Here is a 115,343-nt window from a genome sequence, read left to right as displayed (position 1 = left end):
ACCGTCGCGCGCTCGGTCTTCGGCCGGGGCGGCGGCGCCTTCGCGGCCGCGCTCTCGGGCGCCGCGGCCGGAGCGGGCTTCTCGCCGGCCAGCTTCGCCCACGAGTCCTTGAGCGCCACGGTGCGGTTGAACACCGGCGCTCCGGGCGCGGAGTCGACCGGATCCACGAAGAAGAACCCCTGGCGCTCGAACTGGACATGGCTGCCCCGCTCCACGCTGGACAGGCTCGGTTCCACCCGGCATCCGGTCAGGATAACCAGCGAACCAGGATTCAAGTTCTCCAGAAAATCCCGCCCCTCGTCGACCGCGTCGGGCCGCTCGGCCGCGAACAGCCGGTCGTAGAGCCGGACCTCCGCGGCGATCGCGTGGGCCGCCGAGACCCAGTGCAGCGTCCCCTTCGGCTTGCGGCCGTCGGGCGCCTCACCGCTGCTCGTGGGGTGATCGTAGGTGCACCGGAGCTCCACCACCTCTCCCGTGGTCGGGTCTTTCACCACCTCTCGACAGGTGATGAACCCGGCGTACCGGAGCCGCACCTGCTGCCCGGGCGCGAGCCGGAACCATTTCTTGGGCGGGTCCTCGAGGAAGTCGTCGCGCTCGATGTAGAGCACCCGCGAGAGGGGGACCTTGCGGGAGCCCTGCTTCGGCACGTCGTCGGGCCAGTAGGGCGCGTCGATCTGCTCCACCTGCCCCTCGGGGTAGTTCTCGAGGACGACGCGGAGCGGGCGCAGCACGGCCATCACGCGCGGGGCGCGGAGGTTCAGGTCGTCGCGGACGCACGACTCGAACTTCGCGATGTCCACCATGCTGTTCGTCTTGGCGACGCCGATCTCCTCGCAGAAGGCGCGGATGGCCTCGGGCGTCACGCCGCGGCGCCGGAGGCCGGCGATGGTGGGCATGCGCGGGTCGTCCCAGCCCTTCACGTGGCCGCCCTTCACGAGCCCGAGCAGCTTGCGCTTGCTCATCACCGTGTAGTTCAGGTTCAGCCGCGCGAACTCGTACTGCCGGGGGCGGGACGGGACGTCCAGGCTCTCGATGATCCAGTCGTAGAGCTCCCGGTTGTTCTCGAACTCCAGCGTGCAGATCGAGTGGGTGATCCCCTCGATCGCGTCGGAGAGGCTGTGCGCGAAATCGTACAGCGGGTAGATGCACCAGGCGTCGCCCGTCCGGTAATGGCGCGCGCGCTTGATGCGGTAGATCGGCGGATCGCGCATCTTCATGTTGGGAGCGGCCATGTCGATCTTGGCCCGGAGCACGTGGGCGCCCTCGGGGAACTCCCCTGCTCGCATGCGCGCGAACAGATCGAGGTTCTCCTGGACGGACCTGTTCCTGTAGGGGCTCTCGCGCCCGGGCTCGGTGACGGTGCCGCGCATCTCGCGGGTCTCCGCCTCGCTCAGGCTGCACACGTACGCCTTGCCCTTCTGGATGAGCTCTACCGCGAACGCGTACAGCCGCTCGAAGTAGTCCGACGCGAAGAAGAGCTTGTCGCCCCAGTCGCCGCCGAGCCAGCGGACGTCCCGCTGGATGGACTCGACGTACTCCAGGTCCTCGGCCGCAGGGTTCGTGTCGTCGAACCGCATGTGGCACACGCCGCCGAAGTCGGCCGCCAGCCCGAAATTGAGCAGGATCGACTTCGCATGTCCGATGTGCAGATATCCGTTCGGCTCGGGCGGGAACCGGGTCACGACCCGCGTGTGCCTCCCTGCGGCGAGGTCTTCGGCGATGATGTTGCGGATGAAATTGGACGCGGCGCCGCCGCTGTCAGCGTCGCTCGGTCGGGGGCTCTGCGTTGTCACAGCTGTCTTTCACCTCGGCTCGGGCGACCGCGGCCGGACGCAGCCGGGCGCCGCCGCCCGAGCGGAGCCTACTCGAACGGCCCCCCCTGGACCACCGTGGAAGAGGGCGCCGCGCGGCCGCGCCCGCCGCGGACGCCCGCTCCTCGGGGCGGGGCGCGGCGGCGGAGCGCGGTCCGGCGGCGGCGTGGACGGCGCGCGGACGCGCGCGGCGGAGGGCGCGCGCCCGCGCGGGCGGTCAGAACTGGGCGGCCTCGGTCGACTCGTGCAGGGCCAGCGTGGACGCCGCGCCGCCCGAGATCACCTGGGCGACCTCGTCGAAGTAGCCCGTCCCGACCTCGCGCTGGTGGCGCGTGGCGCTGTAGCCGAACTGCTCGCCGGCGAACTCGGCCTGCTGGAGCTCGGAGTACGCGGACATGCCGCGGCGCTGGTACTGCCTGGCGAGCTCGAACATGCTGTGGTTGAGCGCGTGGAACCCGGCGAGGGTGACGAACTGGAACTTGTACCCCATCGCGCCGAGCTCGCGCTGGAACCGCGCGATGGTCGCGTCGTCGAGGTGCTTCTTCCAGTTGAACGAAGGAGAGCAGTTGTACGCGAGCAGCTTGCCCGGGAACTGCTTGTGGATCCCCTCCGCGAAGCGCCGCGCCTGGTCGAGGTCCGGCGTCGAGGTCTCGCACCAGACGAGGTCGGCGTAGGGCGCGTAGGCGAGCCCGCGCGCGATGGCCGCGTCGAGGCCGCCCTTCAGCACGTAGAAGCCCTCGGGCGTGCGCTCGCCGGGGATGAACGGCTTGTCGCGCGGGTCGATGTCCGAGGTGATGAGCTTGGCGCTGTCGGCGTCGGTGCGCGCGACGAGGACGGTCGGCACGCCCATGACGTCGCTGGCGAGGCGGGCGGCGACGAGGGTGCGGATGAACTGGCTGGTCGGGAGGAGGACCTTGCCGCCCATGTGCCCGCACTTCTTCTCGGACGCCAGCTGGTCCTCGAAGTGCACGCCCGCGGCGCCGGCCTCGATCATGGCCTTCATGAGCTCGAAGGCGTTCAGCGGCCCTCCGAAGCCGGCCTCGGCGTCGGCCATGATGGGGGCGAGCCAGTAGCGCCCCGACTTGCCCTCGGCGGTCTCGATCTGGTCGGCGCGGAGGAGCGCCTGGTTGATGCGCCGCACGAGCGTCGGGACGCTGTTCGCCGGATACAGGCTCTGGTCGGGGTACATCGTCCCGGCCTCGTTGTTGTCCGCCGCCACCTGCCAGCCGCTCAGGTAGATCGCCTTGAGCCCGGCCCGGACCTGCTGCATCGCCTGGTTGCCGGTGAGCGCGCCGAGCGCCGCCACGTAGGGCTCGCTGTGCATCAGGTTCCAGAGCCGCTTGGCCCCGAGGGAGGCGAGCGTGTAATCGATACGGACGGTGCCGCGGAGGCGCGCGACGTCGGCCTCCGAGTACGGGCGCACGATGCCGCTCCATCGGCCGGGGGCGACGTCGCTCGGCGTCGCGTGCAGGGAATCGGCGGAGATCGGCGTATTGAGCGGGAAAGCAGCGGACATGACTGGGCTCCTAGTGCGTTGAGGTTGCAGGCGGCAGCTGCCGCTGTGTCGACGTCGAAACAGGGTGGCCGAGCGTCACGCGCCCTGGCCTCCGGCGCGCGAGATCAAGAGCTCGTAAGCGGGCAGCGTGAGGAACTCCTCGAAGGTCTCCCCGACGGAGAGCCGCTCGAAGAGCTGGCGCGCGTCGGCGAAGCGGCCGCCGTCGAAGCGCGCCTCGCCGAGCGCGTCGCGCAGGGCGGCCATCTCGCCGTCGACCGCCGCGCGGAAGCGCTCCGCGGTGAGCGGCTGGCCGTCGTCCAGCGTCGCCTTGTGGCGGATCCACTGCCATACCTGGGTGCGCGAGATCTCCGCGGTGGCCGCGTCCTCCATCAGGTTGTAGAGCGGGACGCAGCCGAGGCCGCTGATCCACGCCTCGAGGTATTGGATGCCGACGCGGATGTTGTGCCGCAGGCCGGCCTCGGTGCGCGCGCCCGGCGGCACGCGCAGGAGGTCGGCCGCCTCCACGCGGACGTCCTCGCGCTTGCGCTCGATCTGGTTCGCCGCGGGCATGTGCGCGTCGAACACCTCGCGGGCGAGCGGCACGAGCCCCGGGTGGGCGACCCAGGTGCCGTCGTGTCCGTCCTTGACCTCGCGCAGCTTGTCGGCGCGCACCTTCTCGAGCGCCGCGCGGTTCGCGTCGGGGTCGCTCTTGATCGGGATCTGCGCCGCCATGCCGCCCATCGCGTGCACGCCGCGGCGGTGGCAGGTCTTCACGAGCAGCTGGGTGTACGAGCGCAGGAAGTGCTGCTCCATCGTCACCTGCGAGCGGTCCGGCATCACGCAGGTCGGGTCGTTCCGGAGCTTCTTGATGAAGCTGAAGATGTAGTCCCAACGGCCGCAGTTGAGCCCGGCCGAGTGCTGGCGGAGCTCGTAGAGGATCTCGTCCATCTCGAACGCCGCGGGCAGCGTCTCGATGAGGACCGTGGCCTTGATCGTGCCCGCGGGCAGGCCGACCGCCTCCTGCGCGAAGAGGAACACGTCGTTCCAGAGGCGCGCCTCCAGGTGACTCTCCATCTTCGGCAGGTAGAAGTAAGGCCCGGTGCCGCGGCGGACGAGCTCACGCGCGTTGTGGAAGAAGAACAGGCCGAAATCGAAGAGCCCGCCCGGCAGCGGCTTCCCGTCGAGCTCGACGTGCTTCTCCCAGAGGTGCCAGCCGCGCGGGCGCACGATCAGCGTCGCGAGCCGCTCGCCGAGGGCGTAGCGCTTGCCCGTGGCCGGATCCTCGTAACGGAGCTCGCGCCGCGCCGCGAGCCGCAGCGCCGCCTGCCCCTCGATGAGGTTCTTCCACGTCGGCGAGGTGGCGTCCTCGAAGTCCGCCATGAACACGCTCGCGCCGGAGTTCAAGGCATTGATGATCATCTTGGGATCGACGGGCCCGGTGATCTCCACGCGCCGGTCGAGCAGGTCCTCGGGCAGCGGCGCCACGGTCCAGTCCCCCTCGCGCACGTCGCGCGTCTCCCGGAGGAAGTCGAACCGCTCGCCCGCGTCGAGCCGCGCCTGCACCGCGCGCCGCCGCGCGAGAAGGCCGGGAACCCGGTCAGCGAACTTACGTCCGAGATTCGCGAGGAAGCGAAGGGCCTCTGGCGTGAGGACAGACTCGTCGCCCGCAACGCGGGGGGCGAGCAGGCTCAGGTTCGAGGTCGCATGATTCTGGCTCATCCACATCTCCTGCAACGCTGCGCGTCGTTACAACGAAACTATGTTTGTCGACGGGGTTTCAACGTCAACTTCGCTTTGAAATGCAGGCGGATAACGATGTCGACGAAAGGCCTTTACAGGCAGTCAACGTGTAAACTATTGTAAATTTCTACGGTGGGGCGCTTCACCTACACGTAGGTTCAGTAAGTTCAGCTACGTTCGGGAGGGTTCCCATGGCCGATGCACCTCTACTCGGAGCCAAAGTCCGCGCGCTCCGGCGCCGCGAGCACATGACGCAGGTCGATCTGGCGGAGCGCCTCGGTGTCTCGGCGAGTTATCTGAACTTGATAGAGAACAACCGGCGTCCGTTGACCGCGCCGCTGCTCATCCGGCTCGCCCAGATATTCCAGCTCGATCTCCAGAATTTCGCGTCGGAAGAGGATGTCCGGCTGACAGCCGATCTCCACGAGGTGTTCGGCGATCCCATCTTCGAGAGCCACGGGCTCACGAACGCGGATCTGCGCGAGCTCGTCGCGACCTCACCGAACGTGGCGCGCGCGGTGCTCACGCTCTACCGCACGTACGCGACCACCCGCGAGTCGCTGGACACGCTGGGAGAGCGGCTGGCGGGCGACGGGTTCGTCGCGGTCGACAACTCGCGCCTGCCGTCCGAGGAGGTGAGCGACCTGATCCAGCGCCGGATGAACCACTTCCCGGAGCTCGAGGAGGGCGCCGAGGCGCTCTGGCGCGAGGCGGAGCTCGACGCGGACGACGTCTACCGCGGCCTCGTCCGGTACCTCCACGCGACGCGCGGCATCGAGGTGCGCATCGTGCGGGTCGCGGACGAGCGCCAGGCGATGCGGCGCTACGATCCCGAGCGGCGCGTGCTCAGCATCTCCGAGGTGCTGCCGCCCCGGAGCCGCCGGTTCCAGCTCGCGCACCAGCTCGGGCTGCTCACGCAGTCGGCCGCCATCGACCGCATCCTGCGCGACGAGAACCTCACCACCCCCGAGTCCCGCGCGCTCGCGCGCGTCGCGCTGGCCAACTACTTCGCCGCCGCGATCCTCATGCCGTACCAGCCGTTCTTGGAGGCGGCGCGCGCCGAGCGCTACGACATCGAGCTCCTCGCGCACCGGTTCGGCACGAGCTTCGAGCAGGTGTGCCACCGGCTGACAACGCTGCGCCGCCCCGGCGCCGAGGGGGTGCCGATGCACATGGTCCGCATCGACATCGCGGGCAACATCTCGAAGCGCTTCAGCGGCTCCGGCATCCGCTTCGCGCGGTTCAGCGGCGCCTGCCCTCGCTGGAACGTGCACGCCGCCCTGATGACGCCCGGCATGATCCGGATCCAGCTCTCGCAGATGCCCGACGGCGCGGTCTACTTCTGCATCGCGCGCACCGTGCGCAGCGACCGCGGCGGCTACCACGTCCCCCACACGGTCCAGTCGATCGGCATGGGCTGCGACGTCCGCTACGCCCGCGAGCTCGTCTACGCCGACGGGATCGACCTCGACAACATCGGCGCGGCCGTCCCGGTCGGCGTCACCTGCCGGACCTGCGAGCGCCTCGACTGCGCCCAGCGGGCGCTGCCGGCGCTGCAGCACCCGCTGCGCCTCGACGAGAACCGCCGGGGCGTCTCGTTCTACGCGTCCGTCGACAAGTGAGCCGGGCGCTCAGCCCGGGCGACCGAGCAGCTCGTTGAGCGTCGACACGAGCCGGGCCACGTCGACCGGCTTGACGAGGTGCACGTGCGCCCCGGCCGCCCGGCTCTTCTCGCGGTCGTCGTCGCCGCCGAAGCCGCTCACCACGACGAGCGCCCGCGGCTTGTTCTCGAGCGACGCCACGAGTTCCAGGCCGCTGCCGTCCGGCAGCGACACGTCGGTCACCAGGGCGTCGACGGGGCGCTCGGCCAGCGCCGCGCGCCCCTCCTCGCACGACCGCGCCACGGCCACGCGGAAGCCGCGGCGGCGGAGCGCCATGCCGAGCAGCGCCGCGGTGTCGTCATCGTCGTCCAGGACCAGGACCTGCGGCAGCTCCTCGCTCATCGCGCGCCCACCTTACGATCCGCCTCGTTCAGCGGCCACTCCAAGGTGATGCGCGTCTCCGCGCCCACGCGCTCGACCCGCGCCGTGCCGCCGTGCGCCCTGAGCACGCCGTCGATGACGCGGACCGGCAGCGCGCCCTCGTCGAGCGGGTCCGCCTCCGGGGAGAGCGCCGTCTCGAAGAGCTCCTCCACCGAGGTCGTGTCCGCGTCGCTCGTGAGCACCACGCGCGCCTTGTCGCCGTGGGCCGCGAGCTCGACGGCGACCCGCGCGCGGGCGGCGCGCAGGGCGAGCATGAGCGCGTCCGCGAGCGCCGCGGTCATCGACGACGGGTGCGCGAAGCCGCGCAGCGGCGCGAGGTCGAGCGCCACCGTGACCTGGCGCCTGCCGTAGACGAACGACGCCTCCGAGACGGCCTGGCGCACGAGCGGCTCGAGGTCGAGCGACTGCACCTGGGCGTCCAGCTGCCGCGACAGCTCCGAAGCGGCGGTGTAGCGGTCGGCGAGGCGCAGGAGGCGGCGCACGCCCCGGCGCGCCATCGTGAAGAACGCCGCGTTCCGAGCGGTCGTCTCGCCGCCGAGGGCGCGCTCGAGCTCGTCGAGGGCGCCGGCCACGACGCCCGCCGGCCCTCGAACGTCGTGCCCCGTGCGCGCGAACAGCTTGTAGACCGACTCGGGGAGCGCCTTTTCCGTCATTCCTTCCGCCTTACCTCGCGCCTCATCTCAGCTCAGCTGAGCGCAGAGCTCGCCGATCCCGGCGAAGAGGCCGCCTTGTCCTTGTCTGGGCCTTCGTCCCCGCCCGAGCCATCCTGCTCCCCGTAGCGCTCCAGCTTGCGGTACAGCGTGCGCCGGTCGAACCCGAGCATCTGGGCGGCGCGCGACTTGTTGCCGCCGACGAGCGCGAGCACGCGCTTGATGTACCGCTTCTCGAGCTCGTCCATCGTCATGATCTCGGCCGGCTCGTCGACGGCGACGACGAAGCGGTCGGGCCGGTAGGCCTGGACCTTCTCGGGCAGATCCTCGACCGTGATCTGCTCGAAGCGCGCGAGGGCCACGGCGCGCTCGATGCTGTTCTCGAGCTCGCGCACGTTGCCCGGCCAGTTGTAGGCGGTGAGCTTCTCCGCGGCCGCCGTCGAGAGCGAGAGCACGCCCTTGCCGCTCCTGGACGAGAACTTCTCGAGGAAGTGCATCGCGAGGTGGAGCACGTCGGTCCCGCGCTCGCGCAGGGGCGGCAGGTCGATCTTCACGACGTTGACGCGGTAGTAGAGGTCCTCGCGGAACCGCTTCTCGTACACCTCGGTCTCGAGGTCGCGGTTGGTCGCGGTCACGATGCGCGCGTCGAAGGGGATCTCGGCGTTCGAGCCGACCGGCCGTACCTTCCGCTCCTGGAGCGCGCGGAGCAGCTTCGGCTGGACCTCGAGCGGCATCTCGCCGATCTCGTCGAGGAAGATGGTGCCGCCGCTCGCCTCGAGGAACAGGCCGGTGCGCTGGGTCTTCGCGTCGGTGAAGGCGCCGCGCGCGTGGCCGAAGAGCTCGCTCTCGAGGAGCGCCTGGGGCACCGCGGCGCAGTTGACGGCGACGAAGGGGCCGGGGCGGCCGCTGGCCTCGTGGATCGCCCGCGCGATGAGCTCCTTGCCGGTGCCCGTCTCGCCGTGCACGAGCACCGAGGCGTCGCTGCGCGCGACGCGCCCGATGAGGTCGTAGACGCGCTTCATCGCGGGGCTGCGCCCGACGAGGCCCTTCGTCTGCTGGACGTCGTGGGCCGCCTCACGCAGGCGCTTCACCTCGGACCGGAGGCGCCGGTGCTGGACGGCGCGCGAGACCGTCAGGCCGAGGAGGTTCGAGTCGAGCGGCTTCGTGACGAAGTCGAACGCTCCGGCGCGCATCGCGGAGATCGCCGTCTCCATGCTCCCGAGCGCCGTCATGACGATGACGAGCATGTCGGGCCGGGCGCCGAGGATGCGCTCGCACAGCTCGAGGCCGCTCATCTCGCTCATGCCGACGTCGGTCAACACGACGTCGAAGTCGTCCTCGCTCACGAGCTCCAGCGCGCTCTTCGCGGAGGTGCGCGCCGCCACGGAGAATTCCTGCCTCTTGAGGAGGGCTTCGACCAGATCGCACGTCGCTTCGTCGTCATCGACGACGAGTATCCTGCCGCTCATCGCGTGTCCTTCCCCGGCAGCTCACTAGGTCGACCGCTGCCTGCAGTTGCAGGGAACGTGCCACGGAGACACCGCGCCATCAAGCCCAGCTCGCTCATCCCTGAGATTCTTCAACGTGACGTTTCGCCACAGGTGGGCTTTCCTGCCTCAACCATGCCGGCAGCGGCCCATGGCGCGGCGCCGGCGCGCCACCCTCCCCGGCCGAGGCGCCCCCGAGATGTGGCGGCGCTCGCCGGCGCCTCGCCGGATGGCGTTACCAGCTCCCTGGATTTCCACAGATAGGCAGCACGTCGTCCGGCGATGCACGTGGCGCGCCTCGCCCGTCCGCGGCGAGAGGCTGCGCGGCGGGGAGCGCCGCCTCCAGGCGGCCGCGGCCACGAAAAGCGTCGGGTGCCGCGTGGATGCAGCGCAGGCCCGGCCGTCCGCGCGAGGCCGAGGCGCGCCCGCGGCGAGCTCGCTCGCGGCGCGCGGGCGCGCTGACAGCTGGCGATCCGCGCGCTGGCGAGCGGCCAGGCATGGCGACCGGCAGGATCAGCGCGGCCCGCGGCGAAGGATCGCAGGCTGAGCGATCGAACAACGAGCGTTCGAGGAGAGCAGGGAATTCGCGGTTTGTTGCGATGCGTCTCCGTCCGCGGATCGAGATACCGCGATTGAGCGCTTCATTTCTCTGGATCCTGCGGCAGCCATCGTGTGCCGGTGTTGGCCTGAGCACCTCGACCTCGCTCGATCTGTCGAGTCCGTCCGAGCCGGCGGTGAGAGGCGAAATTCCACATCTCCAGATCACATCTGGCGCCCCGGACGTGCTCACGTCCGGAATAAGACGATTCGGCACGAGAGTTGCTTGAATATGCCCCATGAAGAAGAGGGGGCGGAAGGGCGAGCGTCGAGAGGAGACCTGCCTGCTGATTGCTGAGCCCGGCGCGCCCTGGACCGAGTGCGCCGCCTGGCTGAGCACCCGGACGCGCGACATTCACACGGTGATTCAGCTGCCGAGCGAGCACGCGTCGACGTTCCAGTCGCGCTTGCAGGAGAAGCTCCTGCTCCTCGGCGAGGTGAGCACGGCCGTGTTCGTCGCGGCGTCGTCCGCGAACAAGCTCGTGGCCCGGTCCTCGCTCGTGCGCGCCGTGCTCGGCGCGCTCCCTGGCGTGAAGCGCGTCGTGCTCTGCCCCGGCTCGGACCCGCTGGCCCCTGCGGCGCATGAGCTGGCGGGCCTGTCGCTGACGATGCGCGAGCTGATCGGCAGGAGCGGCGCCGTCACCTTCTCGCTCGAGGGCCCGAGGGGCGAGCCGCTGCGCGGCCTCGCGCACCTCTCGGCCGCCGCCTGAGCGGCCCTGGCGCGAGGGCGACGAGATCCCTGTTTCACGTCCATCGACAACACGCACACGTTCGGTGTCCGGGAGGAGAATGCATGAAAGCGACACAGCTCTTGAAGGGGCAGCACCGCGAAGCCGAGAGGCTGTTCGATCTGGCGGCCTCGGGCGTCGGCGATGTCCGGCGGGTGACGGACGAGCTCACGAAACACCTGCTCGCCCACATGCTCGCCGAGCAAGTGGTGCTCTTCCCGGAGCTGCTCGCGATCGAGCCGGATCTCATCGGCGGGGCCTGCGAGGAGCACACGGTCGCGCGGTTCGAGATCCGGCGCGTCGTCAACACGGCGCCAGAGGACCCGAGCTTCAAGGCCAGGCTATCCACCCTGAGGGAGCTCATCATGCACCACGCCGACGAGGAGGAGCGGGAGCTCTTGCCGCGGATCGAGGCGGAGCTGAGCGAGGAGGCGAACGAGCGGCTGGGCCAGCAGATGCTGGAGCTGTTCGACGCGCTCATCGCCCATTCCCGCCGCTCCCACGGCCAGAGCCACGCCCCGGCGCGCACCGCGACGGCGGCCTGACGGCGGGGGCCCTCCCGCCGCGCTCCTCCTCCTCCTCACGTTTGGTTCACCGCCCAGGCGGGCACCGGCGCTCGACGCGCGCCGCGAGCGCCTGCACGCCTGTCGACCGGCCATGTCCTAGGACGCCGAACGGGGTGAAACCCCGCGGAAATGAACCACACAGACACAGAGGACGCAGAGGGAGAGAGAAGAGAGCGCTCGGAATCTCTTCTTCATCCCTTTCATCCCTCTGTGTTCTCTGTGCCTATGTGGTTCCAATCTCTTCATTCTCGGCCGTTTCAAACTGATCGGCGCTCTAACGCCGTGCCCCGAGCCGGGGAGCCCGGGGCCGTCGCGTGTGGCGAGGGGGATGAGGGCCGGTGGGCTCACGGGGTGGGCGCCGGCGCGTCGCCGGGGCCGGTCGGGCCGCCGTGCGCGGGCCCGTACCCGTGCGACTCTCCGTAGCCGAGATCCTCGGGGACCATCTTGTCCGCCGCGGCCTTCGGCTCCGGCGAGGCGGCGCTCGGCGCGGCGTCCGAGGCGAGCTCGTAGACGCCGCGCTCGAGCTCCATCTCTTCGAGGGCCGAGCCGCAGGCCCGGCAGGGCGCGGCCGCCGTCGATACGAAGATGTACCGGCGACCGCAGGATTTGCAGCGGAGCTCGCGGATCATCGCACGCTCGCCGGGTCAGCTCGGACGACCGCGCCGGGTCGCCTCCTGGGCTTCGCGCAGCGCGTCGCCTTCGGGGCCGTCCAGCGCCTCGGCGGCCTCCTCCGCGTGCTGCTCGATCTTGCCGTCCTTCACCGACCTCTGCACGCCTTCGCGGTAGCGCCGATCGGCCGTGTGGTTGCCCTCGCCTTCGATGTCCGCCGACTGGGTCTGCCGAGTTGCCTTCTGGTTCTCCATGGTGTCCTCCTCTTGTCGAGCTTGCTGGGCAGGGCCGCGGGCGCGTCAGACGCGCCGCCTCGCCTCCTGGATGGCGCGATCCAGCTCTTCCACGCGCTGGTCGACGCCCTTCTTCACTTGTTCGAGGTTCGTGCTCGTGGCCGCGTCAAGGTCGCGCAGGCTCCTGCGCACCGCCTCCGACTTGTCCTGGAGGTCCTTCACCATCCTGTCGACCTCGGCCTTGGACAGCTTCTTCTCGGCCTTGGCGCGGAGCTCGGCGACGTCCTTCTCGAGGTCCTCGACCTTGCGCGTCGCGGAGGCGCGCACGTCGTCGCGCGCCTTCAGGAGCTCCGCCTGGGCCTCCACGGTCTTTTCCTGGGCCTCCAGGGCAGCGTTGTTGAGCTTCTCCGCGGCCTCCCGGAGCGCGTTGTCGGTCTCCTTCTCGGCCCGCTGGTCGATCTCGGCGACCTTCTTGTCGAGCTCGGTGGCGACCTCCGCCGCCTTCTGCTCCGCCTCGCGCTGCGCGCGCTCGGCCTTGGCTTGCGCGTCTGTGGGGGACTCGCAGCCCGCGACGACGCTCATGACGATGGCGATAGGAAGGAATGTACGGACGGTCAGCATGATGTTCTCCTCCGGTCTGCCGCTTGGCCCGACCTTGCGCCCGGGCGAGAGCCCGGCACGACGCGAAAAGCCCCATCGAAGCTGCCCGGGATCGTTCCTCGCGGCGCCCTGGATGGGTTCCTCCACCCGCCTTTGCGACGGGCGTGCCAGGCAGAACCGCGGAGACCGCCCGGCCTGACGAGACATATCGCCCCGATCGTGGCCGCCAGGCACGTGCAAGCAGGCATCGCCGGCACAAGGCGCGACAACCCACAACGCATCGCGTCATCACGCCGCGCGCGGACGGCGTGCGCGCAGCGCGGAGCGCGCGGCAAACGAAGGCATGGAGTTGGGGGGTTCGCAGGAGAGAGGATGAGAAGGCGCGCGGGCGGCGGGTCGGCTCGGGCGCCGGGCTCGACGGCGCCGCGTGGGCCCGTGTGAGACGGGCGCCCACGCGGCGCTCGAGGGGCGGCGTGGAGGGCGTCAGGCCCGGACGCGACGGCCGAGCGCGAGGGAGACCACCGCCAGGACGAGAAAGATCACGAAGAGCAGCTTCGCCACCGAGGCGGCGCCCGCGGCGATGCCGCCGAAGCCGAAGACGGCGGCGATGATCGCGATGACAAAGAACGCAACACTCCAACTGAGCATGATAACCTCCTGATCGGGTGAATTGGTGTTCCAGCGTCTCGAACCAGCGTTGTTGCCGTTGTCGCCGTTGTCGCCGTTCTTGCAGCCGCCGTGCCGCGACGTCCCATGTTGACCCGCGTGTCGAACAAGACGGTTGATCCTCCGGGCGCCCCACAGCCCGCTTCACCGGCCGCCGCACGGCCCGGGCGGACGCAGGCGCTGCGGCAAATTGTCTCGTTCGTGACGTCGTGCGCCGCACAGCGCCGCGAACACCGGCCGTCCGAGCGCGGCACAGCGCTTGCCCGCGCCTGGGCCTGTGCGCGCGCGAAGGAAGGCGAGCTCGGCTCAACACCCATGTCGAGGGCGACCTCGGCGGAGGACGACAGACGGCTATCCCACGAAGGGCGCGGTCGCCTACCCGGCGCCGCGCGGGCTGCGCTGGCGGGGCGCCTTGTGGCGCTCGGCAAGCTCGCCGAATATGTCGTGCTCGACGCCACCCGCGGCCCAGGTCGTCCAGGGCCGCTCCCCGCTCGCTGCCCGGGCCCCTGACGGCGATGGCTGCCGGGACGGCGCCGGCGCCGCGAACGACCCGATCATGACGACCCCGCTCTCCACGCTCATCAGGACCCGCCGCGAGGCCATCATCGAGCGGTTCGTCGGCGAGCTGCGCAGGCGAAGCTCGGTGGCGCGAAACATGCCGAAGCCGCTGATCATCAACTCGTTGCCGACCTTCCTCGACGAGGTGGCCGCCAGCCTGGAGAAGGGCGCTCCCACGAACGGCAGCGACGAGGCCGCGCGCGAGCACGGCGAGGCGCGCTGGGAGAACGGGTTCGACCTGGAGGTGATGGTCCGCGAGTACAGCCTCCTCCGGCGCTCCATCCTCCGCGAGCTGCACGAGGCGGGGATCACGCCGAGCCTGAGCGACCTCGAGGCGCTCTCCGAGCGCGTGGACGAGGGGATCGCGCAGGCGGTCGGCGAGCACACCCGGCTCCAGCTGGCCGCGCTGGAGACCGAGCGCAGGCGCACCGAGCTCGAGCGGGGCAAGAGCGGCTCGCTGCTCGCCGAGGCGCCGGCGCCGATCTGCCTCCTCAAGGGCGAGGGGCTGGTGTTCGAGCTGGCCAACCCGATGTTCTGTCAGATGGTCGGCCGCGACGATCTGCTCGGCAAGCCGCTCGCCGAGGCGGTCCCGGAGCTCCGGGGGCAGCCGCTGCACGCGCAGCTCGAGGCCGTCATGGCGAGCGGCCAGCCGAGCGTGGCGAACGAGATCCCGGTGCGGATCATGCACTGGACCGGGGAGCTCGTGGAGCGGCTCTACAACGTCCTGTGCAAGCCGCTCCACGACGTGAGCGGCGCCGTGGAGGGCGTCATGGCGACGGCGTTCGACGTGACCGAGCAGATCGGCGCGCGCCGCAAGGCGGAGCGCCTCGCGCTCGAGCTCCAGCAGAGCGTGGCCCAGCGCCTGCGCGCGGAGCAGGCGCTCCGGGTGAACGAGGAGCGCTTCCGCAAGGCGCTCCGCGGGTCGCCGGTCATGGTGTTCAACCAGGACCGGGACCTCCGCTACACGTGGATGCACAACGCCTTCGGCAAGTCGGAGCGCGAGGTGCTCGGCAAGACCGACGCGGAGGTGCTGGAGGACCCGGACGCCGCGAGGGCGCTCGAGCGGGCGAAGCGCGAGGTGCTCTCCAGCGGGGTCGGCCAGCGGCGCGAGATCGCCCTGCACTCGGGCGGGCGCACGCAGCACCTCGACATCTCGATCGAGCCGCTCGCCGACGACGCGGGCGAGATCGTCGGCATCACCTGCACGGCGACGGACATCACCGAGCGGAAGGCGATCGAGCAGGCGCTGCGCGCGAGCGAGGCGAGGTTCCGCACGGTGCAGGAGGCGTCGCCCGACGGGTTCATGATCCTGCGCAGCGTGCGCGACGCGTCCGGGGCGATCGCCGATTTCGAGTGGGTCTACGTGAACCCGGCCACCGGGCCGATCGTCGGCGGCCGCGGCAAGGATCTCGAGGGCAAGCGGCTGCTCGTGGAGATGCCGGGCAGCTCGCTCGCGAGCGCCTTCGACACGTACGCGAAGGTCGTCGAGGCCGGCGAGGCCGCCCGGGTCGAGCTCTCCAGCGCGCACGACGGCGCGCCGCAGACGTTCCGCGCCATCGCGGTCGCGCTGGGCGACGGGGTCGGCATCTCGTTCCACGACATCACCGAGCAGAAGCGCTCCGAGGCCGAGCGCTCGCAGCTCCTCGATCAGGAGCAGCGGGCGCGCCAGCACGCCGAGCAGCTGAACAAGCTCAAGGACGAGTTCCTCGCCACGGTGTCGCACGAGCTCAGGACGCCGCTCCAGTCGATCCTGGGCTGGGCGCGGATCCTCCGGACGGGCGAGGTGGACGCCGAGTCGCTCGAGCGGGGGCTCTCCACGATCGAGCGCAACGCGAAGGCGCAGTCGCAGCTCATCGAGGACGTGCTCGACGCCTCGACGATCATCGCGGGGAAGCTGCAGCTCCGCACCGATCCGGTCGACGTGCGGCAGGTGCTCTCCGCGGCGCTCGATCTCGTGCGCCCGACGGCGCTGGCGAAGGGCGTCACGGTCGACGCCTGGGTCGTCGAGGACGTGGGCATCTTCCTCGGCGACGCCGATCGGCTCCAGCAGATCGTGTGGAACCTGCTCACGAACGCCGTGAAGTTCACGCCCTCGGGCGGGCAGGTGCGGGCCTTCGCCCGGCGCGTCGAGTCCATGCTCGAGGTCGAGGTGGAGGACAACGGCGAGGGGATCCCGAAGAGCTTCCTGCCGTTCCTGTTCGAGCGGTTCCGGCAGGCGGACGGCGGGATGACCCGGGCGCACGGGGGCCTCGGCCTCGGCCTGGCCATCGTGCGGCACCTGGCGGAGGCGCAGGGCGGCACCGTGAACGCGGAGAGCGACGGCGAGGGCAAGGGCGCGCGCTTCCGGGTGCGGCTGCCGATCCGCGCCGAGCCGCACTCGTCCCTGCCGTCGCCGCAGCGCCGGGGCAGCGACGCGCCGGGGGGCGCCGCGCGCCGCTTGCTCGAGGGCATCCGGGTGCTCGTGGTCGACGACGAGACCGACGCGCGCGAGCTGCTCGGCATCATCTTCGGGCGCGCCGGCGCCACGGTGAGCGAGGCGGCCTCGGCCGGCGCGGCGCTCGAGGCGCTCCGCGGGGGCGAGTTCGACGTGCTCGTGAGCGACATCGGCATGCCGGGCGAGGACGGTTACGCGATGATGCGGCGGCTGCGCGCGATGGGGGCCGAGGTCCCGTCGAGCGGGATCCCGGCGCTCGCGCTCACCGCGTACACGCGCGTGGAGGACCGTCGCCAGGCGATCGCCGCCGGCTTCCAGATGCACCTGGCCAAGCCCATCGAGCCGAACAGCCTGGTGACGGCGGTGGCGCACCTCGTCGGCCGCGCGGGCAACCGCGGCAGCTGGCCGTAGCCCGAGGGCCGCGCCCCGGCGGCGCGACCGTGGGCCTCGAGCGCGGGCGTGCCCCCGACGAGGGCGAGCACACCGGCGTGGCGCGGGCGGCCTTCGTGGGGCGCCCGGGCTTACCTCACCGCCGATCGCCTCTTCCCGGCGCCGCGGGCCCACGTTAACTTCAGCCGCGCGAAGCAGGCCGTAAGCGGTGTCTCCGTAACGCGGAAACGAGTGAGCCGGCCTCCAGCTCCGTCGCCATCGCCCTGCCCACGTGCAGCGGTGCTCTCGTATGCTATCGACGGGCCAGCGTTTTGCCCCTCAGCGAGGACGAGGATGGACGGTAAAATCCTGAATATTATCCTGGTAGAGGACGACACCGTCGACGTGATGAACGTCCGCAGGGCGTTCGATCGGGGCAAGATCACGAACCCGCTCTGGGTCGCCGGTGACGGGGTCGAGGGGCTCGACCTGCTGCGCGGCACCCAGGTGCCCAGGGACCGGCGCCTCGTCCTGCTCGACCTGAATATGCCCAGGATGAACGGCATCGAGTTTCTTCGGGAGCTCCGGTCCGACGCCTCGCTGAGGGCGACGCCTGTCGTCGTTCTGACCACCTCGAACGACGATCGGGACAAGGTGGACGCGTACGACCTGAACGTCGCCGGCTACCTGCTCAAGCCCGTGACTTTCATGAGCTTCGTCGAGCTCATGACGGCACTGAACCGGTACTGGACGCTCGTGGAGATGCCTTGAGCCATAGGTCGGTTCGTCTCCTCGTTGTCGACGACGACACGGTCGATCGGATCGCGATCCTGCGCGCGCTGCGCAGCGGCCGCGTCGACGCCGAGATCAGGGAGGCCGATTCCGTCGATTCGGCGCTCGCGGTGCTGTACGAGCAGCAGATCGACTGCGTGCTGCTCGATTTTTACCTGCCCGGGGGCGACGGGCTCACGGTGATCGAGGCGGCGCGCAAGGCGAAGCTCACGGCGCCGTTCATCATGCTGACCGGGCAGGGCGACGAGTCGCTGGCGGTCGATCTGATGAAGCGGGGGGCGGCGGACTACGTGCCGAAGAACCTGCTGACGCCCGAGCGGCTGGTGCAGAGCCTGCGCTACGTGCTCCGGCTGAACGAGGCGGAGCGCCGCGAGGACGAGGCGCGACGGGCGCTCGCGCGCCACGCGAACCAGCTCGCGCAGCTCACCGAGGCGACGCTGCGCATCCACCGGTCGCTCTCGCTGAACGAGCTCATCCAGCGCACCACCGACGAGGCGCGCGCGCTGCTCGACGCGAACGTGGCCGTCGCGCGGCTGGCCGCGCGGGGCGTGGCGCAGCGGTCGATGAGCGGCATCTCGCTGTCCGAGGAGTACGCCGCGCGGGAGGACCGCGACAGCATCCGCGAGGTCGCGTTCGGCCTGATCGAGCGGAGGAGCACGGGCGTCCGGCTGACGGGCGACGAGATCGCGAGCGATCCCACGTGCGCCGACGTGCTGTCGCGCGCGCCTTCGGAGCTGCACCCGCGCTCGCTCGTCGCGGCGCCGCTGCGCGGCCGGGACGGCCAGAGCATCGGGAGCATCCTGCTGCTCGACCGGCGCGACGGGCCGTTCGTGGAGAGCGACGAGGTGCTGCTCACGCAGCTCGCGCAGTCGGCGTCGGTCGCCCTCGAGAACGCGCGGCTCTACAACGAGGCGCAGGCCGCGACGCGCGCCCGGGACGACCTCCTGGCGATCGTGTCGCACGACCTCCGGAACCCGCTCAACACGATCGCGATCACGGCGTCGCTCCTGCGGAGCGATCTGCTCCAGCGGAAGGACGGCGAGGAGGACGACGCCGTCCAGCTCGTCGACCGGATGGACCGCGGGATTCAGCGCATGACGCGGCTCATCGAGGATCTGCTCGACGCGTCGCGCATCGAGGCGGGGCGGCTCGTGGTGTCGCCGCGGGTGGAGCGCGGCGGGGCGCTCGTGCGCGAGGCGCTCGAGGCCGCCGCGTCGCTCGCCGAGGCCAAGGGCTGCCGGGTGACGCAGGGGCCGCTCGACGCGGGCCTCGAGGTCCTCGCCGACCGGGATCGCGTGCTGCAGGTGTTCTCGAACCTGCTCGGCAACGCGCTGAAGTTCACGCCGAAGGGCGGGGTCGTGAGCGTGTCGCTCTGCCGGATCGCCGGCCTCGCGCGCTTCTCCGTGGCCGACACGGGCCCGGGCATCCCGCCCGAGCACCAGCCGCACCTCTTCGATCGCTACTGGAAGGCCGCGCAGGAGTCGCGCACCGGCGCGGGGCTCGGCCTGTACATCGCGCGCGGCATCGTCGAGGCGCACCACGGGACCGTGGCCGTCGAGAGCACCCCGGGCCAGGGGACGACGATCCATTTCTCGCTGCCGCTTGCGAGCTGAGCGCCCGTCGCCGCGTCGACGGGCGCGATTGACTCAACTGGCTGGGCTCGCTCCGGGATCCGCCGGCGCTTCGCGGGCGGCCGGCGCTTCCTCGCGGTGCGTCAGCCGGTAGAGGACCGGCAGGACGAGCAGCGTGAGCGTGGTGGAGGAGAGGATCCCGCCGATGACGACCGTCGCGAGCGGGCGCTGCACCTCGGCGCCGGTGCCGGTGGCGAGCGCCATCGGGACGAAGCCGAGCGCCGCGACGAGCGCCGTCATGAGCACGGGGCGGAGCCGCGCGATCGAGCCGTGGAGCACGGCGTCGTCGAGCCCCTCGCCGCGCTGCCGCAGGTTCTCGATGAACGTCACCATCACGAGCCCGTTCAGCACGGCGACCCCCGAGAGCGCGATGAAGCCCACGGCCGCCGAGATCGAGATCGGGAGCCCGCGGCCCCACAGCGCGAAGATGCCGCCGGTGAGCGCGAGCGGGACGCCGGTGAAGATCAGGGCGGCGTTCCCGAGCGTCCCGACGGAGAGGAAGAGCAGGGCGAAGATCAGCCCGAGCGCCAGCGGGACCACCACCGCGAGGCGCCGCTGGGCGGCGAGCATGTTCTCGAACTGGCCGCCCCAGGACATCCAGTAGCCCGGCGGGAGCTTGATCTCGGCGTCGATCCGCTCCTCGGCGTCGGCGACGAAGCCGCCGAGGTCGCGCCCGCGCACGTTGCACTGGACGACGACGCGGCGCTTGCCGCTCTCCCGGCTGACCTGGTTCGGGCCGTCTTCCAGGCGGAGGTCGGCCACCGCGCCGAGCGGCACGAACGCCGCGCGCTCGGGCGACCGAGCCGCCGCGGCCACGGTCGGGCCGCTCGGCCCGGCCGCGTGCTCCGGCGCGCCCCGGAGCGGGATCGGGAGCCGCTCGAGGGCCGCGACGTCGCGGCGGATGGCGTCGGGGAGCCGCAGCACGAGGTCGAAGCGCTTGTCGCCCTCGAAGACCTCGCCGGCGCTCACGCCGCCGATCGCGGCCTCGACGACCTCCTGCACGTCGGCGACGTTGAGCCCGTAGCGGGCGACCATGCGCCGATCCACGTCGATGGTCAGCACCGGCAGGCCCGTGACCTGCTCCACCTTGACGTCGGCGGCGCCCGGCGTCGCCCGCAGGAGCGCGCCGATCTTGTTCGCCTGCTCGAGCATCACGCCGAGGTCGTCGCCGAAGACCTTGACCGCGACGTCGCTCCGCACGCCGCTGATCAGCTCGTTGAACCGGAGCTCGATCGGCTGGCTGAACTCGTAGTTTTGCCCCGGCAGCTCCCAGATCGCCTCCTCGATCGCCTCGGCGAGCTCCTCCTGCGTGGCGGCCTTCTTCCAGGCGCTCCGGGGCCTCAGCATCAGGTAGGTGTCGGAGACGTTCGGGCCCATCGGATCGGTCGCGACCTCGGCCGTGCCGGTGCGGGCGAAGACGTGCTCGATCTCGTCCGGGAAGCGCTCCTTGAGCAGGCGCTCGAGCTTCGCCTGCATCGCCACGCTCGTCGTGAGGCTGATCGAGGGGATGCGCGCCGGCTGGAGCGCGAGCGCCCCCTCGCTCAGCTTGGGCGCGAACTCGCGGCCGAGCCCCGCGGCGGCCAGGCCGGAGGCGACGAGGACGACGCCGGCGGCGGCGACGACGAGCGGCCTGTGGGACAGCGCCCAGGCGAGCGCCCGGCCGTAGGCGCTCATCGCCCGGCGGAAGAGGAAGTTCTCCTTCTCCGACACCTTGCCCGTGAGGAGCAGCGCGACGAGCGCCGGGACGAACGTCATCGACAGGATCGTCGCCCCCGCGAGCGCCAGGACGACGGTCTGCGCCATGGGCCGGAACATCTTCCCCTCGATGCCCGTGAGCGTGAGGATGGGCAGGTAGACGATGGCGATGATCAGCTCGCCGAAGATCGTCGCCTGCCGGACCTCCTGCGACGCGTCGTAGGCGAGGTCGAGCCGCTCTTCCCGGGTGAGCGCGCGGCCGAGCCGGCGCTGCTCCTCGGCGAAGCGCCGCACGCAGTTCTCGACGATGATCACCGAGCCGTCGACGATGAGGCCGAAGTCGATGGCGCCGAGGCTCATCAGGTTGCCGCTGATCTTGCCCTCGACCATGCCGGTGACGGCGATCAGCATCGAGAACGGGATGGCGAGCGCGGCGATCAGCGCGGCCCGGAGGTTGCCGAGCAGGAGGAAGAGCACGACGACGACCAGCGCGGCCCCCTCGAGCAGGCTGTTCCGCACGGTGCTCAGGGTGGCGTCGACGAGGTAGGTGCGGTCGTAGACGGTCTTGACCGTCACGCCCTCGGGCAGCGACTTGTTGACCGCCTTGATCTGCTCGTCCACGCGCCTGGAGACGGCGCGGCCGTTCTCGCCGACGAGCATGATGGCCGTGCCGATGACCGCCTCCTCGCCGTCCTCGGTCGCGGCCCCCGTGCGCAGCTCCCGGCCGACGCCGACCTCGGCCACGTCCTCGATCCGGATCGGCACCTCGCCGTGGTTGCCGACGATGATGCCCCGGATGTCCTCCTCGCTCTGCACGAGGCCCGTGGCGCGGACCAGGTACTGCTCGCCCTTGTGCTCGATGTACCCGCCGCCCGCGTTGGCGTTGTTGCGGGCGAGCGCCTCGAGCACGTCGCGGAACGAGAGCCCGTAGCCGACGAGCTTCGCGGGGTCCGGCGAGACCTGGTAGAGCCGCTCGTAGCCGCCGATCGAGTTGACCTCGGTGACGCCGGGCACGGTCCGGATCTGGGGCCGCACGATCCAGTCCTGGATCGTGCGCAGATCGGTCAGATCGTACGGCTGGCCGTCGGGCCGCCGGGCGTCCGGCGCGGCCTCGAGCGTCCACATGTAGATCTCGCCGAGGCCGGTGGCGATGGGGCCGAGCTGCGGCTCGCCGAGCCCGGGCGGCAGGCTCTCCTTGGCGGCGCCGAGGCGCTCGGCCACGAGCTGCCTCGCCCAGTAGATGTCGGTGCCGTCGTCGAAGATCACCGTCACCTGGGAGAGCCCGTAGCGCGAGAGCGAGCGCACCTGCTGGACGCCCGGGAGCCCGCCCATGGCCCACTCGATGGGGAACGTGACCTGCCGCTCGACCTCGACGGGGGAGAGCGCCTTGACCGAGGTGTTGATCTGCACCTGGACGTTGGTGATGTCCGGGACCGCGTCGATCGGCAGGCGCGTGAAGTTGTAGGCGCCGAGCGCGCCGACCGCGATCGTCAGGGCGACGACGAGGAAGCGGTGGCGCACCGAGAACGAGAGGAGCCGCGAGAGCAACGTGAGCATGGGCCGGCGCGCTCCTCAGTGCTGGTGGCCGGCCTCGGACTTGCCGAGCTCCGCCTTGAGGATGAAGCTGTTCTTGCCGACGTAGCGCTCGCCGGCGGCGACCCCCGCCAGGATCTCGACGACGGCCGCGCCGCGCTGCGGCTCGGCGCCCTGGGCTCCGGGCTGCGCGTCGGCGCCCTCGGCCCCGAGCCCCGGCGCGCTCGTGCCCCGCCGCCCGACCTTGACCGCGCGGGCCTCGAAGCCGCCGCCCTCCTCGACGAAGACGACCTCCCTGCCCTCGACCCGCTGGATGGCCTCGTCCGAGAGGACGACGGGCGCGGCCGCCTCCTCGACGGCGATGTCGGCCGTCGCGAAGAGCCCGGGGCGCCACGCGGCGCCGGGGCTCTGCAGGACGACGCGGGCCACCGCGGAGCGGTTCTGCTCGTCGACGACCTGCCCGAGGTACGCCACCGAGCCTCGCGCGGCCTGGTCGATGCCCTCGGCCTTGACCCAGGCCGTCTGGCCGACCTGCACGCGGCTGAGGTCCTTGGCGTAGACGGTGACGTTGACCCAGATGGTGGACAGGTCGGCGATGACGAAGACCTGGGTGTCCTCCTTGAGGACCTCGCCGATGGCGATGTGCTTCTCGATGATGGTGCCGTCCATCGGGGCGACCAGCGCGTAGCCGGTGCCCTTGGCCGCGCCGGAGCCGGCGGCGGCGCTGAGCTTCTGGGCGGCGCTCCGGTGCTCGATCCGCGCCTCGGCGACCGCCTGCTTGGCCGCGAGGTACTCCTTTTCGGCCGAGATGCGCTCCTGCCAGAGCGCCTCGTGGCGCGTGAAGCTCGCCTCGGCGAGGGCGAGGCGCTCCTTGGCCGCGAGGAGCTCGCGCTGGAGCTCGGCCAGCTCGCGGCTGTCGAGCACGGCGAGCACCTCGCCGCGCTTCACGGTGTCGCCGAGCTGCTTCTTCACCTCCCGCGCGGTGCCGGGCACCCGCGGGGTGACGTGCGCGATGGCCTCCGCGTTGAGCGCCACCTCGCCGGGGAGCGTGACGGTCGCCGCGACCTTGCCCGGTCCGGCGGTGAGGATCTCCAGCCCGGCGTTCTGGAGCATCGCGGGCGAGAGCTCGAGCTTGCCGCCGGCGTGGGCGTGCGCCTCCTCGTCGTCGCCGTGCGCGTGGTCCTTGTCGTCGCCGTGCGCGTGGTCCTTGCCGTGCGCGTGGCCCTTGCCCTCGTCGTGCTCGTCGCCGTGGGCGTGCCCTCGCTCGCCCTCGCCGTGGCGGTGCCCGTCGTGCTCTCCGTGGCCGGCCTCGTGGTCGTGCCCGTGGCGTCGATGCTCGATGAGCACGGTGAGGGCGACGGCCCCGACGAGGAGCGCCAGCACCGCGGCGAGGGTCGCGGCGATCGCCTTCGGCGAGAGCTCGATCTTCCGCTGGGGGGCGCTCATCGGAGGGCCCTCCCCGCGGCGACGAAGAGCTCGATCTTGGCCGCTGCGTGGGCGTGCTCGGCCTCGAGCAGCGCCGCTTCTGCCTCGATGACCTCGCGGCGCACCAGCAGCACGCTCGCGAGATCCTTCTCGCCGAGCTCGTACCCGCGCGCCGAGATCGCGGCCGCCTGCTCCATGAGGGCGGCGGTCGGCGCGAGGGCCTGGAGGGCCTCCTTCGTCGCCCGGTAGCGCGCGTAGAGCTGGTGGATCTGGCCCACGGCGCCGGCCCGCGCGGCGTCGGCGTGCGCCCGGGCGACGTCGATCTCGGCGGCGGCCGTCGCGGCGCCGGCGCGGTTGGCGTTGAGGATCGGCAGCGGGACCGCGAGGCCGAGCATGCCGATGTTCGCGCCGTCGTCGCGCTCGACCTGGGCGACGACGTTGACGGTCGGCCACCCGGCCGCGCGCTCTCGCTCGGCCTTGGCGCGGGCGGCGTCGACCGAGGCGTCGGCGGCGCCGACATCGGGGCGCCGCTCCACCTCGCCGAGGATCGACGCGAGCGGCGGCGGCTCGCCGGGAGGCACGAGGGGTCCCTCCACCGGGAGTGCCTGCGCCGCCGGCGAGCGGAGGCCGAGCTGGGCGAGGAGCGCGGCCTTGTCGGCGTCGCGCGCGCCTTCCGCCGCCTTGGCGGCGGCGACGTCGCGCCCTTTCTGGAGCAGCGCCAGGGCGACGTCGACCTCCGGCACCTCGCCCGCCTTGCGCTGCCGCTCCGCCGCGGCGTGGAGCCGCTCTGCGAGGGCGACGCGCGCGCGGGCGAGCTGCACCTGCCGCTCGTCGCGGAGCACGAGGGCGTGCTGGAGCAGGGCGGCGAGAAGGACGCGGCGCCGGCCGTCCTCGGCGCGGATGTCGGCGGCGCGCTGCTCGGCTCTGGCCGTGGCGACGCGCTCGCCTCGCTGGCCGCCGAGCTCGATCGGCCACTCGAGGGACGCCGTCGCGGCCGCCGGCTTGCTTCCGTCGGGGTTGATCCGGACGCCGCCCATCCCGGTGAGCACGGGGTTCTCGAGCGAGAGCACGCCGGCTGCCGAGGTCGCCGCGCGGGCGACGCCGGCCTCTGCCGTGGCCACGCGCGCGCCCGGCGCTGCGCGGGCGAGGTCGGCGACGCGGGCGCGGCCGAGGGGCGGCTCCGCGGCGAGGACGGCCGCGGGCGCGAACAACGGGGACAGCAGGAGACCAAGGGCAATCGAGGAAGCGACGAACGGACGACGCACGCAGGAGCGAAGCATGGACGAGCAGCCCTCGAGCGCGTGGAGCGCTCGCGCGAAGAACCGCGGTTGAGTCCGGTCAGGAGCGCGCGAGGGGGCCGAGCCCGTGGCGGCGTGGCGCTGGGGCGCTCACGCGCCGGAGGCCGGCGGCCGTGCTCGTGGATGCGATGCCTGACGCGGGCGCCTCAAGCGCGGGGGCGTCGGGGCGGCCGTTCGAGGCGGTAGGTAGGAGAGCGCCCTGGCCTTTCCGGGGGCGACGATGCGGGGATCTCGTAGGCCTCGAGGAGGATGTACGGCAGCACCACCTCGAGGGACAGCGTCATGGGGATGCGGCCGCACGCGCAGTCGCTGCACCCGGGCGGACAGTCGTCGTCGTGCGAGCCGTCCGGCGCCGCGTTCTTCTCACCGTCGTCATGGGAGGACGACGGCTCGAGCATCGGGTGCTCGCACGCGAGCGCCACGCCGAGCGCCTGGAAGGTGTGTCCCTGAGCGACGAGGCCGACGACGAGGAACACCGAGAGCGCGGCGCAGATCCAGCGAAGGATCGCGCTGCGGTTACGGTGGGGTCGCCGGACGCGGGACATCCAATGCGAGGGTGGAGGAGGATGGGACGAGCGTCAAGGAGCGCGCGGGCACAGCCGCGCGCCGGGGCCGGGCTCCCTCCAGGCAACGTCCACAGCAAGAACGCGATCTCCCGCCCGGGATGTCATGTCTCGTGGCTGAACCGGCGCCCTGCGCCCTCGAGCTGGGGCGACAAACCTATCGAGTGACCGCGACAGCGCTGCTTCCAGGTGGCCGCTCCACGCTCTGGCGGCATCGCCGCTTGCCCCGGACCGGCGAGCTCATGTACAATCCGCCGCGGGGTGGGCGAGCGATGAAATGGCCCGGGGGAACGGGGCAGGAGCCGCGGAGCATCGAGCGCTGTCAACGATGGCCCGGCACCGCTTCAGACGCCGAAGGCTTGGGGGCTGCCATGAGAAAACTGTTTAAGATAACGATGTTCCTCTGCGCTCTCGCTATCTTTTGGCCAGGCTGCGCGTCACCATGCCGTCTAGCCCCCGAGAAGGACTGCGACTGGCACGACCCAAGCAACGAATGCCGCTACGTCTGCGAGGAGGGAGAGCTGGCAGATGGCCCCGGCGATGACGACGGGGAGCAGGAGCCTGATGCTCCTTCAAACCAAGATCGTCAGCCCGAAGGGCAGCCGTCCGACGAGGATGGCGGTGCGGACGTGAAATGAAGGGCAGACGAGCGCGGATCACTCACTGCCCGAGGTAGGAGCTTCGCCCCCCTGGGCAGAATGCTCGCTCTGGGACGAGCTTCGGCCCGGCAGCGCACCACGGATCCATTTCAGCAGCTCTGGATAGGTGTGATACTTGTCGAGCCGCGCCACCTCATCGCCATCCTTCAGGAGGATCAGCGTCGGGAATGTCGTGATTTCAAACCTATCGATCAGCTCCTGGTGCCGATCGGCGGTCAACCTCCCGACCCGGAGCTCTCCTCGATGCTCACGCGCGAGCTTCTCCAGCTCGGGCGCCATGAGTTTGCAAGGTGCGCACCAGTGGGTCGTGAAATCCACCAGAACGAGCCCGTGGCTGGTTGCTGCGTCGAAGTTCGACGTTGTGAGGATGGATACGTGATGCCCCTCCCTCGCCTGGCGGGGCCCTGTGCCCGTCAGATCGCGAACACACTCCAGCAAACCTTGGAGATAGTACCTCCGTAAGTAGATCGCCGGAAAGAGCTCCTCCGGGTTCCCTGTCTGCAACAGCGCGTAGTACTTCCTGTCCGCGGCCTTCTTTTCCTGCTTCCCCACCGAGAGCCCAAACGCCAGCATCCTGGACATCACCTCGCTGTCGCCGTTATTGCAGCGATCGACCGGATGCCCGGGGGCCGCGGAACGGAAAGGAGCGTAAATCTCGGCCTCGAGCAGGTCGAGCCGGTGCAGCTCTTCTCCAAGCCGCATCTCTCCGACCACCTCGTCCCTCGCTACGGGATCAGGCTGTCCGTGCCGAGCACGCGCGCCGGCAGAGCCGCAGCCTGCCAACGCCAGGAACAAGAGCGCGATTGCCGCCTCTTTCATGGCGCTCAGCCTACGCCTGGCGCTGCTCCGACACGAGAGAGAAAACCTGACGGCGCTTGATCTGCGGCTCAAGCGGTCGCCGGCCGATGGGGAGCAGCGGCCTCGAGCCCCCGGTGGTGCGCGCCGACTGCACCGCCGCGCGCACGACCGACATGCGCGAACGGAGGAGCCCGATCACGTTGTTGCGCAGACGAGCCCCTCGCGCGCCTTTTTGCCGCCGTCCAGGAACCAGGTAGCGCCGTCCAGGAACCAGGTAGCGCCGTCCAGGAACCAGGTAGCGCCGTCCAGGAACCAGGTAGCGCCGTCCAGGAACCAGGTAGCGCCGTCCAGGAACCAGGTAGCGCCGTCCAGGAACCGGACAGCGCCGTCCAGGAACCAAGGCTCGCCGTCCAGGAACCAGGCGAGGACAGGAACCTCCCGAGGGGCGCCAACAGGTTACGCGATGACGAGGGAGCCGAGGCGCCCTCGCGCTACCGTTTCAGCCAAGCACGGTCGGTCATCGCGCCGGCGGTGGGCTCGGATCGCCTCAGCCGTCGCGCTGGCGAACCGTCTTCACCAGCACCGCAAGCGCAGCGGAGCGCAGCTTGTAGAGCGTGCTGAGAGGCACCTTGTACTTCTCCGCGAGATCGGCCATCGGGATTTCGTGGATGTCGTGCGCGATGACGACGGCAGCGCCCTCGACGTCGTGCATCTCCCGCAGAGCGTTCACCACGGCGAGCCGCCGCTGCTCGGCCTCGATCGTCCGCTCTGCGCTGGGCGCTTCGTGCTCGACCTCCGGCAGCTCGGCGGCGAGTTCCTCTCGACGGTGGCGCGCCGACCTGAGGTGATGATCGACGCGATGGTAGACGAGCCTCCTCACCCAGCGCTCTAGCGGGGGCATTCCAGTGGCCTCGGGATCGGGCCGGTACCGGCCCTCCTCGCTGGCCTCCCAGGCAGCGAGCATCACGTCCTGGGTGAGATCGTCGACGTCCGCGCGCGTGGCCCGCGTGGCGCGGAGGCTCCTGGCGATCAGGCGCCGCACCAGGTGCGCAAGGGCGGCGAGCTCGGCGACCGGGATGCGCTGCGCTCCGAACTCGCGGTGCCTCTTGTAGGCGATCGCGAGGGCGAGGAAGACGAGATGCCAGAGCGCTACTGCGACGTCGACGGCCGCCATACGGCCACCCCCTGAACGACGATCAGCGCCAGGTAGAGCACCACGAGCATGTTCTGCGCGCTGATCCAGCCGGTGAAGATGTCGGCCCGGTAGGGGCCACCGGTCACAAACGCGAGCTCGATCGCGACGATGACCGCCGTGCAAACGGCGGGAACGGTCGTCTTGCGGTCAGACCTCAGCCAGACGAGGAAGCCCCCGAGCGCGACGCAGAGCGATGCGAGCTCCGTTGCGAGGTAGAAGCGATGCAAGACCGCGCCGCGCGGGTAGGTCGCGACCATGAACCCGACCGCGGCGGCGTAGGCAGCGAGGACGCCCCAGGGCCGCCGCCGGACGAACATCCACACCGCGAGGGCAGCGATGCCGGCGCGCCACGCGACGAACAGCGCGCCGTCAACGTCGGCTGCGACGCGTACCCAGCCGGTGAACGGCGCAGAGCCGAGCGCAGCGCGCGCCGGTTGAAGGACCCAGGCGATCAGCCGGTTGCGAACGACGTCCGACGCGAGCGAGAGGATCAGGAAGGCGGCGACGGGCCGGTGCTCCGGGTTGCGCCGGGCGAGAACCACCGCCAGGGCGGCCGCCACGAGGGCCAGCGCGTACAGCGCGGCGATCATGCCTGCTTCTGAGCGACGAAGCGCGTCAGGTCGGCTTCCGCACCAGCCAGCGTTTCGCGCGTCGCGGCCAGGAGCTCCGCGTCGGGGCTCACCTTAATGAGGGCGTCAACTTCGACGAGCAACGCGCGGAGGGCCTTCAGAGCGCTGTGAGGATCCGGCGGAGTGATCGACATGGCCCGAGGAGGCTACTCGGCGCCGCATCGTCGGCCAAGACGCCACGAGCCCGGAGACCACAACCGTCAGCTCGGGTAGCCGCCACGTCTCGGACAGCCACCACGCCTCGCACAGCGCCCAGGTTTCAGACAGCCACCGCGTGACGATGTGTGGATCCGGCGGGGTGATCGACATGCGGGAAAGCTACCAGGGAGAGGTCGACGCGGACGAATTAGTGAGAAATCAGATCACAAAACCGCAATGCGTTGGCGTCGCTGCCAGTAGGTGCCACGAGACCACCGCCAGGCCATCCCCGCAGGAGGCAACTGCGGGCGGCGCGCCGCTGCCCCCGCCCCGCGTGACGCGCGAAGGGCGCGCGACCGAAACATGGGCCCGTCGCTTCCGCGCGCTGGGTGCGTCGCCTGAGGCCGGGTGCCGCCTCGCGCGCAACGTCTCGGTCTCGCGGTCGGCGCGGTCGCCTTCGGCACGGGCGTGGTCGGTACCGTCACCGCGTCGCGCCGGGTCCAGGACGAGCCGGCCGGGCACGCCGCCCGGTCGCATGAGCTCCGTCGAGCGCAGGCCACGGCCGGTGGCGGTCGTCTGGCTGGGGTCCGTTGCGCGCGCCCAGCTGACCGGCGCCGAGCTTGAGGGCGTGCCCGTCGTGCGTCCGCCCTGCACTGACGACGGCTCGCCCTCATCGCCGACAGCTACCTGGATGGGGACGACCGGCGCCTGCCGGGGCTCCGCCGCGCGCACCATCCGCCGGCCGGTCCGCTGGTGCTCCGGCGCTCTCAGCCGGCGGGCACATCGTCAGGCGCGTGCTCGCTGATGCGCGCGATCGGGCAGAGCTCGCGGGCGTGATGGGCCTACCGGCTCGCGAACGCGGCTGGAGTGGCGGCGGGGGGCATCGCTCTAGCTAGCGACTGGGAAGATAGGCCACGACGCTGTCCGTGCGCGGCCCGCGTTACCCGAGCGTGCGGCGAAAGCGCGCTGCCGTGAGGCGTGGCACACGGATATGGGGTGGCGCCGCGCCAGCGACGGTCGCTCTACCTGGAAGCGCGAGGCCATTCGCCTGGAGTAGCTGAAAGATGCGTTCGGGCTCCGAAACACGAGCGAAAGTGATTCTTGCGTCCTCCCGCTCCCACGGCTCGTCAGCGACGACGTCATCGACCAACGTCACGAGAACCCAAGGCTCTGCTTGAAGCTCGTCGAATCCGGGTAGACGGCTGCGAACCTCAAGATTCCAAGCCCGAATTTCTACCTCGTCTCTACTCGTGGTCCGGAGCACCCAGTCGAGCATTTCGCGCAGCTCGTTCAGCTCACCCCCGTCTATCTCGGAAAGGACGCGCACGGCTCCACGAAAGAAGGCATCGGGCTTGTTCACAGGGTCGCGCAAGTACTCCTGTGCCAGCGCGCCGAGCGGTACCGTTGTCGCTGAGTCGACCTGCTCCATGAGCGCGCGCACGGAGCGCATAATCACCTCGCGCACCGCCGGCTCCTCTGCACGTGCAGCAATTCGTCCTTCGATTTCCTCACGCGTCACGTCTTCCGATGCGGCCCAGTCGTCGGTGATCCTGCGCCAGAGGCGCTCTGCCTCGATCCGCTTCCAGTGCATGCCGGTCCACCACAGGCCGCTGAGCACGACCGGCATCACCGTCGCCAACGCTGCGACGGCTGGATTACTGGCGAATGCGACAAGGACGGCAGAACTCGACAGTTTCGCGGCTTCAATCGCGCCCGTCAGGGCAGCGTCGGCGGCCGCTTCTACAACCTTCTCGGGACTGGCCGGTGTCTCGTTCTTTCCATAGCTCATGGCTGATGGTTAGCATCGGCGAGCGCACTTCGGAGTGTGTTCGCGAGTGCGGCAGCGCAAGATGCGGAAGAGAGCGCTCGGTTACAGGGACGTGGTACCTACGCCCTGGAATTGAGGTGCGTGTCGTTCGGGTTCGTGGAGGACGTCCGGACGGCCGCGCCGTAGCGCGCTGGAAGCGTCTGATGCGTCCGCTACGTCCGTCGCGCCGCCCTCGCCGTTGGTGACGCGGTGGACGCGCGTCGTGCGGCGCTCTCGTTCTGAGCAGGTCAACCACGGACTGAGGCCATCGGAGGTAAGACCACGCGCAGGCCGGCCAGAGCACCGCTGCCGTAGACGCACGCACCGGCGCGCATTCCGCTTGACATCCGCTCTAAAGAGGCGCTGGTCTTGTCGCACGCGCCCGGGGCTTCACTCACCCGGCAGCGTGTGCAGCCCGCGGGCATCGCTGTGCGTTTGTGTAGGCACAAACGGCTACTCAGCAACGCTGAAACAAACCGTCGAGATCACACACGATCTCGGAAGCCGAGCGGACCCGTCGAGGCAAAAAGAGCGACGCCGCTGGTACTGCACAAGAGCTGAAGGGAATGCCTCAGCTAAGTATCGGAAACAATAAGGGGAAGATTCGAAACTTGAGTCGGAGTGCGAAGGGGGGGACTTGAACCCCCACGGTGTTACCCGCTAGCACCTCAAGCTAGTGCGTCTGCCAATTCCGCCACCTTCGCGAGTGGGTCGCGGGACGGAACCTACCCAGCTGGCCAGGGAAGTCAAGCTAATCCTCTCGAAGTCGTCACACGGCCGGCGCGGCACCCAGGCAGCTCTCTGGCCGGCGTGGCGGCCGCGCGGCCTCGGCCGATCGTCCGCTGCGGCGCCGCGCGGCCGGGACGCATCCGCGCCGGCCGACCAGGAGCAGCCCCCGGAGCGCGCCCTCACCCCACGGAAACGCCGCGCTCGCCCCCGCGCCGCGCCTCCAGACGCCGCGCTCGCCCCCGCGCCGCCGCTCCCGTCAGCGGACGAGCGCCTCGACGATCTCGCGGATCTCGAACGGCTTGCGCACCCACGACACCCCGGAGTTCGGCGGGAGGGGCGCCGCGACGGCGCTGCCGGACATCACCACGAGCCGCACGTCGGGGTTGGCGCTGCGCACCGCGGAGACGGTGCCGAGGACATCCTGCGCGATCGGCGAGATGTCGAGCAGCGCCGCATGGAACGGGCCGGACGCGAGCGCGCCCGGGAGCTCCACCGCGCTCTGCACGCTGACGATGCTCGCCCCGCGCGCCGTGAGCGCCGTGTCGAGCAGATCCACCACCGCGTCGTCGTCCTCGACCACCAGGATCCTCACGCCCTCGAGGACCGCCCCGGGGAGCGGCGACGTCGTGCTGCGCGGCGCAGGCGGCGCCTCGTCGGCGTCCCCTTCCCCGGCCTCCGCCTCCCCGTCGTTGCCGGGCGCGCCGCCCGCGAGCGCGGAGCCCTCGATCGGCCAGCGCAGCTCGAAGCGGGCGCCCTCGTCCGAAGGGACGAGCGCGAGCGCGCCGCCCGCGGAGCTCGCCAGCGCCGCAGAGTGGCGCAGGCCGATGCCCGCCCCGCCAGGACGCGTCGACACGCCGGAGCTCAGCAGCGTCGCGCGCCGCGACGGCGGCACCCCAGGCCCCTGATCCGCGACGCCGACGATCACCGCCGCGCCGTCCAGCCTGGCATCCACGCGCACCGCAGAGCCGCGCGGCGAGAGCGCGACCGCGTTGAGCAAGAGGTTCGTCAAGATCTGCACCACCGCGGCGCCGTTGCTCACGCAAGCCCGCGCGACGTCGGGATCGATCTCGGCGCGGAGCGCGATCGACGAGCGGCGCGCCTCGGGCTCGAGCCCGGTCACCGCGTCGTCGATGACATCGGCGAGCAGCCGCGTCGGCTCGCCCAGCGGCGTCGACGCGACCTCGCCGTCGCCGGCCGGACGCCCCTCGGCGTCCGCGCCGATCGCCCGCCGGATCAGGCGGCGGGCGTCGCGCGCCCGCGACACGGCGACGCCGAGCGCGCGGCTCAGCTCAGCGCCGCGATCGGCCTGGGCCCGCTCGATGCAGCCAACGATCACCGTCAGCGCGTTGGAGACCTCGTGCAGCGCGACGGCGAGATCCTGCGCCGACGGCAGGGACGCGCTCGCGCGCTCCTCCTCGGTACGCTGCCCCGGTTCGCCGCGCAGAGGTGGCGCGAGGGTCAAGCCATCCTCTGTTGAAGGCTCCGATGTCCCACCGCGCGTCGGCTGCGCCACGGGCGCTAGCCTATCTCGCTCTGCGCTGAGCTGGTACCGCCCTTTTTCGCTCCGACTTCACCGGGACGTCGATGGGGGGAGCGGCAGGACGTAGGAGCCGTCGGCCTCCGACCGGGTCTCGCCGATCTGGATGACCCCCGTCACCGTCCCCTGCGCGGTCTTCCTCTCGACCGGCAGCCAGGCCACGACCGCGGCGTCGGCGAGCCGGTCGCCCGACGACGCGTCGCGGACCACGCCCTGGAGCACGGCCGGGTACGACATGGCGAGCTCCAGATCGATGACCGCGGCGTCGGTCGGAGGGACCACCAGGCGCGGCCGCACGAGCCACGGGTAGGCGGACCCCGGCGTCGGCCGGACCGAGAAGTCGAACTCCCCGGGGTCGACGCCGATGGAGAACGCGCCGTTGCGCAGGACCCCGGACGCCTGCCGGGGCAGCAGCGGCTCCGGGTTGAGCACCTGGTTGAGGTAGTTCGTGGCGTCGCCGAGGGAGGGGACCGCGACCACGCTCGCGCCGTCCATCAGCTCGCCCGCGGGCCCCTGGACACGGCCGCGCAGCGCCCCGGCCTCCGGGATGAGGATCGACTGGCCGCAGTAACAGTCGTCGCCGGCGGCGAACCTGAGCGACTGCCTGGCCCTCGCCTTGGTGGTGTCGTTGATCGGCTGCGCGAAGACGACGTACTCGCCGGGCGGGAGGTCGGCCCGGAAGAGGCCGCTCGCGTCGGTCTCGGTGTCGAGCTTGTAGGCGGCGGTCGGGGCCTGGTCGATGGTCGCGCTCTGGATGCGGACGGCGGAGAGCACCGGGGTGCCGCTCGCGTCGAGCGTCCGGCCCTCCACGCGGCGCGCCGCCGCGTCGAGCTGGAGCAGCGAGAGGGTCAGGTTCGCCGTGGACCCGTGGAGCGCTATCGCGGCGAGCTCCCAGTAGACCGTGGGCCGCGGCTCGCCGTCCTTGGGCCGCAGCCGGATGAGCGGGCTCTTCTGGCTCTTCTCCCTGTCGGTCCAGTAGAACTTCACGCTGAACTCGACCCGCGACGCGGTCCCCGGCGGGCTGGGCTCGCCTTGCTCGAGGACGCCGACCTGCGAGATGACGCTGCCGGTCAGCGGGTCGACGAGGTCGAGCTTCCACCCGTCGACGCTCAGGCCCGCCGGCACCTGCAGGCTGCCTTGAAGCACCGCGGGAGCCTCGGCGTTGACGCCGAGCGTCCACTGCTCGGGCACCTGCTGGTTCGGCAGGAAGATCGGCGGGGGGAGGTCGCCGCTGCAGCGGCTGTGCGGCTGCGGTACCAGGTAGAGGTGATAGCTCCCGGGGGGGATCGCGAGCTGGAACCGGTGGCCACCGGAGCCGTTCGGCTCCGAGATCGCCGCGTAGCTCTGGGCGGGCAAGCCCAGCAGGGGCGCGATGCGCCGGAACTCGGCCTTCACCGGGAAGTCCCCGCCGGTGAGGTCGCCGCAGTAGGAGCCGCCGAGGCGCAACGTGACCGTGACGCGCGCGGGCGGGGGGATCCGGAGATCGAGGGAATGCACCTGCCCGCCGGCGTCGTCCGGGGGGAAGATGCTGCCGGCGTCGAGATCGAGGAGGTGAGAGACCTCCGCGCTCACCTCGCGCGAGACGCGCGGCCGGATCTCCAGGAGGAGCCCGTCGAGGTGCGCGCTGGTCGAGACGCACGCTCGGTGCCCGTCGACCTCCGCGCAGGTCGCCCCCGGGCCGCACTCGACCGACCGGTCGCAGGCGTTCGTGGGGCCCGCGGCCGCGTCCTCGAGGGGGATGCTGCACGCCACCGAGGCCGGCAGGCAGGCGAACAGCAGGGCGCGCACGGCGGGTCGCGCGCTCACGGCGCCCTCCTCGCCGAGAGCGCGGCGCGCTCGGCGCAGCGCGCGCGCCGTCGCGGCGCCGTGGGAGCGCGCGGCGGCGCCGAAAGGACGCTGGCGACCGGAAGCCGCCGAGCCGAGGAGGGGAACGCGCGCGGCCCGAACGGGTCCGCACCCGAGCAGGCGCAGGAAAAAATCACGCTGGAAAGAGAAGGCGATGTTCGTGCCAACGCGCTGCCGGCGTTCCGGGCAACGCGAGGCGTGCGTGCCGCGCGTGCCGTGCGTGCCGTGCGTGCCGTCGACGGAGCAGCGCGCGGCGTGCATCCTGCGCGCTGGGCGGCGCGCAACGGGCGGCGAGGCTGTGACAGCGCTGTCGCGTTGAGACAGACGCACCGAGGTGACCAGGCCGCAAACGTCGCAGCGGGGTGAAGCGTGGGCGTGCACACGGGAGACCTCGGAGGGACGGGGTACAACAGGGGCGCTGCCGGCGCCGCGGGGCGCGCGGTCGGGCGCGGAGGACACGGCGGCGAAGGCTGCAGCGCGGCGGCGGCAACGACGCCTACGTGCCAGCGCGGAAGCGCGAGCTGCCCGTGTCGACCCGCCGGAGTGAGGGCACCGTGCCGGGCTGCCATCGCGCTTCGGCGTACTCCATCCGCGTCGCGAGGCGTACGAGATCGGCGACCTCCGGGTGCGCCGCGCACGCGGCGGCGAGCCCCTCGGGCCGGGAGAGCGGGACGGCCAGCTCGAGGCCGCGCTCCTTGACGGTCGCGCGCACCGCGGTGGCGAGGTTGCCCGCGGCGAAGAGGCCGGCGCGGCGCATCGCGGTGCGGGTCGTCTTGACGGCCGCCTCGTAGGTCATCTTGCTGGCGCTGTCGCAGATCTCGCGGAGGCGGCGCTCGGCGCGCGGAGGGATGAGCTGCCAGAGGTTCTGCTCCAGCCGCACCACGGCCGGGTTGCCGCGCGTGCTGTGCGCGGTCGCCTCCAGCGGGCCGAAGGCGGCGACGACCGCGGAGAGGAGCGTGCGGAGCTCGTCCTCGGCGCTGGTGTTCACGAGGACGTAGTCGGGCATGGCGCCGGCCAGGTGAGCGCCGAGCAGGTAGCGCAGCTCGGGGCTGTCCTCGCGGATCTCGCCCCGCAGGAGCACGGCCGGCGGGTTGACGCGGATGACCTGGCCCTCGGGCGACGGGGGCGCAGGCGACGGCGCGCGCTGGTGGAAGAGCGCGGTGCGCAGGAGACCCAGGTGACCGGCCACGGCGCCGTAGAGCTCCCCGAGCACGGTCGGCGAGGTCGGCTGGACCCGCTCGGAGGCGACGAGCCCGGACTGGCCCGCGTCGCGGCGGTAGAGGCCGGTCTCCCAGACGAGCGCGAGCGCCTCGTTGACCGGAGACTCCAGGTCGCGGAAGAGCAGGGCGCTCACGAGCTCCGGCGCGTCGCGCTGCGCGGCGAGGAGCGGGGGCAGGACGGCGCCGTCGCCGCGCCGGTCGGACGGCTCGTCGCCCTCGAAGGCGCGCAGCACGTGCTCGATGGCGCGGGCGTAGGTCATGTTCTTGTCGGCGACCGCGGCCGCCTGGAGGCGCTCGAGGGCGCCCCGATCGCCGAGCCGCAGGTGGGCCTGCATCCGGCGGACCGCCAGCGCCTCGCGGGAGCGATCGTCGCGCGGGGCGAAGCTCTTCATGAGCCGCTCGCCCGCCTCGTACGAGCCGGCGGCGAGCTCGCGGAACAGCGCGGCCTCCTCGAAGCTCTCGGCCGCGGACGGCGGCCACGTGGTGAGGAGCCGCGTCGCGGAGGAGGGCGGCTGGAGCGACACCGGGGCGGAGACCGGCGGCGAGGCGTGCTGCGCGCCGGCGCTGGCGCGGCCCGAGGCGGCGCCGCTGCGCGCGGCGTTGCCCTCCGCGGCCCCCGAGGGCGACGCCCCCGCGGGCGGGGCGACCGCCGGCCCCTCGAGCAGGTCGTCGTCCGACAGCGCGGGAGAGCTGGCCCGCGATGCGTCGGCCGCGATCAGCGACTCGTCGAGCGGGTCGTTGAGCTCGACCAGATCGATGTTCGGATTGCCGGAAGCCGGCGCGGCGCCGCTCGACGGCGCGCGGCTGCTCGCGGGCGCGGCGCCGACCGACGGCGCGCGGCTGCTCGCGGGCGCGGCGCCGACCGACGGCGCGCGGCTGCTCGCGGGCGCGGCGCCGACCGACGGCGCGCGGCTGCTCGCGGGCGCGGCGCCGACCGACGGCGCGCGGCTGCTCGCGGGCGCGGCGCCGACCGACGGCGCGCGGCTGCTCGCGGGCGCGGCGCCGCCGGCCGACGGGGTTGGACCGCCGGGCTGCGCCTCGGGCGCCGCCGGGGCAGGCTCCGTGACGACGACCCGGGCCGGTCCGGCGTGAGGCACTTCCTCGGGCGGCAAGGTCGCCCGCTCGCTGGCCAGCTCGGCGTTCAGCTCGGCGATCTTCAACCCGAGCGAGCGATCCGAGCCCGCCAGCACCGTGGCCTGCGCGAGGATCTGCGCCGCGCGCTCCGGATCGCTCGACGCGTGCAGGCGCGCGAGCTGCGTCAGCGCGCGCGCCCGGTCGATCCCCGAGCTCTGCGCGACGAGCTCCTCGAGGGCCTTGCGGGCGGCCTCGGGCTCGCCCCGGGAAGCCGTGAGCTCCAGCTGGCGCCGCAGCGCCAGCGCGCGCGTCTCCGGCTCCGCCGCGGCCTCCTCGAGCAGGCGCGCCGCCGTCTCGAGCTCGCCGGCGTTCTGCGCGGTCTCGGCGGCGGCGAGCGCGACGCGGCCGCGCGCGCGCATGCCCTGGAGATCGCCGCCGAGCGCGCGCTCGAACAGCGGGAGGGCGGCGGAGAAGTTCCGCTTCAGCGCGAGGCGCTCCGCCATGCCGAGCGCGACGAGCGTGCTCGGGCCGACCTCGGCGTGGCGCCGGGTCAGCTCGCGCATACCCGCGCCGTGGCCCTGGATGACGTCGAGCGTCTCGGCCAGGAGAAACGCGTGCAGATCGACGTGCGCGGGGCGCAGGCGCGGCGCGATGCGGCCGAGCTCCTCGACCGCGGCCTGCGCGTCGCGCGGCGTCCCGGTCCCGCGCAGGCGATACTCGATGCGGCGCGCCTCGAGGACGGCGTCGGGCGACTCCGGGGCGAGCTTCACGGCGCGGCGAGCGCGCTCGAGGGCCGTTGCGTCGTCGCCGAGCATCGAGGTGGCGCGCGCCGCCTCGACGAGCAGCTGCGCGCGCCGCTCGGGGGCGTCGCGCGACGCGCTGGCGAGCTGATCGAGCGCCGCGGCGAGCGCGTGGCCGTCGCCCTCCCGGCGGGCGATCTCGACGCGGAGCTCGATCACGGCCTCGCGCGGCGCGATGCGCGCGACGCTCTCCAGGGTGTCCTTCGCGGACTCGACGTCCCCGCCGCCGAGGTAGCTGCTGCACGCGCGGAGGTTGTACTCGGCCCGCTCGTCGGTGGTCGTCGCGAGATCGCCCAGCCTGCACCAGAGCGGGGCGGCGCGGAGCGGCGTCCCGAGCCGCTCGTAGATGTCCGCGAGGAACCGGAGCGCGCTCACGTCGTCCGGCGACGCCGCGAGCAGGGCCTCGAGCTCGGCGCACGCCTCGTCGAGGAGGCCGAGGCGCTGCTCGAGCAGGGCAGCGCGCCGGAGCCGCAGCGCGCGCCGCGTGTCCGGCAGCGGGGCCGCCTCGATGCGGCGCGCGAGGAGGGCGGCGACGGCGGCGTGATCGCCGCGATCGCTCGCGTCCTGCTCGACGACCTCGAGGGCGTGCAGGTCGGTGAGGTCCAGCCGGGCGATCGCCTCGAAGAGCGCCACCGCGGTGCCGCGATCGCCGAGCTCCTGGGCGAGCGGCGCGAGCTCGCGCAGCACGAGCAGCCGCTCCTCGTCGCTGGAGGCGGCGCCCTGGAGGCGCGTGAGCACGTCGAAGAGCTGCCGGCGATCGTCGCCGCGCCGGGCGAGCCGGATGAGCTCGTCGAGGTGCGCCTTGTCGAACGGGGTCTTCTGCGCGGCCTCGAGGAGGAGCTCCAGCGCGCCGTGGAGATCGCCGCCCGCGGCGAGGATGCCGGCGAGCTCGCGCGTCATCTCGAGGCGGGCGGCGCCCGTCACGTCCACGCGCGAGAGCTCGGCCTGGAGGAGCGCCAAGAGCTCGCCGCCGCGCTCCTCGGCCGCGTACAGCCGCCGCAGCTGGGCGACGATCCCGGCGCGCGCGTCGCCCTGGAGCTGGCCGCCGGCGAGCGCCCGCTCGAGGGCGACGATGGCCTCGGCGCGCTGGCCCTCGCGCTCGTGCTTGTCGGCGAGGTGCAGCAGCGCCTCGAGGCGCCGCGCGACCGGCAGGGCGTCGTCGAGCGAGCGCTTCAGCCCCTCGTCGCCGCTGGCCTCCACCGCCGCCTCGGCCTCGTAGGCGAGCACGTCGTCCTCGGGCGCGCGGCGGGCCGCCTCGACGAGCAGCGCCGCCGCGACCGGCGGCACGTTGAGCGCGCCCGCGAGCTTGCTCGCCCACCGGAGCAGGCCGGGGCCGACGCTCGAGTGCGGCCTCATCGCGGCGGCGTACACGGCCGCGATGAGGTGCGACGCCGGCTCCGTCTGCCGGGCGAGCTGGCCGACGATGTCGAGCAGCGTCTGGAACTCGTCGACGTCGCCGTCGGCGAGCATCGCGCGCTCGATCGCGGCGAGCGCGAGCGCGGGGGCGTCGAGGACCTCGACGGCGATCCGCGCCATCGCGAGCCCCGCGCGAGCCCCGTCGGGCCCCTCGAGCTTCGCGATGCTGGCCTTGACAGCGCGATCGAAGCGGATGGCCTCGACCTCCGGCTGCCCGTTGAACGCGACCAGGTCGCGGATCGCCGCGCCCACGTCCTCGACGATCGCCGGATCCGGGCGCACGACCATCGCGCGGAGCAGGATGTCGAGGCGCAGCCGGAGGCCCTCCTCCGTGCGGCCGGTGAGGGCCGCGGCGCGCTTCAGCCACGCGTTGCGCGACGCCGGATCGGCGGTCGCCGCCACCCGCTCGAGCGCGCGCACGGCCTCCGCGGGCTCGCCGGCGTGCTCGGCGAGCCGCGCGAGCAGCACGTACGAGGTGCCCTCGGTGGGCACCGCCTCGAAGCTGGCCACGGCGTGCGAGAGCGCGAGCTCGAAGGCGCCGCGCCGCTCCAGCTGCCGCGCGGCGCGGTAATGGGCGGCGCGGCGGCCGTAGCAGCCCAGGGCCGCGTCGGCGAGCAGCCGGTAGGTCTTGTCGAGGACGGCGACGCCGCCGTCGGCGTCGGCCGACTTCTCGACGAGCGCGACGGCGTCGGCGCGGAGCGGATCGAGCTCGATCGCGCTCGCCGCCGCGGCGAGCGCCCGCTCGGGCAGGCCGTGCTCGTGCGCGAGGTTGGCGGCCTCGATCAGCAGGCTGGCGCGCCGGCGCCGCTCGGGTCCGACGTCGCCCGACCACGCGCTCTCCTCGGCGGCGGGCTGCGCTCCCCCGTCGCCCCGCGCCTCGGCGGCCCGGGCGACGATCGCGTCGATCGCGGCCTCGACGCCCGCGAACTCGCACATGTCGCGCGCGTAGCGCTCGGTCCCGCCGCTCGGCGCGACCTCGCTCGCCCGGAAGAAGGCCGCCTCGGCGCCGCGATGATCCTCCGCCAGGTCCCAGAGCAGGCTCCCGAGCTCGCGCCATGCGGCCGCCGCCTCCGCCGCGGCGTCGCCGCCCTGCGCGGTGAACGCCCGGGCCTTCGCATCGGCCAGCGCGATGGCGCCGTCGGAGCTCAGCCCCTTGGAGAGCAGCGACGCCTCGATGCGCTGGACCCGCGCGAGGACCTCCTGGGGGTCGGCCTCCTCCGCGGCGGCGCGCGCGAGCTCCTGCGCCGCCCCGTCGGGGTCGCCGCCGTCGAGGCGACAGTCGGCGAGCATGAACATGAGCTCCGTGGCGTGCGACGCCGTGATCTCCACGGCCAGCCACCGCTCGAGCACGGTCACGGCGAGGTGCGGATCGCCGGCGCGGCGCGCGAGCTCCAGGAGCCGCTCGCGCAGGAGCGGGTTCTGCGGGCCGAAGACGTCGAGCGATCGGCGCGCGAGCGCCGTGCCGCGCTCGGGGTCGAGGTCGTAGAGCGCGTGCAGCGCGCTCGCCAGCGGGGCCGCCATCTCGCCGAGCGGCTTCGGCTGCGCCAGGATCCACGCGAGCGCGTCCGAGAGCCGGGCCGCGTCGCCGGCGACCGCGGCGCGGCGGATGAGCTCCGTGGTCGCCTGGGGGGACCCGGGCCGGAGCGCGAGCCACCGCTGGGTCCACGCGAGCGCGAGCGGCAGCTCTCCCAGCGCCTCCAGCGCCCTCGCGAGGCCGTCGCAGAGCGCGCCGCGCGGGAACACCGTGGTGATGGAGCGCTCGATCGCGGCAGCGACCGCGCGGTCGACATCGAACGGAGGCGCCTCGCCCGCCTCGGCGGCGGCGGAGAGCTCCGCCGTGAGGATCGACGCGAGCGTGGCCACGGCGCGCGTGCTCGACGGATCGGCCTCGCAGGCGAGCACCGCGACCTCGCGCGCGAGCGGCGCGGCGCGCACCCGCTCGTAGAGCGCCGCGGCGACCGCGAGCAGCACCGCGCGCAGCGCCGGCCAGACCGGCGCGGCGAGCTGCACGATCGCGTCGGCGCGCTCCCGCAGGCGCCCGGCCCGCGTGGCCAGCACGAGCGCAGCGCTGGCGGCGCCGCGGTGCCCCGGCGCCTCGCCGAGCAGCGGCGACACCTCGTCGAGCGCGCGGGCGTCCTGGCCCTGCCGCCGGGCGATCGCCGACAGGAGGAGCCGGGCGCGCACCAGCTCGACCCGCGTCAGCGCGGACGCGCGGATCGCCTCGGACCTCACGGAGCGCGCGCCGTCGCCCTCCGGGGACGGCGGCCGCGCCGCGTCGGCCAGCCGCGCGCGCAGCAGGGCGTCGAGCGCGGCGCCGCCCCCGGTCCGCCGGCTCACCCGATCGAGCGCCAGGAGGCAGCCGCGGTCGGTCGGCAGCGCCCGCGCGAGCCCCACGAGCGCCTCCTCGTAGGCAGCGCGCTCGTCCGGGCGGCCGCGGTAGATCACGACGAGCCGGCGGAGCGCGTCGATCCGCCCCTCGGCCGTGTCCGCGCCGCGGAGCGCGCGCTGCGCCGCGGCGAGCGCCTCGTCCTGCGCCTTGAGCCGCTCGGCGATCCGCTCGAGCCCCGCCGCGGAGCGCTCGGGGTCGCCGCCGGCGCGCTTCAGCGCCTCGAACGCCCACCGCGCGAGGCCGGGGTCGCCGATCTTCTCCTCCGCGAGGCGCGCGAGCTCCGCGAGCGCGTCGATGCGCGCCGCCGCGTCTTCCCGCGCCCGCGCGTCCGAGCCCTCGCCGATGCGGATGAGCGCCTCGACGAGGGGCGCCATGTCGTGCAAGGTCGCCGCGTGCTCGCGCAGCGCCGAGCGCGCCGCCGCGTTGCTGGAGTCGCTCGCCGCGGCCTCGATCCAGGCCTCGACGGCGCGATCGGGGCTCGCGAGCGGGCCGGCGTAGAGCCGCGCGAGCGCCGCGTACGCCTCGGCCCTCGGCGCCCCGGCCCGCTGCTCGGCCCTGATCTCGAGCCGCGCGGCCACGAGCTCGTAGAGCCCTGCTTGCTCGAGCACCTCGTCGATCGCGCGGGCGGCGTCGCCGTCGACCTCCCCGTCGAGGCCCGCGTCGAGCACGCAGCCGACCGCGCGCGCCCAGTCACCCTCGCTCGTCGCGCCCTTGAGCCGGTGGCCGTGGACCTCCGTCGCGCGCTGCAGCGCGGGCGGGCCGGCCGACGCGCCCTCGCCGCTGGACGCCCGCGCCGCGAGCGCTTCGGCGTGCGCCCGGAGCACCTCGTCGGCGGCGCCGTGCCGGCTGCGCACGAACAGCGCGGCGGCCATGGCCTTGGCGGCCATGTCGTCGTGGGGGGCGATCTCGAAGGCGCGCAGGCGGTCCTCGAACGCCGCCTCCCGCTCGCGCGCGGCTTCGCGCCGCTTGGCCGCCTCCAGGTACGCCTTCGCCGCGGCGGCGGGGAACACCTCCTCCGACGCCCAGGCGGCGATCGTGCCGAGCAGCTCGCTCGCCATCGCGTCGTCCGGGGCCAGCTCGCTCGCCTCTTCGAGCGCGTCGACCGCGCCCGCGACGTCGCTGGCGCGCGCCAGGAGCACGGCGATCTTGACCAGCATCCGCGCCGTCGCGCCGGGCGGCTGCGCGTCGTCGCGGAGGCCGCGCAGCGCCGCTGCGGCCAGCGCCGGCTCGCCCAGCCCGGCCAGCCAGCCGGCCAGCTCGCTCCTCATCGCGGCGTCGTCGCCCAGCGAGAGCGCCCTCCGGGCCAGCGCCGCCGCCCGGTCGAGCTCGACGCCGCGCGCGGCGAGGATCCTCGCGAGGGCGAGGGCCGCCTCGCGCTCTCCTTGCGCGTCGCCGGCGGCGCGGCGCTCGTCCACGCGCGCGCGCCAGTAGGCTTCCTCAGCGCGCGGGCCGCGGTGGCGCGACACCGGCGCGACGGCCCGGCTCCCTCCGATGAGCAGCTGCCCCGCGGAGGCGGGCCCCGCTGGCTCCATCAGCTCCGGCGAATGCAGCGACCTCCGCGCGCCCGACGCTGATGCTGCCCGTTCCGGAGGTGAAGAGCTCATTTCGGCGACCCGCTTCGGGTATGCTGAACCCGATCAGCCTAACAGAACGACCGTGGTACAAGGCCAGTCTTCCGGTGCGATCTCGCGCCTTACCTGAGCGTCACCGCGAACGGTAGCACCGTGAGCGCCCTCTCTCCGGCCAGGAGCGGCGCCATAGAGGCGGCGAAGGTCCCGATCTCCGGCGCGACGCCGAGCCACTCGGGCAGCAGGGCGCCGGCCATCGCCTCCCGCGCGCGCTTCTTCAGCGCGGCGCGGTCCGGGGCCCGCGCGGCGTCCTCGCCGGTCTCGTCTCCGGCGGCCAGGAGCTCGAGCAGGCCTCCATCGTCCTGCTCGATCTCGACCGGCGCGTCCTCGGGCAGCTCCGCCAGCTCGCGCGCGAGCGCGATCGCCCGCTCCAGCCCGCCGAGCTCATCGACGAGCGAGCGCTCCTGGGCCTCGACCCCGCCGAAGATCCGCCCCTCCGCCGACGGCGCGATCGTCTCCAGCGGGAGGTTCCGCCCCGCCGTGATGCGCTTCAGGAACAGATCGTAGACCGCCTCCATGCTGGCGAGCACGCGGGCGCGGGTGGGCTCGTCCCAGGGCGTGAGCGCCGACATGTACGCGGCGCGCGCCGCCCGCGTCGGATCCGGGTTGGCCGCGACGGTCTCCGCGTTGATCCCGATGTCCGCGAGCGCCTTCCCCACGGCGAACTTGCCGCCCACGACGCCGATCGAGCCGATGATGCTCGTCGGCTCGGCGAGGATCTTGGTGCCGGCGCAGGCCAGGTAATAGCCGCCGCTCGCCGCCATGCCGCCGATCGAGACGACCAGCGGCTTCTCCTCCCGCAGCCGCATCAGCTTCTGCCAGAGCAGATCCGACGCCAGCGCGGACCCGCCGGGCGAATCGATCCGGAGCACGACCGCCTTCGCGCTCGTGTCCTTCGTCAGGCGCGCGATGATCCGCCCGAGCTCGCGCTCGCCGATCCCGTCCGACGAGCCGAGCGGCATCCCGCTGGCGGTCATGGTGATGCCGCCGATCGCCGGCACGACCGCCACGTGCGGCGCGCCCAGCGTGCTCGCCCCCGAGATCGAGCGGAACACGTCCACGAGGCTCCGCGAGAGGCTCGGGTCGCGCGGGGCGCCGCCGAACCGCGGCACCGAGAGCTCGGTGCCGGCGAGCTTCTTCGCGTCCTCGAGCGCGGCCTCGACGTCGCCGAGCTCGTCCACGAGCCCCCGCGCCTTCGCCTCCTCCGGGGCGAACGGGCCGTCCTCGACGGCCTCGCGGAGCTCCTGCTTGCCGCGCCCCTCCACGATGCCCGAGAGCCACGCCTCGCGGAGCCCGCCCAGCGCCGACTGGAGCGACTGACGCGCCTCGGGGCTCGCCCCCTCGCGCGTGAACGGCTCGCTCGCGCCCTTGAACTTCCCCACCTGGAGGAAGTCGACGTCCACGTTGAGCCTGTCGAGCAGCCCCTTCGCGAACATGAGCTGCGCCGCGATCCCCACCGTGTCGACCTGCCCGGCCGGGCTCAGCCAGAGCTTGCTGCAGGCGGCGGCCGCCAGCAGCATCGTCGCGTTGTTGTACTCGTCCGCGTGACACACGACCGGTCGCCCCGCCTTGCGGACGTCGCCGAGGATCCGGCCGATCTCGTGGGCGCGCGCGAAGGCGAGGCGCGCGCTCCCGAGCCGCACGAGGACGCCCTTCGCGCTCTCGGCATGGGCGAGCTCCCGCAACGACCGCACGAGCTGCGCATGGGTCCTGCCGCTCGGCGGGCCGAAGAGCGACGCCGACGCGCTCTCGGGGAGCCCGCGCGAGAGATCGATCTCGATGACCGCCGGCTCGTCGAGGCGCCCGGCGGCCGGGGCCGGCAGCGGCGCCGCCCGCTCCCTCCCGGTGCACCCCGCCATCGACGCCGCCGCCGCGAGCGCGCCCGCACCGAGCCACCACACCCGTCGAGCTCGGCGCTTACTCATGCTTGATCCCGGGCAGATCGGAGGTGTCGATCACAGGCGCCGTCGTGCTCGGCGAGGCGGTCGGCGGCGGGTGTACGCCGGGGAGGTCGCTCGTATCGATCGTCCCCCCCGGGGCGACGTAGTCGTCCGGCACGCGGCCGTCGTCCGGCTCCCGGCGAACGCGCCCCGGCGCGGCCGGCGAGCTCGGACCGGGAGCGACCGCCGCCGGAGAGCTCGGGACGGGAGCGCCCGCCGCAGAGCTCTCCGGGCGCGCGCTCGAGGCCGGCTCGGCGCCGCCGCTCGGCTTGTCGTGCTCGTCCGGCGCCTTCTCGACGCGGTCGACGAAGGCCCGGAGCGGGCGCGCGAGCAGGTGCGGCGGGCTCATGGCGAGCAGGCGGTCGTTCTCGACGCGCGCGGCCGCGAGATCGCCGGACCGCGCGAGCGCATAGACGAGGAGCGCCCGCGCCCGCCCGGGGATCTGCTCGACGCTCGCCGCCGCCCGGAGCCGCTTGACGACCGTGGCCCAGCTCGGCTGAGCCTCCGCGAGATCGAGCGCGGCCAGCGTGAGGGAGTTCTCGGGTTGCGCGCTCTCGGCCGAGATCGAGGCGACGAGCTGCCGCGCCGCGGCGAGGTCCCCCTGCACCCGGAGCAGATCGATCGCGGCGCGGCTCACCTCTGGATCCGCCGGCGCGACGCGCCGCGCGTGATCGACCGCCTTGCGGGCGCGATCGATCGCGCTCTTGAGCTCGTGCCGCATCGTGTCCAGATCCGGATCGCCCTCGGCGAGCAGCTGCAGCCGCAGCCACCGCATGTCCGCGTTCACCGTCTCGACCCGGGCCAGCGCCGCGGCGACGCGCGGATCGTCCTCGGCGAGCGCGCTCGCCTTGACGAGCTTGTCCCTCGCGGTCTCGAGATCTCCCTCGGTCAGGCTCCGCTCGCCGTCGGCGAGCAGGGTCGCGACGCGATCGTCGCTCGTCGCCGGACGGGCCTGGACGGCCGGCTTGAAGTACCTCGGCCCGAGCGTCGCGACGCTCACCACCGCGAGACCGACGACGACGAGCCCGACGATCCACCGCGCGATCCCGGTCCTCTTCATCGGCAGCGAGGTGATCCGCGTGTCGCCGTCGCCGTCGTCGGCGTAGGAGGGGCCGCCGTCCGGGTCGGCGGGCGACACCAGCGGCATCGCCCCCGCCCTCCGCCCCGCGCGATCCTCGGCCGCCGCGCGCGGCGACCCGCGCCTCGCCACGGGGCCCTCGTCTCCCTGGCCGTCGGCCGAAGCAGGAGCGGCCGCGCGGTCGGCGCGCGGCGGCGGGGCGCTGTTCGGGATCCGCAGCGGGCCGAGCCCGGAGGCGCGCCCCAGCGCTTCACCGCCGGCTTCGGCCCCCGGCTTGACGCTGCCCGGGCGCGCCTCGGCGACCCCGGCGCCGCGGAGCGTCCGCGGCTCTTGTCGGCGCGCGGGGTGCGCGTCCGGCAGCGGCGGCGCCTCTTCCGGCGGCACCACGACCCCGGGCAGCGCGCTCGGCTTGAGCATCGCCCGCGCCGGAGCGCTGGCCTCGGGCTCGAAGGCGGCGGGCAGCGTCGCGCGGCGCGGCGAGGGGCGCTCCTTGGCGGACTGGACCTCCCGCACGTCGCGCACCACCGTCTCGTCGTCGTGGATCGACCCGGGACCCGCCTCCGCGCTGGGCTCTGCGCGCGGGAGCGGGATCGCGACCGAGCCCTCGGTCTGCACGGGCGCCGGGCCGCCGAGCCCTGGAGGCGTCAGCGACCTCGAGCGGCTGGGCATCGGCGACGGCCCGCCGATGCCCAGCGCGGTCCCGGCCATGACCATGCTCCCCGGGCCCTTGAAGAACGGCTCCAGCTCCGCGATCGATCCGAGCCGCCGCGGCCGCGCGTTCCCGCGCGAGATCACGTCGTCGCGGGTGACGTGGCCCTGAGAGATCGCCGCCTGGAGCTCCCGGAGCATCCTGAACTCGAGCTCCCGGCCGCCGAGGGTGCGCACCAGCCACTTCTCGGGGAGGGCGCCGTCGGTGCGGCGCACCTTGAACTGGTAGCCGCAGTTCGTGCACTTGACCGTCGTACCGCGCTCCGACACGAGGGCGTCGTCGAACTCGTACTCGGTGCTGCAACGCTCGCAGGTGACATCCATCGGCTCGACCGGTCCCCGTGTCCTCGCGAACGGCTGGCCCACAGGCGCGAGCCTGCCGGGATCCCTCATTCGGAGGTGGCCGCCCGGAACTCGGCGGAACGGTAGCACGGGTTCCCCTGCATGCCCCAAGCGGTCCGCGCCGCGCCGCGCCATCCGGTCCGGCCGCCGCGAGCCGGCCGCCGAGCGCCGGCCGCGCGAGCTCCCCGCCGCGTCCACCCGCCGCCTCCATCCGCCGCGAGCCAGCCTCCGCCGGGCGCGGCGCATCCGCCGCGAACCGTCGCGCGCTCGGGCCACATCCCGACGTGAACGCGGCTTCACGGCGCGCGCGCGGGCCGCCGAAATGCGCCGCGTCTCGCTGGGCTTGTTCGGGGCATGTCGCTTGCTACGCTCGTCCGGTCGCGACCGTCACGCGCGAGGGCGCCGCCCCTCGACGCCGGGCGGCCGAATGCCTTCGGGAGACGGTGAATGAAGCGACTTACTCTGCTGGGTCTCGCGAGCGTGCTGGCGCCCCTCCTCGCGGGTTGCCCCATCTACGATGACGCCGACAGCCACTTCTGTGATGCAGAGGACTGCGGGCCCGGCATCCCGAGCTCGGACGGCTGTGACGAGCCGGCCGACTGCGGGATCAACGAGACCTGCGGCGAGGACAACGAATGCCACGTCGGCGACTGCACCGCCTGGGGGTGTAGCGACGGCTTCGAGTGCGTCGTCGACGACGATCACACCGCCTCGTGCGTCGCGACCGGCTCCACCGGGCAGGGCGGCGGCGGCGGCGGTGGCGGCGGCAGCGACGCGGTGTACTGCGGCAACCCCGACGACTGCGCCGAGGGCGAGACCTGCGCGCCGGACGGCACCTGCCAGCCGGGCAGCTGCGATCAGGTCCTCCCGAGCGGCGAGCCCCTCGGGTGCGTCCACGGCTATGTCTGCGAGGGCGCGGGCGACGACGCGACCTGCGTCCCGGCGACCCCGGCCGCGTGCGGCGCCGACGCCGACTGCGCCAGCCTCGGCGCCGACTACCTCTGCGTGAGCGGCATCTGCACCGCGCCTCAGGACCAGTGCTTCGACCAGACCCAGTGTCCGGTCAACGACAAGTGCGTCGAGGGCAAATGCACGCCCGCCTGCAGCGAGGACGCGGACTGCCCCAGCAGCTACCGCTGCGACACAACGCTCGGCATCTGCTCCCAGCCTGCGCAGCCCTGCGTCATCACCGACGACTGCGGCGGCCCCTCTGCCGTCTGCGTCGACGGCGCCTGCGTTCCGAGGAGCGACGGCGAAGACTGCCCCGAGGGCGACGTCTGGGTCGAGAACGGCTGCATCCCGAATCAGTCGAGCAACTTCGTGTGCGGCGAGGATGGGGCGCAGGACGTCTGCGCGCCGGGGTCGATCTGCCTGCACCACAGCTGCTACATCTCGTGCGGCCCGTCGAACCCGAACGCCTGCGCCAACCAGTCGCCCTCGCTGAGCGAGTGCAGGACCGTGACGACGTACTCCGGCGTGCATCAGGTGTGCGGGTCGAGCGACAACCTCGGCGGCGAGTGCGACCCCGAGACGTCCTGCGCCGACGGCGGGATCTGCGTCGACGGCTTCTGCCGCTGACGCCGCGGCGCTCCCCCGCGTCACCCTCGCTCTCGGGCAGGGCGCCCGCGCGCCCTGCTCCCTTCGTGCGCAATATGCCCTTGGCATGCGCGCTGCCTCACGTCCCGCCGGTCACCGTTCCAACCAACGTGAATCCACGCTGAGGGATGCGCGATGTTCGCGCCCCGCACGCTGCGTGAACCGACGGAGCCACAATGAAGGCAACCGATCTCGTCAGTTACATGGCCGACATGTTCCCCTACAGGAGAAGGAGCTCACTCGACTGGATCGTCCCCGTCTCGGTCGGGCTCGGCCTCGGCGTCGCGGTGGGCGTCGGGGTCGGCGTCCTGGTCGCGCCGACGTCGGGCGACGAGGCGCGCCGCCGGCTGCGCGACAGCACCGGCCGGCTGCGCGAGCGCGCGGAGAAGGTCAAGGATCGCGCCCTGGGCGCCGCGCGGCGGGCCCAGGAAGAGATCCAGGAGAGCACCAGCGCGCCCACCGCGGAGCGCTCGTTCGTCAACGACCTCGGCGTCCGCTGAGCGAGCCCCCAGAGCAGGGCGCGAAGGCGCCGCACCGTCCCAGCGCGGTGCGGCGCCTTCCATCATTTCCCGAGCGCTTTCCGGCGGCCGAGCGACATCTGCGCAGCCGGAGCGGCACAAGCGATGCTTTTCCGAGAGCAGATGGATTGAGCGAGACACCTCGCGAAGCGCGTCACAGGGGTCCTCGTCGAATGATGTATTACCGGACGCTCACTGCATTCTTCCCAGGCCGCACGGAAGCCGCGGGCGCGCTTGGCCGCCTCCTCGCCCTGGGCGTCGCGGCCGAGGACATCAGCATGGTGCCCAAGCAGCACTCCCGTCTGGACGAGCTCGAGCTGACGATCCACAGCAAGGCGTCCGAAGGGGCCGCCTTGGGCGCTGTGATCGGAGGCCTCGTCGGGGGCGCGCTCGCCGCGATCACGGCCGGAGGCGCGCTGATCATCCCGAGGCTCGACGCGTTCCTGGCGGGGCCCATCGTCGCGTGCCTCGCTGGAGCGGGCGCCGCCGGCGCGGCCGGCACCCTGCTCGGCGCCGTGCTCGGCGCGCGCTTGCCCGAGTACGAGGCGCGCCGGCTCGACGAGGCCAGCGGCGCCGGCGGCGGCGCGGTGCTCTCGGTCCGATGTCTGCCCGACGTGTCCCGCACCGTCGAAGAGGTGCTGAGCGAGAGCGGCGGTCGACGCATCCGCAAGACGTACAGCCGCAGAGCCTGAAGGGGCTCGCCCGGCGCAGCGCGACGACGCGAGGTGGGGCAGCGCGCTTCCCGGGGGGCAGCGCGCATCGGGGGGGACGGAGGGTGGGGCCGCGCGCTCCGCGCACGGCGGCGGACGCGCATCCCGCACACCGGCGGCGCAGGGCGCGCTCGCGCGGGTGCGGGGGATCAGGGCGACGAGCCGAGCTGGCCCTGGGACCGCGCCTGCTCGTCGACGAAGGCACCGATCGCCTGGGCAAAGGTGCTCTTGACGTAGCTCCGGGTCGCGAGGGACCCGAGCTTGCTGAGCACGCGCGGCGTCAGGCCCCCGCCGAGCAGGAACCCGAGCCCAGCCGCCGCAGCGAGCGCGACGTGCGGGTTCTCCCGCGCGAACGCCGAGACCGCCCGCGTGACCTCGGTTGCATCGAGCCGGCCGAGCGCGTCGTTCGCCTTGTCTCGCGCTTCGCGCTCCTGTGTCGCCTCGACCTCGCCTTCCGTCATGGTGACCTCCTCAACCCAGCCGTGTAACGACCCGTCCGATCAGGTATCCCACCGCAGCCACCGCGCACAGCGTGGCCACGGGGCGCTCTTGCACGAGCGAGACAAGCCGCTCGTCCGCGCGGCGAACCTCGCTGAGGACGCGAGGGACGACGGCGGGAACGTCCGCTTGCCGCACTCCGCTCCCGGGCTCTTGTTCGAAGCTTGCATCCTTGACGACCATCGTGAGCCGGCTCCAGCAATGCCCGAACCATCCGGAAGACGTGCATCGGGTGCACGATCCGGAGACCGCCGCGCCGGCGCGGGGCAGCAGGGCGAGCAGATCCAGGAGCGGAGCGCGCGGGACGCGCGCGGGGCGGCGGCGCCTCCCGGGACGTTCGTGCTCACCGAAAGGAGAGCGCCAGGGGAGCGCCGCCCGCGGTGGGCCTCGCGCGCCGGCCGCGCCCTCGCGGGCCACCGCCCTCCAGGTGACGGGCGCCGCGCGCGCGGCGCCCGCGCCGACCGCGACGGCGGCGGGCCGCCTAGAACCGCACGCCGAACGCCCGGAGCGCGCGGCGCAGCGCGTCCGCGCCGTCGCACACGGTCACGCGATCGGCGTCGGGCCGCGCTGCGGCGCCCTGCGGATCGCCCTTGAACCAGACGGCCCGCATCCCTGCCGCGAGCGCGCCGTCGACATCGGCAGCGAGCGAATCGCCCACGTGCACCACCGCGGCGAGCGGCGCGCCGAGGCGCTCGGCCGTCCACGCGAAGATCTCCCGGCCCGGCTTCTCGAACCCGAGCCGCCCCGAATCCGCGATCGCCACGAAGTGCGCAGACCAGCCGAGCTCTTCGACGAGCTCCGCGAGCCGGCCCTCCGAGTTCGACAGCACCGCGACCGGCACGCCGGCACGCCCGAGCTCGACCACGACGTCGATCATCCCGGCGATCGGCCGGCGCCAGAGGTTCTTCCGGGGCTGCTCCGTCCAGAGCCAGTCGACCGCCGCGTCGACCGCGCCGGCCGGAACGCCGCCCGCCTCGAGCAGGCGGCCCATCATGATCTTCCACGGGTGCCCGCCGAGCCCGCGCCGGATCGCGTCGTTGTAGACGCGCCACCCCTCGTCGACCCCGCCGTCCAGCTGCTCCCGGGACACGGCGATGCCCCGCTCGGCGAGGCGGGCGGAGAGCATCCCGGTGTCGAGCTCCACCAGGGTCTGACCAAAATCGAAGGAGACGGCGGTCGCGGGCTCGTTGCGCATGATTACTCGGCGTACATCGCCTCGATCTCGCGCGCAAAGTTCTGGCTCACGCTGCGCCGCTTGATCTTCAACGTCGGCGTGAGCTCGCCGTCCTCGATGGTGAAGCCGCGCGGCAGGATCGAGAACTTCTTGATCGTCTCGACCTGCGCCAGCTCACCGTTCACCTCGTCGACGGCCCGCTGCACGGCCTCCCGGAGCTCGGGCGACGCGGGCGAGAGATCGCCGCTCAGCCCGCGCTCGGCCGCGAAGCGCTTCACGGCGTCGGGCGCCAGCACGAGCAGGGCGGTGAGGAACTTGCGCCCATCGCCGACGACCACCGCCTCGGCGATGAGGTCGTGGCGCTTCAGCGCCTCCTCGATGTTCTTGGGGGAGACGTTCTTCCCGCCGGCCGTGATGAGGATCTCCTTCTTCCTGCCGGTGATGTGGAGGAACCCCTCCTCGTCGAACCGGCCGAGATCCCCCGTGTGCAGCCAGCCGTCGACCAGGGCCTGCGCCGTCGCCTCCGGGTCCTTGTAGTAGCCGAGGAACACGGTCGGCCCCTTCACGAGGAGCTCGCCGTCGTCGGCGATCCGCACGTCCATGCCCGGCACCACCGGGCCGACCGAGCCGAGCTTCGTCCTGCCCGGCAGGTTGTAGGTCGTCGCGCCGGTCACCTCCGACTGGCCGTAGACCTCGGTGACCAGGATGTCGAGCGACGCGAAGAACTCGAGGAGCTCCTTCGCGATGGGGGCCGCGCCGGTGCTGCAGACGTGCGCCCGGCCGAGCCCGATGGCCGCCTTCACCTTCGAGTAGACAAGCTTGTCGTAGAGGCGGTGCTGCAGCGCGAGCAGCGGCCCCGGCTGCTCGCCCCGGGCGCGGAGCTCGCTGTGCTGGAGGCCGACGCGCCGCGCCTGCTGGAGCGTGAACTTCTGCAGGCCCTTCGCCCCGGAGAGCTTCGCGTCGATCCCGGCCCGCATCTTCTCCCAAACGCGCGGGACCCCGAAGAAGGCGGTCGGCCGCACTTCCCGGAGGTTGTCCGCGAGCGCCTCCAGCGACTCGGCGAAGTACACGGCCGCGCCGACCGAGGCCGGGAGGTGGATCGTGAACATCTGCTCGGCGATGTGCGACAGCGGCAGGTAGGACAGGCCGATGTCCCAGGGCGAGAACGGGACGATGCGCGCCGCCACGTCGGCCGAGATCGTGAGGTTCTCGTGGCTCAGCATGACCCCCTTCGGCGGCCCCACCGTCCCGGAGGTGTAGAGCAGCGTCGCGAGCCCCCGCGGCTCGAGCGCGTCGAGCCGCTGCTCGAACAGCTCGTCCGGGACGCGGCTGCCCCTGGCGAGGAACTCGTCCCACGACAAGACCCGCGGATCGCCCGTCGGCGCGGCGCCCCGCATCAGCACCACCCACGCGAGCTGCGGCAGCCGATCCCACTGGCGGACGATCTTCTCGAGCTGGGCCCTGTTCTCGACCAGCACCAGCTTCGAGGCCGAGTGGTGCACGACGTGGCGCACCTCCTCGGGCGAGCACGTCGTATAGATGCCCGCGGGAGCGCCCCCGACGGCCATGCCGGCCACGTGGAGCACCACCCACTCCGGCCGGTTGAAGCCGAGGAGGCTCAGCGCGTCGCCGGGCGCGACGCCGAGCGCGATGAGCGACTTGCCGGCGCGCTGCACCTCGCTCGCGTACTCCCGGAAGCTGGTCATCCTCCAGAACCCCCCCTCCTTCACGTAGTGGGCTGGAGCCTCGGGCCGCACCTTCGCCTGACCCAGCAGGCGCCGCGGAATCGAGTCACAGGGCATCGGCCACCTCGTCACGAAACATGGTGCGCACGTCCAGGCGAGCTTCTCACACTCTCCTCTGAGGTACAGAAAGCTCGCAGAAAGTGACGCTTCTCACAATAGCAGGAGCCGCCTCGGGTTGCCGGGGGAGACGCCCCGCCGCGCTCGTGTGTCCAGCGGCGCCCGATGCCGGCCTCGGCGGTTCTCGAGGCTGGATGCGCGCTCCGGTGCGGGGCGCCGGGCGATGGTTCATGCTGCGGTTACGGGCTGGACGCCGGCGCGCCGTCGTGGGCGCGCCGCTCCGCGTCCGCCCGCTGCTGCGCGAGCGCTTGCGCGCGCTGCCGTCGGCTTGACTGCACGGCGTTGGATCAGGACCATTCTGCGGTGAGCGAGCACAAGGGGACGAACGACGAGGCTGACTGGGCGGTGGACTCCGCTCGCAGCAACGAGCTCGCCGCCTCGGGCCCGCCGGAGCACGTGCAGGCCGCGATCGACGCCAGGACCCTGCGCTCCCGGCAGCTGCCCGCCCCCGTGGCCTCCTCCGAGCCCCCGCCGACGATCCCCATGCGGCGCCCGGACCGCGACGCGCCGACCACCGTCGGCCCGGACGCGCCGCCGGATGTGCCGCCGTCCTCTCCCGACCGGCACGCGCGCAGCCTCGGCAAGTATCGGTTCATCGCGACGCTCGGGCGCGGGGGCATGGCGGACGTGCACCTCGCGGTCGCGGTAGGGCCGGCAGGCTTCAGCAAGCTGCAGGTCATCAAGCGCCTCCGGCCCAACATCGCCGACGAGCCCGAGTTCCGGGACATGCTGCTCGACGAGGCCCGCCTCGCCGCCCGGCTGAACCACCGCAACGTGGTGCAGACCAACGAGGTCGGCATCGCGGACGGCGAGTACTTCATCGCCATGGAGTACCTCGACGGGCAGCCGCTCAGCCGGGTGATCTCCCGCGCACGCGAGCAGGCGCGCGCGATCCCGCTCACCGTGCGGCTGTGGATCCTCAGCGAGGTGCTGGCCGGCCTCCACTACGCCCACGAGCTCGTCGACTACGACGGCGCGCCGCTCAACGTCGTCCATCGCGACGTGAGCCCTCACAACATCTTCATCACGTACGACGGCCAGGTGAAGATCGTCGACTTCGGCATCGCGCTCGCCGCGCACCGCGTGGTCGAGACGGAGGCCGGCACGCTGAAGGGCAAGGTCGCGTACATGGCGCCCGAGCAGGCGTTCTCGCACTCGTCCCAGATCGATCGGCGCGCCGACATCTTCTCGGCCGGCGTCATCCTCTGGGAGATGCTCGCCAACCGCCGCCTCTGGCGTGGGCTGACGGATCCGCAGATCATCTCGCGCCTGATGCGGGACATCCCCGACGTGCGCTCCGCGCGCCCCGACGTGCCCGTCGATCTCGCGCGCATCTGCGCCCGAGCGCTCGCCCACGCGCGCGACCGGCGCCACTCGACGGCCGCCGACCTCCGCGCGGAGCTCGATCGCTGCGCGGAGCGCCTGGGAGAGCAGGTGACGGCCGAGCAGGTCGGCGCGCTCGTGAGCGAGCTGTTCGCGAGCGAGCGGGCAGACATCCGGGCGATCATCGATCGCCAGCTGAAGCAGCTGCAGGAGCACGGCCCCGACGCGGGGAGCGCGGAGCTCGGCGGCCGCGCGTCGAGGCTGCCTTCGCTGCCGATGCGCGAGCCGCTCGACTCGACTCCTTCCGCCGAAGAGGGGGCGATCACGGCCTCCGAGCCCTCCGCGCCCGCGCGCCCTCTCCACCGCTCGAACCCTCCGCAGGCGACGCTCCACGCCGTCGTGCGGACCGAGCCTGCCCCGGCCGCGCGGCCCGAGCCGGGGCCGCGGCGCTCGCGGCTGCCGCTCGTCGCGGCGGCCGCGGTCATCGCGTTGATCGGCGCCGCGACGCTGTACCTGAAGGTCCGCGATCCGGGTCGGCCGAGCGCCCGAGCGATCGCGCCGCCGGCCGAGAGCGCGCCGCCCGCGCCAGCGCCGCCCGCGCCCTCCTCATCGGCGGCCGAGAGCAGCCCTCCGCGGCCCGGGACCGACGCCGCGCTCCTCCGGGCGTCGATCAAGGCGAGCCCGGCCAGCGCGAAGATCCTCGTCGACGGGGTGGAGCTCCCCTCGAACCCCTTCGACGGCAAGCTCCTCAAGGACGGCGCGGCGCACCGGATCGAGGTCTCCGCTTCAGGCCACGTCGCGCAGCGACGGATGCTGGTGTTCGACAGGGACATCGAGCTCGAGGTGACGCTCCACCAGGCGCCGAAGGGGCCCGCCGCCTCTCCCGCGATCACGGCCAGAGCGAGCGCCGCAGCGACCACCACCGCGACCGCGGCCTCCGCGACCTCTCAGCCGGCCGCGCCCCCTGCCGAGGTGGATCCGACCATCCCGCCGCCGAAGCCCGACCCGTACTGACGCGGCGAACGCGGTTACAGATCGCGGTAGCCCGTAGGCGGATCCACGAGCTTGGCCGCCTTCGCCACCCCGCGAAACACGTAGTCCGAGTAGCTGTAGGGGCCGTCCGACCACACGAGAAAGTCGTCCTCGAGCGCCCCGTCCGGCGCCCCGTCGCAGAGCTCCGGCGCGGCGAGGACGGGGCCTTCGTTGTAGATCGGCGCCGACGCGTTCACCTCCTCCTCGGCCTCCTCCATGGCGGCCAGCGCCCCGGCGTGCCGGTCCGCGTCGAGCTCGTCCACGGGGTACAGCTCCCAGTCGAGCAGCACGAGCTCCGGGTGCGGAGGATCGTCCGGGGCTGACGCGAAGGGGGCGTGCGTGGCCTCGGGGAGGCCCGTCCGCGCGAGCGCCTCGAGCAGGCGGTCCTGGTAGCGCAGCGCCGCCGCGTCCGGGGTCCAGAACGCCGTGAGCGCCGCGATCACCTCTTCGGTCTTCGCCTCGCGCCACAGCGACGGATCGCGCGAGCCGAGCTCGAGGCCCCGCTCCTTCCTGAGGCGCGCCTCGAAGGCCGCGGCGTGCGGCGCGAACTCCGGCAGCTCGGCGAGGGCGTGATCGACGGACCAGTGGAGCCGGTGATCGACCTCGCGCACGTAGCGGTGCTTGCCGAGAGCACGGAGGAGGCGGGCGATTTCGTCGGGTGTGCGCGCTGCGAACGACCAGGCAAGCATCATGGGGCTGGGCTCATCGATCCGTGCAGGTGACGGCGCGCCGCGCCCGCTCGCCGGCGCCGTTCAGGCGAGCGCGGGCGTCGGGCAGCTCGGCACGGGGTGACTTTCCATCGCGTGGGCGCGGCGTCGATCACTTCTTGCCGGGCACGTGCCATACCCCGGCGAACCACACCAGGGATCCGTCGGCGCGGCGCACGGTGGCGGTGGGAGCGAAATACCCGCCCGGCGGGACGGCCTCCCATCGTCCCGGCTGCCACGCCCAGCGGCGGCTCCGCCACTGCCACTCGCCGTCGATCCAGACGAGGCCCGGCTTCTCGGGCGGCGAGATGATCTCGACCCGCGCCGGCGGCGGCGGGTAGGGCACGACCACGGCGGGCTCGCTCGGCAAGTGAGGGCCCGTCGGAGGCAGCGGGAGCGAGCTGCCGCAGCCCGCGAGGGCGAGCGTCAGCGCGAGCGGGAGCGCGAGCGCGCTGCGGAGCAGGGCCTTCATCCAGCGTCGATCCATGAGAAATACGCCTCGAGGATGTCGCGCCCGACGAGCAGGCACTCCAGCGTCGCGAGCGCGAGGAACGGGCCGAAGGCGATGCGGGCCTGGCCGAACCCCTCGCCGGGCTCCTCCGCGAGCGGATCCTGCGCGAGCTCCTTCTCGGCGGCGGCGCGCTCCTCGGGGGACATCCCCGCGAGCTCGGCGCGGATCTGCTCGCGCTCGAGGCGCACCGCCTCGGGCTCCTCGATGCTCCCGCGCAGGAGCAGCAGGGCGATCGCCACGATCGAGCCCTGGACGGCGCCGGCGCCGAGCACGAACAGCGCGCCCCCCCAGCCGAACCAGGCGCCCGCCAGCATGAGGAGCTTCGCGTCGCCGAGGCCCATGCCCACGCGGCCGCCGCGGAGCCGCGGGTAGATCACGACGAACGGGAGCCAGACGACGGCGAAGCCGACCGCGGCGCCGAGGAGCGCGTCGGTGAAGCCCATCGAGCGCAGCGACGCGGTGGCGACGCCGAGCACCGCGCCGCCGATGGTGATCCCGTCGGGGATGTACATGTGCTCGAGGTCGATGAACGTCGCGGCGACGAGCCCGAGCGCGAGCGCGAGATCGGCGGTGTACGTGGCGAGCGCGTGGAGGATCGGCGTCGACCAGGGGAGCCGGAGGATGATGAGCTCGACGATGGCGAGCGACAGGACGCCGCCGACCGCCTCGACGAGGGGGTAGCGCGGCGACACGGGGGCGCCGCAGCAGCGGGCGCGGCCGCGCAGCAGGAGGTAGCTGAGGACGGGGATGTTGTCGTAGGCGCGGATCGGCGTGCCGCACGCGGGGCAGCGCGAGCCGGGGCGGACGACGCTGAGCTCGCGCGGGACGCGGTGGATGACGACGTTGAGGAAGCTCCCCCAGAGGAGGCCGAAGCAGAGCGCGAAGGCGCGCAGGAACCACGGGGGGAAGTCGGCGAGCGTCACCTTCGGCTCATGTCCTCGGGCTCGCGGCGGCGAGCCGGAGCATCATCGTGAGCGCCTGCTCGAGCTCGGCGACCGTGGGCTGCACGGGGTTCTCGGAGAGCGCCGCCTTGAGATCGACGAGGCGCCCGCCGAGCTCCTGGTAGTGGCGGCGCACGCCCTCGGTCGGCGCCTCGGCGACCCACCGGCTCACGATCTCGCGCAGCTCGTCGAGGTCGCTGCCGGCGAGGAGCTGCGCCATCTGCGAGGCCATCGGATCCGGTGCGTCGCTCACGCCCTGCCCCATATCCGGCCAGCATAGCGCGGGCACTTTGACGGGCGAGGGGTCCTGCGACATAAGGCGGAGCGCTTGCGAGGAACCGTGCCGACGAGGACGCCCGCCGCTGCCCTGATCCTGCTGGTCGCCGCCGGCGTCGCCGGAGGGGCGGGCTGCGACCGCGCGGAGCAGCAGCAGCAGCAGCAGGCCGGGGAGAAGCGCGCGGACGGCGGCGCGCCGGCTGCGCCCGCGCCGTCCGGGAAGGTGCTCGAGGCGGCCGAAAACGAGTCGCCCGCCGCGAGCGCGAGGCCGCAGGCCGGCGCGGTGCCCGCGGGGCCCGCGCGCGTCGAGATCCCCGCCGGGAAGCTCGTCGCGGGCAGCACGCCCGGGGACAAGGGGCGCGATCCCGCGCTGGAGCCGGCGTTGCTCGACGTCGAGCTGGGCGGCTTCACCATCGATCGCTACCTGTACCCGAACGATCCGGCGCAGGCGCCGCTCACGGGCGTGACGCGGGCGCGCGCCTCGGAGCTCTGCGAGCAGGCCGGCGGCCGGCTGTGCACCGAGCTCGAGTGGGAGCGCGCGTGCAAGGGCCCCGAGGGGACGCCCTACGCGGGCGGCGCCGCGTGGGACCCGGCGTGCGCCAAGGCGCCGGCGTCGTGCGCGTCCGGGTTCGGCGTGCTCGGCATGGGGGCCGCGGTGCGCGAGTGGACCGCGAGCGACGTCGCGCCGATCGAGAACCTCCAGCCCAAGGCCGCCGCCGTGCGCGGGGCCACCGCGAGCGCGAGCGGCGTGGATCACCGGTGCGCGCGCCGCGCGGCGGTCGATCCGGGCGCGTCGGGCGACGACATCGGCTTCCGGTGCTGCCACGGCGCGCCGAACGCGGCGTCGATCCCGTCGCCGCAGTGGCAGCAGACGTACCGGCGCGCGGAGATCGGGCCGCAGCAGGTCGCGGAGCTGCTCGCGTCGGTGCCGCAGCTCCGCGATCTCGGCGGGGAGGTCAAGTTCTTCAAGGAGCCCGACGACGTGAACGTCGTGCTCAGCCGGGGCCGGACGCGGCTCTCGCCGAGCGGCACGCCGGCGATCCAGCCCGAGGCGAGCCCGCCCCCGAACACGACGCTCACCACCTCGCCGCTGCTCTGGAACCCGGTGCCGGGCGAGGAGGTGCTCGTGGTGACGGGGAAGTCCGACGACGACTCGTTCATCGTCGCGTTCCTGAAGCTCCCCGGGGACCGGTACCGGATCGCGTCGTCGCTGCTGCTGAAGGGCGACCCGGGGCCGATCGCGCTCGGCTTCAACGGTTACGTGCGGCGGCGGCTCACGTGGGCGACCTGCTGGGATTGCCGCGGAGAGTCGGGAAACGTCACGTACCGGGACGACAACCGCGTGGTGATCACGCAGAAGTGATCGCGCCGGGCGCTGGCAGGGCGCCCGTCCCTCGCCGGCCGCTCAGGTGTCGGTGCCGAGCAGCGCGTGCCGGTACGCGGTGGCGTACTCGATGATGCGCTCGACCGCGTCGACGAACTCGGAGCGATCGAGCGACTCGGTGGGCAGCTCGGCGCACAGCAGGATCTCGTTGCGATCGTCGAGGGCGAACTTGGCGGTGCGCATGTCGCGGTTGGCCTCGAGCAGGTGACGGAGCAGGCCGAGCATCTGGCCGGTGTCCTCGGCCAGGGGGGTCAGCCTCGCCCCGGCCTCGTCGCGGCCCTGCATGTCGATGGAGTCGAACACGCCGAACATCGAGAGCACGACCCAGTTCTCGGTGCACTGGACGTAGAACGGCGGGAGCTCGACGACGCCTTCCTCGCGGGGGCGGATGCGCAGGGTCGACGGCTTCGTCAGCTCGGCGCTGTAGCCGATGTCCTCCGTCCAGCGCTGCAGGGTCGCCACGTCGATCACGTTCACCGTGATCGCCCCGCTGCCGCCGGAGATCAAGATGCGCGCGCGGCGAGGCGCTCGCGCTGGGCCCAGGCGGGGCCGGCGCGCCGCGCTAGAGGCTGAGGACGGCGTCCTCTCCCCTGTCGGCGATCTTCGCCTCGATGAGGCTGAGCAGCGCCTGCCGCCGCTCCTCGAGCTCGACGAGGGCGCGCGGCGGCACCAGCTCGTCCTCGATCCCGCCGGGGCGCAGCGCCGCGGCGGCCTGCTCGGGGCCGAAGCGCGCGAGCGCGTCGCGGAGCGCCCGCGGGAACCTCGCGGCTTCCACCAGGCGATCGAGCTGCCGATCCAGCTCGTGCGCCTTCACGTGCAGCGGGAACGCGCTGGCGTTGGCCTCGAGGCTGAGGGCCCCCGCGCTCACGTCGATGACGATCTCCTTCCGGAGCCCGTTGCCGGCCAGGTAGTCGAGCGCGAGCACCTCCAGGTAATCGCGGAGGATCGAGGCGCGCTCGCCGCGCGCCGGCGATCGAGCGCGCGCCCAGCGCGCCCACACGTCGAGCTCGGGCGCGTCATCGAACCGGACCGACCGCCGCCGGGACGACACCCAGCGCGGTCCGGGCGGACCGGGAGCGGGCGCGAGGACCAGCGCGTCGACCGTCCCGTCGTTCATGACCGCGAAGCGGCGCAGCAGCTTGCGCCCGTTCGGCTCGCGGCCGATGTGCGCCGCGAGCTCGCCGATGCCGATCCGGCGCGCCGTCGCGGCGGGCACGACGTGCGCGCCGAGCGCCCTCGCCAGCCGGTAGAACGCGACCGGACGCCGGAACGCGAGCGGGGCCTTCTTCTGCGCCGGCGCGAGCTTCACCTTCACCTCGCGGGGGGCCGCTGCTTCGACGCCCGCGCCGAAGGCCAGGATCGCCTCGAACCGACCGTCGGTCGGTTTGCCCGTGAGCCGGAGCGCGCGCAGCGGAGAGCGCTGGAGCGCGCGCGCGACCTGCGCGTCCCCCGCCGCGCGCGCGACCTGCGCGTCCTCCGCCGCGCGCGCGGCCTGCGCGTCCCCTGCCGCGCGCGCGACCTGCGCGTCCCCTGCCGCTCCAACGCGCGGCGCCGGGGGCGCGGGCGGCTCGCCCGATGAGCGCGCCGAGACCCCGCCGGGCGCGAGCGCGATCTCGTTCTCCGCCAGCGCCGCGATCGCGCCGGCGGCCCCCCCGTCCTGCTCGGACGACGGCCGTGCGCACGAGGCCGCGATCAGCGCCGCCGCGACGACCAGGCGCCGCGCCGCCGCGCCGCCGCGCCGTCGCAGCCGCCCGCGCGCTGGTCCGTCTGGTGCGCGGCGGCTCATCGGTCGTTCGACAGCCCGCGCGGATCCCCCGGCGAGGGCTCTCCTTCGGCCGAAGGCTGCGCCGGCTCATCGCTGGCCGAAGGCTGCGCCGATCCATCGTCCGCCGGCAGGTGCGGCATCTCCCCGCTGGCCGACGCCTGCGAGGGCCCGACGCTCGCGCCTCTCCCGACCGGGGCTCCACCGAGGACGCGCTCGAGCAGGAACTGCTCCACGCGCTCGATGACCATCTTCTTGCGCTCCAGCGGGACGACGTGCGTGCCGCCGCTCACCATCATCAGCTCCCCGCGCGGCAGCGCCGCCGCCATCTCCTCGGCGAGGCGCGGCGGGGTGAACGTGTCGCGGTCGCCGGCGATCACGAGCGCCGGAAGATCGATCTGCGGGAGCAGATCGAGCGTCGAGTGCTCGCCGGCGCTGCGCAGCATGTGGAGGAACATCGAGAAGTCGATGTCGACCATGTGCCGCATGTACGGCAGCAGATCCGCCGGGGTGACCGCGCTCGCGTCGACCTCGCGGGCGAGCAGCGCGATCCGCAGCGCCATCGGCGCGGGCACGCGGCTCCAGATCGCCCGCGCGATGTGCGGGTACGCGTCGACCTGCTCGATGAGCCGCGGCAGGAGCTGCGCGAGCACGTCCGTGCCCTTGAAATGGTGGGTGATCCTGCCGGACGAGCCGCAGATCAACACCAGCCCGCGCACCCCCTCGCGGTGGGTCCGCAGGTGCTCCAGGATGACCTGACAGCCCATCGAGTGCCCGAAGAGCACCACGGGGCCATCGCCGATCGCCGCGCGCACCGCGACGAGATCGCTCGCGTGGTCGCGGAGCTCGACCGCCTTCGGATCGACCGGCAGGCTGCTCCGCCCGTGGCCGCGATAGTTCCAGTGGGCGACGTTGACCGTACGGGCCAGGTCGTCCCACAGGTACTTCCAGATGAAGCCGTCGCACGCGATGCCGTCACAGAGCACCGCGGTGAGGCGTTCCGAGCCCGCCCCGACCCCGCTGGCCAAGCTTCCGATGCCGCCGGGACCTTCCCGGTAGCGGACATAGATCCGCGTACCGTCCTTCCCGGCGGCGAAGAGCTCTCGACCCATCGATCCCCGAGCGACGCGGCTTACGCGAGGCTCGCGGCGATGTTAGTCGCCGCTGTCCTCGTCGTCAGCCACGTCGTTGACACTCGGAAGCTTTTTGATGTCTATCCGCGCCAGCTTCCACGCGCGCTGCACGACCCAAGAAAGCGAGCGATCGAGCCGCGCCGCTTCCTCCTTGATTTCCTGCAGCATCGACTCCGGAAAGTAGAGGCTCTGCTTCCGCTTGTCCGTCTTCGAGGCTTCGTTGTTTTTCGCCAGCGTGTCCTTGTCGGTCATACGCTCTTGGGGCTCCTCCCGATCCGCCACAGAAGAGCACCTTAGCGTACGGCGCACTTCCGTGGAAAGCATTCGTTTTTCCATGATGCCGATTGCGGCCACTATGTGTGTAACTCCGCGATAGGCGCTCTGCGTCATGACTCCGGGAAAGCGATTTTCCCCGCGATCGCGCTGGCCGCGACGATCAGGGGACTGGCCAGGTAGACCCGGCCGGGTCCGCTTCGGCCCGGGAAGTTCCGGTTGATGGCCGAAACCGTGACCTGATCCTTGCGGTCGGATACACCGGGTCCGGCCTTGATGCACGCCCCGCAGGAGGGGTCGACGAGCTCAGCGCCCGCCTTCTCGAAGATTTCGAGGTAGCCCTTCGCCTCGGCGTAGCGGCGGATGTCCTGGGAGCCGAACTGGATGTAGAGGTGCACGCCGTCGGCGACGCGCTTGCCCTGCTCCACCGCGCGGCGCAGCACCGACGCGTACATGTCCATGTCGGCCTTCTTGCCGCCCGTGCACGAGCCGCCGTACGCGATGTCGATCTTGACCTCGCCGCCCGCGACCTCACGGAGCGACCGCAGCGGCACGCCGTTCCGCGGATCGCCGGGCGTCGCGACCATCGGCTCGATCGCCGCGAGATCGATGTCGAACGTCGCCACGTACTCCGCGCCGGCGTCCGCGCGCACGATGCGCGCGCGCACGTCCTCCGCGGCGAGCCCGCGCTGCTCGACGAGGTAGCGCACGATCTCCTCGTCGGCCTCGATGATGCCGGTGAAGCCGCCCGCCTCGACCGCCATGTTCGTGAGCGTCGCGCGCTCGTCGAGCCCCATCGCGCGGACGCCGTCGCCCGCGAACTCGAGCACCTTGCCGATGCCCTGGCCGGTCTTCCAGAACGGCTGCGAGAGCAGGAACAGCATCACGTCCTTGGCGGTGACCCCCGGCCCGAGCCGCCCGGTCAGGTTGAAGCGCGCCGACTGCGGCACCGCGACGCGGACGTCGCGCGTCAGCCACGCGTTCGCCATGTCGGTCGAGCCGACGCCGAACGCGAAGCACCCGAGCGCGCCCGCCATGCAGGTGTGCGAGTCGGTCCCGGCCACGATCTGCCCCGGCAGCGCGAGCTCCTCGATCACCTTGTTGTGACAGATGGCCTCGGAGCCCACGGTCCTGCCGTCGCGCTCGACCTCGCCGTACAGCTTGACCCCGTGCCGCTCGGTGAAGGCCTGCTGCACGGTCGCGAGCGATGCCGCCTGCTCGCGCAGGCCGAGCTTGAGGTGCGCCTCCGGCATCACGCGATCGAGGAACGTGAGGTGATCGCGGAAGGCGAAGACGCTCTCCGGCTCGGTCACGACCGCGTCTGGCCCGAAGCCCGCCCGGAAGAGCGACTCGGCCATCGGCGTGACGTACTCGTGCGAGAAGCGCACGTCGATGCGGACGAAGAGCGCATCGCCCGGCTTCACCGCCGGGACCCCGATCTTGCCCGCCCTCGCGTCCACGATCGCGTGCGCCGCGATGATCTTCTCGCACAGGGTCATGGGCCGCGGCGGCGTGTCGAGCGTCGGCGGCGAGACCTCTCCGGCCATCCGCGCCTTGTTGTAGGCGAAGAGGCCGCCGTACTCGACGACGTCGGCGCTGATCGGGTCGAGCCCGCGCGTGAACTCGCCGATCGGGATCTCCTCGCCCCGCGCGAGCCGATCGAGGAGCGAGAAGTCGGTCGTCGTGAGCAGCCCGATGTTCTGGCAGTTCTGGCCGTAGATCTTCTCGATGCTGCGCGCGACGACGATCTGGATCCCGGCCTCGCGCTCCGAGTACGGCGCCGTCTCGCGCGAGCTGCCGCACCCCTTCGAGCGACCGCTGACGATGACGCCGAAGCCGCCGCTCTTGATGGCGTCGCGCTCGACGAGCCCGCCGCGCAGCCCCACCAGGCAGTACCGGGCGAGCGTCTCGTCGTAGTAGTAACAGACCCAGCCCGGCGTGAGCTCGTCGGTCGAGATGTTGTCGATCAGCGCGTGCTGCGCGGGATCGAAGCGAAGCTCGCCGCCCGCCAGTTGCTGCTTCAAGAGCTCCGGGTCCTCGGTCAGGTAGAGGGTCCTCCCGGTGACTTGGACCGACTTCCGGCGGGGGATGGGCATCTTCGACCTCGGATACCTCGGACGCCGCGGAGCGCCGGGCGCGCGCGACGGGACCTAGACACACTTAGTCGCTCTGGGCGGAGGCGCCAACGGCGCTCTTCGCCGGCGCGCGCGGAGCTCGGGCCGCCTCACGCCGAGGGCAGGAAATCCAGCATGGGCGAGCGCCCCGGCCGGGCACCGCGCCTTGACCGCGCACCGGGGAGGTGGTGTCTTCGCGGCCGCGGCCGCGGCCGGGCCGCGAGCGATGACCCGACCCACGATTTCCAGCGTTCCCGTCGCGATCCTCGGCGCCGGCCTGACGGGCATGGCGGCCGCGTACCACCTCGGGCGAGCGGGCGTGCCGCACCGGCTGTTCGAGCGCCTGCCGCGCCCGGGCGGCCACGCGATCACGCTCGAGGACGACGGCTTCCGCTTCGATCGGACAGGGCATCTCCTCCACCTGCGCGACCCGGCGACCCGCGCGCTCGCGCTCGGCTGGCTGGGCCCCGATCCCCTCGAGATCGAGCGGCGCTCGATGATCTGGTCGAACGGCACGTACACCCGCTATCCGTTCCAGGCGAACACCTTCGGCCTGCCGCCCGCCGTCGCCTACGAGTGCCTCCGCGGCTTCATCGAGGCGCACTTCGCCAAGGACCGGCCCGAGCCCAGGAATTTCGAGGAGTTCTGCCTGACGCATTTCGGCGAGGGGATCAGCCGCCACTTCATGATCCCCTACAACAGCCGCCTTTGGGGGGTGCACCCGAGCGAGATCACCGCCGACTGGTGCTCCCGCTTCGTCCCGCTGCCGAAGCTCGAGGACGTGCTCGCCGGAGCGGTCGGGCTGAACGACCGCGAGCTCGGCTACAACGCGAAGTTCCTCTATCCGCGGCTCGGCATCGGCCAGCTGACGCACGGGCTCGCGCGGGCGCTCGCCGAGCAGCGGCCGCGGGACGCGCGCACCCCGGCGATCGAGCTCGGCCGCGCGCCCGCGGCGATCGACTGGCGCGCGCGCGAGCTCGTGTTCGACGACGAGATCGTCCGGTACGACGTGCTGATCTCGTCCGCGCCGCTGCCTGCCCTCGTGAGGCTCCTCGCGGACGCGCCTCGGTCCGTCGCCGAGGCGGCCTCCCGGCTGCGCTGCACGCACCTCCACTACCTCGACGTGGCGCTCGACACCCCGTGCGGGAAGCCGCTGCACTGGGTCTACGTCCCGGAGGCGAAGTACCCGTTCTACCGCGTGGGCTGCTACTCGAACTTCTCCCCCGCCATGGCCCCGCCGGGCAAGGCCGGCCTCTACGTCGAGCTCGCCGATCGCGCCGAGCCCGACCTCGCGGCGCTGCTCCCCCGCGTCGCGGAGGGCCTCGTCGAGATGGGCCTCATCCCCGCCCCGAGCGCCGTCCGCTTCGCCCGGCTGCGCCGCATCGATCACGCGTACGTCGTGTTCGATCACAGCTACTTCGGGTCGCTGGAGGCCGTGCGGCCGTTCCTCGAGGGCCAGCGCATCCTCTCATGCGGGCGGTACGGCGGCTGGAACTACTCCTCGATGGAGGACGCGCTCCACTTCGGGCGCGACGCGGCGCTCCGCGCGCAGGCCCTCCTCGGAGGTGCGCCGTGAGCGCCGCCGAGCCTGGCCGCGGGGACGCGGGCGAAGCGCCGGAGATCTCCATCGTCATCCCCGTGTACAACGAGGAGGCGATCCTCCACGCCGCCGTCGTGGACCTGCGCGAGCGGCTGCTGCCGCTCGGGTGGCGCTGGGAGCTCGTGCTCGCCGAGAACGGCTCGCGCGACGGGACGCTCGCCATCGCCGGCGAGCTCGAGCGCAAGTACGCGGAAGTGCGGCACTTCTCGATCGGCGAGCCGAACTACGGCGCCGCGCTCCGCGCGGGCATCGAGCGGGCGCGCGGGCGCTTCGTCCTCTGCGACGAGATCGACCTGTGCGACGTGGACTTCCAGCGCCGCGCGATCGCGATGCTGCGGGCGGGCGGCGTCGACATGGTGATCGGCTCGAAGCTCATCCAGGGGGCGCGCGACGATCGCCCGTGGGCGCGGCACGCGGCGAGCCAGATGTACAACGGGCTCCTCCGCGCCACGCTCGGCTTCCGCGGGACGGACACGCACGGGCTCAAGGCGTTCCTGCGCGAGCCGCTCCTCGGGATCGTGCGCGAGTGCGTCGTGGACAAGGACGTCTTCGCCAGCGAGCTCGTCATCCGCGCCTACCGGGCGGGCCTGCGGATCGAGGAGATCCCCGTCCGCGTGCTGGAGAAGCGGCGCCCCTCGATCAACCTCACGCGCCGCGTCCCGAACGTGCTCCGCAACCTCGCGAAGCTGACCTGGGCGATCCGGGTCCGCGGCTGACGGCCGGTCTCGGGCGGGCGGTCTCGGCCAGCATCTGCAGCGCCGCGCGCGAGGCTGGGCCCGCTCGTGGAAAAGTTCTGGCATGCTAATACGCCGCAGGTGACGATCCTCCCCTCGAGCGCCGCAAGGCCGGCCCGCCGCGCCGACACCGACGTGGACGTCGTGGTCATCGGCGGCGGTGTCAACGGCGTGGGGGTCGCGCGTGACGCGTCGCAGCGGGGCCTGAAGGTCGCCCTCTTCGAGCGCAACGATCTCGCGTTCGGCGCGAGCGGGAACTCGAGCGGCATGATCCACGGCGGGCTCAGGTACCTGACCAGCGATCCGCACGTGACCGAGAACTCGTGCCGCGACTCGGGGCACATCCAGGCGATCGCGCCGCACCTCTTGTTCCGGATCCCCTTCCTCGTCCCGTTCGAGGACGCGAGGCACGGGCGCATCCTCTACACGCTCGCCGACGGCTTCTTCGAGGCGTACGACAAGTACCAGCCGCTCAAGCGCGGCAAGCCGCACGCGCGCCTCTCGCCCGACGAGCTCCGGCGGCTCGAGCCGGGGCTGCACGGCGATCTCGTGGGCGGCTTCAGCTTCGACGAGTGGGGGATCGACGGCGCGCGGCTCTGCATCGCCAACGCCGTCGACGCGATCGAGCGAGGGGCCAAGGTGTACGTCGGGCACACCGTCGAGCGGGTCGAGCGCCGCGAGGACACCGGCGAGGTCGTCGCCGTGCGCTACCGGGACCGCGTGACCGGAGAGGGCGGGCGGCTCCGCACGAGCACGGTCGTGAACGCGACCGGCGCGTGGTCGCCGATCACGGCGTCGCTCGCGGGCCTCCCCGCCGCGAGCTCGCGGGTGCGGCCCGGCAAGGGCGTGCACGTCGTGTTCGACCGTCGCCTCACCAACTACGCGATCATGGCGAGGACGATCGACGGCCGTCAGATCTTCCTCGAGCCCTGGCAGAACATGAGCGTCATCGGCACGACCGACGACGACTTCTACGGCGACCTCGATCAGGTCCGCGCGACGAGCGAGGAGGTGAGGTACCTGGTCCAGGGCATCGCCCGCGTGTTCCCGCAGATCCACGAGGCGCGCGCGATCGGCACGTACGCGGGCGTGCGGCCAACGCTCTACGCGTACGGGCCGACCGAGGACGCGCTCTCGCGCGAGCACCAGATCATCGACCACGCGGCGCACGGCGCGCCGGGCCTCTACTCGATGATCGGGGGGAAGCTGGCCAGCTTCCGGCTCTTCGCCCAGGAGATGACCGACGTCCTCGCGCGGCGCTTCGATCTCGGCGCCCGCTGCGTGACGCACACGACCGCGCTGCCCGGCGGCGACCGCCCCGTGGACGCGCTCGCGCTCTCGCGGCGGATGGAGATCGACGCGGTGGCCGCCCGGCGGCTCGTCTACCGCCACGGCTCGCGCGCGCTCCGGATCGAGGAGCGCGTGCGCGAGCGGCCACGCGAGGCGGCGACGGTGTGCCCCTGCGAGCCCGTCATCGAGGCCGAGGTGCGCTACGTCCTCCGGCACGAGCTCGCGCGGAGCGTGGCCGACGTCGCGCGCCGCACGCGCCTCGGCCTCGGCGCGTGCGGGGGCATGCGCTGCGCGGCGCGGTGCGGGCAGATCGTGGCGCAGGAGCTCTCGCTCCCGCCGCGCGACGGGATGCGGCAGGCCGTGGAGTTCCTCTCGCGGCAGGCGATGACGCGCGCGGTCGCGCTCGGCCCGGAGCAGGCGCGGCAGGAGGCGCTCGCGATCGCCAGCGTGCGGTCGGAGCTCGGCGCGCCCGCGGGCGACGAGGCGACCGCGGCGGCGTGCGAGGACAGCGATCGCCGGTCGCCGCGCTCCGCGCGGGAGCCGGAGGAGAGGGCGTGGCGCGATCGATCCTCGTGATCGGCGCCGGCGTCGCCGGGCTCGCCGCCGCGTGGAGCGCGAGGCGGCGCGGGGCGCAGGTCACCGTGATCTCCGCGGGCGTCGGGGAGACGGCGCTCGCGGGCGGCGCGGTCGACGACGTCCCGTGGGAGCAGGTCGAGCGGGCCGCGCGGCTGCTCGGCAGCGATCTGCCCGCGGGCGATCTCGCGCCGGCGGCGAGGCAGCTCGCGGCGGAGCTCGGCCTGTGGGACGTGCCGCAGGCGTCCGGCGTGCGCCTCGCGACCGTCGCCGGCCGGATCCGCCCGGCCCGCGGCCGGGATCGCGCGCTGCTCGACCTCGGCTCGCTCCGCCGCACGCGCGTCCTCATCCCGCGCGCCGCGCGCGCCGCCTGGGACGCCGACGCGCTCGCGGAGGCGCTCACGGACGAGCCGTTCGCCCGGGCGCGGGGGCTCCGCTTCCTGCCGGTCGACGCGCCGGTGCTGCGCTTCGACGACGAGCGGCAGATCGCCGACGGCGACCTCGCGGCCCGGCACGACGATCCGGCGCGGCTCTCCTGGCTGCTCGATCGGCTCCGGCAGGCGCTCGAGGGCGCGGGCGGCGCGGGGGCGATCCTGCTCGGCCCCTGGCTCGGCGCGCGCGCGCCGCGGGCCGAGGCGCTCGCGGCGCGCCTCGGCGTCCCCGTGGGCGAGGCGCTGATCGGCGCCGGCTCGCCGGCGGGGCTCCGCTTCGAGGCGGCGCGCGACGCGCTGCTCGCCGCGATCGGGGCGGCGCGGCGCCACGGCCGCGTGCGCGCGGTGGGCGGTGCCCCCGGGGGGCCGGGCGGACCTGGCGAGGGCGTCTCGGTCCACGTGGAGGGCGAGGACGTGCCGCTCGCCGCGGACGCGGTGATCCTGGCGATCGGCGGCCTCGCCGGCGGGGGCATCGTGTATGCCCCGCCCGAGCGCGGCGCCGGTCCCGACCTCCCGGCGCGCGGCGGCGCGCCGTTCGCGCTCTCAGTCGAGGCGCCCGTCACGCTGGGCGACGCGCGCGGCGCGTTCGGCGTGGTGAGCTCGATGCAGGGCCCGGAGCTCGATGTCGTCGCTTGGCCGCGCGGCGAGCGGCCGGGCGCGCTGGAGTCGGTGGGCGTGCGGTGCGAGGGCGTCCGCGCCGCCCCCGGGATCCTGGCGGCGGGGGCGACCATCGCCGGGAGAGCGCGCACCGTGCTCGACGCGGTGACGACCGGGCTCCGCGCCGGCGCCGAGGCCTGACGCCGGCCGAGGCCCGAGGCCGGCGCCGAGGGCCGGCGCGGACAGGAGCGGCCATCGGCGCCGGTCGCTCCGCGCGTGTCCTCGCGCGCTAGCGCCTCGCCGGGATCGCGCGAAGCAGCTGCTGGTAGCCGACCGCGAGCGTGAAATCGCTCCCGCGGGTGGGATCGGCGGGCACGTCGCCCTCAGGGCCGCGCGCCGCGGCCGCCGCGCGCTTCTCGACGAGCACGGCCCTCGGCGAGCCGTCGCCGATCGATCCCTCGGCGGGGAGGTGCCCCTCGAGGTCCTGCTCCCGGAGGATGGCGGCCGGCAGCGACTGCTGCGCGCTCTCGATGACGATGTCCGGCCGGATGCCCTGGGCCTGGATCGAGCGCCCCTTCGGCGTGTAGTAGCGCATCGTCGTGAGCCTCACCCCGGCGCCGCCGGGGAGCTCGTAGATGGTCTGCACCGACCCCTTGCCGAAGGTCGTCGCGCCGACGACCGTGGCGCGACCGCTGTCCTGCAGGGCGCCCGCGACGAGCTCGGCGGCGCTGGCGGAGTACTCGTTCACGAGCGCGACCACGGGCAGCGAGGCGAACGCGCCGCCGTCGTGCGCCTTCGCCTCGTCGACGACCTGGTTGCGCTGGCGCGTCGAGTAGATCGTCCCCGACGAGAGGAACTCGTCGGCGAGGGCCTCCGCCTCGTGCACGAGGCCGCCGGGGTTGTTGCGCAGGTCGAGGATCACCCCGGCCAGCGGCGCCTTCGATGCGGCGCGCAGCGTCGCCGCGGCGCGGAGCATCTCCTCGTGGGTGCCGTCCTGGAACTGCTTCACGCGGACGTACGCGACGTCGCGATCGAGGCGCCTCGCGGCGATGCTCGTGACGTGGATCTGCTCCCGCGCGAGGTCGAACGTGAGCGGCTCGGCCGCGCCCTGCCGGCGGATCGTGAGCTTCACCCGCGAGCCGGGGGCCCCGCGCATGATCTTCACCAGCTTGTCGAGGCGCTCGCCGCGCACGGGTCGGCCGTCGATCGCGATGATCTGGTCGCCGGAGCGGATGCCCGCCCGCGCCGCAGGCGAGCCCTCGATCGGCGCGATCACGGTGATCTGGTCGTCCTTCGTGTCGACCTCGATGCCGACGCCGCCGAACGTCCCCCCGGTCTCTTCCTGGAACTGGGCGAACTCGGAGGCGTTCATGTACGCGGAGTGCGGATCGAGCTCCGCGACCATGCCCTTGATGGCGCCGTCGATGATCTTGTTGCGCTGCGCCGGCTCGACGTAGTTGTTCTCGACGAGCACGAGCACGCGCGCGAGCTGCTCGAGCGGCGCGTAGGGGCTCTGCGCCTGTGTGCTCGCGCCCGCGAGGTGGGAAGTCGCCGCCCCCCCTGCGAAGGCCGCAGCGATGAGCCCCAGGGTGCGCATCCAGCTCGAGAAGCGTCGCATCCGCCGACCATAGCAGCGACGCGGGCGAGCGCGGCCAGCGCGCCGGCCGCGCCCCGATCGGCGCCCGCCCGGCGCCGCGCCGGCCAGGGCGCCGCCGCCGGGCAAGCGCCGGCCGGGGCGCGCCGGCGCGGGCGTACCGCCGGGCCGGTCGAAGTCGCGCCGCGACGCCCAAGGTCCAGGGCGCATGGTTTGTCCTAGGAGGAGTGTTCGGCTATCTTCGCGCGCCTGAACGTGGAACTTGCCTCCTCATCGCCCTGCTCCGCCTCCGCGAAGCAGGGCTCGCCGCGAGGGGCTTCTCTCGCCGAGACGGTCAGCGGCCGTCGCGAAGAGCTGTCCGCGGCTGCGCTGTCGTCCGTGCGCGGGAGACAATTCGCACCGCGAGGCGGCTAGGATGGCCAAGACCACCGATCGTGAGCTCGTCGATCAAGCCCGGGGCGGAGATGCCCAGGCGTTCGGGGTGCTGGTCCGTCGATATCAGAAGCGCATCTTCCGGCTGGCGTTCCACCTCGTCCGCTCGGGCGCGGAGGCCGAGGACGTGACCCAGGAGACCTTCGTCCGGGCTTATCAGGCGCTCGATCGGTTCGACGGGCGGAGCGAGCCCTTCACCTGGCTCTACCGGATCGCCGTGAACCTCTCGCTCAACATGATCCGGGCGCGCAAGCCGACCAGGAACTCGACCCCCACGGACGATCCGCGGATCGAGGCGCTGCTGCTCGAGACGCGCCCGAGCCACGGCGTCGATCCGGCCGCGACGACCCAGCGGCGCGAGCTCGCGGCCGCGCTCTGCGACGGCATCGATACGCTCTCCGACACGCTGCGGACGACGCTCATCCTCGTGTGCATCGACGGCGTGCCCCACGAGGACGCGTCCAGGATCCTGGGGTGTCCGGAAGGAACAGTCGCCTGGCGCGTCCACGAGGCGCGCCGCAAGCTCCGCGCATACCTCGCGGAGCGTGGTTTCGGAGGGGACGCCGAATGAACGTCACCAGCAAGCTCGACCTCGACCAGATGCTCAACGATTGGCCTGCCCCCACCGTCGACGAGGCGGCGTGGGAGACGCGGGCAGCTCGCATCGTCGAGGTCGCTCTATCCCGGCGATCGGAGGATGCGGCGGCGGTGGCCGACCTCCTCGCAGCCCCGGATCTCGCCGCAGAGCCTGGCGAGGAGCAGGCCGGGGACATTTCGCGAGAAGCACGCACCGCAGGAGAGCGCAGTACCATGGCGGACGGATCGGAAGCAGGCAGGGCCTCGAAGTCTGAAGCGCGCCTGTCGGGCGGCAGCGCCTCGCGGCCCCCGGAGAAGAAACGCCAGTCGCTGAAGGAGATCGCCGAGCGCGCCAGCCAGGCGCCGGGTCGCGCGAGCGGCGCGACGGGGAGCAGCCCGGCGCTCTCGACGCCGGTGCCGTCCGCGCGCGGTCCGCTGTCCACGCCGGTGCCGTCCGGACGCGGCCCGCTGTCCACGCCGCTGCCGGCCTCGGGACGCGGCTCGATGCCGCCAGGGCGCGTGTCGTCGCCGCCGGGGCGGGGGTCGATCTCCGGCGTCATGCGCGCGTCGTCGCCTGCGTTGCGGCCGGCCGAGGGGGTGACCGAGGACTCCGGCGTCATCGATCTCAACCGGCTCAGCGCGTCGGTCCCCCCGGAGCACGTGGAGGCCGCCGAGAAGGCGCCGCTCGGCATGGCCGATACGCTCGAGAGCGAGAGGCAGGACGCGGTCGCGGCGGTGTCCGCGAGGAGGCCGCGCGCCCCGTCCGCGCCCGTCGCCCAGCCTGTTGCGAAGAAGCGGTCCGGCGGGATGATCGCCGGCGCGGCGCTCGCGGCCCTGGGCTTGGCCGCCGCGGTGGCCGTCGTGGTGAAGACGAAGGCGCCGTCGCAGCAGGAGACGGCGACCGCCACCGCGGCAGCGCCGACCACGGACGTGACGCCCGCCGCGCCGCGCGAGGAGAAGCCGGCAGCGCCTGCTGCCCCGGTCGCCGCCGCGCCCGCCGCGCCGGCGGAGAACGCGGAGCCCGAGCCGCAGCCGGTGGAAACGGTGACGGCGGAGAGGCTGGCCGCGGCGCCCAAGACGGCCGCCGCGCCGGTCGGCGCCGGCGCGGCGGCGCCAGCGGCTGCGCCCGAGGCGCCTGCGCCCGCCGCGGCGCCGAAGCCGGAGCAGGGAAAGGTGGCGGCGGCGCCGACGCCGGCGGGCAAGCCGGGGGATCTGCCTTCCGCCATGCAGGCCGCCGTGGGCGACGAGGGGGAGAAGCAGCCGTCGGTGGTGTCGGAGGCGCCGGTGCCGGCCTCGGGCCCGCTGCGGCAGCAGAACGTCCCCGAGCAGCCGTCGCAGGGCTCGGTCCAGGCCGCGCTCGGCTCGGTCATGGGCAACGCGAAGGCGTGCGTCGCGGGCGCGGACGACGTGTCGCGGGCGCAGATCACGTTCTCGTCGACCGGCCAGGTGAGCAAGGTCAGCGTCAGCGGCTGGGCGGCTTCGAACGGCCAGTCGAGCTGCGTGCAGGCGGCGCTCAAGGCCGCGAACGTGGGCCCGTTCTCGAAGCCCTCGTTCTCGGTGAACGCCACGATCCGGCCCTAGCTCCCGGGAATTCAGGGGGCCCCGACCCCCGGGCGGACCCGGGCACCGGAGGGCCCCACGTCCCGGTTGACATGAGGGTGCCCGCAGGTAGAATGCGCGCCCCCATGGTTTCCGCGACTCAGCAAACCCAGCGCATCCGTCGGCGCAAGGCGCGCACTTCGGGCACCCGCCGCAAGCGCTTCGAGCGCGCTCACGGCACCCCCAAGTTCCCGATCCATCCGGCGGGTTACGATCAGAACGCGCCGGACGCCCAGCGCGCTGCCACGCCCGCCGAGGCGCAGGCGAAGAAGTAGGAGAGCTTTTCTCATGGCCAATCACGCATCCGCCGACAAGCGCAACCGCCAGCGCATCACCAGGACCGCGCGCAACCGCGCCGCCAAGTCGGAGCTCCGCACGGTCGTCAAGAAGGCGCGCACCGGGCTGAAGGGCGTCCCGCAAGAGTCCACCGCGCTGGTCACCGCCGCGGTGAGCGCGCTCGATCGCGCCGCCTCGAAGGGGACGATCCCCGCCAAGCGCGCGTCGCGTGTGAAGAGCCGCCTGGCCCTCGCGCTGCACAAGGCGAGCGTCGCCGCCAAGACCGCCGCGGGCTGAGCAACAACCCCTCCGTACGTACGCCCCGCTCACCGCAAGGTGAAGCGGGCGTCGTCGTTTTGTCCCCCCGCACCACCGTAGGCCCGTTGCCATTCCGCCGCTGCCGTCGCGGCCGCGGCGAGCGCAGCTCCGCCCCTCTCCACTCTCCCCCGTACGACGCCAGCGGCGGGCACCCGCACAGGAGACGGGTCCAGCTCGGCGTTTTCGGCGCGGAGGCGTACTCCGGTACGCCGAGCACCGAAAACGCCGAGATGGGCCCGTATCCGAAGCGGGTGTCCGCCCCTCAATGAGCGTCGGCCCAGGTGGGACCGTGGCCGATGTCGACGACGAGCGGCACGTCGAGCGGGAAGACCGACTCCATGGCCTCCCGCACCTTCGCCTTCGCCTCCTCCACCGCCTCGATCGGCACCTCGAACGCGAGCTCGTCGTGCACCGTGAGCACCATGCGCGCGCCGGGGACCACGGGGCGCGGGATGCGCACCATCGCGAGCTTCAAGAGATCCGCCGCCGTCCCCTGGATGGGGGTGTTCTGGGCGATGCGCTCCGCCTGTGCGCGGCGCATCCGGTCGCTGCTGCGCAGGTCCGGGAGCAGCCTGCGCCGGCCGAGCAGCGTGCGCACCGACTCGGAGCGCTTCGCCTCGGCCATCGTCCGCTCCATGAACTCGTGCACGCCGCGGTAGCGCGCGAAGTAGGCGTCGATGAAGCGCGCCGCCTCCGCGCGCGAGATGTCGAGGCGCTTCGCGAGCGCCGCCTCGCCCATCCCGTAGATCACGCCGAAGTTGATCGTCTTGCTCCGGCGCCGCATCTCGTCGGTGACCCCCGCCTCGTCCACGCCGAAGATCTCCATGGCCGTGCGCACGTGCACGTCCTGCCCGGTGCGGAACGCGTCGACGAGCACCGGATCCTTCGACAGGTGCGCGAGGACGCGCAGCTCGATCTGGGAGTAGTCGGCGCTCACGATCACGCTCCCGGGCGGCGCGACGAACGCGCGCCGGATCATCCGGCCGAGCTCCGTGCGGATCGGGATGTTCTGCAGGTTCGGATCCTGCGACGAGAGCCGCCCCGTCGCGGCCACGGCCTGGCTCCAGCGCGTGTGGATCCGGCCCGTGGTCGGGTGCACGAGGCGCGGCAGCGCGTCCACGTACGTGCCCTTGAGCTTGGCGATGACGCGGTGCTCGAGCACCACGCCGGGGAACGGGTGGTCCTCCGCCAGCGTCTCCAGCACGTCGGCGTCCGTCGAGCGGCCGGTCTTCGTCTTGCGCTGGGAGCGCAGCTTGAGCTCGTCGAACAGGACGGTCTCGAGCTGCTTCGGCGACGCCAGGTTGATGTCGTGCCCCACCATCTCGCGCGCCTTCTGCTCCAGCGCCGCGAGCTCGGTCGTCATCTGCGCGCCGAGCTGCGCGAGCGCCTGCGGATCGACGAGGACGCCCGTGAGCTCCATCTCCGCGAGCACCGCGGAGAGGGGCAGCTCGATCTGCACGAGCAGATCCTCGAGCCGCTCGGCGCGGAGCCGCGGGCGCAGCCGGTCGGTGAGCGAGAGCGCGACGTCGGCGGACGCCGCCCCGTAGGTCGCGGCCTCGCCGATCTCGATCTCGTCGAGGCCGCGCTGCGCCTGCCCGCGGCGCTTCGGGGCTACCTCGTCGAGGGTCTGCACCTTGGCGCCGAGCTCGCGCTCGGCGAGCTCGTGGAGCTGGTTCTTCCCCTCGGGATCGAGCAGGTAGCTCGCCAGCATCGTGTCGAACGCGACGCCGACGAGCCCGATGCGGTGCCGCAGGAGGACCACCTCGCAGAACTTCACGTCGTGGCCGACCTTCGGGAGCTCGGGGTCGGCGAGCAGCGGGCCGAGCACCGCGTCGACGTCGCCCATCGAGAGCTGGGCCGGCGCGCCGAGGTAGCGGTGGCCCAGGGGGACGTAGACGGCTTGCCCCGGCTCGCAGGCGAGCGCGACGCCGCAGACGTGGGCGCTCATCGGCTCGCGGCTCGTCGCGTGCACGTCGATGGCGAGGCGCCCGGCCGCGCGCGCCGACTTGGCGAACGCCTCGAGCTCCTCGCGCGTCGCGACGACCCGGTAGGTCGACGCGCGCGCCGTGGGCTCGGGCGCGCGGACGGCCTTCAGGAAGCGCGAGAACCCGAGCTCGGTGAAGAGCTCCCGGAGCCTCCCGGTGTCCGCGCCGCCGTAGCGCAGCGTCTCCAGGTCGAGCGAGACCGGGGCGCTGCCGTCGAGCGTCACGAGCTTCTGCGACAGGAGCGCGTCGGCCTCGTGCTGCTTGAGCGACTCGCGGATGCGAGGCTTCTTCACCTCGTCGAGGCGGGCGTAGATCGCCGAGAGCGAGCCGAACTGCGCGAGCAGCTCGGCGGCCGTCTTCAGGCCCACGCCGGGGACGCCGGGGACGTTGTCCGAGCTGTCGCCGACGAGGGCGAGCAGATCGCGCACCTGCTCCGGAGGCACGCCGAACTTCGCGACGACCTCGGGGTGCCCGTAGACCTTGTCGCGCATCGCGTCCCAGAGCATCACCCGGTCGCCGTCGACGAGCTGCATGAGGTCCTTGTCGCTCGACGCGATGACCACGCGCAGCCCCCGCTCCTTGGCCCGCGCGACGGCGACGGCCACGAGGTCGTCCGCCTCGAGCCCCTCCTGGATGAAGATCGGGATGCAGTACGCCTCGACGATCTCCCGGCATCGGTTCATCTGCACCCCGAGGTCGGGCGGCGGCGGCGGCCGGTGGGCCTTGTAGCGCGGGTCGAGATCGTCGCGGAACGTCTTGCCCGGAGAGTCCATCGCGACGCCGAGGTACGCGGGCTTCCGCTCGTCGACGAGCTTCGAGAGCATCGCGACGGTGCCGTACGTCGCGTGCGTCGGCTCGCCGCTCGGGCTCGAGAGCGGGCTGATCGCGTGGTAGGCGCGGAAGACGTAGCCCGAGAGGTCGATCAGGTAGAGGACGTCCGGAGCTCCGGCCGGGGGAAGCGCGGTAGGGCGCGTGGACATGGACCGACCCTTAGCACCTCGGGGCCCCGACGTTCACCGAACCACGATGTCGCGCCGCATTGTCACGTCGATGACCTGCCCGTCCCGCTCGACGCCGACAGAGACGCGCGTCCCCACCGGGCCGCGGAGGCGCTGGATGCAGTCGGCGAGCGGGAGCTCCTTCGCGTTCTCGCCGTCGATGCGGACGATGACGTCGCCTTGCTGGAGCCCGGCGGACGCGGCGGGTCCGCCATCGATGAGGCCCGCGATCGTGACGCCGCTCGAGGAGACCGACAGCATCGCGCCGATGCCCGTGAGCTCCTCGCGCGATCCGCCGTCGTCCAGCATGCGGAGCTCGATGTCGGCGCGCGCCGAGCCCGCGCCGCGCGCGTCGAGGCCGGAGACGATCTTGGACATGTAGTCCTCGTGGCGCACGCGCACCGAGAACGGGCCGCGCGCCGGCACCCCCTCGAGCGCGTATTCGCCGTTCGCGTCGGTGAGCACGAGCGAGATCGCGTTGGCGCCGGACGAGGTCACGGAGTCGAGCTCGACCTGGGCCTCGACGACCGGCGCCCGCGAGGCGGCGTCGATGACCCTGCCCTTCAGCGTCGCCCCCTGCGGCAGCACGATCCTCACGCCCTCGGTGGTGCGGCCCGCCTCGACGTCGACCCCCGAGCTCCGCGTCGGGGGGCGGCCGGCCGCGCTCACCGTCAGCACGTAGCGGCCCGGCGCGAGCGCGTTCCATCGAAACGCGCCGCCCGGATCGGTCACCTGGCGCGCGCGGCCGTCGACGCTCCCGCGCACCGCGTCCCCAGCCGGCACGAACGACTCGATCGCCAGGAGGTACGCCTCGACGGGCCTGCCCGACTGATCCACGACCTCGCCCGCGATCGCGCCTGCCGCGACCAGGTGGAGGACGTTGTCGCGGCCCGCGGCGAGGCGCGTGGGCTCGGCGTCCCCGAGCGGGGGCTGCGCCGCGGTCGCGGTGCACCCGTCGGCCTCGGGCGGCAGCTCGAAGCGGCCCTCCGTGTCGGCGCTCGCGGTCATGCCCGGCTCGTCGCGGCACCGGACCACGGCGCCGGCGCTCGGGCGGCCCTCCGGATCGAGGACGACGCCGCGGACCGGCTCAGCGCGCGCGACCGTCGTCTCGCGCGGCGGCGGCGGAGCCGGCGGCGCCTCGACCTCGACCTCGCGCGGCGCCGCGCGCTCCGGCTGCGGCGGCGGGAGCAGCGCCGAGGCGGGCTCGCGCCGCGCCGGCATCACGGGCGCGGGGCGCGGCACGAGCAGCCAGAAGAGGAGCGGCGCGACCAGCAGCGCCACGGACAGCAGGGCCGCGGAGAGCCAGGCCCTTCGCTGCGCGCCCGCCATCCGGCTGTCCGCCATGCCGTCCTCCGCCGTCGATTCAGCGGCCGGCGTCGGCCTGACCGGCCGAGCCCTCGGCCGCGCCTTCGGGGATCGCGTTCGAGTCGATCGGCTCCGGCGCCGCCTCGTCGGCGGGGCCGAGCGCGGGGCGCTCCGGCTCCGCGGGCCACGGCGTCTCGCTGGAAGAGCCGCCGCACGCCCCGATGAGCAGCGCGCAAGGTAGGAGCAAGGTGCCGGACCGCATGGCCGGCATCCTAGCTCGTTTTGACGGGGAGGTCATAACGACCGGCTCCTGCGCACGGCCGTGGGCGAGCGCGGCGCGCCGGCTCAGCGCGGCGCGCCGGCTCAGCGCGTGGAGAGGTTCGTCCGCGCGATCCAGAGGCAGGCGGCGGCGTTGACCGCGCACCAGACGATGAGGGCCATCCGGCCGAGGGGGCCGGCGACCTCGCCGAGCGCGACGACCGAGGTGAGGTAGGCCGCCGTGCCGACGGAGAGGCCCGCGATCGCCGGCCGGAGCTTCTTCACGCCGAAGAAGAGCGAGGTGAGGCCGAGCGGGATGAGCGCGTTGGCGAGCGGCAGCCAGCGGTGGACCGAGGCGCCGATCAGCAGGTCGAGATCGGCGATCGGCCGGGCCAGCACGTCGACGGCGAGGTCCACGCGCGGCAGGAGCCACGGGGCGAAGAAGAACAGCCCCGGCCCCGCCGCGAGCGCCGGGAGGAGGAAGCTTGCCTGCCAGGGGCTCGTGGCGTTCGCCTCCTTCTTGCGGGCGCGGCGGCCGACCCACGTCGCGAGCACGAGCAGCGCGAGCAGCCGCACGGCGATGTGGCTCTGCGTGACGCGCACGACCGAGCTCGCGGCGTCGAGGATGCCGGCCCCGTAGAGGAGCTTGCCGCCGTCGGAGTCGTCGACCACGCGCGCGCCCGCGCGGAGCGCGTCCTCGACCGCGCGCGGGTCCGACACGCCGAGGCTCACGAGCAGCGCCGCCGCGCCGGCCACGTGGGGCGCGGCCATCGAGGTGCCGCTGTACACGGGGTAGCCCTCGCACTTGTCGCGCCCGCGGTTGCAGATGGTCTGCTGGGTGACGTTCACCCCGGGCGCCGCGACGTCGACGCCCTGACCGCGCGAGGAGAACCGCGCGATCTTGTCGTTCGCGTCGGTGGCGCTCACGCCGATGACGCCGTCCGAGGCGCCGGGGAATTGCACGCGCCCGCCGGTGTTGCCGGCCGCCGCGACGACCACCGCGCCGCGCGAGATCGCGTAGTCGATCGCGCTCTGGAGGACCTTGGAGTTGCGGGGCCCGCCGAGGCTCAGGTTGATGACGTGGGCGCCGTGCTCGGCCGCCCAGCGGATGCCGTCGGCCACGTCGGCGGTCGTGCCCCATCCGCTCTCGTTCAGCACCTTGACCGGCATGAGCCGCGCGTGGAACGCGAGCCCCACGGCGCCGATGCCGTTGTTGGTCGACTGCGCGATCGTGCCCGCCACGTGCGTGCCGTGGCCCTGGTCGTCGTTCGCGTGGCTCGTCTTGGTGACGAAGTTCCATCCCTCGACGCACTCGGTCGACGCGAGGTCGGTCCCCTTGGTGAAGGGCCCGTGGTCCTCGCACGCGATGCCGGTGTCGACCACGGCGACGGTGACCCCGCGGCCGGTGGCGAAGTCCCATGCGCGCTCGGCGCCCACGCGCGCCATGTGCCACTGGTCCTTCAGCAGCGGGTCGTTCGCGGCGAACGAGGCGCGCACCCACGCGAGCGGCTCGGCGGCCTCCACGCGCGGGTCCTGCGCGAGCCGCTGGAGCGTCTCGTTGACCGAGCCCTCCACGGTGGCGATCTGGATCCGGGTCTCGGAGGCGAGCGCGGTCGGGATGGCGGTCAGCGAGAAGTCGCGCACGAGCGCCGCGAGCGAGCTTTCGTCGAGGTCGTCGCGCGCGTCGACGACGATCTGCCCGGGGATGTCGTAGCTGGTCTCGTCGAGCTCGGAGGCCAGCCCGTGCAGCGGCTCGCCCGCGGTCGCGACCGGCTCGTTCAGGACATCGAGGCCGCTGGAGCGATGGACGTCGCCGGGCAGCGCGGGGCTGACGTATCCGGGGAGGCGAGGCTCGAGCATCCCGGGGGAGCGCGCCGCGAGCGCGACCCCGGCGCCGCGGTTGTCCGTTCCGTCGGCCCTGGCCGCGCCGGACACCGCGACCAGCGCCGCTGCCGCGAGCAACGACGTCGCGACCGCGCGTCCGGTTGGGTGAGTTGCGGTCCCTGACCCACGCTGAAGGCGAGACTTGTGCATAGGGGTCTCCTCATCGGCAGGGTAGCGCCGCCGTCCCCGAGCAGCCATCGCTCTGGCGTCGACGTACTGCGCCCCGACGCGTCACCGCGCCGCGCCCGCGCGCCCGCTGCGCCCATGACCGCGGCATCAGCAGCGCAGCATCATCGCGACCGTGAACATCCTGGAACCGCCCCCACATTCCCCCTGACGAGCTCGGCAAGCGCCCCCTCTCCCGCCCTCGCTGCTCCCCTGGAAAGAGCCGCCGGCGGTGGGAGGGGCGCGGGCGGGCGGCGGGGGTGGGCCCCACAAACCCGAGCGCCGGCCCGCATCGAAGCGAGTCGCCCCCAGTCCTCCCTCACCCGTCCGAGTGGCAATAGCCCCCCACAAGGCGCGAGTTTGTGGGGGGACCCCCGCCGCCCGCCCGCGCCCCTCCCTCCGCCGGCGGCTCCCCCGCGCGTGGAATGCCGCCCGGGCCCGCGAAGCTCACCCCCGCCGGCCGCTCACGTCACTTCGGCGCCGCCCAGAGGCCGGCCATCCACGCTTCCACGTCGCTCACGGCACGCGGGATATCGATCGACAGGTTCCGACACCCCGTCTCGGTGACGAGGACGTCGTCCTCGATGCGCACGCCGATGCCGCGATAGCGCGCCGGCACGGTCTCGTCGTCGAGCTGGAAGTACAGGCCGGGCTCCACCGTGAGCACCATCCCCGGCTTGAGCTTGCCGTACTTGTAGACCTGCTGCCGCGCCTGCGCGCAGTCGTGCACGTCGAGGCCCAGCATGTGGCTCACGTTGTGGAGCGAGTACCGGCGGTAGAACTGCTTGTCTTCCTTGAGCGCCTCCTCGGCCGAAACGCTCAGGATGCCGAGCCGCTCGAGCCCCCGGGCGAGCACCCGCATCGCCGCCCGGTTCGGCTCCATGAAGTCGTTGCCCGGCTTCACCTCGTGGATCGCCGCCTCCTGCGCCTCCAGCACGAGCTCGTAGATCTCGCGCTGCTCCTTGGAGAACTTCCCGTTGATCGGCAGCGTCCGGGTGATGTCGGCGGTGTAGAGCGCGTTGCCCTCGACGCCGGCGTCGAGCAGCACGAGCTTGCCCGGCTCGAGCGCGCCGTCGTTCCTCGTCCAGTGCAGGATGCAGGCGTGGTGGCCCGCCGCGGCGATGGTCCCGTAACCGACGTCGTTGCCCTCCACCCGGGCGCGCAGGTTGAAGACGCCCTCGAGCTCTCGCTCGCTCCGCCCCTTGGGGAGCGCGCGGATGACGTCCTCGAAGCCCCGCTTCGTCGACGCGACCACCGCCTCGAGCTCCTCGATCTCGAGCGCGTCCTTGAGGAGGCGCATCTCCGAGAGCGCCTCGCCGAGCTGCTTGTCGCGATCGTGCTTGGCGAGGAGCTTGTCGACGCGATCGGACATGCCGCGGAGCACGCGGTGCGGGCGCGTCACCGTGCCGACGAGGCCGCTCAGGTACGCGTCCAGCTCGGGGAGCCCGCGGCACTCGTCGACGCCGAAGCGCGCGCGGCTCTGCTCGACGCCGAGCCGGGGGCCGACCCAGAGCTCCCCCTTGGCGCGATCGGTGAAGAACGTCTTGTCGCTGCGCCCGGGGTTCGGCTCGACGAAGAGGATGTCCCGGTGCCCGCCGCCCTCCTGCGGCTGCAGGACGAGCACGCAGTCCGGCTCGAGGTTGCCCGTCAGGTAAAAGAAGTCCGAGCCGGGGCGAAAGCGATAGTGCGTGTCGTTGGAGCGCACCTTCTCGTGCCCCGTGGGGATGATGAGCGTCTCCGCCGGGAACAGCTTCGACAGGGCGCGGCGGCGGGCGGCGAACGCGTCCGCGTGCGCGATCGGCTCGGGGAGCTCGCGGGACGCCGGCGCCCAGCGATCCAGCATGAACGCGATCAGGGCCTCCGGCAGCGTCGAGTCGTGGCTCGCCGGCTTGGCCTCGGCGCCGGCGGCCGCAGCGGCGGGCGCCTCGGCGGGGCCGCTGCCGGTGGGCGCGCTGTGGGCAGGATCTGCCTGGACGGGGGCGGCGCTGGTCTCGGGCGTGGTGCTCATGGGGCTCAAACTATGGGTCGATCGGGCAGGGTCGTTCAAGCCAAAGCGCTCGCCCGACCCCGCGCGCGGATCGCCCCGCAGGGGAGGCAGCGCGTCACGCGACCGAAGCGCCGCCGTCGATCGCGAGGATCTGGCCGGTGATGAAGTCGTTTTCCGCGAGGAACACCACGGCGCGCGCGATGTCCTCGGCCTCGCCGAGCCGCCGGAGCGGGATGCGCTCGCGGAGGCGAGCGAGCGTGGCCTCGTCATACGACGACGGCGGAAGGACCGTCCCAGGCGCGATGCCGTTGACGCGCACGTCCGGCGAGAGCCCCACCGCGAGGCCGCGGACGAGGTGGGCGAGCGCGGCCTTCGAGACCGAATAAGGGATGTAGTTCTTCCACGGGCGCTCGGCGCTCACGCAGACGATCGCGACGACGCTGCCGCGGCTTTCGCGGAGCGCGGAGGCGAGCTCTAGCGTGAGCAGGTACGGCGCGGTGGCGTTGAGCGCCAGCGCGCGATCCCAGGCGTCGGCGGAGAGCTCGGCCGGCGGGACCCGCTCGAAGTTCGCCGCGTTGTGGACCAGGAGGTCGAGCCGGCCAGACGACCAGTCGAGCGCCGCTCGGGCGAGCGCGGCGACCGCCGCGCGATCGTGGAGGTCGGCTTGGAGCGCGACGGCGCGCCGGCCGAGCGAGCGCGCCTCGTCGACGACGGCGTCCGCGCCGGCGCCGCTCGTGGCGTAGTGGACGGCCACGTCGGCGCCCGCGGCGGCGAGCGCGCGGGCGGTCGCGGCGCCGAGGCGGGTGCCGCCGCCGGTCACGAGGGCGACACGGCCGGTCAAGGGAACATGGGGCATGAGGGGTTCTGTAGCCGATGTGGGGCCGCGCGCGTCGAGATCGCCGGCGACGCGTCGCGCGGCCGGCGTTCGGCGGCGCTCGGCGGCGCTCGGCCGCGCGCCGCCGTTTTTTTCGCCGGCGCCGCGCGCCATGGCACGCTGGCGCGGCTTTGCCGATGCCTCCGACACGCCGAGCCGCCGCAAAGGAACGCTCCAAGGAGCCGCCGCACCGCCTGTGCGCCCTCGCCGCCGCGCTGCTCTGCGCGGCCGGATGCACGGAGAAGCTCGAGTCCGTCGAGCTGCCGGGCATCGACCTGCCGGGCCTCGATTGGCCAAAGACGAGCGCGCCCGCGGCGCCGTCGAGCGCGGCGCCGCGGGCCCAGGGCGCGGCGAGCGCGGCCGGCGCGGCGAGCGCGGCGAGCGCGGCGCCGCGGCCCCCGGGGGCGCGCGCCGCCGCGGCGGCGAGCCAGCCCGAGTGCGACGAGCTGCCGTCGGAGGAGGAGGAGCGGCGCGCGCAGCTGCCGCCCCTGACGGCGCTCGGGAAGGCGGTGCCCACGGAGCCGTGGACCCCGCCGCCGTACGAGGTGCTCCCGGGCGTGACGCTCCCCGCGCCGATCGCCGCCAAGCTCGAGCGGATCGACCGGGGCTACGCGCGCCGCACGCGCGAGCACCTCGTGATCACGAGCGGGACACGCGACGCGAACCGACAGGCCCGGGCCATGTTCACGAAGCTCAGGCTCGGCGAGGATCTCCTCAAGCTCTACCGGAACAAGGCGGCGGTCCAGGAGATCACGAAGGCGTACCGGGCGAGCTCGGGCAAGCCGCCGGAGCAGGTGGTCGCCGCCATGGAGGCCGTCATCCAGGACCAGATCGACCGGGGGGTCTACGTCTCCGCGCACCTGCGCCGAGGCGCCGTGGACGTGCGCAGCAGGACCATGTCGCCGAAGGAGAAGCGCGCGTTCCTCGAGAGCGCCTCCGAGGTCGGGGGCGTCCTGGTCATCGAAGAGACGACGCCCGCGCACTACCACCTGCAGATCGACTGACGGGCAGGCCGCCGCTCCAGGTCGCCGGCGCCGGCCTCCCCGCGGCGCGTCCACGGACGCGCCGCGGCCGGGCAGGGCGCGTCAGTTGGCGCGCACCGGCGCGGCCGCGCCCGCCGCGCGGCGCAGATGCAGCGAGAGCGCCAGGAGCATGGCCCCCACCGCGATCGCGAACGACCCGATGAGCCAGCTGATCGCCAGCACGCCCGCCGCCGGCAGCGCCACCATGAGGACGCCGAAGATCACCGAGGTGACGCCGCTCAGCCCGAGCCAGAGCTCGTTGGCGATCACGTGCCGGAGCCGCACCGCGCCGATGATCCGGAAGATGCCGGTCACGATGGCCCACGCCGCGATCAGGCCGTAGAGCGAGAGCGCGGTGATGATGGGCCGCCAGAACGTCAGCAGGGCGATACCGATGTCGAAGAGGCCCTCGACCACGGTGATCCCCCCGCCCCGGCCGCCGATCGCGGACGCGAGCGCGGCGCAGCCGTCGAGCAGCGCCCACACGCCGAACAGCAGGACGAGCGTGGCCAGCGACGGGAGCGGCCACAGGAAGAACAGGATCCCGATGAGGATCCCGACGACGCCCCTCACGGCGATCACCCACCAATACCGCCCCAGCAGCTCCATGCTTCCCCCCTCCTCTGGCGCCCACGGCGCTCGCTCTCAGCAGACGCGCGCCGCCTGGTCACGCCGCGCGCTGCCGCTCCCTCGCGGTGCGCTGTACCGCTCTTGCCCGCTCGGATTCACGCTGCCCGGACCGAATGCACGTCCCCTGCCCGCCGGCAGCGGACGAGCTGCTCAACGGAGCGCTTCGGCGCCCAGGCGGTCGAGGCCGTCCGCGCGGCGGCCGGCCTCGACGCGCCGAGCCAGTTCCGCCGTCGCCCGCGACGCCGGGAGATTTACAGGCCGGCGATCGGCCCGCCCGCAGGGTCGCCGTACTTCGACAGCTCGACGCCGAAGTAGTTGATGATCGAGCAATGGAGCGCGCCGGTGGGCGCGTTGTTCGCGTGCACGGCGCGGCCCGTCTCGAAGCCGCCCACGTGCCCGGCGAGCATGATGGGCATGTTCTTCCGACCGTGGGAGTCGCCGTCGCCGTTCTCGGACGTGTAGAGCACGAGCGACTCGTCGAGCAGGTTGCCCGTCGCGGTGGTCGCGGCCTTCATGGCGTTGAGCAGGTACGCGAAGCGGCGCACCTTGAACCGCGAGGTCTGCACGACGCGGGCGTTGGCGATGCGCATCGCCTCCGCCTGCGGCAGGCTGTCGAGGTCGGTCGCGCGATCGCGGTCGCCGAGCTTGTGCGAGATGAAGTGGTCGCTCCAGGTCCCCACGCCGTCGGGCAGGTCGTAGCCGGAGAAGTCGAGACCCCAGCTGTTCGAGTACTGCAAGACGAGCACCCGCGTCAGATCGCAGGTGAGCGCGAGCAGCCCGAGATCGATCATCTGCTTGAACTTGCCGTGCAGGTCGAGGCCCCGCGCGGGCTTGCCGGGGACGGTGCAGCTCGACTGGGTCGTGGACTGGATCTGCCTCTCCAGCTCGAACACCGACTCGAGGTGCTGCTCCACGCGCGCCCGGTCCGCTGCGCCGAGGCGCTGGTTCAGCCGCCTCGCGTCCTCCCTCACCCAGTCGAGGACGCTGGCGCGGCGCCGCCGGATGTTGTCCATCTCCTCGTTCGGGCTGCCCAGGTTGCTGAAGAGCGTGTCGAACAGGGTGGCCGGCTCGCGGAACGCGTCCTCGACCTGACCGCCGTCCCGGAACGAGATGAAGCCCTGCGTGACCGCCGTGTCGCCCGTCGGAGACAGGTTGAGGCTGCGGTACGGGGTCTCGGCCGCGATGTGATCGGCCAGGTACTGGTCGAGCGTCGCCTTCTTCGGGACCGCCTGCCCGCCGCCGTCGGTGTGGGCGCAGAGCGCCATCGCGGGGCTGTGGATGTCGGAGCAGATCACCTGGTGATCGACGCCGGACACCATCGTGACATCGCGCCAGATCGGATCCCCCGCCGGCCACTCGCGCTCGGCGTCGAAGCCCTTCATGTCCACGAGGCACGGCGTCAGGCCCTCGGCCGAGAGCGGACCGGCCGTGCGCGGGTGCCACGCGCCGGGATCGGTGCCGTTGGGGACGAAGAAGGCCACGAAGCGCTTCGGGTCCGCCGGCGCGGCGCTGGCGCGCTGCGGCCGCATCGCGTCGAGGAACGGGAGGGCGACCGCGACGCTGGCGCCGCGGAGCAGAGCTCTTCTCGAGATCTTCACTGGCGACACTCCTCTTCCATCATCGGTCGGACGGTTTGCGAGCACATCACTCTGGCGCCCTCCGCAGCCGGAACGCCGGAGACCGCACGATGGCGGTCAGGAGGGAACGGAACCGGTTGCCGTCCTGCGCGAAGCTCTCCGCGGCGGCGTCGATGGCGCAGCGATCCTCGACCGCGGGCTCGCGCCCCTGGGTGTACGTGAACAGCTTCTCCGCGACGCAGGCGGCGAGATCGGGGCTGCGCCGGAGCTCCGCCGCCAGGGCGGCGAGCGAGTCGAACGACTCGTTGGCTGCGCCCTGGAAGCGCGGCTCCAGCCCGAACTCGTCGATACCGATGCTCCCGTCGTACCGCCCCTCCTTGTCGTACTGGGCGAAGCCGACGCCGATGGGATCGATGAGCGCGTGGCAGCCGGCGCACCCCGCCTGGGTGTTGCGCTTCTCGAGGACCTCGAGGTAGCTCAGGCCGGACAGCTCGCTCTCCAGCTCCTCGAGCAGCCCGGCGGGGATGGTGATCTTCTGGCAGAGGAAGGCCGCCCGGAGCCACTGGCCGCGCACGGCGATGAGGTCGCCGTCGTTCTTGGCGCTGATCAGGCTGGCGTGCGTGAGCAGCCCGGTGTTCGCCCGGTGGTGCCCGGCCGGGAGCTCCACGCGCGTCACGCCGTCGCCCGTCGCCTCGAGACCGTAGAACTTCGCGAGCGCCGGGGTGACGTACGTGTGGTTCGCGGTGAGCGCGTCGAAGAAATCGACGCCTGGGGTGAAGGCGTGCTCGTCGAGGACGAGCTCGCTCTCGGTGATCATGTCCGCGAGCAGGGCGGGCGTCGACGCGTCCGGGTTGGTCGGCGGGCGGAGCTGCTCGAAGGTGAGCCACTGCTTGAAGAAGGCGTTGAAGAAGAGCGGCGTCCGCTCGTCCTCGACCATCTCCTCGGCGACCGCGAGGAGCCCATCGGGCGTGTCGAGCTCGCCTGCCTCCGCGCGCGACAGCAGCGCCGCGCTCGGCGACCGGCCCCAGAGCGTGAACGACAGCCGCGAGGCGAGCTCCAGCGATGACAGGGGCGACGTCTCGGCGCCGTTCGCGCCGACCTCGATCCGGAACAGGAAGCTGGGGGAGGTGAGCAGCGCCTCGATGACGAAGCGAAACGCGTCCGCCCTGTCCTGCGCGACGTCGGTCGCTCGCGCGACCAGGTCGCTCACCTCCTCGGCCGACAGCGGCCTTCGATACGCCAGCTTGCCGAAGCGCTGCACGAAGCGCTCGAGGCAATCGGCGGCCTCCGGCTCGCAGCCGAGCACCGAAGCCCGGCGCGCCTCGTCCGCCATGAGCTCCTGCCCGAGCGACTCCGCCGTCGCCAGATAGGCGCGGAGATGCTGATCCGAGACGTTCTGGAGGGCGGCGATCGTCCGGAATCCGCCCTGGCCGGTATCTTCCGGGATGCTGTCCACGACGGGCGGTTCGGCGAGCTGGAACAGATCCTGGAGCGTCAGCTGGTACTCGAGCCGGGACAGGCGGCGCAGGACGCTCGGGCTCGTTCGAGCGACGCTGCAGTCTTGCGCCGTCGGCTGCCCGGTGACGGGATCGATGGGGTCGCTGATGTCGCCACCAGGGCTGCCGTCGCTGTTGCCGAGCTGCCCGGTACAGGCAACCCCCGTGAGGCAGAAGAGCGCCACGGCGGACATGCCCGCCGCGAGGGAACGCCGGAGGAACGGTACCGATCGATCGGTGTCGGGCGGCATTGTCTTGCTCATGGAGTGACCAGCCATTCCGGTGGAGCGCACCTGGCGCACGCCGAGACATTTCGGCGATGCGCGGCGTCGTGGTCTGAGGCGCACTTTTGAAGCAAGGCGGTACGTGCGCGCCCCGGCGTCTGCTCGGGGCAGGGATCATATTCCCATAGCATGCTCCTCTGATCGCCGCATGGCGCGGATCGCTGTCTGCCGCGCGCCTGACTCGGCGCTAGCCGGGGTTACAGGAGGCCAAATCTGGTATATTGCAGGCTCACTGCCGAGCGCCGGCGCGACGGCGGCCCGGCTGCGACAGGCGAGCTTGGCGACGGCGAGGCCGGGCGCGAGGCCCGAGGAGACACGGCATGACACGCACCGACTACGAACAGATCGCGGGGGTCTTCGATCGGCGTTATCAGGGGGGCAGGTACGCCGGGGCCGAGCAGGTGGTGCTCGACGTGCTCGGGCCTTCACGAGGGCGGCGCGCGCTCGAGGTGGGGTGCGGGACGGGGCACTGGCTGGAGCTCTTGCACAAGAACGGGTTCGAGGTGGCCGGGCTCGACGCGTCGCCCGGCATGCTCGAGCAAGCGCGCGCTCGCCTGCCATCGGCGACGCTCGTCCACGGCTCGGCGGAGCAGCTCCCCTTTCCCGACGCCGGGTTCGATTGCGTGCTCTGCATCAACGCGCTGCACCACTTCGGTGAGCCGCGCGGGTTCATGGCCGAGGCGCACCGGGTGCTCGGCCCCGGAGGGATCCTCATCAACATCGGCCTCGATCCGCACCAGGGGATCGACCGCTGGTTCGTTTACGACTACTTCGAGTCGACCCGGGAGCTCGACCTGAAGCGGTACGCATCGGTGGACACCGTGCGGCGCTGGCTCGACGAGAGCGGGTTCCGCGTCGACGGGACGAGGCTCGCCGCGCACATCGAGCGGCAGGTCCCCGCTTCGGAGGCCCTCGCGAAGGGCATCGATCCGCGCGACACGAGCCAGCTCGCCTTGCTGACGCCGGAGGCCTTCGCGGCGGGGGTCGACCGGATCCGGCAGGAAGAGGCGAAGGCGCGGCAGCGCGGCGGCGAGCTCGCGCTGGTCGTCGACCTGCGCATGTGGGCCACCGTCGCCCGGAAGCCCTGAGCCGAGCGGGCGCGCCCGCGCTGCCGTCGAGCCGGGCCCCCCCGGGCATCGATCATCGCGCGAGGATGAGCAGCGAATACCCGCCCAGCACGCGGGCGGTGAAGTCTTGATCCAGCGCGAACAAGAGCCGCCTCGGATACCTCAGCAGCTTCGCCTTGAAGGACTTGCTCGAGAGCTCCACGGATCCGGCGGTGTAGAAATAGTCGACGATCTCGTAGCCGGCCTCCTGCAAGCTCGCCAGCGCCGTCTGCTTCACGAAATAGTGGATATGCCCCACGTTCCTGCGCACGTCGAGGATGGGCTTCATCCGCAGGACCGCCTGGACCGAGAGGTCCAGGGGCACGTGCAGGATCTTGTACTCTGCCTTGCCCTTCAGCTTCCGCAGGAAGGTGTAGTAGTCCTCCACGTGCTCGATGACGTCGATGATCATCAGGACGTCGCACTGGAAATCCTTCTCCAGGAGGTCTTCCTGATGAAACGTCAGCCGATCTTTCTCTCTCGCCTTCGCCAGCTGGAACGCCTGGGGAGAGATGTCGTAGCCGTGGAACTCCACCGACGCCGGCAGCTGCTGATGCAGCTGATTCAGGACCTCCCCGGCGCCGCACCCCACCTCGTACACGACCTTCGGCTGGATGTGGTTCTTCTCCAGGATCCGGAGGATCTGCTTGGCTTTCCACGGGGAGTCCTCCGCGTGCCAAGTCTTGTTGTTCTCCAGGTACCCGCCCTCCGTGTAAAGTCCCGCGCTCGTCATGCGACCTCCCCTCTGGCACTCACGTCGTGCCGTATGATGCGCCGGCAGCGGGGGCGCTCCTCGTGGATGAGCTCCCGCACGGCGCGCGGATCCGCGCGCCGAATGGGCCGCCGGCCGGCCCGTCACCGCGTCGCTTCGCGGCGGAGGGCCGCCGTCTCGCCGCGCGCGAAGACCCGCTGAACGAACGGCCGCTCAGCAGCCCTCGCGGCGCCATCCCCGGTCCTGCCGGCGAGCTGCTCGCGCCCCGGCCCCCTCGTTCCGCCATTCGGCGAGCGAGCTGCTCGCCGCCGGAGTCGCCCTCCTCGACCCCGGACCCGGGCGCGCGCCGCCCTTGATGCGGGCCTCGGTCACGACCTCGTCCCACTGCGCGTCGTAGCCCTCGAAGTGGACCCGGTAGGAGCCAGGGGCGACGACGCCGGTGATGATCGCCGGCTTGTACGCCCCCTTCCACTCGACCTCGACGCGATCGCCGACCTTCCTCGCGCTGGCGCCGCCCGAGGCGCGCTGCTCCTCGTCGCGGAGGCGCCGGGCGCTCCCCTCGTGCAAGCACTGCTCCCGGTGGCACGCGAGCCCGGAAGCGCAGTCGTCGTCGGCGCGGCACGGCGACCCGAGCGGCGCCTTCTTCCCGCAGGCAGCGAGCGCCACAGGCAAGGTGGCCAGGATCACGAGCGCTCTCAGGGCGGCGATGGCTCGAACGCGCACGACGCGGGATCCCAGCAGAGCGGCCGCTGCCCGACAACAGGAATCGCGAGGCCCGCGGCCTCGCATCGCCTCCGCTTCTTCACCGCCTCCCCTTCGTTCCCCTCCCTCTTCGTTCCCCTCCCCCTTCGTTCCCCTCCCCGCGGCGCCCCGGACACGCGACGTCCCCGCGCCCCCAGCGAACCGCGCCCTGCCAGCGGGGCCGCCCTCTGCTATGGTCGCCCCCGCCGTGCGTCTGCTCGCCGCCCTCGCGCCCGTGGCCTTGCTCGTCGCGGCGGCGCCGCTCCTGGGCTGCGGCGCCGCCCCCGCGACGGACGCGGGCGTGTGCGCGGGCGCGGGCGTCTGCGGGGCCCGCTACTGCGTCGCAGGGCGCTGCCGGCCGCCGAGCGACCTCCCCTCGCCCATCGACGCGCGCCGCGTGCTGCTCCCGCCGGCGGACCTCGCCGTCCTCGCGGAGGACGGCGGCGCCGCGGCCGCGCCCGGCGTGCCCGACGCGGTCGCGCTCGGCCACGCCGGGGCGGGCGACGTCGTCCTGCTGCTCCGGTTCACGCCGACCTTCGGCGTCGACGCCGACATCGCGAGCGCGTTCGTCCTGCTGGAGCCCGCCCCGCTGGCGCCGCCCGCCGAGCGCGCGCTCACCCTGGAGGTCGCGCGCATCCTCGAGCCGTGGCGCTCGGAGACGGCGACGTGGGGCCGGCAGCCGCGCCTGTCGATCCCGGAGGCCGCCGCCATCGTGCGGCGCCGCCCAGCGACGCCGCTGCGGATCGACGTCACCTCGCTCGTGCGCGACTGGGCCAGGCGGCGCAAGGACGACCACGGCATCGCCATCCTCGCGCCGGGCAGCGACGCCGTCGGGGCCGCGACCTCGATGGGCATCTCCCAGGGCGCCGGCCCTCTCCTCGAGGTGTACGTACGGTGAGCACCGGGCACGACGACGAGGACGACGACGCCGGCGCGCGGCACTCGCTCCCCCTGCCGCTCATCCGGCACGACCGCGGCGGGAGGCCCGCCACGCCCAGCGTCCCGCCCGCGTCCGGCCCGCCGCTCACGCCCAGCGCCCCGCCGCTCACGCCCAGCGCCCCGCCGCTCACGCCGAGCACCCCGCCGCTCACGCCCGGCGCCCCGCCGCTTACGCCCGGCGCCCCGCCGCTCTCGCCCGGGGCGCCGCCCCTCGCCCGCGGCCTGCTCGACGACGACGAGCCCGCCGTCACCCAGCGCTCGGCGGCGAGCGTGCGCCCCTTCCCGCTGCTCCGCCCGGCGCCGCCGCCGGTGGCCGAGGAGGCCCCGCCGCCCGCGCTGCTCCGGGTGAGCGACCTCCGCGTCTCGTTCACCGCCGACGGCCGCGTCACCCGCGCCCTCGACGGCGTGTCGTTCACCGTGCCGCGCGGGCGCACCGTCGCGCTCGTCGGCGAGTCGGGGTGCGGCAAGACGGTGACCGCGCTCAGCATCCTGCGGCTCCTGCCCGCGCCCTACGCGGCCATCGACGGCGGCTCGATCGAGCTCGACGGCCAGGACCTCCTCGCGCTCGGCGAGCGCGAGATGCGCGCCGTGCGCGGCGGGAAGATCGGCATGATCTTCCAGGAGCCGATGACCTCGCTGAACCCCGTCTACACGGTCAGCGCGCAGATCGCCGAGGCCGTCCGGCTGCACCTGCCCATGTCCCGCGGCGACGCCCGGCTCTACGCGGTGAGCCTGCTGCGCAAGGTCGGCTTCCCCGAGCCCGAGGTGCGCGCGAACAGCTACCCGCACGAGCTGTCCGGCGGGATGCGCCAGCGCGTCATGATCGCGATGGCCCTCGCGCCAGGGCCCTCGCTGCTCATCGCCGACGAGCCGACCACCGCGCTCGACATGACCACGCAGGCGCAGATCCTGGACCTCCTCGAGCGCATCAAGGCCGAGACGTCGATGAGCCTCCTGCTCATCGCCCACGATCTCGCCGTGGTCGGCGAGCTCGCGGACGAGATCGTCGTCCTCTACGCCGGGGTCGTCGTGGAGCAGGGGCCCGCGCGCAACGTGCTCGCGGCGCCGTCGCACCCGTACACGCGCGCCCTCCTTCGGAGCATCCCGGCGCGCGGGTTCCGCCCGCCCCGCGTGCGCGGCCAGCGCTCGCTGCGCCTGCCGACCATCCCGGGCGGGCTGCCCGATCTGCGCGATCCGCCGCGCGGCTGCCGCTTCAGCGACCGCTGCGAGGCCGTGTTCGATCGCTGCCGCGTCGAGCCGCCGGACATGTACGCGGTCCCGCCCGGCGCGGGGCGCCACGCGGCGCGCTGCTTTCTCCTCACGGGCCCGGGGCGCGCGGGCGACGAGGGCGCCGCGTGACGCGCGACCGCGGCCTCCCGCCGCCCGGTCCGAGCGACGGCGCCGGCGCGGCACGCCCCGAGAGCATGCCGCCCGAGAGCATGCGCCCCGAGAGCGCTCGCCCCGACAGCTTGCGCCCCGAGAGCATGCCCCCCGGGAGCCTGCGCTTCGACAGCGCGCGGGGCGAGCGGCCGCTCGTCCAGGCGGAGCGGCTCTCGAAGCTGTACCCGGTCCAGCGCGGCCCCTTCGCGAAGCCGGCGTTCGTGCAGGCCGTCGACGGGGTGAGCTTCCACGTCGACCGCGGCGAGGCGCTCGGCCTCGTCGGCGAGTCGGGCTCCGGCAAGAGCACCCTCGGGCGCCTCGCCATCCGGCTCGTCGAGCCCACGGTCGGCCGCGTCCTCTTCGACGGCGTGGACCTCACGACCCTCTCGGCCCGCGCGCTCCGGGCCATGCGCCGGCGGATGCAGATCGTCTTCCAGGACCCGTACGGCTCGCTCAACCCGCGCATGACGCTGCGCGAGATCGTCGGCGAGGGCATCGTGATCCACCGCCTCGCGCGGAGCCGCGACGAGGAGACCGCGATGGTCGAGGGCGTGCTCCAGCGGGTCGGGCTGCGGCCGGACATGATGGAGCGCTTCCCCCACGAGCTCTCCGGCGGGCAGCGGCAGCGGGTCGCGATCGCCAGGGCGCTCGCGGTGCGCCCGGACTTCATCGTCTGCGACGAGCCCGTGAGCGCGCTCGATCTCTCGGTCCAGGCCCAGATCGTCAACCTGCTGGAGGAGCTCCAGGACGAGCTCTCGCTCAGCCTCCTGTTCATCTCGCACGACCTCCGCGTGGTCGAGCACGTGAGCCACCGCGTCGCCGTGATGTACCTCGGCCGGATCGTCGAGATCGGCCCGGCGCAGCGCGTGACCGAGCGGCGGCACCACCCGTACACGCGCGCGCTCTTCGAGGCGACGCCCTCGATCGAGCGCGGGGGCAAGGCGCGGCGCCTGCTCCCGGGCGCGCCCGGGAGCGCGATCAACCCGCCCGAGGGCTGCGTGTTCCACCCGCGCTGCCGGAAGGCGGAAGAGGGCAAGTGCGATGTCGAGATCCCGCCGCTCGAGGAGCTCGTCCCCGGGAGCGGCCACCGCGTGGCGTGCTGGTACCCCGAGGCCGAGTGACGCCAGCGCGGCCGGCGCGCTCCCGGCGCGCGGCGGCCCAGGGTGGCACAACCGCTGCCCGGGGCGGCCAGGGCCCTGCCCCGCTCCGGCCGATCTCGCGCGCCCTCGCCGGAGGTATCTTCTTTGCCGCGCGGATGCCCGTGCGCCACAGCCGACGAGCAAGGTGGCGCGAAGGATGAGAGGTGAGCGAATGGCGAATGACATGCTTCGAGCTCTGGCGGTGGCCGTGCTGTCCGGCGTGTGCCTGACGGGCTGCGGCGGCGGCAACGGGGGCGGGGGCGGCGCGGGCGGCGCCGGCAGCGGCGGGACCGACGCCGGCGGCGGCGGGGCGCCGCCGGGAGCCGAGCCGTGCGCGGTGCGCGACGTGGAGGGCACGATCCCGGGCGTGAAGATATCGATCTCGTCGAGCCGGTGCGTTTACCGGGTGGGAGAGCCGGCGGAGTTCACGTACGAGGTCACGACCGACTCCAGCGTTCCTCCGATCGCGATCGCGGCCTCCGACGGGTGCGGGCGCTGCGTCGAGCCGAGCGCGGATCCGCTCTCGTTCGTCGCGTACCGGATCAGCGGGGAGTCGGAGGCGGGCGATCCGCAGAGCTACTGCCTGTGCGACGTGGGGTGTTGCGCGCCGGACGAGGCGGCGACCGTGCAGGTCGACGCGACGACGGCGACCCATACGTTCCGCTGGTCGGGGCGGCAGTGGAACGGGCCCTCCGACACGAACAACCCGGAAGACGACTTCTTCCCGCCGGGGACCTACGATGTCGAGGTGACGTTCGACGGCGAGGAGCAGGGCTCCGTGACGGCGAAGCTGCCGATCGAGATCGTCCGCTAGCCAGCGGCCGGGGCGCCCGGCGCGACGCTCCGCTGTCGGTCAGTGAGCAACGCCGGGGCAGGGAGCAGCGCCGGGGGCGCCCGGCGTTTCTGCTAAGGTCCGCGCACGATGCACGCCTGGCGCGGACACTCCTTCGGCTCCCCCGAGATCCTGGTCTGGGAAGAGGTGGACGACCCCCCGCTCGCCGAAGGGGAGGTCCGGATCGAGATCGCCGCCTCGGCGATCAACTTCCCCGACGTGCTCTTCACGGCAGGCGCCCATCAGGTCAAGCCGACTCCGCCGTTCATCCCCGGCTTCGAGGTCGCCGGCGTGGTGGTCGAGAGCCGCGCGCCGTCGCTGCCGCCGGGCACCCGCGTGGCCGCGACGCTGCCCGGCTCCGGGGGATACGCGACGCACGCGATCGCCGGCCCGCGCACGACCTACGCGCTCCCGGCCGGCATGCCGTTCGAGGACGCGGCGGCGCTGACCATCACGTACCAGACAGGCTACCTCGCGCTGCACCGGCGCGCCCGCGTCAGGCCCGGCGACACGGTCCTCGTGCACGCGGGCGCGGGCGGCGTCGGCAGCGCGGCGATCCAGCTCGCCAGGGCGGCCGGCGCGACCGTCATCGCGACCGCCGGCGGCGAGCAGAAGGCGGCGGTCTGCCGCGCGCTCGGCGCCGACGTCGCGATCGACTACCGGCGCGAGGACTTCGTCGCCATCGTCAAGGAGCGGACCGCGGGCCGAGGCGCCGATATCATCTTCGACCCCGTCGGCGGAGACGTCTTCGACCAGTCCACCAAATGCGTCGCCTTCGAGGGCCGCATCGTGGTGATCGGCTTCGCGTCGGGCCGCTTCCCCGCCGCGCGCGCGAACCACATGCTCGTGAAGAACTACGACGTCCTCGGCTTTTACTGGGGCACCTACAGCCGCGCAGAGCCCGCCGTGACGCGAGCCGCGCAGGACGCGCTCTACGCGATGGTTGGCCAGGGCGCGATCAAGCCGCTCATCTCGGCGGCGCTGCCGATGGCCGAGGCGAAGGCCGCCATGACGGCGGTCGCGTCCCGCGCGACCACCGGCAAGGTGGTGCTCCTCGCGAAGCCCTGAGGGGCGCCGCCGTCGCTCCGGCGAGCGGCGGCGGCGCGGTGGGAGGGGGTCAGTTGCAGGCGTTCCCGGTCGACGTCTCTTCGAGCGTGCCGAGCGTGTCCTGGTCCGTCGTCTTCAGGCCGAAGCCGTAGGGGAACAGCGCCATCTGACCGTCGTTGCGGTTCACGCGCTGGCACTCGCTCCCGGGCCACGAGAACGAGAGCTTGCCCTGGAACTCCTGCACACCGAAGAGCACGTCGGCCACGCCGCCGCCCTCCGAGCCGGGGAGCCACGCCGCCACGAAGGCGTTGGAGGCGTTCAGCTCCTTGTTCACGTACAGCGGGCGGCCCGACAGGAAGACCGTCACGATCGGCAGCTCCGGCTTGGCCTGGCGGATGGCCTTGAGCACCTGGAGGTCCTCGGGGTGGAAGCGCGCGTGCTCCAGCGTCTTCGCGTGTTCGATGTTGTCGTCAGCGTCCTTCCCGGGCTGGATATCCCCCTTCATCTCCGCGTAGGGCGTCTCGCCGATCACCACGATCGCAGCGTCGAAGTTGCCCGACGAGGCGGCGGCGCCGTCGGCGCTCAGCGTCGCCTGACCGCCGCCCGCCGACACGAGCTCCTGGATTCCCTTGTAGATGGACGTGGCGCCCGGGAAATCCGCGTTCGTGTTCTCCGTGCCCTGCCACGTCCGCGACCACCCGCCGGCCTGGTTCGAGATGTTGTCCGCGGACTTGCCCGCCACGAGCACGCTCGACGACGGATCGAGGGGGAGCACCGAGCCCGCGTTCTTGAGGAGCACGAGCGACTTCCGGACCGCCTCGCGCGCGAGGTCCCGGTGCTCCCTGGCGCCGAGCACCGACTGCTCGCCCGCGAACATGCGCTCCGACGGGGCGCCCTTCGTCTTCTTCGGGCCGAGGAGCCCGGCCCGCATCTTGACGCGCAGGATCCTCGTCACGGCGTCGTTGACCCGCTCCATCTTGATCGTGCCGGAGTTCACCTGCGAGAGGGTGTTCATGTAGAACGCCTTCCAGTCGGTCGGGACCATGATCATGTCCACGCCGGCGTTGATCGCGGCCGCGCACGAGCTGTTGGTGCAGCCGTCCACCTGCCCGTGACCGTTCCAGTCCCCGACGACGAAGCCGTCGAAATGGAACTTGTCCTTGAGCACGCCGGTGAGCAGATCGCCCTTGCCGTGCATCTTGTCGCCGCGCACGCGGTTGTATGACGCCATGACCGTCTGCGCGCCCGCCGGGATGGCCGACAGGTAGCCCTGGGCGTGGATCTCGCACAGCTCGGTGTCGCTCGACAGGTTGTTCCCCTGATCATCGCCCTTGTCGGTGCCGCCGTCGCCGATGAAGTGCTTGGCCGTCGCGATGACGCGCGCAGCGCCGAAGAGGTCAGGGCTGTTCGCCGCGCCCTGGATGCCTTTCACGACGCGGCCCGCGTAGGCGTTCACGATCTCGGGATCCTCGGAGTAGCCCTCGTACGTGCGGCCCCACCGGTCGTCACGGACGGTCGCCAGCGTCGGCGCGAAGGTCCAGTCGAGGCCCGTGGCGACGACCTCCTTGGCCGTCGCGGCGCCGATGCGCTCGAGCAGACCGGGGTCCCTCGCCGCGCCGAGGCCGATGTTGTGCGGGAAGAGCGTGGCGCCGCGGACATTGTTGTTCCCGTGCACGGCGTCGATGCCCCAGATGATCGGGATGCCCGCGCGGCCGCCCGACGTGTCCACCGAGGCCCGGTAGAAGTCGTCGGCGAGCGCGACCCAGTCCGCCGCCGTCGCGCCCTTGTTGCGGCCAGGCCAGGAGCCGCCGCCGTTCAGCACCGAGCCGATGTTGTACTGCTTGACCTCGTCCGGCGTGATCGAGCCGATCTCGGCCTGCACCATCTGGCCGACCTTCTGCTCGACGCTCAGCTTGCCGACGAGCTCGGCCACGGCCGCCTCGATCTCCGGATCCTTTGCGATCGCGCTCTCCACCTCGGGCCAGCCGGCGTCGCAGGGGATCCTGCCGTCGCCGTCGCCGGCGCCGCTGCCGCCGCCGCCGGTGCTGTCGCCCGCGCCGGTGCCGTTGCCGCCGCCGCCGGTGCTGTCGCCCGCGCCGGTGCCGTTGCCGCCCGTGCCGCTGCCGCTGCCGCTGCCGCTGGCGCTCGTGCCGCTGCCGGCGCCCGCTCCGGTCGAGGAGCTGCTCGGATTGTCGGACGTGTCGTCACCGCAGGCGGCCGGCGCGATGACAACCGCCGCCGCCATGATCCATGTCGCATACCGTGTGAGGCGCATAGGTGCTCCCCTTTTTGTCAATGAGATGAAGGATGGGCTCCGAGGTGAACCGTGACAGTCAAGCAAAGCGTCGATTGGGATGAGCCCCGCGCGCCCTTGCGATGCGCCCGAGCGAGGGTGGCGCGCTGGATGACACGGTGCGTCCTGGAACGCTCACCGGTTAACCATGGCCGGAGTCGCGCGGCAATACGGAAACACGATGGCGCAGCGCGGTAATTCACCCGTGGCAGAACGCCACAACCTGCGCAAGAGGGCCACGGCCTGCCCCCGCGATCCGGGGGCGCGCGCTTTTTTCGGAGGTGGCCGCAGATTTGCACGCTGCTTTGGCCGATTGGCCGATCGCGCACGCCGCATTTCCGGGGAGATCCTGACGATGGCGAGACGTCCTCATCTTGCGATTGCCATGTTCGTGCTTGCCTCTGGGCCCTCCGCCGGCTGCGGCCAGGCGGACGCGCCGCCCTCGAATCGAGGCGCGCCGCCGGGACAGGAGAAGAAGATCGACACGAAGATCCTCGAGAAGGGCGCAGAGGCGCTCCAGGACCTGAGCCCCGTGCGAGCGATCGACCACTACCTGGACGGGTTCCACGTGATGAAGGAGAACCCGGACCATCACATGGAGGCCCATCATTATTGCAAAGGGATCAATGAAGAGTTCACGCAGTGTGTGATCTTCGACGGGAACACGAAGGACGCGAACATCATCGGGGTCGAGTACATCATCTCCGAGGCGATGTTCGAGGGCCTGCCCGAGGACGAGAAGCAGCGCTGGCACCCGCACAACTACGAGATCCTCTCAGGCCAGCTGACGCTGCCCGGCGTGCCGTCGGTGGCCGAGAAGGCGGCGCTCAAGAAGAAGATGAACAGCTACGGGAAGACGTGGCACATCTGGGACACCGGACACCTGGGACACCCCGCCGCGCACAACCTCCCGGTCGGCCAGCCGCTCCTCGCGTGGTCGTACAACCGCGATGGGGAGATGCCGGCCGCCCTCGTGGAGGCGCGCGACAAGCGCGCCGGGATCGACACCGCCGAGAAGCGGAAGGAGCGCGCCGATCTCGCGGCGATCGCGAACCCACAGCGGGGCGTGGACGATCTCAAGCCCAGGTTCCCGAACGCGACGGGGGCTCCGGAGGGCGTGCGCGCGAAGTGACCCCGGCCGGGCGCGGCGCCCGTGCGCGCGGGGGCGGGCGGGCGAAGGCGTGCGGAACGATTCGTACGTCTAACTATCTATGTCATTCGACGTCGCGCGACCCCTCTCCGGGCCATGAGGGCGCCGCCGCGCGGCTCGGGGCCGCGGCGGCGGACCGGCGCTCGCGGGCAGGAGCCGCCGCCGGCCACGCAGCGCGATCCTCGGGAGATGACCTCGAGGACGCAGCCGGGCGTCACGCCACCGATACGGCCGCTCGAGGCCAGCCGGGCCGAACGGCGTCCGTCATCGCAGGGCGAGCCGCCGGCCGAGCACGGGCGCCAGGTGATGCGGATGCAGCGCGGATGCAGCGAAAGCGTAATCCGCCGAGATGGCAATGCTGAAATCCTGCGTTCGCTGTCAGCGGCATTTACCCGCGACGCAACGCACGCCTATTCTCCGCGCATGGTTTTTATTCCACGTACTTCCATCCGTCTGTTCATGACCACGGGCATGCTGCTCGTCGCGCTCGCTGGGTGCGGTGACGACGATTCAGACACGACCACCGGCTCAAGTAGCACCAGCAGCAGCACCACCGGAACCGGGACTGGCACGGGGACCGGCGGGAAGGGCGGCGAAGGCGGTGAGGGCGGCGGCACCGGCGGCGAGGGCGGTGAGGGCGGCGCGACCGGCACCGGCGGCGAGGGCGGCGCGACCGGCACCGGCGGCGAGGGCGGCGCGACTGGCACCGGCGGCGAGGGCGGCGCGACCGGCACCGGCGGCGAGGGCGGCGCGACCGGCACCGGCGGCGAGGGCGGCGCGACCGGCACCGGCGGTGAGGGCGGCGCGACCGGCACCGGCGGTGATCCCACGACGGGTGTCGGTGGCGCGGGCGGCGATTCCACGACCACCACGAGCGCCGCCGTCGGCGGCTCGGGCGGCGATCCCACGACCACCACGAGCGCCGCCGTCGGCGGCTCGGGCGGCGATCCCACGACCACCACCACGAGCGCCGGCGTCGGCGGCTCGGGCGGCGAGTCCTCGACGGTCGCGGTCGGCGCGGGCGGCGCCGGTGGCGAGTCCACCACCGTCGGCGCTGGCGGCGCGGGCGGCGAGTCCACCACCGTCGCGGTCGGCGCGGGCGGCGCCGGCGGCGAGTCCACCACCGTCGCGGTCGGCGCTGGCGGCGCCGGTGGCGAGTCCACCACCGTCGCGGTCGGCGCGGGCGGCGCCGGCGGCGAGTCCACCACCGTCGGCGCTGGCGGCGAGGGCGGCGTGTCCACCGCCGTCTCGGTCGGCGCTGGCGGCGCGGGCGGCGAGTCCACCACCGTGGCGGTCGGCGCTGGCGGCGCCGGTGGCGATAGCGGTGCCTCCGCGGTCGGCGCTGGCGGCGCTGGTGGCGACGGCGGTGCATCGGCGGTCGGCGCGGGCGGCGCGGGCGGCGACATCGGCGCGGGCGGCGCGGGCGGCGACATCGGCGTCGGCGGCGCTGGCGGTGGCGAGGGCGGCGCGGGCGGCGAGGGCGGCGAGGGCTCCGGGCTCACGAGCTGGGCGGAGGACGTTCAGCCGATCCTCGAAGCGCGCTGCGGGGCCTGCCACACCACCCGCGAGCCTCCGCGCAACGGGTTCAGGGTCACCGACTTCAACACGGCGATCCTCGATGCCACCATCGACGTCTGCCTCGATCCGACGCTCACGAAGGGCGAGTGCGCCCTCCTGCTCATCGACAGCGGAGTCATGCCGCCCGGCCGCGGCTGCACCGGTGACGAGGACGACGACAGCAACCCCCAGTGCCTGACCGAGGACCAGGAGAAGGTGCTCGAGAACTGGATCGCGGACGGCATGCTCCCGTGACCCGATGAGGCGCGGCGATCACCGCCGCGCCTCACCTCACCTCGGCTGCTCCGGGAGCGCTCCGTCTCGATAGGCGTCGATGAGCCGCTCCAGGATCTCGATCTCCCGCACCAGCTCCTCCCCCTTCTCGGTGTCGCCCACCCGGCGCTCGGCCTCGTAGACCTCCACGTCCGAGACCACGGGGATGATGTCCTCCCCCGCCTCGACCGCCTGCTCGACCGACGTGAAATGGTGGTGCTGCGCGAGCCGCGCCCCGCTCGCCTCGAGCACGAGCGTATACCCCTTGTCGCCGTAGGCCTCCGAGAACGCTCCGTCGATCGTCACCGCGCGGTGCGACGCCTTGATCGGCGACTCCCCCTGCTCGACCCGCACCGGCACGTGCCCGTTCACGATGAGCCCGCGCTCCTCGTCCAGCCCGAACTCGCGGCACACCCGGCCGCAGAAGCCGGCGTCGTGGATCAGGTGGAAATACGGGTTCTTCGTCTCCTTGTGCGTCCTCGCGTCGGCGACGAAATAGGACTCGAACGTCGTCATCCGGTCCTTGCCGAACATGGGCGAGAGCGGGCCGGTCCAGAGGTACCAGAGCATGTCGAGGTCCTCCGGCGCGCCCGTCCGGAAGGCCCGGCGCACCACGCGCTCGAGCGCGTCGAACAGCGCCCTGCCGCGGCGAGGCTCGCCGTCGACCTCGAACGGCAAGAACGCGCCCTCGCCGTCCACCGGGACGCAGCCGTGGAAGATGAGCGCCCGATCGCGCCGCAGCCACGTCGTCCCTTGCTGCACCATCCAGCGCATCTGGCGCGACAGCGCAGGGCTCTTCGAGAACGACTCCTTGAGCAGCGCGACGCACGCCGCCTCCTCCGGCGTGAGCGCGTACGGATCGCCGAAATCGACCGTCGGGAAGCGCGCGTCGAGCAGCGGGTACACCTCGCCGTCGATCGCCACCGTGCCCGCGCGCGGGTCGACGCGGTGGAGCAAGCACCGGTGCTCGAGGGCGTATTCCGGGCGCCGCCGGCAGAGCTGCCCCTCCAGCTTGAACTGCAGCACCGCCATCGCCTTCTGCATCCGCGCCATGAGCAGCGCGTCGCGCAGCCCCTCGCCCCGCACCGCGAAGCGCTCCGCCGGGTCGTCCGCGTAGGCGGTGCGCGCGAGGCGATCGACCGGCGCGACCGGGATGCCGAAGCCCTCCTCGAGCTGCGAGAGGCGCCCGTACCGGAGCGAGAGGCGCACCACGGTGGCGATGAGCGCCTCCTGGCCGAGGCTGGCGCCCATCCAGCTCACGTCGTGGTTGCCCCACACCACGCGCGCCCGCGGCTGGCGCATCAGGTACTCGATCACCTTGTCCAGCCGGGGGCCGCGATCGCCCAGATCGCCCGCGACCACGAGCTCGAAGACGGTCAGGTTCCGGATGACGCGCGCGGTGGCGCGCAGGATCTCGATCTCGCGGCAATGCTGCACGAACGGGTCGATGAGCGCGTCGAGGTAGGAGCCCTCGCCGAGGGCGGCGCGCGCCGAGACGAGCTCGCGGAGCAGGCCGCGCATGTCGTCCGGGAACGCCTGCTCGACCTGGCGCAGCGTGTAGCGCAGCGACAGCTCGCGGATGATCTCGACCTCGCGCGCGAGCGTCCAGAGCAAGAAGGCCCGCCGCTCCGCCTCGCCGCGGGCGGCGACCTTCGCGTAGCTCTCGCGAGGATAGTAGATGATCGAGAGCAGCGCGCGCTCCTCGTCCGCCGTGAGCCGGTCGCCGAAGACCCGCTCGACCAGCGGCCGCAGGCTCCCCGAGGCGTTGTTGATGATGTGCTTCAGCTTCCTGTGCTCGCCGTGGACGTCGCTGATTACGTGCACCGTCCCCTTCGGGAGCGACAGGATCGCCCGCAGGTGGCCGATCTCGGAGAGCGCGGCCTCGGTCGTCGGATACCGGCCCGCGAGGGCGCGGAGGAGGGGCAGCTCCCGCGTGTCGAGCATGGCGCCGCAGCATAAAGCAAAGGCGCCGGCCGCCACACCAGACGAGCGCGTCGATTGCGGCGTCGGCGCGCCGCGCGGGGCGGGCCGACGCGCGGGAGCGGGCCGCGCGCTCGCCGTCGTCCGTCGTAAGGCAAAATCGGCGCCTGCGCAGCGGCGTTTCCCCTTGCGACAGCGCGACGCCCGACTACGCAATGGAACCGGGGCGCATGCAAGCGTTGAGACCCATGGATCCCTGCCTGGCGGTGGGGCTCGACGAGGGCGATCCTGCCCGGGCCGACGGTCCGGCGCGGGGCGCCGGGCCCCTGCTTCGCGGGCAGAACCGGATTCTCCGGATGGTCGCGGCCGGAGAGCCGCTCTCCCTGGTGCTCGACGCGCTGATCCGGTTCATGGAAGCCCAGTCGGGCAAAGCGCTCTGCTCGGTCCTCCTCGTCGACGCGTCGAAGACGCACCTCCGCTGGGCGTCGGCGCCCAGCCTGCCTGAGGCATACAACCAGGACGTGGACGGCTTGCGCATCGGCGCCGTCAGCGGCTCGTGCGGCACCGCCGTCCACCGCAAGCAGCCCGTGATCGTGTCGGACATCGAGCACGATCCGCTCTGGGCGCGGGCGCGCGAGCTCGCGCTCTCCCACGACCTCAGGGCATGCACCTCCGCGCCCATCCTCGACGGCCAGGGCGAGCCGCTCGGCACGTTCGCCTTCTATTACCGCGAGCCGCGCGCGCCGAGCTCACGCGATCTCGCCCTGCTCGAGATCTCCTGCGATCTGGCGGGCATCGCGATCGAGCGCAGCCAGAGCACCGCGCGCATCGAGGAGGTGCTCCGCGCTCGGGACAACTTTCTCACCGTGGCCTCGCACGAGCTGAAGACGCCCATCGCCACCCTCCTCCTGCAGATCACCTCGCTGGAGCGGCTCCAGCGGGCGGCGGGGTCGATGCCCCTCCGGGAGATCGCGCCCAAGCTGGGCAACCTGGAGCGGCAAGGGAAGAAGCTCCTCAAGCTTGTCGAGCAGCTGCTCGACGCCACGCAGCTCCTGTCCGGCCGGCTCGAGGTCGAGCGCGCGCCGGTCGACCTCACCCAGACCGTGCGCGACGTCGTTGGCCGGCTCCTGGAGGGGGTCGCGGAGGTCGCGCCGGAGGTCGAGATCCACGCGGAAGGCCCGGTCGTCTGCGAGGGGGACGGCTTCCGGATCGAGCAGGTGATCGTGAACCTCCTGTCGAACGCGTGGAAGTTCGGCCGCGGGGCGCCCGTCGAGATCTCCGTCGAGCGGAGCGACAGCGCCGCTCGGCTGGTCGTCCGGGACCACGGCATCGGCATCGCCCCGGCGGACCACGCGCGCATCTTCCAGCAATTCGAGCGCGCCGTCTCGGTGCGCAACTACGGCGGCCTCGGGCTCGGCCTGTGGGTGACACGCCAGCTCGTGGAGAGGATGCAGGGCCGCATCTCCGTGCAGAGCGAGCTCGACGCCGGCTCCACCTTCACCGTCGAACTCCCCCTCCCCCATGAGCAAGTCAGTCCTGATCATCGATGACGACGTGGATCTGGCGACCACCCTGGCCGAGGCGCTCTGCGACCTCGGGTACGAGGCCACGCCCTTCTTCAGCGGGCGGGAGGCGCTCGAGCGCCTCCACGACGGCGCGCGGCCGGGGGTGATCCTGCTCGATCTGATGATGCCGAAGATGAACGGATGGAGGGTGTGCGACGAGCTCTGCGCCGTCCCCGGGCTGGAGGACATCCCCGTCGTCATCATGACCGCGGCGTCGAACATCAAGCAGCCGATGCCGCCGCACGCGCGCGAGGTGATCAGCAAGCCGTTCGAGCTCGACGCGCTGCTCCGGACGATCGACGCCGCGTGAGGCCGGCGCGCCGCGCCTCGGCGCCGCCCGCGCGAGCGGAGCGGCCCGCGCGAGCGGCGCCGCGGGTCAGCGCCGCCCGGAGACCTCCTTCACGGCGAGCTCCGGATCGGCGGCGATCTCCTCCTCTGCGAACAGCGCGGGCCGCCACTCCTTGCGCGAGAACAGCTCGGTCTGATCCGCGAAATGGGGCGACGCGGGGTCGGTCGACTGCGAGTAGCTGAGCAGCGCCTCGGCGCGGGGGCCGCCGCTCGTGTGCTCGACGGCCATGACGAAGCTCGTGCCGAAGTTGATCGGATAGCCCGAGGTGGTGAGGCCGGTCGTCGCGGAGACGATCTCGCCCGTGTTGAGCCTGGGCAGGCGGGTGCTGTTGAGGCTCGCCGTGGAGAAGAGCACGACGTTGGCCACCCCTTCCCGGTTGATGCCGCCGTGGATGGGGATGGCGCCGTCCTTCATGGTGAACTGGGCCTCGCCGAGCGGCGTCGTCGGGTCGAGCCCCGCCTGCGCGAGCGCGAGCGTGGCCTCGGCCAGCGCGACGAGGATCGGATCCGCGCCCTCGGCCGGGGGCTCGACGAGATCGCGCGGGGTCTCGAGCGGATCCTCGGGGTCGAACGGCTGAGCGTAGAGCTTGCCCGCGTCCGTCATGTCCGGGGCCGAGAACCGCCCGAGCAGCTCGCGCCAGACGACGGCGCCCACGCTCTCGAGGTCCACCCGGCCGTCCCACGCCGCGAGCGCGGCGCACGCGCCCTCGATGTCGACCGGCTCGCCCTCGACGTCGACCGGCGCCGCGCCGTCGCAGCGCTCGACCACCTGGGCGCGGAGGCGCTCGGCCGTCATCCCGCGGTTGCTGAGGATGGCGTCCTTGAGCTCGTCGCGCGAGAAGAGGCCGTCCTCGCCCGAGGCGCCGTCCTCGCCCTGCTGGGTGAGCAGGACGAGGTTCATGCGCGTGCGCGCCGAGATCGGGGTGCCCGGCGCGCCAAACAGCCTCGGATACCCGGTGATCGGCGCGGCGGGGTTCGCGAGCCACGCCGTGTCGTTGGCGTTCATGACGAAGTCGGTCCGAGAGAGAGAGGGGATGTCGCCCCACGGCACGAGCGCGCCGGCGCCCTGCGTCTCCACCCACTCGTCGCGCCCCTCGCTCCCGTCGAGCAGCACGATGCCGGAGCTCGCGAGCACGCCGGTCAGCCCGTCCCGCCCGAGCGCCCTCTCGTAGGCGCTCACCGCCTCGGCGCTCAGGTGGGGCACGCGCGAGCCGTCCATGATCAGGGCCTGCCCCTCCGCGTCCACGGCGGTCGTGAACACGAACGGGATCCCGCGCAGCTCCTCGTGCGCCCGCCGGAGCTCGTCGAGGCTCCTCGCGCGGTCCATCGCGAGCCACTGGTCGAGGGCGAGCGCGTTGTCCTCGTTGGCGTCGCGCAGGGCGAACGCCTGCTTCGTGGACCAGCCGAGGACCGACGCCCCGAGCATCGGGCCGTGGTGGCTCCGGTACATCACCCGCGACACCTGCGCGATCGAGCCGTCGTCCCCGAGGACATCGATGGTGTGCTCGCGGCGCTCCATCGCCCGGCTCTCGCCCTCGTAGACGTAGGCGGTCGGGTCGTCCGGATCGAGGGAGAGCCGGTAGACCGTGAAGTGGTTGGCCGGAGAGACCGTGTGCGTCCACGCGATATGCTCGTTGAATCCGATGTTGATGATCGGCATTCCGGTCAAGGCAGCTCCGTAGACGTCGAGCTGCCCGGGGATGGTGAGGTGGGCCTCGTGGAACCGGAGCTCTCCCTCCCAGGGGAAGTGCGGGTTGGCGACGAGCATTCCCCGGCCGCCCTCGGCGCGATCGCGGCCGATCGCCCAGGCGTTGCTGCCGAGGTGGAGCCGGGTGAAGTCGGGGAGCTCGAGATCGCGCGAGCGGGCCCGGTCGCCGGGGGCCTTCGCGCCCTCGCCGGACGACCCCGCGTCCTCGCCGGAGGCCTCCGGCGGCGCGGCGCGGCTGAGGTAATCGAGCAGCTGCAGGCTCCCGGAGAACATGTTGATGTGGAGGTAATAGGCGGCGAGATCGACGGCGCTGACCGGCTTGACCCACCCCGCGCCGGCGCAGGGCTCGGGCAGGCCCTGAGCGCCGGTGTCGGCGAGGTACTTGTTGTAGCCCGCGACATACCCGTCGAGCAGCGCCCTGGCGTCGGGGGACAGCTGCCCGAGCATGGCCTCGGCGCGATCGACGACGCCGAGCGCGAGGTAGGTGAAATCGCTGTCGACGTTCGCGTCGTCCTCGCCGGGGCCGAACGTCTTCGCGCGCTCGCTCCGCACCTTCACGACCTGATCGGCGAGCGTACAGACGAAGTCGCGCGCCCCGGCGTAGGCGAGACCGAATCCGACGCTGCCGATGTCCTCGGCGAGGATGTGCGGCACGCCGTGGCTCGTCCAGCGGATGGTGGCCTGATAGTCGCCCTGGCCGACCGGCCCCGGCCCCACGTCGGGATCGTCGCCGCACGCGGCCAGGAGACCGAGGCAGCTGACCCCAGCGATGATTCTTTGGTACATGGATTCTCCCTAGTTTCGCGATCTGCGCCGGGAGAGATAGCCCACGGGCAGGCGGGGCGATGTGAAGAATTTCTCCTGTCCCTTCCTTTCGGCCTCCTGTTCGGCGCCGCGCGCTCGGTCAGGCGCAGGCGCAGGCGAGGGCAGGGAGCGAGGGGCCGGGGCGACGCGCGTTGCGCAGGGCGCGGCGGGCACGGTTGATGAAGGCCATCGCGGCTGTGCAAGGCTCGCTCTCCAGTGGACCGGACGCGCCCGCGGCGCCTCGCGCGGGCGAGCCGGCGCGCTCCGGTCGAGCCGTCGCCGCGGCGCTCCTGCTCGCGCTCGCGCCGGGGTGCGTCCGCGAGGCGGCGAAGCAAGCGACCCGCGGCACGCTCGAGGCGCTCGATCGCGGCGCGGAGGGCCGGTCCGCGCCCGCCGGCGGATCGGCCGAGGGGACGCCGGCCGAGGGCGCGCGCGAGCGGCCGCTCGTGGGGGAGCTCGTCCACGACGCGGTCCGGGCCGGCGCGGCGGAGATGGGGCGGCAGGCGGAGCGCCTGTCGCCGGTCATCGCGCAGACCAGCGAGGCGGTGAGCAGCGCCGTGGTCCAGGGCGCCCTCCAGCACGATCGGGCGCTCGTCACCCTCGTCGAGCAGGGCTCGGGCGCGGCGGCGAGGGCGGTGGCGCGCGAGGGGACGGCGGAGCTCGTGGAGCAGCTCGCCGGCTGCCCCGCCGGCGATCCGGGCTGCTCGAGCGCCGCGATCGAGCGTGCGAGCCGCGCCGCCGCCGCGGGCTTCGCGGACGGCCTGGGGAGGGCGATGCAGCCCTGGATCATCGTGCTCGCCTTCGGCGGGGGCTTCCTGCTCGCCGCGCTGATCGCCGTCGCCGTCGCGGCCGTCACGCGGCGGCACGAGCGCGCCGCCGCGCCCTGATTCGTGGCGACGCGAGGAGACCAGGGTAGGTGCTCCTGCTCATCGATGCCTGCGTCCTCGTGCAGCTGGACGATGCGCACGTTCGCCCGCCTGCGGCGCTGATGTAGCTCCACGGAGTCAGTGTCAGTCTACCGCGGCGGCGCCTCACCCCGCCTGTTGCGCTTCCCATCGAGCTGTCGGCTGGTGTTCCATGAACGGATCAACCCGCGACGCGTAAGCCGATGACCGCACCGCTCACTCCCTCGCCGAACTTCGCCTTTCTCGGCCACCACGACCCGCGCCTCGTCGTGGTGGGCACGCAGGCGGAGCGTTACTTCGCCGAGGATCCGAACACCTGCCTGGTGAAGCTGCGGCAGTTCGGCGAGCTCCTCGCCCAGCGCGCCGCCGCGCGGCTCGGGCTCTACATCTCGCCCGAGGAGAGCCAGGCTTCGTTGCTCAACCGGCTCCGCGACCGAGGCGCGCTCGACGCCACCGCGCGGCAGCTCTTTCACGATCTCCGCATGGCCGGCAACAGGGCGGCCCACGAGCTCCAGGGCGATCACCGCGAGGCGCTGCACCAGCTCAGGATGGCGCGCGAGCTCGCCGTCTGGTTCCAGCGCTCGTTCGGGAACAACCGGAAGTTCGACCCGGGCCCGTTCGTGCCGCCTCCCGGCCCGGCGACGAAGGACGACGCCGCGCTCGCCGCGGAGCTCACGCGGCTGCGGGACGAGCTGGCCAAGAGCAAGGTCGACATCGAGGCCGTGCGCGCCGCGGCCGAGGAGGAGGCCAGGAAGCGGCTCACGGCGGAGCAGCGCGCCCGGAAAGAGGCCGAGGACCGGGCGCTCTGGGAGGCGCTCGCCACGGAGGTCGAGCAGAAGCGGGCGAAGGACGTCGCGGCGTTCGAGCGCCAGAAGGCGCAGCTCGCGGCCGAGCTCGCCGCCCTGCAGGCCCAGGCCGCGGCCGCGCCGCCCGAGGTCCTCCAGGCGACGGTCGACCGCGCCGCGGAGGCGGCGCAGGCGGTTCACCTCGACGAGGCCGCCACGCGGCGGCTCATCGACGCGCAGCTCCGGGACGCGGGGTGGGAGGTCGACTCGGAGCGGCTCAGCCACGAGCGCGGGGCCAGGCCGCAGAAGGGGAAGAACCTGGCGATCGCCGAGTGGCCGACCGCGAACGGCCCGGCGGACTACGTGCTCTTCCTCGGGCTCGAGGCGGCGGCCGTGGTCGAGGCGAAGCGCAAGCGCAAGGACGTGGCCGGCGCCATCGAGCAGGCCAAGCGCTACAGCCGCGGCTTCGGCGCGGCGGACGGCGCGGCGCCGCCCGGCGGCCCCTGGGGCAAGGACCGGTACAAGGTCCCGTTCCTCTTCGCCACGAACGGCCGCCCTTACCTCAAGCAGATCGCCGAGAAGAGCGGCATCTGGTTCCGCGACGCGCGCCGCGACGAGAACCACGCGCGCGCCCTGCCGGGCTGGTATTCGCCCGAGGGCCTCGCCGCGCTGCTGAAGCAGGACGTCGAGACCGCGCACGACAGGCTCCGGAGCGAGCCCACGGAGTACCTCGGGCTGCGCGATTACCAGATCCGCGCCATCCAGTCGGTCGAGCGCGCGATCGAGGCCGGACAGACCACCTGCCTCGTCGCGATGGCGACGGGCACGGGCAAGACGAGGACGGCGATCGGGCTCGTCTACCGGCTGCTCAAGACCCGGCGGTTCCGGCGCGTGCTGTTCCTCGTCGACCGGAGCGCCCTCGGCGAGCAGACCGCGAACGCCTTCAAGGACACGAAGCTCGAGAACCTCCAGACGTTCGCGCAGATCTTCGATCTCAAGGAGCTCAAGGATCAGAAGCCCGATCCCGACACGAAGCTCCACATCGCGACCGTGCAGGGCATGGTCAAGCGCATCCTCTACCCGTCGGAGGCCGGCGAGACGCCGCCGGTCGATCAGTACGACTGCCTCGTGGTCGACGAGTGCCACCGCGGCTACGGGCTCGACCGGGAGATGAGCGACGCGGAGCTCGGCTTCCGCGATCTCGACGACTACATCTCGAAGTACCGGCGCATCCTCGACCACTTCGACGCGGTGAAGATCGGGCTCACCGCGACACCGGCCCTGCACACGACGGAGATCTTCGGCGAGCCGACGTTCCGCTACTCGTACCGCGAGGCGGTGATCGATGGCTGCCTCGTCGACCACGAGCTGCCGGTCCGCCTCGTCACCGAGCTCGCCGAGAACGGGATCCGCTGGGCGAAGGGCGAGCAGGTGAGCGTCTTCGACCCGGCCACGCAGCAGCTCGACCTGATCCACCTCGAGGACGAGGTGAAGATCGACATCGAGGGGTTCAACAAGCGGGTGATCACCGAAGCGTTCAACCGCGTGGTGTGCGACGCGCTCGCGCAGCACCTCGATCCGAGGGGCGACGGCAAGACGCTGATCTTCGCCGCCACCGACTCGCACGCCGACATGGTCGTGCGTTTGCTGAAGGAGGCGTTCGCGGCGAGGTACGGCGGCATCGACGACGACGCGGTGCTCAAGATCACGGGCGCGGCCGACCAGCCGCTGCAGCTCATCCGCCGCTTCAAGAACGAGCGCTTGCCCAACGTCGCCGTCACCGTCGACCTGCTCACGACGGGCATCGACGTGCCGAGGATCGCGAACCTCGTGTTTCTGCGGCGGGTGAAGAGCCGCATCCTCTACGAGCAGATGCTCGGCCGGGCGACGCGCCTCTGCCCGGACATCGACAAGGCGGTCTTTCGCATCTTCGACGCCGTGGACCTGTACGCCGCGCTGGAGCGGTACACCGAGATGAAGCCGGTCGTCCCGGCGCCGAACATCTCGTTTCATCAGCTCGTCCGGGAGCTCACGACGCTGGCCGACGCCGAGGCGCGGCAGGTGGTGCTCGATCAGCTCATCGGCAAGCTCCAGCGGCGGCGCCACACGCTGAAGGGCGAGGCGCTCGGCCGGTTCGAGGGCATCGCCGGGATGCCGCCGAAGGAGCTGTGCGGCCTGCTCAAGCGGCAGACGGTGGAGCAGGCCGCGCGGTGGTTCCAGGAGCATGAGTACGTCGTGTCGGTGCTCGACGGCCCCTCCGGCGATGGGCGGCCGCTCTACGTGCACGAGGGCACGGATCGGCTGGTCCGCACGGAGATCGGCTACGGCAAGGGCGAGCGGCCCGAGGATTACCTCGACGGGTTCACCGCCTTCCTGCGCGAGAACATGAACAAGATCCCGGCGCTCATGGTGGTGACGCAGCGGCCGCGGGAGCTGACGCGGGCGCAGCTCCGGGAGCTGCAGCTAGCGCTCGACGCGAAGGGCTACACCGAGGCGGCGCTGCAGCAGGCGTGGCGGCAGAAGACGAACGCCGACATCGCCGCGTCGATCGTCGGCTACATCCGGCAGGCGGCGCTCGGGGACGCGCTCGTGGCGTACGACGAGCGGGTCGACCGCGCCTTGCAGCGGATCCTGGCGAGCCGGAGCTGGACGACGCCGCAGCGCGACTGGCTGCGGCGCATCGGGGGGCAGCTCAAGAAGGAGAAGGTCGTCGACCGGAAGGTGCTCGACGAGGGCGAGGCGTTCCGGTCGCACGGCGGGTCCAAGCACCTCGACAAGGTGTTCGAGGGGAAGATCGAGGAGGTGCTGGGGGATCTGCGGGAGGAGATCTGGAGGAGCGCGGGGTGACGTCGCGCAAGCTCGTCTTCTCCGCGCATGCGATCAAGCGCATGCTCCAGCGAGGGTTCTCGGAGGCCGACGTCGCAAGCGTCCTCGCCGGCGGGGAGGTGCTCGAGAGCTACCCTGACGACACGCCCTACCCGAGCTTTCTTTTGCTGGGCTTCGTCGCAGGGCGTGCCGTGCACGTGGTCGCCGCCGACCGCCCGGATGCGGCGGAGACCATCGTGATCACCGTCTACGAGCCCGACCGGGGCTTGTGGGATGCTACCTTCCGGAAGAGGATCGGCTCATGAAGTGCGTCATCTGCAAGAGCGGCGATGTCCAGGCCGGCACGACCACGTTCACGGTGGAGCGCGACGGCCGCACGTACGTCCTGCGCCAGGTTCCGGCCCGCGTGTGCACCCAGTGCGGCGAGGCCTACTTCGAGGCCGAGGTCACGAAGCAGATCCTGGAGCAGGTCGAGCAGGCATCCCGATCGGGCGCCGAGGTCGCCGTGCTGCACTACCAGGCGGCGTAGCGCGCCCTCCTCCCGCACGCCCCCGCTGTCGGCGCAGCTGCCGGTGCTGCCGCGTGCCGTGCGCACGCAGCGAGCGGAAGCACAGGCGGCGCCTGCGCCCTCATCTCGTCCCGACCGCACGACCCCGTGGATCTCTTCGCCGGCTCGGCGTACCAATCGCTTCCGAGCGCCCGCGCCATGACCACCCAGGATATCGTCCAGAAGCTCTGGAACCTCTGCCACGTCCTCCGCGACGACGGCATCACCTACCACCAGTACGTCACCGAGCTGACTTACCTGCTCTTTCTCAAGATGATGAAGGAGACCGAGCAGGAGAAGCTCTTGCCCAAGGGGTACCGCTGGGGCGACCTCGAGGCCAGGGACGGCGTCGAGCAGCTCACGTTCTACCGGGAGCTCCTGCTTCACCTCGGCACGCGGGGCTCTGGCCGGGTGCAGGCGATCTTCGCGAACGCGCAGACGATGCTCACGCAGCCGCGGAACCTGAAGAAGCTCGTCGACGCGATCGACGAGCTGGACTGGTACTCGGCGAAGACCGAGGGGCTCGGCGACCTGTACGAGGGGCTGCTCGAGAAGAACGCGGCCGAGAAGAAGTCGGGCGCCGGGCAGTACTTCACGCCGCGGCCGCTCATCGACGCGATGGTGCACGTGGTGAAGCCGGCGGCCGGCGAGCTTGTGCAGGATCCGGCCGCGGGGACGGCGGGGTTTCTGATCGCGGCGGACCGGTACATCAAGGAGCAGACGGACGGGCTGTTCCAGCTGACCGAGGCCGAGCAGCGCTTCCAGAAGAAGCAGGCGTTCTACGGGGTCGAGCTGGTGCAGGACGCGCACCGGCTCGCGCTGATGAACCTGATGCTGCACGACATCGAGGCCGCGCTGGAGCTCGGAGACTCGCTCTCCAACCTGGGGGCGGGGCTCGACAAAGCGGACGTGATCCTCACGAACCCGCCGTTCGGGACCAAGAAGGGCGGCGGGCTGCCGACGCGGGACGACTTCACGTATCCGACGTCGAACAAGCAGATCGCGTTCTTGCA

86 protein-coding genes and 1 tRNA gene (2 of these 87 cut by a window edge) are annotated in these 115,343 nt (G+C 72.7%); 35 read left to right on the top strand and 52 right to left on the bottom strand.

What is annotated here, in order from left to right; translation table 11 throughout:
- From WMF26_RS48675 to aceB, 3 genes are all read right to left on the bottom strand, one after another.
- A protein-coding gene (locus WMF26_RS48675; RefSeq protein ID WP_437998268.1) for a glutamine--tRNA ligase/YqeY domain fusion protein crosses the window boundary here: on the bottom strand, positions 1-1,793 show its 5' portion. It extends 562 nt beyond the left edge of the window; only the first 1,793 of its 2,355 coding nucleotides appear in the window; its start codon is at positions 1,791-1,793; the stop codon falls past the left edge of the window.
- 235 nt (positions 1,794-2,028) lie between these two features.
- Entirely contained in the window at positions 2,029-3,327 is a 1,299-nt protein-coding gene (aceA, locus tag WMF26_RS48670; protein WP_437998267.1) for an isocitrate lyase, read from the bottom strand.
- A gap of 75 nt (positions 3,328-3,402) precedes the next feature.
- A complete protein-coding gene (aceB, locus tag WMF26_RS48665) occupies positions 3,403-5,025 on the bottom strand; it encodes a malate synthase A (RefSeq protein ID WP_437998266.1) in 1,623 nt (540 codons plus the stop codon).
- Positions 5,026-5,237: 212 nt separating this feature from the next.
- Here aceB and WMF26_RS48660 point away from each other — a divergent pair, with 212 nt between their 5' ends.
- On the top strand, positions 5,238-6,668 hold the full coding sequence (locus tag WMF26_RS48660; protein WP_437998265.1) for a helix-turn-helix domain-containing protein: 1,431 nt from the start codon (positions 5,238-5,240) through the stop codon (positions 6,666-6,668).
- A gap of 9 nt (positions 6,669-6,677) precedes the next feature.
- On the opposite strand, the gene WMF26_RS48655 is transcribed toward WMF26_RS48660, so the two are convergent.
- The 3 genes from WMF26_RS48655 to WMF26_RS48645 are packed head-to-tail and all read right to left on the bottom strand — an operon-like array spanning position 6,678 to position 9,207.
- Positions 6,678-7,049 (bottom strand): response regulator, encoded by a 372-nt coding sequence (locus WMF26_RS48655; RefSeq protein ID WP_061622670.1) that lies wholly within the window; start codon positions 7,047-7,049, stop codon positions 6,678-6,680.
- Positions 7,046-7,741 carry a hypothetical protein gene (locus WMF26_RS48650; RefSeq protein ID WP_061622671.1) on the bottom strand — a complete coding sequence of 232 codons (696 nt, stop codon included), beginning with the start codon at positions 7,739-7,741 and terminating at the stop codon, positions 7,046-7,048. Before WMF26_RS48650 ends, WMF26_RS48655 begins: the two co-directional genes overlap by 4 nt.
- A 32-nt stretch (positions 7,742-7,773) precedes the next feature.
- A complete protein-coding gene (locus WMF26_RS48645; protein WP_020741839.1) occupies positions 7,774-9,207 on the bottom strand; it encodes a sigma-54-dependent transcriptional regulator in 1,434 nt (477 codons plus the stop codon).
- A gap of 854 nt (positions 9,208-10,061) precedes the next feature.
- Between WMF26_RS48645 and WMF26_RS48640 the strand changes: the two genes are divergently transcribed.
- A complete protein-coding gene (locus tag WMF26_RS48640; RefSeq protein WP_437998264.1) occupies positions 10,062-10,532 on the top strand; it encodes a hypothetical protein in 471 nt (156 codons plus the stop codon).
- 83 nt (positions 10,533-10,615) lie between these two features.
- Positions 10,616-11,095 (top strand): hemerythrin domain-containing protein, encoded by a 480-nt coding sequence (locus WMF26_RS48635; RefSeq protein ID WP_437952889.1) that lies wholly within the window; start codon positions 10,616-10,618, stop codon positions 11,093-11,095.
- A 365-nt stretch (positions 11,096-11,460) separates the two neighbouring features.
- Here WMF26_RS48635 and WMF26_RS48630 read toward each other — a convergent pair whose 3' ends face one another.
- The 4 genes from WMF26_RS48630 to WMF26_RS48615 form a co-directional block, all read right to left on the bottom strand.
- Positions 11,461-11,745: a hypothetical protein gene (locus WMF26_RS48630; RefSeq protein ID WP_061628885.1), complete on the bottom strand. Its 285-nt coding sequence runs from the start codon at positions 11,743-11,745 to the stop codon at positions 11,461-11,463.
- Between the two features lie 15 nt (positions 11,746-11,760).
- Entirely contained in the window at positions 11,761-11,979 is a 219-nt protein-coding gene (locus tag WMF26_RS48625) for a hypothetical protein (protein WP_437998263.1), read from the bottom strand.
- Positions 11,980-12,024: 45 nt separating this feature from the next.
- Complete coding sequence (locus WMF26_RS48620) at positions 12,025-12,579, bottom strand: hypothetical protein (RefSeq protein ID WP_437316728.1); 555 nt, start codon at positions 12,577-12,579, stop codon at positions 12,025-12,027.
- Positions 12,580-13,041: 462 nt separating this feature from the next.
- Entirely contained in the window at positions 13,042-13,206 is a 165-nt protein-coding gene (locus WMF26_RS48615; protein ID WP_437998262.1) for a DUF1328 domain-containing protein, read from the bottom strand.
- Between the two features lie 574 nt (positions 13,207-13,780).
- Here WMF26_RS48615 and WMF26_RS48610 point away from each other — a divergent pair.
- The 3 genes from WMF26_RS48610 (at position 13,781) to WMF26_RS48600 (ending at position 18,990) form a co-directional block, all read left to right on the top strand.
- Positions 13,781-16,627, top strand: a complete 2,847-nt coding sequence (locus WMF26_RS48610; protein WP_437998261.1) for a PAS domain-containing protein — start codon at positions 13,781-13,783, stop codon at positions 16,625-16,627.
- A gap of 312 nt (positions 16,628-16,939) precedes the next feature.
- Positions 16,940-17,356 carry a response regulator gene (locus WMF26_RS48605; protein WP_437334768.1) on the top strand — a complete coding sequence of 139 codons (417 nt, stop codon included), beginning with the start codon at positions 16,940-16,942 and terminating at the stop codon, positions 17,354-17,356.
- Positions 17,353-18,990 carry an ATP-binding protein gene (locus tag WMF26_RS48600; protein WP_437998260.1) on the top strand — a complete coding sequence of 546 codons (1,638 nt, stop codon included), beginning with the start codon at positions 17,353-17,355 and terminating at the stop codon, positions 18,988-18,990. The genes WMF26_RS48605 and WMF26_RS48600 overlap by 4 nt, the downstream gene beginning before the upstream one ends.
- Positions 18,991-19,023: 33 nt before the next feature.
- Here WMF26_RS48600 and WMF26_RS48595 read toward each other — a convergent pair whose 3' ends face one another.
- From WMF26_RS48595 to WMF26_RS48525, 15 genes are all read right to left on the bottom strand, one after another.
- Entirely contained in the window at positions 19,024-22,260 is a 3,237-nt protein-coding gene (locus tag WMF26_RS48595) for an efflux RND transporter permease subunit (RefSeq protein WP_437998259.1), read from the bottom strand.
- Positions 22,261-22,275: 15 nt separating this feature from the next.
- Positions 22,276-23,682, bottom strand: a complete 1,407-nt coding sequence (locus tag WMF26_RS48590; RefSeq protein WP_437998258.1) for an efflux RND transporter periplasmic adaptor subunit — start codon at positions 23,680-23,682, stop codon at positions 22,276-22,278.
- Complete coding sequence (locus tag WMF26_RS48585) at positions 23,679-24,941, bottom strand: TolC family protein (protein ID WP_437998257.1); 1,263 nt, start codon at positions 24,939-24,941, stop codon at positions 23,679-23,681. Before WMF26_RS48585 ends, WMF26_RS48590 begins: the two co-directional genes overlap by 4 nt.
- Positions 24,942-25,105: 164 nt before the next feature.
- Positions 25,106-25,504 (bottom strand): hypothetical protein, encoded by a 399-nt coding sequence (locus tag WMF26_RS48580; protein ID WP_437998256.1) that lies wholly within the window; start codon positions 25,502-25,504, stop codon positions 25,106-25,108.
- Between the two features lie 674 nt (positions 25,505-26,178).
- Positions 26,179-27,000 carry a thioredoxin family protein gene (locus WMF26_RS48575; RefSeq protein WP_437998255.1) on the bottom strand — a complete coding sequence of 274 codons (822 nt, stop codon included), beginning with the start codon at positions 26,998-27,000 and terminating at the stop codon, positions 26,179-26,181.
- A gap of 526 nt (positions 27,001-27,526) precedes the next feature.
- Entirely contained in the window at positions 27,527-28,153 is a 627-nt protein-coding gene (locus tag WMF26_RS48570) for an RNA polymerase sigma factor (protein ID WP_437998254.1), read from the bottom strand.
- Complete coding sequence (locus WMF26_RS48565; protein ID WP_437998253.1) at positions 28,129-28,764, bottom strand: hypothetical protein; 636 nt, start codon at positions 28,762-28,764, stop codon at positions 28,129-28,131. The genes WMF26_RS48570 and WMF26_RS48565 overlap by 25 nt, the downstream gene beginning before the upstream one ends.
- On the bottom strand, positions 28,761-28,937 hold the full coding sequence (locus WMF26_RS48560) for a hypothetical protein (RefSeq protein WP_437998252.1): 177 nt from the start codon (positions 28,935-28,937) through the stop codon (positions 28,761-28,763). The genes WMF26_RS48565 and WMF26_RS48560 overlap by 4 nt, the downstream gene beginning before the upstream one ends.
- 944 nt (positions 28,938-29,881) lie before the next feature.
- On the bottom strand, positions 29,882-30,730 hold the full coding sequence (locus WMF26_RS48555) for a hypothetical protein (RefSeq protein ID WP_437998251.1): 849 nt from the start codon (positions 30,728-30,730) through the stop codon (positions 29,882-29,884).
- A gap of 640 nt (positions 30,731-31,370) precedes the next feature.
- Positions 31,371-31,452: transfer RNA gene (locus WMF26_RS48550), tRNA-Leu, on the bottom strand.
- A gap of 281 nt (positions 31,453-31,733) precedes the next feature.
- Positions 31,734-32,939 (bottom strand): ATP-binding protein, encoded by a 1,206-nt coding sequence (locus WMF26_RS48545; protein WP_437998250.1) that lies wholly within the window; start codon positions 32,937-32,939, stop codon positions 31,734-31,736.
- 108 nt (positions 32,940-33,047) lie between these two features.
- Complete coding sequence (locus WMF26_RS48540; RefSeq protein WP_437998249.1) at positions 33,048-34,820, bottom strand: carboxypeptidase-like regulatory domain-containing protein; 1,773 nt, start codon at positions 34,818-34,820, stop codon at positions 33,048-33,050.
- 535 nt (positions 34,821-35,355) lie between these two features.
- Positions 35,356-43,290, bottom strand: a complete 7,935-nt coding sequence (locus WMF26_RS48535) for a hypothetical protein (protein WP_437998248.1) — start codon at positions 43,288-43,290, stop codon at positions 35,356-35,358.
- A 161-nt stretch (positions 43,291-43,451) separates the two neighbouring features.
- Positions 43,452-45,311 carry a S49 family peptidase gene (locus tag WMF26_RS48530; protein ID WP_437998247.1) on the bottom strand — a complete coding sequence of 620 codons (1,860 nt, stop codon included), beginning with the start codon at positions 45,309-45,311 and terminating at the stop codon, positions 43,452-43,454.
- Positions 45,304-47,436: a zinc-ribbon domain-containing protein gene (locus WMF26_RS48525; RefSeq protein ID WP_437998246.1), complete on the bottom strand. Its 2,133-nt coding sequence runs from the start codon at positions 47,434-47,436 to the stop codon at positions 45,304-45,306. Before WMF26_RS48525 ends, WMF26_RS48530 begins: the two co-directional genes overlap by 8 nt.
- 465 nt (positions 47,437-47,901) lie before the next feature.
- Here WMF26_RS48525 and WMF26_RS48520 point away from each other — a divergent pair, with 465 nt between their 5' ends.
- The 3 genes from WMF26_RS48520 (at position 47,902) to WMF26_RS48510 (ending at position 50,260) form a co-directional block, all read left to right on the top strand.
- Positions 47,902-49,032, top strand: a complete 1,131-nt coding sequence (locus tag WMF26_RS48520; RefSeq protein ID WP_437998245.1) for a hypothetical protein — start codon at positions 47,902-47,904, stop codon at positions 49,030-49,032.
- A 194-nt stretch (positions 49,033-49,226) separates the two neighbouring features.
- Positions 49,227-49,550: a YtxH domain-containing protein gene (locus WMF26_RS48515; protein ID WP_437316683.1), complete on the top strand. Its 324-nt coding sequence runs from the start codon at positions 49,227-49,229 to the stop codon at positions 49,548-49,550.
- A gap of 191 nt (positions 49,551-49,741) precedes the next feature.
- Positions 49,742-50,260 carry a hypothetical protein gene (locus WMF26_RS48510; protein ID WP_437998244.1) on the top strand — a complete coding sequence of 173 codons (519 nt, stop codon included), beginning with the start codon at positions 49,742-49,744 and terminating at the stop codon, positions 50,258-50,260.
- Between the two features lie 167 nt (positions 50,261-50,427).
- Here WMF26_RS48510 and WMF26_RS48505 read toward each other — a convergent pair whose 3' ends face one another.
- The 3 genes from WMF26_RS48505 to WMF26_RS48495 form a co-directional block, all read right to left on the bottom strand.
- Positions 50,428-50,739 carry a hypothetical protein gene (locus tag WMF26_RS48505; RefSeq protein WP_061626827.1) on the bottom strand — a complete coding sequence of 104 codons (312 nt, stop codon included), beginning with the start codon at positions 50,737-50,739 and terminating at the stop codon, positions 50,428-50,430.
- 518 nt (positions 50,740-51,257) lie between these two features.
- Positions 51,258-51,971, bottom strand: a complete 714-nt coding sequence (locus tag WMF26_RS48500; protein ID WP_437998243.1) for an HAD family hydrolase — start codon at positions 51,969-51,971, stop codon at positions 51,258-51,260.
- A 2-nt stretch (positions 51,972-51,973) separates the two neighbouring features.
- The gene (locus WMF26_RS48495; protein WP_437998242.1) at positions 51,974-53,752 is read right to left on the bottom strand and encodes an AMP-dependent synthetase/ligase; all 1,779 of its coding nucleotides are present in this window, start codon (positions 53,750-53,752) and stop codon (positions 51,974-51,976) included.
- A gap of 363 nt (positions 53,753-54,115) precedes the next feature.
- Here WMF26_RS48495 and WMF26_RS48490 point away from each other — a divergent pair, with 363 nt between their 5' ends.
- Positions 54,116-56,149: a serine/threonine protein kinase gene (locus tag WMF26_RS48490; protein WP_437998241.1), complete on the top strand. Its 2,034-nt coding sequence runs from the start codon at positions 54,116-54,118 to the stop codon at positions 56,147-56,149.
- Positions 56,150-56,163: 14 nt separating this feature from the next.
- Here the strand turns inward: WMF26_RS48490 and WMF26_RS48485 are convergent, their stop codons facing one another.
- The 4 genes from WMF26_RS48485 to WMF26_RS48470 form a co-directional block, all read right to left on the bottom strand.
- The gene (locus tag WMF26_RS48485) at positions 56,164-56,859 is read right to left on the bottom strand and encodes a hypothetical protein (RefSeq protein WP_437998240.1); all 696 of its coding nucleotides are present in this window, start codon (positions 56,857-56,859) and stop codon (positions 56,164-56,166) included.
- A gap of 127 nt (positions 56,860-56,986) precedes the next feature.
- The gene (locus WMF26_RS48480) at positions 56,987-57,361 is read right to left on the bottom strand and encodes a YXWGXW repeat-containing protein (protein ID WP_437998239.1); all 375 of its coding nucleotides are present in this window, start codon (positions 57,359-57,361) and stop codon (positions 56,987-56,989) included.
- Complete coding sequence (locus tag WMF26_RS48475) at positions 57,343-58,308, bottom strand: prepilin peptidase (RefSeq protein ID WP_061621969.1); 966 nt, start codon at positions 58,306-58,308, stop codon at positions 57,343-57,345. Before WMF26_RS48475 ends, WMF26_RS48480 begins: the two co-directional genes overlap by 19 nt.
- 7 nt (positions 58,309-58,315) lie before the next feature.
- Positions 58,316-58,579 carry a hypothetical protein gene (locus tag WMF26_RS48470; protein WP_437334746.1) on the bottom strand — a complete coding sequence of 88 codons (264 nt, stop codon included), beginning with the start codon at positions 58,577-58,579 and terminating at the stop codon, positions 58,316-58,318.
- 87 nt (positions 58,580-58,666) lie between these two features.
- Between WMF26_RS48470 and WMF26_RS48465 the strand changes: the two genes are divergently transcribed.
- Positions 58,667-59,965, top strand: coding sequence for a formylglycine-generating enzyme family protein (locus tag WMF26_RS48465; protein WP_437998238.1), 1,299 nt, complete (start codon positions 58,667-58,669; stop codon positions 59,963-59,965).
- Positions 59,966-60,007: 42 nt separating this feature from the next.
- Here the strand turns inward: WMF26_RS48465 and WMF26_RS48460 are convergent, their stop codons facing one another.
- The 5 genes from WMF26_RS48460 to WMF26_RS48440 all read right to left on the bottom strand — a co-directional run bounded on the left by WMF26_RS48460 (position 60,008) and on the right by WMF26_RS48440 (position 65,250).
- Positions 60,008-60,493 (bottom strand): YbjN domain-containing protein, encoded by a 486-nt coding sequence (locus WMF26_RS48460; RefSeq protein WP_437952856.1) that lies wholly within the window; start codon positions 60,491-60,493, stop codon positions 60,008-60,010.
- A gap of 55 nt (positions 60,494-60,548) precedes the next feature.
- Positions 60,549-61,772, bottom strand: coding sequence for a hypothetical protein (locus tag WMF26_RS48455; RefSeq protein WP_437998237.1), 1,224 nt, complete (start codon positions 61,770-61,772; stop codon positions 60,549-60,551).
- A complete protein-coding gene (locus WMF26_RS48450) occupies positions 61,769-62,860 on the bottom strand; it encodes an alpha/beta fold hydrolase (RefSeq protein ID WP_437998236.1) in 1,092 nt (363 codons plus the stop codon). The genes WMF26_RS48455 and WMF26_RS48450 overlap by 4 nt, the downstream gene beginning before the upstream one ends.
- Before the next feature lie 42 nt (positions 62,861-62,902).
- Positions 62,903-63,133 (bottom strand): TIGR04563 family protein, encoded by a 231-nt coding sequence (locus WMF26_RS48445; protein WP_012241296.1) that lies wholly within the window; start codon positions 63,131-63,133, stop codon positions 62,903-62,905.
- A gap of 134 nt (positions 63,134-63,267) precedes the next feature.
- Complete coding sequence (locus WMF26_RS48440; RefSeq protein WP_437998235.1) at positions 63,268-65,250, bottom strand: aconitase family protein; 1,983 nt, start codon at positions 65,248-65,250, stop codon at positions 63,268-63,270.
- 244 nt (positions 65,251-65,494) lie between these two features.
- Between WMF26_RS48440 and WMF26_RS48435 the strand changes: the two genes are divergently transcribed.
- The 4 genes from WMF26_RS48435 to WMF26_RS48420 all read left to right on the top strand — a co-directional run bounded on the left by WMF26_RS48435 (position 65,495) and on the right by WMF26_RS48420 (position 70,694).
- Positions 65,495-66,844 carry a protoporphyrinogen/coproporphyrinogen oxidase gene (locus tag WMF26_RS48435; protein ID WP_437998234.1) on the top strand — a complete coding sequence of 450 codons (1,350 nt, stop codon included), beginning with the start codon at positions 65,495-65,497 and terminating at the stop codon, positions 66,842-66,844.
- A complete protein-coding gene (locus WMF26_RS48430; protein ID WP_020741795.1) occupies positions 66,841-67,584 on the top strand; it encodes a glycosyltransferase family 2 protein in 744 nt (247 codons plus the stop codon). The genes WMF26_RS48435 and WMF26_RS48430 overlap by 4 nt, the downstream gene beginning before the upstream one ends.
- A 99-nt stretch (positions 67,585-67,683) precedes the next feature.
- A complete protein-coding gene (locus WMF26_RS48425; protein ID WP_061622180.1) occupies positions 67,684-69,468 on the top strand; it encodes a glycerol-3-phosphate dehydrogenase/oxidase in 1,785 nt (594 codons plus the stop codon).
- Positions 69,447-70,694, top strand: a complete 1,248-nt coding sequence (locus tag WMF26_RS48420; protein WP_437998233.1) for an FAD-binding protein — start codon at positions 69,447-69,449, stop codon at positions 70,692-70,694. Before WMF26_RS48425 ends, WMF26_RS48420 begins: the two co-directional genes overlap by 22 nt.
- 88 nt (positions 70,695-70,782) lie before the next feature.
- Here the strand turns inward: WMF26_RS48420 and WMF26_RS48415 are convergent, their stop codons facing one another.
- Complete coding sequence (locus WMF26_RS48415) at positions 70,783-72,111, bottom strand: S41 family peptidase (protein ID WP_437998232.1); 1,329 nt, start codon at positions 72,109-72,111, stop codon at positions 70,783-70,785.
- 391 nt (positions 72,112-72,502) lie between these two features.
- Here WMF26_RS48415 and WMF26_RS48410 point away from each other — a divergent pair, with 391 nt between their 5' ends.
- From WMF26_RS48410 to rpsT, 4 genes are all read left to right on the top strand, one after another.
- Complete coding sequence (locus WMF26_RS48410) at positions 72,503-73,090, top strand: RNA polymerase sigma factor (protein WP_061624415.1); 588 nt, start codon at positions 72,503-72,505, stop codon at positions 73,088-73,090.
- Entirely contained in the window at positions 73,087-74,676 is a 1,590-nt protein-coding gene (locus WMF26_RS48405) for a hypothetical protein (RefSeq protein WP_437998231.1), read from the top strand. The genes WMF26_RS48410 and WMF26_RS48405 overlap by 4 nt, the downstream gene beginning before the upstream one ends.
- Before the next feature lie 104 nt (positions 74,677-74,780).
- The gene (locus tag WMF26_RS48400; RefSeq protein ID WP_020741788.1) at positions 74,781-74,969 is read left to right on the top strand and encodes a hypothetical protein; all 189 of its coding nucleotides are present in this window, start codon (positions 74,781-74,783) and stop codon (positions 74,967-74,969) included.
- A 13-nt stretch (positions 74,970-74,982) separates the two neighbouring features.
- Entirely contained in the window at positions 74,983-75,267 is a 285-nt protein-coding gene (gene rpsT, locus WMF26_RS48395) for a 30S ribosomal protein S20 (RefSeq protein ID WP_129580564.1), read from the top strand.
- A 283-nt stretch (positions 75,268-75,550) separates the two neighbouring features.
- Here rpsT and polA read toward each other — a convergent pair whose 3' ends face one another.
- The 6 genes from polA to WMF26_RS48365 all read right to left on the bottom strand — a co-directional run bounded on the left by polA (position 75,551) and on the right by WMF26_RS48365 (position 84,726).
- Complete coding sequence (gene polA / locus WMF26_RS48390) at positions 75,551-78,253, bottom strand: DNA polymerase I (RefSeq protein WP_437998230.1); 2,703 nt, start codon at positions 78,251-78,253, stop codon at positions 75,551-75,553.
- Between the two features lie 33 nt (positions 78,254-78,286).
- The gene (locus tag WMF26_RS48385; RefSeq protein WP_437998229.1) at positions 78,287-79,615 is read right to left on the bottom strand and encodes a carboxypeptidase regulatory-like domain-containing protein; all 1,329 of its coding nucleotides are present in this window, start codon (positions 79,613-79,615) and stop codon (positions 78,287-78,289) included.
- Positions 79,616-79,634: 19 nt separating this feature from the next.
- A complete protein-coding gene (locus WMF26_RS48380; RefSeq protein ID WP_437998228.1) occupies positions 79,635-79,838 on the bottom strand; it encodes a hypothetical protein in 204 nt (67 codons plus the stop codon).
- A 101-nt stretch (positions 79,839-79,939) separates the two neighbouring features.
- Entirely contained in the window at positions 79,940-81,796 is a 1,857-nt protein-coding gene (locus tag WMF26_RS48375) for a S8 family peptidase (protein ID WP_437998227.1), read from the bottom strand.
- A gap of 556 nt (positions 81,797-82,352) precedes the next feature.
- The gene (locus tag WMF26_RS48370) at positions 82,353-83,891 is read right to left on the bottom strand and encodes an aminopeptidase P family protein (RefSeq protein WP_437998226.1); all 1,539 of its coding nucleotides are present in this window, start codon (positions 83,889-83,891) and stop codon (positions 82,353-82,355) included.
- A gap of 94 nt (positions 83,892-83,985) precedes the next feature.
- A complete protein-coding gene (locus WMF26_RS48365; protein WP_437334728.1) occupies positions 83,986-84,726 on the bottom strand; it encodes an SDR family oxidoreductase in 741 nt (246 codons plus the stop codon).
- A 155-nt stretch (positions 84,727-84,881) separates the two neighbouring features.
- Here WMF26_RS48365 and WMF26_RS48360 point away from each other — a divergent pair, with 155 nt between their 5' ends.
- Entirely contained in the window at positions 84,882-85,748 is an 867-nt protein-coding gene (locus tag WMF26_RS48360) for a hypothetical protein (RefSeq protein WP_437998225.1), read from the top strand.
- Positions 85,749-85,829: 81 nt separating this feature from the next.
- On the opposite strand, the gene WMF26_RS48355 is transcribed toward WMF26_RS48360, so the two are convergent.
- The 3 genes from WMF26_RS48355 to WMF26_RS48345 all read right to left on the bottom strand — a co-directional run bounded on the left by WMF26_RS48355 (position 85,830) and on the right by WMF26_RS48345 (position 89,732).
- A complete protein-coding gene (locus tag WMF26_RS48355; protein ID WP_437998224.1) occupies positions 85,830-86,375 on the bottom strand; it encodes an HdeD family acid-resistance protein in 546 nt (181 codons plus the stop codon).
- 272 nt (positions 86,376-86,647) lie between these two features.
- Positions 86,648-87,994: a DUF1552 domain-containing protein gene (locus WMF26_RS48350; protein WP_437998223.1), complete on the bottom strand. Its 1,347-nt coding sequence runs from the start codon at positions 87,992-87,994 to the stop codon at positions 86,648-86,650.
- Positions 87,995-88,040: 46 nt separating this feature from the next.
- Positions 88,041-89,732: a DUF1592 domain-containing protein gene (locus WMF26_RS48345; protein WP_437998222.1), complete on the bottom strand. Its 1,692-nt coding sequence runs from the start codon at positions 89,730-89,732 to the stop codon at positions 88,041-88,043.
- Between the two features lie 341 nt (positions 89,733-90,073).
- Between WMF26_RS48345 and WMF26_RS48340 the strand changes: the two genes are divergently transcribed.
- Positions 90,074-90,841, top strand: coding sequence for a class I SAM-dependent methyltransferase (locus tag WMF26_RS48340; RefSeq protein ID WP_437998221.1), 768 nt, complete (start codon positions 90,074-90,076; stop codon positions 90,839-90,841).
- A gap of 52 nt (positions 90,842-90,893) precedes the next feature.
- On the opposite strand, the gene WMF26_RS48335 is transcribed toward WMF26_RS48340, so the two are convergent.
- Both WMF26_RS48335 and WMF26_RS48330 read right to left on the bottom strand, forming a co-directional pair.
- Positions 90,894-91,592: a class I SAM-dependent methyltransferase gene (locus tag WMF26_RS48335; protein ID WP_437998220.1), complete on the bottom strand. Its 699-nt coding sequence runs from the start codon at positions 91,590-91,592 to the stop codon at positions 90,894-90,896.
- A 192-nt stretch (positions 91,593-91,784) separates the two neighbouring features.
- Positions 91,785-92,294 carry a hypothetical protein gene (locus WMF26_RS48330; protein WP_437334721.1) on the bottom strand — a complete coding sequence of 170 codons (510 nt, stop codon included), beginning with the start codon at positions 92,292-92,294 and terminating at the stop codon, positions 91,785-91,787.
- Positions 92,295-92,520: 226 nt separating this feature from the next.
- On the opposite strand from WMF26_RS48330, the gene WMF26_RS48325 reads away from it, so the two are divergent.
- The 5 genes from WMF26_RS48325 (at position 92,521) to WMF26_RS48305 (ending at position 97,670) form a co-directional block, all read left to right on the top strand.
- Positions 92,521-93,210 carry a hypothetical protein gene (locus WMF26_RS48325; RefSeq protein WP_437998219.1) on the top strand — a complete coding sequence of 230 codons (690 nt, stop codon included), beginning with the start codon at positions 92,521-92,523 and terminating at the stop codon, positions 93,208-93,210.
- Positions 93,207-94,610: an ABC transporter ATP-binding protein gene (locus WMF26_RS48320; RefSeq protein ID WP_437998218.1), complete on the top strand. Its 1,404-nt coding sequence runs from the start codon at positions 93,207-93,209 to the stop codon at positions 94,608-94,610. The genes WMF26_RS48325 and WMF26_RS48320 overlap by 4 nt, the downstream gene beginning before the upstream one ends.
- Positions 94,607-95,752, top strand: a complete 1,146-nt coding sequence (locus tag WMF26_RS48315) for an ABC transporter ATP-binding protein (protein ID WP_437998217.1) — start codon at positions 94,607-94,609, stop codon at positions 95,750-95,752. Before WMF26_RS48320 ends, WMF26_RS48315 begins: the two co-directional genes overlap by 4 nt.
- Before the next feature lie 202 nt (positions 95,753-95,954).
- Positions 95,955-96,584 (top strand): hypothetical protein, encoded by a 630-nt coding sequence (locus WMF26_RS48310; protein WP_437998216.1) that lies wholly within the window; start codon positions 95,955-95,957, stop codon positions 96,582-96,584.
- A gap of 108 nt (positions 96,585-96,692) precedes the next feature.
- Positions 96,693-97,670, top strand: a complete 978-nt coding sequence (locus WMF26_RS48305; RefSeq protein WP_437998215.1) for an NADPH:quinone oxidoreductase family protein — start codon at positions 96,693-96,695, stop codon at positions 97,668-97,670.
- 49 nt (positions 97,671-97,719) lie between these two features.
- Here WMF26_RS48305 and WMF26_RS48300 read toward each other — a convergent pair whose 3' ends face one another.
- Positions 97,720-99,894 (bottom strand): glycoside hydrolase family 3 protein, encoded by a 2,175-nt coding sequence (locus WMF26_RS48300; RefSeq protein WP_437998214.1) that lies wholly within the window; start codon positions 99,892-99,894, stop codon positions 97,720-97,722.
- A 433-nt stretch (positions 99,895-100,327) separates the two neighbouring features.
- On the opposite strand from WMF26_RS48300, the gene WMF26_RS48295 reads away from it, so the two are divergent.
- Complete coding sequence (locus tag WMF26_RS48295) at positions 100,328-101,074, top strand: OBAP family protein (RefSeq protein WP_437998213.1); 747 nt, start codon at positions 100,328-100,330, stop codon at positions 101,072-101,074.
- Between the two features lie 477 nt (positions 101,075-101,551).
- A complete protein-coding gene (locus WMF26_RS48290) occupies positions 101,552-102,904 on the top strand; it encodes a hypothetical protein (RefSeq protein WP_437998212.1) in 1,353 nt (450 codons plus the stop codon).
- Between the two features lie 36 nt (positions 102,905-102,940).
- Here the strand turns inward: WMF26_RS48290 and WMF26_RS48285 are convergent, their stop codons facing one another.
- Positions 102,941-104,866 (bottom strand): fructose-1,6-bisphosphatase, encoded by a 1,926-nt coding sequence (locus tag WMF26_RS48285; protein ID WP_437998211.1) that lies wholly within the window; start codon positions 104,864-104,866, stop codon positions 102,941-102,943.
- 206 nt (positions 104,867-105,072) lie between these two features.
- Between WMF26_RS48285 and WMF26_RS48280 the strand changes: the two genes are divergently transcribed.
- Both WMF26_RS48280 and WMF26_RS48275 read left to right on the top strand, forming a co-directional pair.
- Positions 105,073-106,392, top strand: coding sequence for a sensor histidine kinase (locus WMF26_RS48280; RefSeq protein ID WP_437998210.1), 1,320 nt, complete (start codon positions 105,073-105,075; stop codon positions 106,390-106,392).
- Positions 106,364-106,717, top strand: coding sequence for a response regulator (locus WMF26_RS48275; protein ID WP_061629080.1), 354 nt, complete (start codon positions 106,364-106,366; stop codon positions 106,715-106,717). Before WMF26_RS48280 ends, WMF26_RS48275 begins: the two co-directional genes overlap by 29 nt.
- Positions 106,718-106,783: 66 nt before the next feature.
- Here the strand turns inward: WMF26_RS48275 and WMF26_RS48270 are convergent, their stop codons facing one another.
- Positions 106,784-109,249 (bottom strand): acylase, encoded by a 2,466-nt coding sequence (locus tag WMF26_RS48270; protein WP_437998209.1) that lies wholly within the window; start codon positions 109,247-109,249, stop codon positions 106,784-106,786.
- A gap of 197 nt (positions 109,250-109,446) precedes the next feature.
- On the opposite strand from WMF26_RS48270, the gene WMF26_RS48265 reads away from it, so the two are divergent.
- The 5 genes from WMF26_RS48265 to WMF26_RS48245 all read left to right on the top strand — a co-directional run.
- The gene (locus tag WMF26_RS48265) at positions 109,447-110,154 is read left to right on the top strand and encodes a hypothetical protein (protein WP_437998208.1); all 708 of its coding nucleotides are present in this window, start codon (positions 109,447-109,449) and stop codon (positions 110,152-110,154) included.
- 221 nt (positions 110,155-110,375) lie between these two features.
- Positions 110,376-113,804: a type I restriction-modification system endonuclease gene (gene hsdR, locus WMF26_RS48260; protein ID WP_437998207.1), complete on the top strand. Its 3,429-nt coding sequence runs from the start codon at positions 110,376-110,378 to the stop codon at positions 113,802-113,804.
- A complete protein-coding gene (locus tag WMF26_RS48255) occupies positions 113,801-114,088 on the top strand; it encodes a DUF4258 domain-containing protein (protein WP_061624880.1) in 288 nt (95 codons plus the stop codon). Before hsdR ends, WMF26_RS48255 begins: the two co-directional genes overlap by 4 nt.
- Entirely contained in the window at positions 114,085-114,312 is a 228-nt protein-coding gene (locus tag WMF26_RS48250) for a type II toxin-antitoxin system MqsA family antitoxin (RefSeq protein ID WP_061624879.1), read from the top strand. The genes WMF26_RS48255 and WMF26_RS48250 overlap by 4 nt, the downstream gene beginning before the upstream one ends.
- A gap of 177 nt (positions 114,313-114,489) precedes the next feature.
- On the top strand, positions 114,490-115,343 hold the 5' portion of the coding sequence (locus WMF26_RS48245; RefSeq protein ID WP_437998206.1) for an N-6 DNA methylase. The gene runs 595 nt beyond the window's last position; the window shows 854 of its 1,449 coding nt (coding positions 1-854); the start codon lies at positions 114,490-114,492; its stop codon lies beyond the right edge, outside the window.

Origin of the sequence: Sorangium sp. So ce185 (assembly GCF_051526825.1) — a bacterium.
GTDB lineage: Bacteria > Myxococcota_A > Polyangia > Polyangiales > Polyangiaceae > Sorangium > Sorangium cellulosum_D.
Note: the sequence above shows the minus strand (reverse complement) of the source record. Positions and strands in the feature narration are given on the sequence as shown.

Bases quoted from the DNA above. Each gene is read 5' to 3' on its own strand.
- WMF26_RS48270 (WP_437998209.1), bottom strand. From the start codon at position 109,249: ATGTACCAAAGAATCATCGCTGGGGTCAGCTGCCTCGGTCTCCTGGCC.
- WMF26_RS48630 (WP_061628885.1), bottom strand. From the start codon at position 11,745: ATGATCCGCGAGCTCCGCTGCAAATCCTGCGGTCGCCGGTACATCTTC.
- WMF26_RS48640 (WP_437998264.1), top strand. From the start codon at position 10,062: ATGAAGAAGAGGGGGCGGAAGGGCGAGCGTCGAGAGGAGACCTGCCTG.
- WMF26_RS48300 (WP_437998214.1), bottom strand. From the start codon at position 99,894: ATGGCGGCGGCGGTTGTCATCGCGCCGGCCGCCTGCGGTGACGACACG.
- WMF26_RS48625 (WP_437998263.1), bottom strand. From the start codon at position 11,979: ATGGAGAACCAGAAGGCAACTCGGCAGACCCAGTCGGCGGACATCGAA.
- WMF26_RS48380 (WP_437998228.1), bottom strand. From the start codon at position 79,838: ATGCGGTCCGGCACCTTGCTCCTACCTTGCGCGCTGCTCATCGGGGCG.
- hsdR (WP_437998207.1), top strand. From the start codon at position 110,376: ATGACCGCACCGCTCACTCCCTCGCCGAACTTCGCCTTTCTCGGCCAC.
- WMF26_RS48450 (WP_437998236.1), bottom strand. From the start codon at position 62,860: ATGGGTCGAGAGCTCTTCGCCGCCGGGAAGGACGGTACGCGGATCTAT.
- WMF26_RS48295 (WP_437998213.1), top strand. From the start codon at position 100,328: ATGTTCGTGCTTGCCTCTGGGCCCTCCGCCGGCTGCGGCCAGGCGGAC.
- WMF26_RS48445 (WP_012241296.1), bottom strand. From the start codon at position 63,133: ATGACCGACAAGGACACGCTGGCGAAAAACAACGAAGCCTCGAAGACG.
- WMF26_RS48620 (WP_437316728.1), bottom strand. From the start codon at position 12,579: ATGCTGACCGTCCGTACATTCCTTCCTATCGCCATCGTCATGAGCGTC.
- WMF26_RS48500 (WP_437998243.1), bottom strand. From the start codon at position 51,971: ATGCGCAACGAGCCCGCGACCGCCGTCTCCTTCGATTTTGGTCAGACC.
- WMF26_RS48575 (WP_437998255.1), bottom strand. From the start codon at position 27,000: ATGAAAGAGGCGGCAATCGCGCTCTTGTTCCTGGCGTTGGCAGGCTGC.
- WMF26_RS48560 (WP_437998252.1), bottom strand. From the start codon at position 28,937: ATGTCGATCACTCCGCCGGATCCTCACAGCGCTCTGAAGGCCCTCCGC.
- WMF26_RS48360 (WP_437998225.1), top strand. From the start codon at position 84,882: ATGCCTCCGACACGCCGAGCCGCCGCAAAGGAACGCTCCAAGGAGCCG.
- WMF26_RS48400 (WP_020741788.1), top strand. From the start codon at position 74,781: ATGGTTTCCGCGACTCAGCAAACCCAGCGCATCCGTCGGCGCAAGGCG.
- WMF26_RS48265 (WP_437998208.1), top strand. From the start codon at position 109,447: ATGAAGGCCATCGCGGCTGTGCAAGGCTCGCTCTCCAGTGGACCGGAC.
- WMF26_RS48405 (WP_437998231.1), top strand. From the start codon at position 73,087: ATGAACGTCACCAGCAAGCTCGACCTCGACCAGATGCTCAACGATTGG.
- WMF26_RS48535 (WP_437998248.1), bottom strand. From the start codon at position 43,290: ATGGAGCCAGCGGGGCCCGCCTCCGCGGGGCAGCTGCTCATCGGAGGG.
- WMF26_RS48340 (WP_437998221.1), top strand. From the start codon at position 90,074: ATGACACGCACCGACTACGAACAGATCGCGGGGGTCTTCGATCGGCGT.
- WMF26_RS48505 (WP_061626827.1), bottom strand. From the start codon at position 50,739: ATGACGGAAGGCGAGGTCGAGGCGACACAGGAGCGCGAAGCGCGAGAC.
- WMF26_RS48585 (WP_437998257.1), bottom strand. From the start codon at position 24,941: ATGCTTCGCTCCTGCGTGCGTCGTCCGTTCGTCGCTTCCTCGATTGCC.
- WMF26_RS48370 (WP_437998226.1), bottom strand. From the start codon at position 83,891: ATGAGCACCACGCCCGAGACCAGCGCCGCCCCCGTCCAGGCAGATCCT.
- WMF26_RS48635 (WP_437952889.1), top strand. From the start codon at position 10,616: ATGAAAGCGACACAGCTCTTGAAGGGGCAGCACCGCGAAGCCGAGAGG.
- WMF26_RS48565 (WP_437998253.1), bottom strand. From the start codon at position 28,764: ATGATCGCCGCGCTGTACGCGCTGGCCCTCGTGGCGGCCGCCCTGGCG.
- WMF26_RS48440 (WP_437998235.1), bottom strand. From the start codon at position 65,250: ATGCCCATCCCCCGCCGGAAGTCGGTCCAAGTCACCGGGAGGACCCTC.
- WMF26_RS48335 (WP_437998220.1), bottom strand. From the start codon at position 91,592: ATGACGAGCGCGGGACTTTACACGGAGGGCGGGTACCTGGAGAACAAC.
- WMF26_RS48345 (WP_437998222.1), bottom strand. From the start codon at position 89,732: ATGAGCAAGACAATGCCGCCCGACACCGATCGATCGGTACCGTTCCTC.
- aceB (WP_437998266.1), bottom strand. From the start codon at position 5,025: ATGAGCCAGAATCATGCGACCTCGAACCTGAGCCTGCTCGCCCCCCGC.
- WMF26_RS48515 (WP_437316683.1), top strand. From the start codon at position 49,227: ATGAAGGCAACCGATCTCGTCAGTTACATGGCCGACATGTTCCCCTAC.
- WMF26_RS48495 (WP_437998242.1), bottom strand. From the start codon at position 53,752: ATGCCCTGTGACTCGATTCCGCGGCGCCTGCTGGGTCAGGCGAAGGTG.
- WMF26_RS48590 (WP_437998258.1), bottom strand. From the start codon at position 23,682: ATGAGCGCCCCCCAGCGGAAGATCGAGCTCTCGCCGAAGGCGATCGCC.
- polA (WP_437998230.1), bottom strand. From the start codon at position 78,253: ATGTCCACGCGCCCTACCGCGCTTCCCCCGGCCGGAGCTCCGGACGTC.
- WMF26_RS48480 (WP_437998239.1), bottom strand. From the start codon at position 57,361: ATGGATCGACGCTGGATGAAGGCCCTGCTCCGCAGCGCGCTCGCGCTC.
- WMF26_RS48385 (WP_437998229.1), bottom strand. From the start codon at position 79,615: ATGGCGGACAGCCGGATGGCGGGCGCGCAGCGAAGGGCCTGGCTCTCC.
- WMF26_RS48310 (WP_437998216.1), top strand. From the start codon at position 95,955: ATGCTTCGAGCTCTGGCGGTGGCCGTGCTGTCCGGCGTGTGCCTGACG.
- WMF26_RS48610 (WP_437998261.1), top strand. From the start codon at position 13,781: ATGACGACCCCGCTCTCCACGCTCATCAGGACCCGCCGCGAGGCCATC.
- WMF26_RS48605 (WP_437334768.1), top strand. From the start codon at position 16,940: ATGGACGGTAAAATCCTGAATATTATCCTGGTAGAGGACGACACCGTC.
- WMF26_RS48580 (WP_437998256.1), bottom strand. From the start codon at position 25,504: ATGTCCCGCGTCCGGCGACCCCACCGTAACCGCAGCGCGATCCTTCGC.
- WMF26_RS48355 (WP_437998224.1), bottom strand. From the start codon at position 86,375: ATGGAGCTGCTGGGGCGGTATTGGTGGGTGATCGCCGTGAGGGGCGTC.
- WMF26_RS48275 (WP_061629080.1), top strand. From the start codon at position 106,364: ATGAGCAAGTCAGTCCTGATCATCGATGACGACGTGGATCTGGCGACC.
- WMF26_RS48365 (WP_437334728.1), bottom strand. From the start codon at position 84,726: ATGCCCCATGTTCCCTTGACCGGCCGTGTCGCCCTCGTGACCGGCGGC.
- WMF26_RS48280 (WP_437998210.1), top strand. From the start codon at position 105,073: ATGCAAGCGTTGAGACCCATGGATCCCTGCCTGGCGGTGGGGCTCGAC.
- WMF26_RS48455 (WP_437998237.1), bottom strand. From the start codon at position 61,772: ATGAGCCGCCGCGCACCAGACGGACCAGCGCGCGGGCGGCTGCGACGG.
- WMF26_RS48250 (WP_061624879.1), top strand. From the start codon at position 114,085: ATGAAGTGCGTCATCTGCAAGAGCGGCGATGTCCAGGCCGGCACGACC.
- WMF26_RS48650 (WP_061622671.1), bottom strand. From the start codon at position 7,741: ATGACGGAAAAGGCGCTCCCCGAGTCGGTCTACAAGCTGTTCGCGCGC.
- WMF26_RS48435 (WP_437998234.1), top strand. From the start codon at position 65,495: ATGACCCGACCCACGATTTCCAGCGTTCCCGTCGCGATCCTCGGCGCC.
- WMF26_RS48645 (WP_020741839.1), bottom strand. From the start codon at position 9,207: ATGAGCGGCAGGATACTCGTCGTCGATGACGACGAAGCGACGTGCGAT.
- WMF26_RS48555 (WP_437998251.1), bottom strand. From the start codon at position 30,730: ATGAGCTATGGAAAGAACGAGACACCGGCCAGTCCCGAGAAGGTTGTA.
- WMF26_RS48410 (WP_061624415.1), top strand. From the start codon at position 72,503: ATGGCCAAGACCACCGATCGTGAGCTCGTCGATCAAGCCCGGGGCGGA.
- WMF26_RS48525 (WP_437998246.1), bottom strand. From the start codon at position 47,436: ATGGATGTCACCTGCGAGCGTTGCAGCACCGAGTACGAGTTCGACGAC.
- WMF26_RS48530 (WP_437998247.1), bottom strand. From the start codon at position 45,311: ATGAGTAAGCGCCGAGCTCGACGGGTGTGGTGGCTCGGTGCGGGCGCG.
- rpsT (WP_129580564.1), top strand. From the start codon at position 74,983: ATGGCCAATCACGCATCCGCCGACAAGCGCAACCGCCAGCGCATCACC.
- WMF26_RS48615 (WP_437998262.1), bottom strand. From the start codon at position 13,206: ATGCTCAGTTGGAGTGTTGCGTTCTTTGTCATCGCGATCATCGCCGCC.
- WMF26_RS48285 (WP_437998211.1), bottom strand. From the start codon at position 104,866: ATGCTCGACACGCGGGAGCTGCCCCTCCTCCGCGCCCTCGCGGGCCGG.
- WMF26_RS48520 (WP_437998245.1), top strand. From the start codon at position 47,902: ATGAAGCGACTTACTCTGCTGGGTCTCGCGAGCGTGCTGGCGCCCCTC.
- WMF26_RS48415 (WP_437998232.1), bottom strand. From the start codon at position 72,111: ATGCGACGCTTCTCGAGCTGGATGCGCACCCTGGGGCTCATCGCTGCG.
- WMF26_RS48595 (WP_437998259.1), bottom strand. From the start codon at position 22,260: ATGCTCACGTTGCTCTCGCGGCTCCTCTCGTTCTCGGTGCGCCACCGC.
- WMF26_RS48305 (WP_437998215.1), top strand. From the start codon at position 96,693: ATGCACGCCTGGCGCGGACACTCCTTCGGCTCCCCCGAGATCCTGGTC.
- WMF26_RS48485 (WP_437998240.1), bottom strand. From the start codon at position 56,859: ATGATGCTTGCCTGGTCGTTCGCAGCGCGCACACCCGACGAAATCGCC.
- aceA (WP_437998267.1), bottom strand. From the start codon at position 3,327: ATGTCCGCTGCTTTCCCGCTCAATACGCCGATCTCCGCCGATTCCCTG.
- WMF26_RS48655 (WP_061622670.1), bottom strand. From the start codon at position 7,049: ATGAGCGAGGAGCTGCCGCAGGTCCTGGTCCTGGACGACGATGACGAC.
- WMF26_RS48290 (WP_437998212.1), top strand. From the start codon at position 101,552: ATGACCACGGGCATGCTGCTCGTCGCGCTCGCTGGGTGCGGTGACGAC.
- WMF26_RS48570 (WP_437998254.1), bottom strand. From the start codon at position 28,153: ATGGCGGCCGTCGACGTCGCAGTAGCGCTCTGGCATCTCGTCTTCCTC.
- WMF26_RS48510 (WP_437998244.1), top strand. From the start codon at position 49,742: ATGATGTATTACCGGACGCTCACTGCATTCTTCCCAGGCCGCACGGAA.
- WMF26_RS48660 (WP_437998265.1), top strand. From the start codon at position 5,238: ATGGCCGATGCACCTCTACTCGGAGCCAAAGTCCGCGCGCTCCGGCGC.